This window comes from Pseudoalteromonas sp. APC 3893 (assembly GCF_030408095.1).
Lineage (GTDB): Bacteria > Pseudomonadota > Gammaproteobacteria > Enterobacterales > Alteromonadaceae > Pseudoalteromonas.
The window spans coordinates 57,672-173,014 of the sequence record NZ_JASDCD010000004.1 but is presented as its reverse complement, the minus strand read 5'-3'; the positions used below and the strand labels follow the sequence as shown (position 1 = coordinate 173,014).

At 39.3% G+C, this 115,343-nt stretch carries 108 protein-coding genes and 3 pseudogenes (2 of these 111 cut by a window edge); 46 read left to right on the top strand and 65 right to left on the bottom strand.

Annotated elements, in window-relative coordinates; translation table 11 throughout:
• The 3 genes in view from QMA12_RS08205 to QMA12_RS08195 are tightly spaced (at most 4 nt apart) and all read right to left on the bottom strand, a layout consistent with a single transcriptional unit that may run on beyond the window.
• Positions 1 to 457 carry the beginning of a sigma 54-interacting transcriptional regulator gene (locus QMA12_RS08205; protein ID WP_290209210.1) on the bottom strand. It extends 893 nt beyond the left edge of the window, so the window shows 457 of its 1,350 coding nt (coding positions 1-457); its start codon is at positions 455 to 457; its stop codon lies beyond the left edge, outside the window.
• 4 nt (positions 458 to 461) lie between these two features.
• Complete coding sequence (locus QMA12_RS08200; RefSeq protein WP_290209208.1) at positions 462 to 1,010, bottom strand: hypothetical protein; 549 nt, start codon at positions 1,008 to 1,010, stop codon at positions 462 to 464.
• 1 nt (position 1,011) lies between these two features.
• Positions 1,012 to 2,469 (bottom strand): HAMP domain-containing sensor histidine kinase, encoded by a 1,458-nt coding sequence (locus QMA12_RS08195; RefSeq protein WP_290209206.1) that lies wholly within the window; start codon positions 2,467 to 2,469, stop codon positions 1,012 to 1,014.
• 361 nt (positions 2,470 to 2,830) lie between these two features.
• Here QMA12_RS08195 and QMA12_RS08190 point away from each other — a divergent pair, with 361 nt between their 5' ends.
• From QMA12_RS08190 to QMA12_RS08175, 4 genes are all read left to right on the top strand, one after another.
• Entirely contained in the window at positions 2,831 to 3,058 is a 228-nt protein-coding gene (locus QMA12_RS08190; RefSeq protein ID WP_290209204.1) for an EF-hand domain-containing protein, read from the top strand.
• A gap of 10 nt (positions 3,059 to 3,068) precedes the next feature.
• Positions 3,069 to 3,296 carry a hypothetical protein gene (locus tag QMA12_RS08185; protein ID WP_290209203.1) on the top strand — a complete coding sequence of 76 codons (228 nt, stop codon included), beginning with the start codon at positions 3,069 to 3,071 and terminating at the stop codon, positions 3,294 to 3,296.
• Positions 3,297 to 3,417: 121 nt separating this feature from the next.
• A complete protein-coding gene (locus QMA12_RS08180; RefSeq protein ID WP_290209201.1) occupies positions 3,418 to 3,654 on the top strand; it encodes an EF-hand domain-containing protein in 237 nt (78 codons plus the stop codon).
• A gap of 31 nt (positions 3,655 to 3,685) precedes the next feature.
• On the top strand, positions 3,686 to 3,895 hold the full coding sequence (locus QMA12_RS08175; RefSeq protein WP_290209200.1) for an EF-hand domain-containing protein: 210 nt from the start codon (positions 3,686 to 3,688) through the stop codon (positions 3,893 to 3,895).
• A gap of 60 nt (positions 3,896 to 3,955) precedes the next feature.
• On the opposite strand, the gene QMA12_RS08170 is transcribed toward QMA12_RS08175, so the two are convergent.
• Complete coding sequence (locus QMA12_RS08170; protein WP_290209198.1) at positions 3,956 to 5,587, bottom strand: methyl-accepting chemotaxis protein; 1,632 nt, start codon at positions 5,585 to 5,587, stop codon at positions 3,956 to 3,958.
• 147 nt (positions 5,588 to 5,734) lie between these two features.
• On the opposite strand from QMA12_RS08170, the gene QMA12_RS08165 reads away from it, so the two are divergent.
• Complete coding sequence (locus tag QMA12_RS08165) at positions 5,735 to 7,384, top strand: amidohydrolase (RefSeq protein ID WP_290209196.1); 1,650 nt, start codon at positions 5,735 to 5,737, stop codon at positions 7,382 to 7,384.
• A 3-nt stretch (positions 7,385 to 7,387) separates the two neighbouring features.
• Here the strand turns inward: QMA12_RS08165 and QMA12_RS08160 are convergent, their stop codons facing one another.
• Positions 7,388 to 7,657, bottom strand: a complete 270-nt coding sequence (locus QMA12_RS08160) for a YgjV family protein (protein ID WP_290209368.1) — start codon at positions 7,655 to 7,657, stop codon at positions 7,388 to 7,390.
• 238 nt (positions 7,658 to 7,895) lie between these two features.
• Here QMA12_RS08160 and QMA12_RS08155 point away from each other — a divergent pair, with 238 nt between their 5' ends.
• The 3 genes from QMA12_RS08155 (at position 7,896) to QMA12_RS08145 (ending at position 13,215) form a co-directional block, all read left to right on the top strand.
• A complete protein-coding gene (locus QMA12_RS08155; protein ID WP_087532800.1) occupies positions 7,896 to 8,552 on the top strand; it encodes a Crp/Fnr family transcriptional regulator in 657 nt (218 codons plus the stop codon).
• A 391-nt stretch (positions 8,553 to 8,943) separates the two neighbouring features.
• Positions 8,944 to 10,911: a hypothetical protein gene (locus tag QMA12_RS08150; protein ID WP_290209191.1), complete on the top strand. Its 1,968-nt coding sequence runs from the start codon at positions 8,944 to 8,946 to the stop codon at positions 10,909 to 10,911.
• 153 nt (positions 10,912 to 11,064) lie between these two features.
• Positions 11,065 to 13,215: a YjbH domain-containing protein gene (locus tag QMA12_RS08145; protein WP_290209189.1), complete on the top strand. Its 2,151-nt coding sequence runs from the start codon at positions 11,065 to 11,067 to the stop codon at positions 13,213 to 13,215.
• Between the two features lie 121 nt (positions 13,216 to 13,336).
• Here the strand turns inward: QMA12_RS08145 and QMA12_RS08140 are convergent, their stop codons facing one another.
• Positions 13,337 to 13,903, bottom strand: a complete 567-nt coding sequence (locus QMA12_RS08140; RefSeq protein ID WP_087533541.1) for a phosphoribosyltransferase family protein — start codon at positions 13,901 to 13,903, stop codon at positions 13,337 to 13,339.
• A 204-nt stretch (positions 13,904 to 14,107) separates the two neighbouring features.
• Between QMA12_RS08140 and QMA12_RS08135 the strand changes: the two genes are divergently transcribed.
• Positions 14,108 to 14,794 carry a hypothetical protein gene (locus QMA12_RS08135; protein WP_290209187.1) on the top strand — a complete coding sequence of 229 codons (687 nt, stop codon included), beginning with the start codon at positions 14,108 to 14,110 and terminating at the stop codon, positions 14,792 to 14,794.
• Here the strand turns inward: QMA12_RS08135 and QMA12_RS08130 are convergent.
• Positions 14,783 to 15,499 (bottom strand): SIMPL domain-containing protein, encoded by a 717-nt coding sequence (locus QMA12_RS08130; RefSeq protein ID WP_290209186.1) that lies wholly within the window; start codon positions 15,497 to 15,499, stop codon positions 14,783 to 14,785. The two genes, QMA12_RS08135 and QMA12_RS08130, sit on opposite strands and share 12 nt — an antisense overlap.
• A gap of 126 nt (positions 15,500 to 15,625) precedes the next feature.
• On the opposite strand from QMA12_RS08130, the gene QMA12_RS08125 reads away from it, so the two are divergent.
• Both QMA12_RS08125 and QMA12_RS08120 read left to right on the top strand, forming a co-directional pair.
• Positions 15,626 to 18,298 carry a bifunctional acetate--CoA ligase family protein/GNAT family N-acetyltransferase gene (locus QMA12_RS08125; protein ID WP_290209185.1) on the top strand — a complete coding sequence of 891 codons (2,673 nt, stop codon included), beginning with the start codon at positions 15,626 to 15,628 and terminating at the stop codon, positions 18,296 to 18,298.
• Between the two features lie 19 nt (positions 18,299 to 18,317).
• Positions 18,318 to 19,265, top strand: a complete 948-nt coding sequence (locus QMA12_RS08120; RefSeq protein ID WP_087533537.1) for an ion transporter — start codon at positions 18,318 to 18,320, stop codon at positions 19,263 to 19,265.
• 57 nt (positions 19,266 to 19,322) lie between these two features.
• On the opposite strand, the gene QMA12_RS08115 is transcribed toward QMA12_RS08120, so the two are convergent.
• From QMA12_RS08115 to QMA12_RS08105, 3 genes are read right to left on the bottom strand one after another with little or no spacing between them, the layout of a single operon-like run.
• A complete protein-coding gene (locus tag QMA12_RS08115) occupies positions 19,323 to 23,831 on the bottom strand; it encodes an EAL domain-containing protein (RefSeq protein WP_290209182.1) in 4,509 nt (1,502 codons plus the stop codon).
• Positions 23,832 to 23,846: 15 nt separating this feature from the next.
• The gene (locus tag QMA12_RS08110; RefSeq protein ID WP_087533535.1) at positions 23,847 to 24,263 is read right to left on the bottom strand and encodes a GNAT family N-acetyltransferase; all 417 of its coding nucleotides are present in this window, start codon (positions 24,261 to 24,263) and stop codon (positions 23,847 to 23,849) included.
• A 3-nt stretch (positions 24,264 to 24,266) separates the two neighbouring features.
• Complete coding sequence (locus QMA12_RS08105) at positions 24,267 to 24,470, bottom strand: DUF3283 family protein (RefSeq protein ID WP_087533547.1); 204 nt, start codon at positions 24,468 to 24,470, stop codon at positions 24,267 to 24,269.
• Positions 24,471 to 24,619: 149 nt separating this feature from the next.
• Here QMA12_RS08105 and QMA12_RS08100 point away from each other — a divergent pair, with 149 nt between their 5' ends.
• The gene (locus QMA12_RS08100; RefSeq protein WP_290209177.1) at positions 24,620 to 25,312 is read left to right on the top strand and encodes a transporter substrate-binding domain-containing protein; all 693 of its coding nucleotides are present in this window, start codon (positions 24,620 to 24,622) and stop codon (positions 25,310 to 25,312) included.
• Here QMA12_RS08100 and QMA12_RS08095 read toward each other — a convergent pair.
• From QMA12_RS08095 to zntR, 4 genes are all read right to left on the bottom strand, one after another.
• Entirely contained in the window at positions 25,309 to 25,554 is a 246-nt protein-coding gene (locus QMA12_RS08095) for a DUF1289 domain-containing protein (protein ID WP_087533534.1), read from the bottom strand. The two genes, QMA12_RS08100 and QMA12_RS08095, sit on opposite strands and share 4 nt — an antisense overlap.
• 100 nt (positions 25,555 to 25,654) lie before the next feature.
• On the bottom strand, positions 25,655 to 26,782 hold the full coding sequence (locus tag QMA12_RS08090) for a 1-acyl-sn-glycerol-3-phosphate acyltransferase (RefSeq protein ID WP_290209175.1): 1,128 nt from the start codon (positions 26,780 to 26,782) through the stop codon (positions 25,655 to 25,657).
• A gap of 160 nt (positions 26,783 to 26,942) precedes the next feature.
• Positions 26,943 to 28,163, bottom strand: a complete 1,221-nt coding sequence (locus tag QMA12_RS08085) for an SO_0444 family Cu/Zn efflux transporter (RefSeq protein WP_290209173.1) — start codon at positions 28,161 to 28,163, stop codon at positions 26,943 to 26,945.
• Positions 28,147 to 28,560 carry a Zn(2+)-responsive transcriptional regulator gene (zntR, locus tag QMA12_RS08080; protein ID WP_290209172.1) on the bottom strand — a complete coding sequence of 138 codons (414 nt, stop codon included), beginning with the start codon at positions 28,558 to 28,560 and terminating at the stop codon, positions 28,147 to 28,149. The genes QMA12_RS08085 and zntR overlap by 17 nt, the downstream gene beginning before the upstream one ends.
• Before the next feature lie 93 nt (positions 28,561 to 28,653).
• Here zntR and QMA12_RS08075 point away from each other — a divergent pair, with 93 nt between their 5' ends.
• On the top strand, positions 28,654 to 29,598 hold the full coding sequence (locus QMA12_RS08075) for a D-2-hydroxyacid dehydrogenase (protein ID WP_290209170.1): 945 nt from the start codon (positions 28,654 to 28,656) through the stop codon (positions 29,596 to 29,598).
• Positions 29,599 to 29,762: 164 nt separating this feature from the next.
• Positions 29,763 to 30,146: a DUF3192 domain-containing protein gene (locus QMA12_RS08070; protein ID WP_087533529.1), complete on the top strand. Its 384-nt coding sequence runs from the start codon at positions 29,763 to 29,765 to the stop codon at positions 30,144 to 30,146.
• Between the two features lie 6 nt (positions 30,147 to 30,152).
• On the opposite strand, the gene QMA12_RS08065 is transcribed toward QMA12_RS08070, so the two are convergent.
• From QMA12_RS08065 to QMA12_RS08055, 3 genes and pseudogenes are all read right to left on the bottom strand, one after another.
• Positions 30,153 to 31,070, bottom strand: a complete 918-nt coding sequence (locus tag QMA12_RS08065) for a diguanylate cyclase (RefSeq protein WP_290209168.1) — start codon at positions 31,068 to 31,070, stop codon at positions 30,153 to 30,155.
• Positions 31,036 to 34,839, bottom strand: a complete 3,804-nt coding sequence (locus QMA12_RS08060; RefSeq protein ID WP_290209167.1) for an ATP-binding protein — start codon at positions 34,837 to 34,839, stop codon at positions 31,036 to 31,038. Before QMA12_RS08060 ends, QMA12_RS08065 begins: the two co-directional genes overlap by 35 nt.
• Before the next feature lie 66 nt (positions 34,840 to 34,905).
• Positions 34,906 to 35,445, bottom strand: a pseudogene (locus tag QMA12_RS08055) (PhoH family protein); the annotation flags it as partial.
• Between the two features lie 110 nt (positions 35,446 to 35,555).
• Between QMA12_RS08055 and QMA12_RS08050 the strand changes: the two are divergent.
• Genes QMA12_RS08050 through QMA12_RS08010 form a run of 9 tightly spaced genes read left to right on the top strand, consistent with a single transcriptional unit; the run spans position 35,556 to position 46,981 of the window.
• On the top strand, positions 35,556 to 38,828 hold the full coding sequence (locus QMA12_RS08050; RefSeq protein ID WP_290209166.1) for a hypothetical protein: 3,273 nt from the start codon (positions 35,556 to 35,558) through the stop codon (positions 38,826 to 38,828).
• Positions 38,818 to 41,187 (top strand): hypothetical protein, encoded by a 2,370-nt coding sequence (locus tag QMA12_RS08045; protein ID WP_290209165.1) that lies wholly within the window; start codon positions 38,818 to 38,820, stop codon positions 41,185 to 41,187. The genes QMA12_RS08050 and QMA12_RS08045 overlap by 11 nt, the downstream gene beginning before the upstream one ends.
• On the top strand, positions 41,180 to 41,884 hold the full coding sequence (locus QMA12_RS08040; RefSeq protein ID WP_138522063.1) for a hypothetical protein: 705 nt from the start codon (positions 41,180 to 41,182) through the stop codon (positions 41,882 to 41,884). The genes QMA12_RS08045 and QMA12_RS08040 overlap by 8 nt, the downstream gene beginning before the upstream one ends.
• Before the next feature lie 3 nt (positions 41,885 to 41,887).
• The gene (locus QMA12_RS08035) at positions 41,888 to 42,331 is read left to right on the top strand and encodes a hypothetical protein (RefSeq protein WP_209319008.1); all 444 of its coding nucleotides are present in this window, start codon (positions 41,888 to 41,890) and stop codon (positions 42,329 to 42,331) included.
• Positions 42,331 to 44,562, top strand: a complete 2,232-nt coding sequence (locus QMA12_RS08030) for an AAA family ATPase (RefSeq protein ID WP_138522059.1) — start codon at positions 42,331 to 42,333, stop codon at positions 44,560 to 44,562. The genes QMA12_RS08035 and QMA12_RS08030 overlap by 1 nt, the downstream gene beginning before the upstream one ends.
• Positions 44,555 to 45,895, top strand: a complete 1,341-nt coding sequence (locus tag QMA12_RS08025; protein ID WP_196857394.1) for a hypothetical protein — start codon at positions 44,555 to 44,557, stop codon at positions 45,893 to 45,895. Before QMA12_RS08030 ends, QMA12_RS08025 begins: the two co-directional genes overlap by 8 nt.
• A gap of 52 nt (positions 45,896 to 45,947) precedes the next feature.
• Positions 45,948 to 46,325, top strand: a complete 378-nt coding sequence (locus tag QMA12_RS08020) for a MerR family transcriptional regulator (RefSeq protein WP_138522057.1) — start codon at positions 45,948 to 45,950, stop codon at positions 46,323 to 46,325.
• Between the two features lie 60 nt (positions 46,326 to 46,385).
• Complete coding sequence (gene merC / locus QMA12_RS08015) at positions 46,386 to 46,775, top strand: organomercurial transporter MerC (RefSeq protein ID WP_100912784.1); 390 nt, start codon at positions 46,386 to 46,388, stop codon at positions 46,773 to 46,775.
• The gene (locus QMA12_RS08010) at positions 46,763 to 46,981 is read left to right on the top strand and encodes a GDCCVxC domain-containing (seleno)protein (RefSeq protein WP_062566147.1); all 219 of its coding nucleotides are present in this window, start codon (positions 46,763 to 46,765) and stop codon (positions 46,979 to 46,981) included. Before merC ends, QMA12_RS08010 begins: the two co-directional genes overlap by 13 nt.
• Before the next feature lies 1 nt (position 46,982).
• Here the strand turns inward: QMA12_RS08010 and QMA12_RS08005 are convergent.
• The 8 genes and pseudogenes from QMA12_RS08005 to cadR all read right to left on the bottom strand — a co-directional run bounded on the left by QMA12_RS08005 (position 46,983) and on the right by cadR (position 53,408).
• Positions 46,983 to 47,544, bottom strand: a pseudogene (locus QMA12_RS08005) (manganese efflux pump MntP family protein).
• 51 nt (positions 47,545 to 47,595) lie between these two features.
• Positions 47,596 to 48,327 carry a Qat anti-phage system TatD family nuclease QatD gene (gene qatD / locus QMA12_RS08000; protein WP_290209164.1) on the bottom strand — a complete coding sequence of 244 codons (732 nt, stop codon included), beginning with the start codon at positions 48,325 to 48,327 and terminating at the stop codon, positions 47,596 to 47,598.
• Positions 48,324 to 49,658, bottom strand: coding sequence for a Qat anti-phage system QueC-like protein QatC (qatC, locus tag QMA12_RS07995; RefSeq protein ID WP_130244327.1), 1,335 nt, complete (start codon positions 49,656 to 49,658; stop codon positions 48,324 to 48,326). Before qatC ends, qatD begins: the two co-directional genes overlap by 4 nt.
• Positions 49,651 to 50,133 carry a hypothetical protein gene (locus QMA12_RS07990; protein WP_290295262.1) on the bottom strand — a complete coding sequence of 161 codons (483 nt, stop codon included), beginning with the start codon at positions 50,131 to 50,133 and terminating at the stop codon, positions 49,651 to 49,653. The genes qatC and QMA12_RS07990 overlap by 8 nt, the downstream gene beginning before the upstream one ends.
• A 210-nt stretch (positions 50,134 to 50,343) precedes the next feature.
• Positions 50,344 to 50,538: a hypothetical protein gene (locus QMA12_RS07985; RefSeq protein ID WP_290209162.1), complete on the bottom strand. Its 195-nt coding sequence runs from the start codon at positions 50,536 to 50,538 to the stop codon at positions 50,344 to 50,346.
• Position 50,539: 1 nt separating this feature from the next.
• A complete protein-coding gene (locus QMA12_RS07980; RefSeq protein WP_290209161.1) occupies positions 50,540 to 52,300 on the bottom strand; it encodes a P-loop NTPase fold protein in 1,761 nt (586 codons plus the stop codon).
• Between the two features lie 11 nt (positions 52,301 to 52,311).
• Complete coding sequence (locus QMA12_RS07975; RefSeq protein ID WP_130244330.1) at positions 52,312 to 52,887, bottom strand: recombinase family protein; 576 nt, start codon at positions 52,885 to 52,887, stop codon at positions 52,312 to 52,314.
• Positions 52,888 to 53,018: 131 nt separating this feature from the next.
• Positions 53,019 to 53,408, bottom strand: a complete 390-nt coding sequence (cadR, locus tag QMA12_RS07970; RefSeq protein WP_016708229.1) for a Cd(II)/Pb(II)-responsive transcriptional regulator — start codon at positions 53,406 to 53,408, stop codon at positions 53,019 to 53,021.
• Between the two features lie 82 nt (positions 53,409 to 53,490).
• On the opposite strand from cadR, the gene QMA12_RS07965 reads away from it, so the two are divergent.
• The 7 genes from QMA12_RS07965 (at position 53,491) to QMA12_RS07935 (ending at position 61,665) form a co-directional block, all read left to right on the top strand.
• The gene (locus QMA12_RS07965; RefSeq protein ID WP_016708230.1) at positions 53,491 to 54,144 is read left to right on the top strand and encodes a cation transporter; all 654 of its coding nucleotides are present in this window, start codon (positions 53,491 to 53,493) and stop codon (positions 54,142 to 54,144) included.
• Positions 54,145 to 54,156: 12 nt separating this feature from the next.
• A complete protein-coding gene (locus QMA12_RS07960; protein WP_016708231.1) occupies positions 54,157 to 54,885 on the top strand; it encodes a transglutaminase family protein in 729 nt (242 codons plus the stop codon).
• Positions 54,878 to 55,777, top strand: a complete 900-nt coding sequence (locus QMA12_RS07955; RefSeq protein WP_016708232.1) for a cation diffusion facilitator family transporter — start codon at positions 54,878 to 54,880, stop codon at positions 55,775 to 55,777. The genes QMA12_RS07960 and QMA12_RS07955 overlap by 8 nt, the downstream gene beginning before the upstream one ends.
• Before the next feature lie 45 nt (positions 55,778 to 55,822).
• A complete protein-coding gene (locus QMA12_RS07950) occupies positions 55,823 to 56,185 on the top strand; it encodes a hypothetical protein (RefSeq protein WP_016708233.1) in 363 nt (120 codons plus the stop codon).
• A gap of 69 nt (positions 56,186 to 56,254) precedes the next feature.
• Complete coding sequence (locus QMA12_RS07945) at positions 56,255 to 57,583, top strand: TolC family protein (protein ID WP_029216105.1); 1,329 nt, start codon at positions 56,255 to 56,257, stop codon at positions 57,581 to 57,583.
• Positions 57,584 to 57,585: 2 nt separating this feature from the next.
• Complete coding sequence (locus QMA12_RS07940; protein WP_016708235.1) at positions 57,586 to 58,500, top strand: efflux RND transporter periplasmic adaptor subunit; 915 nt, start codon at positions 57,586 to 57,588, stop codon at positions 58,498 to 58,500.
• A 54-nt stretch (positions 58,501 to 58,554) separates the two neighbouring features.
• Positions 58,555 to 61,665: a CusA/CzcA family heavy metal efflux RND transporter gene (locus QMA12_RS07935; protein ID WP_016708236.1), complete on the top strand. Its 3,111-nt coding sequence runs from the start codon at positions 58,555 to 58,557 to the stop codon at positions 61,663 to 61,665.
• Between the two features lie 91 nt (positions 61,666 to 61,756).
• Here QMA12_RS07935 and QMA12_RS07930 read toward each other — a convergent pair whose 3' ends face one another.
• Positions 61,757 to 61,897, bottom strand: a complete 141-nt coding sequence (locus QMA12_RS07930) for a cupredoxin domain-containing protein (protein ID WP_229677580.1) — start codon at positions 61,895 to 61,897, stop codon at positions 61,757 to 61,759.
• Positions 61,898 to 61,953: 56 nt separating this feature from the next.
• Complete coding sequence (locus QMA12_RS22200) at positions 61,954 to 62,073, bottom strand: hypothetical protein (RefSeq protein ID WP_353683143.1); 120 nt, start codon at positions 62,071 to 62,073, stop codon at positions 61,954 to 61,956.
• Between the two features lie 698 nt (positions 62,074 to 62,771).
• Between QMA12_RS22200 and QMA12_RS07925 the strand changes: the two genes are divergently transcribed.
• Together QMA12_RS07925 and QMA12_RS07920 are read left to right on the top strand one after the other, a co-directional pair.
• A complete protein-coding gene (locus QMA12_RS07925; protein WP_008109672.1) occupies positions 62,772 to 63,293 on the top strand; it encodes a DUF305 domain-containing protein in 522 nt (173 codons plus the stop codon).
• Position 63,294: 1 nt separating this feature from the next.
• Entirely contained in the window at positions 63,295 to 64,026 is a 732-nt protein-coding gene (locus QMA12_RS07920; RefSeq protein ID WP_016708238.1) for a glutaredoxin, read from the top strand.
• Between the two features lie 216 nt (positions 64,027 to 64,242).
• Here the strand turns inward: QMA12_RS07920 and QMA12_RS07915 are convergent, their stop codons facing one another.
• The 29 genes and pseudogenes from QMA12_RS07915 to QMA12_RS07770 form a co-directional block, all read right to left on the bottom strand.
• A complete protein-coding gene (locus QMA12_RS07915) occupies positions 64,243 to 64,593 on the bottom strand; it encodes a hypothetical protein (protein ID WP_062566151.1) in 351 nt (116 codons plus the stop codon).
• Between the two features lie 50 nt (positions 64,594 to 64,643).
• The gene (locus tag QMA12_RS07910; protein ID WP_019677951.1) at positions 64,644 to 65,015 is read right to left on the bottom strand and encodes a hypothetical protein; all 372 of its coding nucleotides are present in this window, start codon (positions 65,013 to 65,015) and stop codon (positions 64,644 to 64,646) included.
• A gap of 10 nt (positions 65,016 to 65,025) precedes the next feature.
• Complete coding sequence (locus QMA12_RS07905; RefSeq protein ID WP_062566152.1) at positions 65,026 to 65,448, bottom strand: hypothetical protein; 423 nt, start codon at positions 65,446 to 65,448, stop codon at positions 65,026 to 65,028.
• Entirely contained in the window at positions 65,432 to 66,097 is a 666-nt protein-coding gene (locus QMA12_RS07900; RefSeq protein ID WP_063529850.1) for an isoprenylcysteine carboxylmethyltransferase family protein, read from the bottom strand. The genes QMA12_RS07905 and QMA12_RS07900 overlap by 17 nt, the downstream gene beginning before the upstream one ends.
• Positions 66,090 to 66,425, bottom strand: a complete 336-nt coding sequence (locus tag QMA12_RS07895; protein ID WP_063529849.1) for a DUF2933 domain-containing protein — start codon at positions 66,423 to 66,425, stop codon at positions 66,090 to 66,092. The genes QMA12_RS07900 and QMA12_RS07895 overlap by 8 nt, the downstream gene beginning before the upstream one ends.
• Positions 66,415 to 66,762, bottom strand: a complete 348-nt coding sequence (locus QMA12_RS07890; RefSeq protein ID WP_138627004.1) for a P-II family nitrogen regulator — start codon at positions 66,760 to 66,762, stop codon at positions 66,415 to 66,417. Before QMA12_RS07890 ends, QMA12_RS07895 begins: the two co-directional genes overlap by 11 nt.
• A 4-nt stretch (positions 66,763 to 66,766) precedes the next feature.
• Positions 66,767 to 67,120, bottom strand: a complete 354-nt coding sequence (locus tag QMA12_RS07885) for a cupredoxin domain-containing protein (RefSeq protein ID WP_138627005.1) — start codon at positions 67,118 to 67,120, stop codon at positions 66,767 to 66,769.
• 11 nt (positions 67,121 to 67,131) lie between these two features.
• Complete coding sequence (locus tag QMA12_RS07880) at positions 67,132 to 69,375, bottom strand: heavy metal translocating P-type ATPase (protein WP_290209156.1); 2,244 nt, start codon at positions 69,373 to 69,375, stop codon at positions 67,132 to 67,134.
• A gap of 101 nt (positions 69,376 to 69,476) precedes the next feature.
• Complete coding sequence (locus QMA12_RS07875) at positions 69,477 to 69,890, bottom strand: MerR family transcriptional regulator (protein WP_016708244.1); 414 nt, start codon at positions 69,888 to 69,890, stop codon at positions 69,477 to 69,479.
• Between the two features lie 297 nt (positions 69,891 to 70,187).
• Positions 70,188 to 70,610 carry a hypothetical protein gene (locus QMA12_RS07870; protein ID WP_290209154.1) on the bottom strand — a complete coding sequence of 141 codons (423 nt, stop codon included), beginning with the start codon at positions 70,608 to 70,610 and terminating at the stop codon, positions 70,188 to 70,190.
• A 666-nt stretch (positions 70,611 to 71,276) separates the two neighbouring features.
• On the bottom strand, positions 71,277 to 72,137 hold the full coding sequence (locus QMA12_RS07860; RefSeq protein ID WP_016708246.1) for a copper resistance protein B: 861 nt from the start codon (positions 72,135 to 72,137) through the stop codon (positions 71,277 to 71,279).
• Positions 72,134 to 73,957 carry a copper resistance system multicopper oxidase gene (locus QMA12_RS07855; protein WP_135923583.1) on the bottom strand — a complete coding sequence of 608 codons (1,824 nt, stop codon included), beginning with the start codon at positions 73,955 to 73,957 and terminating at the stop codon, positions 72,134 to 72,136. The genes QMA12_RS07860 and QMA12_RS07855 overlap by 4 nt, the downstream gene beginning before the upstream one ends.
• A gap of 27 nt (positions 73,958 to 73,984) precedes the next feature.
• A complete protein-coding gene (locus tag QMA12_RS07850) occupies positions 73,985 to 74,455 on the bottom strand; it encodes a nuclear transport factor 2 family protein (RefSeq protein WP_008467847.1) in 471 nt (156 codons plus the stop codon).
• Between the two features lie 21 nt (positions 74,456 to 74,476).
• Entirely contained in the window at positions 74,477 to 75,364 is an 888-nt protein-coding gene (locus tag QMA12_RS07845) for a CopD family protein (RefSeq protein WP_045979603.1), read from the bottom strand.
• A 19-nt stretch (positions 75,365 to 75,383) separates the two neighbouring features.
• Entirely contained in the window at positions 75,384 to 75,731 is a 348-nt protein-coding gene (locus QMA12_RS07840) for a copper resistance CopC family protein (RefSeq protein ID WP_010558032.1), read from the bottom strand.
• 24 nt (positions 75,732 to 75,755) lie between these two features.
• Positions 75,756 to 77,588 carry a 2Fe-2S iron-sulfur cluster-binding protein gene (locus tag QMA12_RS07835; RefSeq protein ID WP_239977239.1) on the bottom strand — a complete coding sequence of 611 codons (1,833 nt, stop codon included), beginning with the start codon at positions 77,586 to 77,588 and terminating at the stop codon, positions 75,756 to 75,758.
• Positions 77,588 to 78,295 (bottom strand): hypothetical protein, encoded by a 708-nt coding sequence (locus QMA12_RS07830; RefSeq protein WP_008109638.1) that lies wholly within the window; start codon positions 78,293 to 78,295, stop codon positions 77,588 to 77,590. Before QMA12_RS07830 ends, QMA12_RS07835 begins: the two co-directional genes overlap by 1 nt.
• Positions 78,288 to 81,452 (bottom strand): efflux RND transporter permease subunit, encoded by a 3,165-nt coding sequence (locus QMA12_RS07825; RefSeq protein WP_074988939.1) that lies wholly within the window; start codon positions 81,450 to 81,452, stop codon positions 78,288 to 78,290. Before QMA12_RS07825 ends, QMA12_RS07830 begins: the two co-directional genes overlap by 8 nt.
• Before the next feature lie 15 nt (positions 81,453 to 81,467).
• A complete protein-coding gene (locus QMA12_RS07820) occupies positions 81,468 to 83,240 on the bottom strand; it encodes an efflux RND transporter periplasmic adaptor subunit (RefSeq protein ID WP_290209148.1) in 1,773 nt (590 codons plus the stop codon).
• The gene (locus QMA12_RS07815; RefSeq protein WP_290209147.1) at positions 83,240 to 84,667 is read right to left on the bottom strand and encodes a TolC family protein; all 1,428 of its coding nucleotides are present in this window, start codon (positions 84,665 to 84,667) and stop codon (positions 83,240 to 83,242) included. The genes QMA12_RS07820 and QMA12_RS07815 overlap by 1 nt, the downstream gene beginning before the upstream one ends.
• On the bottom strand, positions 84,667 to 85,164 hold the full coding sequence (locus QMA12_RS07810; protein ID WP_063528221.1) for a DUF411 domain-containing protein: 498 nt from the start codon (positions 85,162 to 85,164) through the stop codon (positions 84,667 to 84,669). The genes QMA12_RS07815 and QMA12_RS07810 overlap by 1 nt, the downstream gene beginning before the upstream one ends.
• A 107-nt stretch (positions 85,165 to 85,271) precedes the next feature.
• Positions 85,272 to 85,637, bottom strand: a complete 366-nt coding sequence (locus QMA12_RS07805) for a hypothetical protein (protein ID WP_290209146.1) — start codon at positions 85,635 to 85,637, stop codon at positions 85,272 to 85,274.
• A 156-nt stretch (positions 85,638 to 85,793) separates the two neighbouring features.
• A complete protein-coding gene (locus QMA12_RS07800; RefSeq protein ID WP_045979609.1) occupies positions 85,794 to 86,141 on the bottom strand; it encodes a hypothetical protein in 348 nt (115 codons plus the stop codon).
• 13 nt (positions 86,142 to 86,154) lie between these two features.
• The gene (locus QMA12_RS07795; RefSeq protein WP_045979610.1) at positions 86,155 to 86,472 is read right to left on the bottom strand and encodes a hypothetical protein; all 318 of its coding nucleotides are present in this window, start codon (positions 86,470 to 86,472) and stop codon (positions 86,155 to 86,157) included.
• Positions 86,469 to 87,506, bottom strand: coding sequence for a hypothetical protein (locus tag QMA12_RS07790; protein ID WP_290209145.1), 1,038 nt, complete (start codon positions 87,504 to 87,506; stop codon positions 86,469 to 86,471). The genes QMA12_RS07795 and QMA12_RS07790 overlap by 4 nt, the downstream gene beginning before the upstream one ends.
• Positions 87,507 to 87,714: 208 nt before the next feature.
• Complete coding sequence (locus QMA12_RS07785; RefSeq protein ID WP_016708261.1) at positions 87,715 to 88,077, bottom strand: hypothetical protein; 363 nt, start codon at positions 88,075 to 88,077, stop codon at positions 87,715 to 87,717.
• Between the two features lie 194 nt (positions 88,078 to 88,271).
• Positions 88,272 to 89,654 carry a PhoH family protein gene (locus tag QMA12_RS07780; protein WP_290209144.1) on the bottom strand — a complete coding sequence of 461 codons (1,383 nt, stop codon included), beginning with the start codon at positions 89,652 to 89,654 and terminating at the stop codon, positions 88,272 to 88,274.
• A 1-nt stretch (position 89,655) separates the two neighbouring features.
• On the bottom strand, positions 89,656 to 89,856 hold the full coding sequence (locus QMA12_RS07775; protein ID WP_138522003.1) for a hypothetical protein: 201 nt from the start codon (positions 89,854 to 89,856) through the stop codon (positions 89,656 to 89,658).
• 218 nt (positions 89,857 to 90,074) lie between these two features.
• Positions 90,075 to 90,938: pseudogene (locus QMA12_RS07770) on the bottom strand (PIN domain-containing protein); the annotation flags it as partial.
• A 296-nt stretch (positions 90,939 to 91,234) separates the two neighbouring features.
• Between QMA12_RS07770 and rapA the strand changes: the two are divergent.
• Positions 91,235 to 94,129 carry an RNA polymerase-associated protein RapA gene (rapA, locus tag QMA12_RS07765; RefSeq protein ID WP_290209143.1) on the top strand — a complete coding sequence of 965 codons (2,895 nt, stop codon included), beginning with the start codon at positions 91,235 to 91,237 and terminating at the stop codon, positions 94,127 to 94,129.
• 101 nt (positions 94,130 to 94,230) lie between these two features.
• On the opposite strand, the gene QMA12_RS07760 is transcribed toward rapA, so the two are convergent.
• Complete coding sequence (locus tag QMA12_RS07760) at positions 94,231 to 94,518, bottom strand: type II toxin-antitoxin system RelE/ParE family toxin (RefSeq protein ID WP_290209142.1); 288 nt, start codon at positions 94,516 to 94,518, stop codon at positions 94,231 to 94,233.
• Complete coding sequence (locus tag QMA12_RS07755; RefSeq protein WP_087533522.1) at positions 94,518 to 94,745, bottom strand: CopG family transcriptional regulator; 228 nt, start codon at positions 94,743 to 94,745, stop codon at positions 94,518 to 94,520. The genes QMA12_RS07760 and QMA12_RS07755 overlap by 1 nt, the downstream gene beginning before the upstream one ends.
• Positions 94,746 to 94,881: 136 nt before the next feature.
• On the opposite strand from QMA12_RS07755, the gene rluA reads away from it, so the two are divergent.
• On the top strand, positions 94,882 to 95,535 hold the full coding sequence (rluA, locus tag QMA12_RS07750) for a bifunctional tRNA pseudouridine(32) synthase/23S rRNA pseudouridine(746) synthase RluA (protein ID WP_290209140.1): 654 nt from the start codon (positions 94,882 to 94,884) through the stop codon (positions 95,533 to 95,535).
• Between the two features lie 75 nt (positions 95,536 to 95,610).
• A complete protein-coding gene (locus tag QMA12_RS07745; RefSeq protein WP_290209139.1) occupies positions 95,611 to 96,597 on the top strand; it encodes a DUF3530 family protein in 987 nt (328 codons plus the stop codon).
• On the opposite strand, the gene djlA is transcribed toward QMA12_RS07745, so the two are convergent.
• From djlA to QMA12_RS07730, 3 genes are read right to left on the bottom strand one after another with little or no spacing between them, the layout of a single operon-like run.
• Positions 96,580 to 97,455 carry a co-chaperone DjlA gene (djlA, locus tag QMA12_RS07740; RefSeq protein WP_290209137.1) on the bottom strand — a complete coding sequence of 292 codons (876 nt, stop codon included), beginning with the start codon at positions 97,453 to 97,455 and terminating at the stop codon, positions 96,580 to 96,582. The two genes, QMA12_RS07745 and djlA, sit on opposite strands and share 18 nt — an antisense overlap.
• Positions 97,445 to 98,128, bottom strand: a complete 684-nt coding sequence (gene murU / locus QMA12_RS07735; RefSeq protein ID WP_290209135.1) for an N-acetylmuramate alpha-1-phosphate uridylyltransferase MurU — start codon at positions 98,126 to 98,128, stop codon at positions 97,445 to 97,447. Before murU ends, djlA begins: the two co-directional genes overlap by 11 nt.
• A 1-nt stretch (position 98,129) precedes the next feature.
• On the bottom strand, positions 98,130 to 99,134 hold the full coding sequence (locus tag QMA12_RS07730; protein ID WP_290209134.1) for a phosphotransferase: 1,005 nt from the start codon (positions 99,132 to 99,134) through the stop codon (positions 98,130 to 98,132).
• A 103-nt stretch (positions 99,135 to 99,237) separates the two neighbouring features.
• Between QMA12_RS07730 and lptD the strand changes: the two genes are divergently transcribed.
• The 7 genes from lptD to QMA12_RS07695 all read left to right on the top strand — a co-directional run bounded on the left by lptD (position 99,238) and on the right by QMA12_RS07695 (position 107,955).
• A complete protein-coding gene (lptD, locus tag QMA12_RS07725; RefSeq protein WP_290209132.1) occupies positions 99,238 to 101,481 on the top strand; it encodes an LPS assembly protein LptD in 2,244 nt (747 codons plus the stop codon).
• A gap of 36 nt (positions 101,482 to 101,517) precedes the next feature.
• On the top strand, positions 101,518 to 102,813 hold the full coding sequence (gene surA, locus QMA12_RS07720; RefSeq protein ID WP_087533515.1) for a peptidylprolyl isomerase SurA: 1,296 nt from the start codon (positions 101,518 to 101,520) through the stop codon (positions 102,811 to 102,813).
• Positions 102,814 to 102,816: 3 nt separating this feature from the next.
• Entirely contained in the window at positions 102,817 to 103,809 is a 993-nt protein-coding gene (pdxA, locus tag QMA12_RS07715; RefSeq protein ID WP_087533514.1) for a 4-hydroxythreonine-4-phosphate dehydrogenase PdxA, read from the top strand.
• Entirely contained in the window at positions 103,806 to 104,612 is an 807-nt protein-coding gene (rsmA, locus tag QMA12_RS07710; RefSeq protein ID WP_290209129.1) for a 16S rRNA (adenine(1518)-N(6)/adenine(1519)-N(6))-dimethyltransferase RsmA, read from the top strand. Before pdxA ends, rsmA begins: the two co-directional genes overlap by 4 nt.
• Complete coding sequence (gene apaG / locus QMA12_RS07705; RefSeq protein WP_087533512.1) at positions 104,596 to 104,985, top strand: Co2+/Mg2+ efflux protein ApaG; 390 nt, start codon at positions 104,596 to 104,598, stop codon at positions 104,983 to 104,985. Before rsmA ends, apaG begins: the two co-directional genes overlap by 17 nt.
• A gap of 6 nt (positions 104,986 to 104,991) precedes the next feature.
• Positions 104,992 to 105,807 (top strand): symmetrical bis(5'-nucleosyl)-tetraphosphatase, encoded by an 816-nt coding sequence (locus QMA12_RS07700; protein WP_290209126.1) that lies wholly within the window; start codon positions 104,992 to 104,994, stop codon positions 105,805 to 105,807.
• A 132-nt stretch (positions 105,808 to 105,939) separates the two neighbouring features.
• Positions 105,940 to 107,955: a methyl-accepting chemotaxis protein gene (locus tag QMA12_RS07695; protein ID WP_290209124.1), complete on the top strand. Its 2,016-nt coding sequence runs from the start codon at positions 105,940 to 105,942 to the stop codon at positions 107,953 to 107,955.
• 102 nt (positions 107,956 to 108,057) lie between these two features.
• On the opposite strand, the gene QMA12_RS07690 is transcribed toward QMA12_RS07695, so the two are convergent.
• A complete protein-coding gene (locus tag QMA12_RS07690; protein ID WP_087533509.1) occupies positions 108,058 to 108,540 on the bottom strand; it encodes a YajQ family cyclic di-GMP-binding protein in 483 nt (160 codons plus the stop codon).
• A 144-nt stretch (positions 108,541 to 108,684) separates the two neighbouring features.
• On the opposite strand from QMA12_RS07690, the gene QMA12_RS07685 reads away from it, so the two are divergent.
• Complete coding sequence (locus QMA12_RS07685; protein WP_290209123.1) at positions 108,685 to 109,035, top strand: VanZ family protein; 351 nt, start codon at positions 108,685 to 108,687, stop codon at positions 109,033 to 109,035.
• Positions 109,028 to 109,930 (top strand): 2-dehydropantoate 2-reductase, encoded by a 903-nt coding sequence (locus QMA12_RS07680; RefSeq protein ID WP_290209121.1) that lies wholly within the window; start codon positions 109,028 to 109,030, stop codon positions 109,928 to 109,930. The genes QMA12_RS07685 and QMA12_RS07680 overlap by 8 nt, the downstream gene beginning before the upstream one ends.
• A 28-nt stretch (positions 109,931 to 109,958) precedes the next feature.
• Here the strand turns inward: QMA12_RS07680 and thiI are convergent, their stop codons facing one another.
• Together thiI and QMA12_RS07670 are read right to left on the bottom strand one after the other, a co-directional pair.
• On the bottom strand, positions 109,959 to 111,416 hold the full coding sequence (thiI, locus tag QMA12_RS07675) for a tRNA uracil 4-sulfurtransferase ThiI (RefSeq protein ID WP_290209119.1): 1,458 nt from the start codon (positions 111,414 to 111,416) through the stop codon (positions 109,959 to 109,961).
• Between the two features lie 112 nt (positions 111,417 to 111,528).
• Positions 111,529 to 112,179, bottom strand: a complete 651-nt coding sequence (locus QMA12_RS07670) for a TetR/AcrR family transcriptional regulator (protein ID WP_087533506.1) — start codon at positions 112,177 to 112,179, stop codon at positions 111,529 to 111,531.
• 251 nt (positions 112,180 to 112,430) lie between these two features.
• On the opposite strand from QMA12_RS07670, the gene coaD reads away from it, so the two are divergent.
• Together coaD and QMA12_RS07660 are read left to right on the top strand one after the other, a co-directional pair.
• The gene (coaD, locus tag QMA12_RS07665; protein WP_087533505.1) at positions 112,431 to 112,913 is read left to right on the top strand and encodes a pantetheine-phosphate adenylyltransferase; all 483 of its coding nucleotides are present in this window, start codon (positions 112,431 to 112,433) and stop codon (positions 112,911 to 112,913) included.
• Positions 112,910 to 114,316 carry a capsule assembly Wzi family protein gene (locus QMA12_RS07660; protein WP_290209116.1) on the top strand — a complete coding sequence of 469 codons (1,407 nt, stop codon included), beginning with the start codon at positions 112,910 to 112,912 and terminating at the stop codon, positions 114,314 to 114,316. Before coaD ends, QMA12_RS07660 begins: the two co-directional genes overlap by 4 nt.
• A gap of 625 nt (positions 114,317 to 114,941) precedes the next feature.
• On the opposite strand, the gene QMA12_RS07655 is transcribed toward QMA12_RS07660, so the two are convergent.
• A protein-coding gene (locus QMA12_RS07655) for a hypothetical protein (protein ID WP_087533501.1) crosses the window boundary here: on the bottom strand, positions 114,942 to 115,343 show its 3' portion. 129 nt of this gene lie beyond the right edge of the window; 402 of the gene's 531 nt are visible here — the last part of the coding sequence; its start codon lies beyond the right edge, outside the window; it ends in the stop codon at positions 114,942 to 114,944.

The following is a 115,343-nucleotide window of genomic DNA, read 5'->3' as shown; positions in this document are numbered from 1 at the left end:
GCTCAAGTAAATGCAGCATCGCGCCGCTACGAGTTACAATGGCGCTGCTTGAAGCTTGGTCTTCACCATTTAACCCATGAATTTCAATAGCTTTTGCAAGACTGTCAAATAACTCGTCTTTATCAACGGGCTTGGTAATAAATGCAAAAATACCTTGCTTCGTGGCCTCTACCGCATCGGGGATTGAGCCATGGGCTGTCATCATAATAACGGGTAAAGCAGGATAGCGGCTTTGCAGCTGACGATGAAGTGCCATACCATCCATTTCGTCCATGCGTAAGTCGGTAATAACGGCATCAAACACATGGCTTTTAAGTAATTGCAGCGCCGCCATACCACTTTCACAGGTTGTGACTTGATAACCTTTAGATTCAATACGAATAGACAGTAATTTAAGTAAGCTGGCATCATCATCAACTAATAGAACGCGGGCATTTTGAGGTGATTGAGTCGACATAATGTTACTGCTCCTTGGTTTCTTCGCGTAACAGCAGTTGCTGTTCAATTGCAGCTAATGACGATAAGGTTTCTTGCATTTTATCGCTCAACGCCTGTTGTTGTTTTTTCGCATTAATTTGCTGTTTAATTTGCTGCTTCTGCAACCACCAATATTGTTTAATATCATCGGGCCAATAATAAGCTTGATCAAGCTTTAATAGCTTAGTTAACACTTCTTCAGGGGCCAGGGTATTATTTTTACAGCTAAAATTAAAAAATTGCTGAATATCTTTCGCACCTACAAACTCCTTGTTATCTGTTGCAACATTAAAACCTCCACACGCTTTTGCATGCCAACCTATTAGAACATCAGCGGGCGGATAGAAAGGGTCCGTTTTTGGTCTCGGCTTTGGGTTTGGTAATGCATCGCTTGATTGCGTATGGGCCATAGCCTCAGGTTTAGGTTTAGTTTCAGTTACTTCTTGCTGTACAGTTTCATCTGTTAACTCACAGCCTGTCAGGCCAATACTGGTGATGCAAACCAATAAGATGGTCTTAAAGTGCACGCCCATGTTAGCTAACTCCTTTGGTTTTATTTATTGGTATTTGAATAATAAAACGACACCCGCTTGGTTCGTTATGCTCTACTTTTAAAGTGCCCAGTAATTGCTCTACTGATTCTTTGACAATGGTTAGGCCTAAACCACTCCCTTGAACCGTGGTATCTTTGGCGTTTTTTCCTTGGTAGAAAGCACTAAAAATTTGTACTTTGTCTTGCTCTTGAATACCACAACCTTGGTCGCTCACTACCATTACTAATTTACCTTCTGATTGAGATAATCCAATATTGACACAGCCACCACTATCGGAGAACTTTAAGCCATTGGAAATTAATTGTATCAATATCATTTCTATTAGCTCAGCAGCCACCGCAATGGGTTGAGCAGGTAAACTTGATTGCCAGCTCAATGTTTGTTCGCGTGCTAATAAGCGGTGCTCAAAATGGCTATTAATTTTATTAATTAGATGAGAAAACTCAATTTCATTGATACTGTCTTTGCTGGTACGAATTGCGTTATAGCTTAATAAGCTATCGATCATAGTGCGTAAACGCAGCATACTTTGTGTTATTAATTCAAGTACGGCTTGCTGTTCCTTGTTGATAGGCCCAACAATCTCGTCGCTTAGCAAATCAGTGCCTTCGACCATAGAGGCAAGTGGTGTTTTAAGTTCATGGGTTACATGACGTAAAAAAGTGTCTTTTTGCTGTTCAAGCATATGCAGTTGCGCTTGTACCCATTGTAATTTATTTCCTAACTCAACAAGCTCTGCTGAGCCTTGCACCGCAATTTTTTGCTGCCAATGCCCTTGCCCTAGTTTATCAATAACTGATGTCAGGCCTTTTAAGCGACCACTTATACGCCATAAAAAGCCGCCACTCACTAACAAGGTTAACGGTATAAGTGCCACTAACCAGTTAATAAATGAGTTTTGTAGTACCTTTAGTTGCTGTTGATTATCTGTTATTTTTTTTTCGTTTTGGTCGCGTAGCCATAATGTTTGCTGTGCGACAAGTTCGCTCACTGGTATGAATAATTGAGCATCTTGTAAGTTTTCAGTTACCAACTTTTGGTGAGCTGTGGTGAGTTCATCATACAATTTTTGCCATTGCTGCTTATAGTTTTCCCTTGCGCTTAAAAATATTAATTCATCGACACTTTGTAACGACGATTGCCACTTATCAATTATTAACTCATCTAATGAAGCACTTTTAAGCACCCAGTTTTGGCGGGTAGCACGTTCTAGGCTATTAAGATCTTGTTTCAGATTATTAAAGGATTTAGATATTTGGTAGTTATCACTCACTATTTGCTGGGTTACAGCAAGTTGCTTATTAAGTGCATTCAAAAATACGATAACAACTAACGATAAAGGAAGGAGCGAAAGTAACGTACTAAATAAAAATTGCCCTATCAAGTTTGGCCGCCACGCTAAAATTGCTTTATATTTTTGTGCAAACGAGGCTGGCATATTTACTCCTAAACTCTAATCTCATCATTATTAACTAGCCTACTTATACACTAGCTGAATCAATATACCCAAGCCATGACAACCTGTCAGTTGTATTTGACTTGACTATAGACATATTGAATAAAACCGATACAGCACTGCAGTATAAGCAATGCCGCTAGATTGAGACAAGCTAATATATTGTTTTTTCAATAAAAGTTCTACTTACCTTTACTCCTGTTGCAAAAAAGACACACAACTAAGTAGATTTTTCTTACCTATTTACAGTCAAACCAACTAAACCTCTGATTTTAATAGGTTATCAATTTTGGCACTGATCTTGTTATGTATTAATCAGAGATATTATTAATAAGGAAATCAAATGAAAGTAATTACATCACTAGGAATATATTTAAGTGCATTAATTAGCTGCAATGTATTTGCATTAGACGCACAGGCCACATTTGCAGAGCTAGATAAGGATAGCAATGGCACATTAAGCGAAAGTGAAGCCTCTGAAGACGCTGTGTTACATGAAAGCTTTGAGCAAATAGATAAAGACCAAAATGGTCAGATTTCGTTTGCCGAATTTAAGCAATTTCTTCAATAAGGAGAGTTTTATGAAACAATTACTTGCTGCTTTTTCGTTGCTTCTTTTGGCCAATAGTGCTTCGGTTTTAGCATCTCAATTAAACGTGAGATTTGCTCAACTTGATACTGACTCCGATGGTGTAATTTCATTACTTGAAGCTAAACAAAATGATGATTTATTTAAACAATTTAGTGATCTTGATGAAAACCAAGATGAAGTACTTTCTGAAAAAGAGTTTACTCAGTTCAAAATTTAAACCGCATTAAAGTATTTGCCATAATCCCGGAGGGAGTGTGTAAATGGATTTATTGTTGGGACTTAAATTATGGCAAATGCTTTACTCTTATTGCTTTACAGCTCAATTAAAGGAATTAATTATGAAAAACATAATGGTTTTTTGTAGCTTGCTAGTAGGGTTCAGCTTCAACGCTTTGGCACTTGACGTGAAGCAAAGGTTTGATCACTTAGATAAAAATAAGGATGGCTTTTTAACACATGCAGAGCTAGAACCTCAGCCACAACTACTTAACAGCTACTCTAATTGGGATAAAGATCGCGATAACCGAATTTCCTTACTTGAGTTTAAACAATTTTTAACTAACAACTTATATTAACCGTATGAATAAACTTAAATAGACTCTTTTAATGGCATTACTCACAACCAGTTGTGGCAGTTTTGCAACAAGTAACCGCATAGCCGAACAATTCAAAGCATTGGACAGAAATGATGATGGCTTATTAACTCGTTCAGAGTCAGCCAAAGACCCAGCCCTGTGGTCACGCTTTAAAAACTACGACTCAGATAAAGACAACCGACTTTCACTAGCTGAGTTTACTGTTTATCTTAATCAATGACCCTTTCATTCAAAACCAAGATAACCCACAAAGTAAAAAGCTCTGTGGGTTAATCTGTCTTTAACTTAATTTAAAGTATTCCACCTGCTCTAATACAGACTGACTTTGCTGTGCAGTTTTAGTACTTGTTTCTGCTGTTTGCTGAGATATCTCTGCGGTTTGCTCTGTCAAAGTATGAATAGTATGCATATTCTGACTAATATCAGCAGCCACCGCAGATTGCTCTTCTGCAGCAGTAGCAATTTGTTGTGTTTGATCATTTACTTGGTTAATCATCTCCATGATTTCTTTAAGCAAACTATTACTTTCATCCATTTTATCTTCGGCTTGTGCCGCAACACGTGTACTATCAGCCATCATAGTAACTGCATTTTGACTGGCTGAACGTAACTGTCCGAGCATAGTTTCGATTTCATTAACTGAGCTGTGAGAGCGCTGTGCTAAAGTTCGTACTTCATCGGCCACGACTGCAAATCCGCGCCCTTGCTCACCAGCTCTAGCCGCTTCGATGGCTGCATTTAAAGCAAGCAAATTAGTTTGCTCTGAAATATTACGTATTACATCCAAAATAGTTTCAATTTTGCTGGATTCACTTTGTAGTTTATCAACCACTTCTGACGTGTCATTTAAGGTGCCAAGTAAATGGCTTACCGCTTCTTTCGTTTGTTCTGATGCCTCTAAGCCACTGCTAGCAAGTTTCATCATGCCATCAGAAGCCGTTGCAGACTCAGCCGTATTAACCGCGATACTTTTACTTGTCACTGATAACTCCTCTATCGCTGTAACCGCTTGAGTTGTATGATCAGAAACTTCAGATGTAGCGCCTTGAATTTGCGTATTTGCAGTAAGTAACTCACTGCTGTGATTATTAACTTCTCCAACGCTATAATAAATGCTAATCAAAGTAGTATTTAAATGAGCAATCGTCGCATCAAGTGTTCGACTCAAATCAGCCACCTCATCTTCACCGGCAACCGCTGAGTACTGATCTAACTCACCGCGTTGCAAAGCGTGTGCGCTTTGACTTACGACGGTTAAACCTTGCACAACTTTTTGCGACAAAATATGACTAAATAAAATAGCTAAGCCGATAGCAATTACAATTGATAGGTAAAATATATTATTGGCAAAACGAATAGAGTCTTGCGCCGCCTGCTGTGACTGATGAACTTGTGCGGTGTTGGCTTGTTCAAAGCGTTCGAAAAACTCTGTCAAAGCTAAATGCGAATCAACAAATTCACGATAAATTGAGTATTCAGCTTTATTATCTGACGATGACTCCATTGCCTGTTTAAAGTTCAGAGCGGCAGCTTCATAACGCGTTGAATAGTTTTTTAACTTTATCAATAAGTTTGCATCACCAATGTATACCTGATTGATTTGCTCAATTAAAGGACCTGTCTTCACGATATTATTGTCTATATTACCCAGTAGTTCAGGTGCTTGCTCATTTAGCCCTAATAAATATACGACTTGTAAACCACGAATATCAGCTATAATGCCGTCTTGAGCTTCTTTAAGCTCAGCGCTAAGTTTACTGACCATAAAATTATGTTGATAAAATCTATCAAACCCATTTGCGATTTGATTATTTGCAACCTTAATAAATATCATTGCAATAATAAAAATAATGCAAATTATGGCAGATAACAAAATAAATTTACTGCGCATTGCCAGTTCGTTGAGTTTCATGCTAGTTCCGACTTATTCATTATTTTAACGTTAATTCATAAGCATAGCCGATAAGCATCAATATTATATAATAATTTATTAAATATTTTGCTGGTTGTTCATTCTCTGATAGTGTTTATAAATCACTCGTTAAAAAGATAATTAACAATGAAGCACTTACTTGCAATAGTACTTTTAACTCCTTTGTTTGCTTTCGCTGATACGACAGTAATTTATAACGCAAATGGCTATACTCCGACCTACAAAGGTAAATTAAAACAATTTAGTACGCTTGTAATAAAAGATGGAAAAGTTGTAAAAACAGGTAACGATGAACTAAAAAATAGCTTTCCTCGCGCCCCCGCGTTTGATGCACAGCAAAAAACATTACTGCCAGGTCTGATAGATGCACATGGCCATGTTATAGGTCTTGGGAAAAACTTATCACAACTCGATTTGCGCGGTAGTGACTCTATTAAAAGTATTCAGACTAAATTAGCAAGCTTTGCCAAAAATAAGCAGGGCTGGATTATCGGCCGCGGTTGGAATCAAGAATTATGGCCTAACAAGCAATTCCCGACGGCTGCTGATTTAGATCTAATCGTTAAAGACAAACCCGTTATACTGTCTCGCGTTGATGGGCACGCAATATGGGTTAATAGCAAAGCCATGGAGCTTGCAGGCATAACAGCTAAGACACTGACACCTGAAGGCGGCGAAATTATCAAAACAGCTACAGGCTCGCCAAATGGTATTTTTATCGATAAAGCAGAGAGCTTAATCAATGCGGTCATTCCCAAAAGCTCCGTGCAATCGACTAACCAAGCCCTGGACATGGCTGGGGAGCACCTTTTAAGCTTAGGTATTACCTCTACTCATGATGCAGGTATCGATAAGCAAACATGGCAGATCTATAAGCAACGAGCTGAGCAAGGTACGTTACCACTGCGTATTGTGGCTATGTTAAGTGCAGCGTCCCCAGAGCTTGAAACCATGCTTAAAGCTGGACGCTACAAAGACTTGCATGATTACATGTTAATTCGCAGTGTAAAAATATACGCTGATGGTGCCCTTGGTAGCCGAGGGGCAGCCCTACTTGCTGATTATGCCGATAGAAAAAACCATCAAGGTTTGATGCTAGAAGATCAGCAAAAGTTAGAGCAGCTTTTTACCCTTAGCTTTGAAAATGGCTTTAGCGCAAATACCCATGCGATTGGCGACAAGGCGAATCAAATTGTGTTAAATGCCTACGAAAATGTATTTAAAAAAACCGGCGGTATTTTATTACGAAACCGAATTGAGCACGCGCAAATAGTGGACCCAACTGATATCCCACGCTTTAAAACGCTAAAGATTATCCCTTCAATGCAACCTGTGCATGCCACCTCAGATATGCATATGGCAGAGCAACGACTAACTGACTCACAACTGGCTGGCGCCTATGCGTGGCGAACCTTCTTAGAGCAAGGCTCTGTAGTCGCCGCTGGCTCTGACTACCCTGTTGAATTAGCAAACCCGTTTGATGGGCTATATTCCGCCATAACTAGAATGGATCATAATCAATTACCTAAAAATGGCTGGCGTGCAGACGAAGCACTAACACGTGAAGAAGCACTTAATGCTTTTACATTAGGTGCTGCATACGCTGCGCATCAAGAATTTAAATTAGGAAGCTTAGAGCAAGGAAAGTGGGCTGATTTTATTTTAATCAATAAAGATTATTTTAAAGTACCGATTGAAGATATATTTAAAATTGAAGTAGAGCAAACATGGATTGCCGGCGAGCTGAAATACAAAAAAACCGATTCAGCAGAATAAAAACTACTCTGCTGGTTTTGACTTTTGCTGACTCAACTTAACTAAATGGTAAATATTAACAAAAGTAAGTACACCATTTGTAATTGCCACAGGCCAAGCTGAAATCACAATACCGTAAAAAGTAAATGCAACACAGCCCGCTAAATTAAACCAGCGTAGCTTTACAACATCACTCATAGTAAGAGAGGCAACAAGCAAAGCCGAGGCAATATAACCTAAATATTCCCAACTCATTTGTTCTCTCCAATACTTTAGGTTAGCATTATAGGTAATGCTATTTTACACTCTATGAAACAGTGTAATCGCGGTATAAAAAAGCTAACTTACTCAAAACCCAAAGTAACCTCAAAAGGCTTACTTTAATAATCATTACACGGGATATAAAGGTATCAAACCTATTTTGGTCATAATGACTCAAAACAGGTTAGTAAGTTAGCGTAAATTCTTAGAGTCTTAATGCTACCGTCATTAAGGTGTAATAAATAGGACAATTGTCCGAAGAGCATACTTGATGTTTCAATATCATTTTTCTAGTTATTTGGTTGATCAACTTTTAACATTTGCAGGTAGTCGCTATCAGCAATCAAAAAAAGAAGTACTGATCCATCAAGATCAACCTCTGAGCAAATTAGTTTTGGTCAGAAGCGGGACTATATCGTTTAGCTATGATGTGGGTAATGGTCGGCGCCTATTATTAGGCCAACTAGATTGTAACAATACTTTGATTGGTGAAATTGAAGCACTTAATAATAATCCATGTATCTATACGGTTACGTGCTTTAGTGATGTTAGTTACAACTTAATTGAGCTTAAACACTGGCGTGCATTGTTGCTCGACAAACCAGAGTTAAGCTTATATACAGCACAAACTATTGCCGCAAAATTTCAAGAAAATCAAAAAATAAACCTTGATAAACTACTGCTTCCGCTAGGCTACAACATTGCAAAAGACTGTTTATTACGCGCAGAAAACAATAACCCAACTCTACTTAGAGCATACCCAACAGTAAATGCAGAGGCAGAGCGATTTGCCACAACTGAGCGAGCATATCGACGAGTTGTTTCAGAGCTGGTTGAAAAAGGATTAGTTGAAAGAGCAAACGGCGGTTTAAAGGTAGTAGACCTAGACAAACTAAGTGATTACGTAGAGAGTTTTTCACAAATTTGAGAAAGCTAACTCTTCTTTTATCAAAAAAGGAACGCTTTTTAGCTTTTCTTTATTAGCTCTACATAGTTTTGCAACATTTATATATCAAAATGACGATGTTAAGTTTTACATGGTATGCGATTTACATTAGCATATACTTATACGGCGCTAAGCAATCAATAGCATTTCTATTGTAGAGCTCAAATTTAAAGTAGCGCCGGTTACAATTTTTTTATTTATTTAATGAAAGTATATATAATGTTCACTTGACGTATATATAATGTGCGCTTATCCTTCATTAACTAATTATGTATCATAGCAAGAGTACCATTTTCCGGAACTTTGAGTGATACATTTAGAACTGCAATTAAGTCTGTTTACTTTAAAGAGAAAGGAAAGAAAGGTAACGATTATGGGAAATAATAAATTCAAGCTAACCAAGCTAGCGCTAGCTCTTGGCCTAACAGCGAGCTTAACAGCTTGTTTCAGTGACAACGATAACGATGATTATGTTGAACCAGAAATACCTACACCAACACAAGATGTGGCATTACCTCCCACTGACCAAGTTGTTGCACAACAACCAGGTTCATTAACTGTTGTTGTTAGGGATATCAAAGGTGAGCCAGTCGGTACTGAGGAAGCACCTGTAACTATTACACTTAAAGGTAGTAGTTCTGATGTTTTACTTGGCCTGGATGGTGAAGCATTACCAGAATCTCTAACAATCTCTAATGGCTCAGGCTTGTTTGCCGCAGCTGTCACTGATATTTCTTCAGAGCTAACTTACAAAGTTAATGTTAAAGCGCCTGGCTATTTTACAAACAACACTGTAATCGTTGTAAATAATGAAGAATCTAATGTCAATGCAACTGTTAAACTTACTCCTCGTAATTTAAATTTAGATGATGTTGATATTGCTGTTGTTTCTGCTGAAGAAGAGCTTTCAAGCCTTGCAGCGGATGGAGTGACTGTAGATTACACGGATGGTACAATTCAAACATCCGACAACATGCCTCTTACATTTACACGTTCTGTAGATAAAGAAGAAGCGAATACTGATGCTGGTGGTGTTAAAGTTTCTATTCCTAGCGGTTCTCAAATGCGAGACGCAAATAACGAACCTCTTACTTCAGCTCCTAAACTAGCTGTTAGCTTCTTTAGTAATGAAGCTACAACAACAGCAACTACAGGAACTTCTGGTGTTGATTCTACTCTTGATTATTTCCCTGGCGGCTTAAACCTAGCTGTTCCGGTAGATGGTGATACAACTCAAGGTGCTTTCACAACAGGCGGTTTTGTTGCAATTGAATTAACTGATGAAGATGGCAACAAAGTTAAAAACTTCGGCGATGGCAATAACATTGAAGTAACAATGCAAGTTGATAAAAACACTAATAATGTTTGTCCAATGGTTTATTCAGGCAGTTTAGAGGATGTTGAGGCATTTGCCACTGCAAGTGCTAATGCTACAAATGGTGCATACTTTAAAGACGGCGCCTGTGTTGCTTCTTCTACTACTAAATATTCAACTATTCAAATAGACGAAAATCATATAATTCCAGTTTGGAGCTATGATGAAGATTTAGATGAGTGGACATTTGAAAGTTACGGTGTTACTAAAGAAAATGCCGACAACCCTAAAGTTTGGGATGTTGTTGTAAATGTTGATCACTTATCATACTGGAATTTGGATTATTTTAACTGGCGTGAGCCTAATTTCGGCCAATGTGCTAATAACAAAGCTACTTTTGATATTAAATTCAATGACGGCTCATCTAATACGATTCCATTCGATTTATTAGTTGAATCACAAGCTGGTGGCTACCGTGTATTGAAATCTGGCTATGAGTTTTCATTTTACGATACAAATACCATATATAACCCGCCTGCATTTGCTGTAAATATGCAATTCTTAAATGATGGTGAAAATATTATTGATGGTATTGAAGGCGATGCAAATAACCCTGTAGATGCTACAACATCAACTTTAAAAATTGATGATATTTGTGCTCTTGAAGGTAAAACGATTGTTTTAAACACGGCTCCTATTTTACCTGTAGCTCAGCCAGTTAAAACTAGCTTAGTATGTAATAACGAAGAACCTGACGTGGTGTTGCCTGCACCTACAGCAACCTCTTCTATCGTTTATTTTTACCAATCTGGTGCTTACAAAGGCTATGCATATACTGATTCAAGCGGTAACGCTTCTAAGAACTTATTACCTGGTGATTACACAGCCAGCGCTTATAACTTCACTACTGGTCAATATAGCAATTTAGATTTCACGGCCTCAGCTTCTGAGACTGTAAATATTGAGTTCCCAGTTACCTGTGAGGTTGTAGAACAACCAATCACAGGCTCTGGTTCTGGTTCTTAATACAAAGTCTAATTAAATAAAAACCGCGCTTAGTCGCGGTTTTTTATTGCCATAATTTACATTCTACTTTCGGTTCTAAAAGTTTATTGCTACATTATGGGCACTGTGCTTTATGGATTTAAAGCTATACATTTAAACTACTTGGTTGATAACGTGATAAACAATAAAACAGCTTTCGCAACGGTTTGCGTACTTTCTACAACTTCATTATCTGCGACAGAACAAAGCATTACTCATGAAGTAGCTTACAATGGATTTACAGGTCTATTTAACACCCCATCTGCTGAGGTTTTAAAAGCTGGTGAAGCTAATATTGGCTATACCAACCAACTAGAGAATAAAGGCAGCTACGCTGATGGTCATAATTTCACTTTCTCAGCTGGTTTACTTGAAAATTTAGAAGTTGCGGGCAGAATTACTGCTTCGAGTATGAATGACAATTTATTTAGCTATGAAAATAAAGGCCAAATTAGGGATCTTTCCTTTAATGCTAAATATCAATTACCTTATATCCCTGAAGACTGGTTTAGCATTGCCCTAGGTGCTAAAGATATTGGCGGGGCAGCAAACAATTATGAGGCCTACTACCTTGTTGCATCTAAAGAATGGTGGGATTTTCGTTTCAGTGCTGGAGTTAGTCACTCAGATACACTAACAGGGCAGCTAGACGGGGCGTTTGCAGGTATTGAATATCAGCCTTTGTCTTGGCTAAGTATTTTAGCTGAGCATGATGCTGAAGCATTTAATATGGGCGCCAGAATAACGATTCCTAAAAAATACCTTTACAATTTTGCTTCAATATCAATAAATAGCCGATTATATTCAAATACAGACCTTTCTGAAAAAGATAATTATTGGGGAGTTAATGTAAATATTCCACTAAGCGATGAAGCGCAAGCAAACTATACTAAACTAAAACCTGCGCCAAGACCCGTTCAAGATATAGCAGCAACCTCGACAAACATTAAAAGTAAAGCAACGGTAACAACACTACCTTCTAATATAAATGCATCGCCAGCACAGCAAACACCCTCGGCAAATCAAATTAGCAATGCGAAGAATGTCACAAAATCGATTTCTTACGGGAATAATAAGAACTATCAGCTTGATAGCCTTCAGAATAGCTTAATAAATGATGGTTTCGAAAATATTCGTGTCGGTATCAGCGAGGCAAATAACATTATTGTTGAATTCGAAAACTCTGTATTTAACCGCAATGAAATAGATGCCATTGGTTTGGTTATTGGTCGAATTACTGAGCATTTCACCGAACAAGACAATGAGTTTATTGTTCGTTTATCTAAACTCGATACTGCACTGCTTCAAGTCAAGGGTAAAATAGATAATTACCAACGCTTTTTAGAAGAAAATATTACCCCTGATTTGCAAATAAGTAACCAGTTCTCTAATAAAGAAGAAACAAACATCATATGGGCTGAATCAACAGAAAACTCCAGTCCATACCTAGTACCTAGAGTAACATTTTCCCCTTCTTATGCAGCACACTATGCCACAGAGCTTGGCGTTTGGGACTATTCACTCGCAGTACAAGCTGATTTAAACATACCTATTTGGAAAGGTGCAGGGATCAACTTAACTGGACAAGTACATGTTACTGATAGTGATGATTTTGAGAAAGGAGAAGCTTTTAGCTCTCGTAGGAAGGAAACGGGGCTAACTAGAGCGGTAGCTTATCAAACTTTTGCTCTACCTTACGGCTTCTATAATCAAACTCAGTTCGGACTATTTCAGGATTACTTCGACTACATAGGTTTAACGAATGAAACTGCTTGGCTAAGCCCGGCAGGCCGCCATAAGCTTAAAGCCAAGTTCGCTGTTCTAGAATATAAAGATTATGATACACGTAAGCGCGACTATGCACTTGCTAGTTACCGTTATTTATGGGCAGAACAAGATCTTTCATTCCATATCACTGGTGGCCGATTCTGGAATGATGATAATGGTTATAAACTTGAGGCTAAATTTTGGTTTGGTGATGCAAACCTATCACTAATTTACAGTAACACCGACGTTCAGAAAGTGGGGCTTGCTTTTAGTGTTCCACTATCTCCTCGCAAAGATATGACTGCCGGTGACTGGCAAATAAAAGGTGATAATAGCTGGAGTCAAACTGTAAGCACTGTAGTTGGTAATGATGTAAACCTGATTAACACTACAAGTGCAACAACACCGACTTCTTCTATTGACCTTGATAAGACTTTCTTAAACCAAGATCGTATGTCTAGTAGCTATGTTTATGCTCATCTTGCACGCTTAAAAGAAGCGTTTGAAACGTATAAGTAATAATGAGTAAGTTTGCTAACTCATAAGTAATAAAAAAGGCCTTAACAGGCCTTTTTTATTACTAACTCGAAGTTTAATCTAGCTCACGATAGAACTAGCTTAATTTGTAAATGTATTAGAATTACTTATCGAGCAATATGTCATGGATCTTTGCAAGATCAGTCTTACCTTCGATGATCTCATCAGGCGTTAGCCCTGAAAGCTCATGTGGGAATACTAACCACTCATCTGATTCATGAATGTAGTAATCAGGTTTCATATCAACCTTGGTATTCTTAGGCTTATAGTATGGGCATGCAACACGAATATCTTTAGGTAAGTTTAAACGCATAAGCTCAGAAAGCTTTTCTTTCAGAGCGAAAATACTACGGCCTGAATCAAAAACATCATCAACAATCAGTAAAGAATCACCCGCATTAGCTTTTTCAATAATGTAATGTAAGCCATGAACTTTGATTTCTTTTGACTGTTGATTAATACCGTAATACGAAGAAGTACGCACTGCAATATGATCCGTTTCTATACCTTTGTAGTCATAGTATTCTTGCACTGCAATACCAATTGGAGCACCACCACGCCAAATACCAATTATAAAGTCAGGACGGAAACCGTCTTGGTAAACTTGTGCTGCAACGCGAAAAGAATCTTCAAGTAATTGTTGCGCCGTGATGTAAGTCTTATCAGACATAATAGAAACCCCAGTGTAAGTAGTTCAATCAAGTGTAGTCTAAGCAAGACTAAGTTAACCACCTGAAAAGCTGTGGGGCGAGATTTTATACTAATTTGAGCGCAAAATCTTGCTTCAGAATAATTTAATCACTATTAGCAGGCTTGGCTTGACCCGTAAGTGATTTAAGTTAGGATAGATTAAAAAGGTTATGAGGGAATCACAATGGATGAATGTATAAATCAACTCACTCAGCAATTACAGCAACATCAATTACAGTCCATTGTTGATGACTTTCCTAAATTATCTGCGCAGCAGCAAAGCATGCAGTTACTTCTCTTATATCAAAGTGCACAAAGGATGGATGTAAAATACAGCTACTTACAAAATGTTGCGACCCGTATTTTAACTCATCACCCTCTCCCCAAACTTTTGATAAATCAATTCAAAGAGACAGATCAACTAAGCTTTTTTACTCCAGGGCTTAAATTCAATAAGGGTTTTGCCCTACAAAATGATACAAAAAATAATGTCATACACAGTTTATTTAGCCGCTGCGATGGTGAAAAACTGCCATTTAATTATGTGCGCTCGCTCATGTTATTTGAAAGTAACGAGACTCTATTATTGGCATTAACGCAGTATAATAATCAAGCACTGACACCGGTGGCTAGTTATATAACCTGTAACCTTAGCCAAACTAGTTTGCCTAAACATGAGTTTTCAGCGCTGCTCGCTTTAATGGAAGTAGAGTTAACACAAAATAAAGAGGTCAACACCACTGCTTTTTTAAAAGCCTTAGTCGCGCTAAAAAACACACTTCATAACACTCTCAATGAATACACTATTTTACTGGCAAGTGCTTATTTACGTTGTAAAACACATCAGCTTGAAAGCTATTTAGTCCGATAAATAGTATTCAATGGTGGTTACCACACGTACTTTTTTTAGTTGTGGTGTGTTTGAATCTCTATTTGAAATACTAAACTGACCCTGTCGAGCTGATTTAATTTTGCCTAATTTAGATTGTGAATCTTTTGCAAACTTAATTGCTACTTCCCGTGCCTTTTCAGTGGCTTCTTGCACCATTACAGGCTTAACATCATTGAGCCCAGTAAATAAGTATTCAATACGAGTCTCGTAGCTATCTTGAACTATCGCGATGCCTTGTTTAGCTAATTTCCCGACATGTGCAAGCGCATTTTGTACTTTACTAGGCTGTGATGAGTATACGGTTATATTAGCACGGGCAATATAACGAAACTGCTGATTATCACTGGAGTATTCACGAGCTTGTTTATCAACAATCGATTGTGCACCGCGACTTATTTCATCGTCATCAAAACCATGTAACTTTAGAAATGCAGTAACAGCATTATTTTTTCGCTCAATACGCTCAACCAACTTTTCAAGGTTATTGTCTGCATCACTAAATTGCAGCGGCCAAATGACAGTATCTGCAGGCACTTCCATTTCAGCAAGCCCCTTCACTTCAACTGTCCGCTCCATGCTTTTCACATCAAGCGCAGCACTTTTAAGGATCAAACCTAACCCGAGTAGGCCAATCGATATGGCTATCGCAGCGATTACGATATGGGAAGCTTTTGTGTTGATCATGTTTATTCCTTGATATAGATCTACTTAAGTACTCGAAAACTAGTACTAATAAGTGTTAGATTGAAATTTAAATGGTAGAGTTTAAGTGTTTCACCTTAACCGCCACTTTACAGCGAAGGAAAAGCCATGAGTGTAAAGCGCATTAGTCAATTTTTTAACCCTACTTCAGTTGCCGTTATAGGTGCATCAAATAATCCATCTCGCGCAGGCTTTATTGTAATGCGAAACTTGCTCCAAGGTGGTTTTAACGGCCCTATCATGCCCGTCAGTCCGACACATAAAGCGGTGCATGGCGTATTAGCTTATTCCTCTATTGCTGCTTTACCTAAAGTGCCTGATTTAGCTGTAATTTGCACCAATAAACATACAGTTACATCAATAATTACGGAACTGGGCGAATTTGGTTGCAAAAATGCTGTAGTCATCGCGGCAGGACTCAATGTAGATCAAAAAAACGCACTGCAACACGCAGCTAAAGAAGCAAACGTGTCATTACTTGGACCAAATTGCCTAGGTTTGTTAATCCCTCATATCGGCTTGAACGCCAGCTTTTCTCATACGGTAACAACACCTGGAAAAATAGCCTTTGTATCTCAGTCAGCTGCCGTGTGTTCAACTATACTAGACTGGGCGAAAAACAAAGAAATTGGCTTTTCTTATTTTGTCTCAGTGGGTGACTGTTTAGATATCGGTTTTGCTGAACTACTGGACTTTTTAGGACGCGATGCTAAAACCAAAGCGATTTTATTGTATATAGATAATATCGAGAATATTCGCAATTTTATATCAGCCGCGCGTGCCGCTGCATTTAGCAAACCAGTCATTGCAATAAAGACAGGAAAAACTGCCGCTGGCGCACTCGCTGCAGAAATACACACTGGTGGTAAGCAAAGCTCCGACGCTGTTTACGACGCCTTATTTCAGCGTGCGGGTATGCTGAGGGTAAGTGATTTAACGGAGTTATTTGCTGCAACTCAAACGCTAGCAATGCACCCTAAACTGCTACAAGTAGAACAACTGACTATCTTAACTAATGGTGGCGGCCCAGGAGTTATGGCTGTAGACAGCTTATTGCAAAGCTCTGGTAAATTAGCACAACTTAGTGACGAAACGCGCGCTGCCCTTAATAAAGTTATTCCGCAATCAGATATGACTTCAAATCCGGTTGATATTTTTGGAGATTCATCGCCGGCGCGCTATAAGCAAGCACTCGAAATATTACTGCACGCTAAAGAAGTTAAAAACTTACTAATCATTCACACTCCCTCTGCGATTGCACCGAGTGAAGAATATGCACACATTATAGCGCAAACACTCAGTAAACTCCCTAAAATGGCGCGCCCATATGTGATTACCAATTTTATGGGTGAAGATGCAGCTTATGCGGCTAGAAAGCTCTGCAGTAACTTTGCCATTCCTACTTATCGCACTCCCGAAGGCGCTGTCAGAGCATTTATGCATTTAGTGAGTTACCGTAGAAATCAAAAGCATCTAACACAAACGCCAGAGTCAAATACTGATGATGCAAAAATTAATAAATTTGGCGCTAAAGAACTTGTTAATGAGTTTTTAGCCGAGCAACAAAGCTATCTTTCAACTCATCAAGCGAGCCAAATACTGACTCATTACGGTATTGAGTGTATTCAAACCGAAGTAGCATATACTCCGACCGAAGCAAAAGAGCAAGCAATCGAGTTAGGGTTTCCGGTTGCGCTTAAATTGATTAGCCCAAGCATTCCTTCTAAATCAGAGGTTGGTGGCGTTGTATTAAACCTCAATGATGCACAAGAAGTTGAGCAAACAGCATTTGCTATGTTGCTACGAATTAAAAATACCTACCCAGATGCGATAATTGAAGGGTTTTCGCTGCAAAAAATGGCACCGCGCGCAGGAGCTAATGAGCTACGTATCGCCATTAAAACTGAACCAAATTTTGGTCCTGTTATCTTGCTCGGTGAAGCTGGAACGGGGCTTGAATTTGCTCAATCAGCTGTCGCCCTACCGCCATTAAATATGAACTTAGCTAAATACCTAGTTGCTGCAGCGCATGATAAAGGCGTATTAAAAGACCGTGTTTTGCCAGAAAAAGTTGATAAATACCGTTTATGCGCTTTATTAACTCGGATCTCACAGTTAGTTATTGATCAACCGGATATTACATCTGTTGAATTAAACCCAATACTGGCGAGTAACGGGCAATTTTTGGTACTTGATGCCACGATGACCCTAAGCCGTTATCAAATTCAAAGTAACCGCAAACGTTTATCAATTCGCCCTTATCCTATCGAGCTTGTGAAAAGCGTAACACTAAAAAATAAAAGTCTCGCTATTTTAAGACCAATTAAGCCTGAGGATGAGCAAGCACACAAAGCATTTGATCAATCACTCACAAAAGAAGACCGCTACAAACGATTTTTTGGTGAGCTACCTCAGTTTAACCATGATCAACTGGCTAAGATGACGCAAATTGATTATGACCGTGAAATGGCCTTTATTGTGACCCAGGAACAACAAGGTCAACAACTTACCTTAGGGGTTTCTAGAGTGTTGATGGATCCAGATAAAATTCGTGCAGAATTTGCCATTGTTGTTCGCTCTAATTGCCAAGGCCTCGGGCTAGGCGGTATGTTAATGCGTGCTGCTATCGAGTATTGCCAAAGCCAAGGAGTGCAATTTATTGAAGGGATCACCTTACCTGAAAATACCGGAATGATAGAGCTTGCTCGTAAATTAGGTTTTAAAATTAGCCGGGATTTTGAAGAAGGTAGCATAAACATGCTACTTAAATTAACCAAATAGACTTAATACGGATACGACTTTGAACACTTTAAGAAAACGTACAGCTCTATTACTTGAAGGACATGGAGAATACACCAAAGCCGGACACATTATAGATATATTTTTAATCACATTAATTATGGTAAACGTAGTTGCTATTGTGCTGGAATCCATCGCGAGCCTTGCGCAAACTTATACTTACGAATTTTTAATGTTGGAAATCGCATCAGTCAGTATTTTTGCTATTGAATATATCCTGCGCTTATGGTCTTGTGTTGATCGCGCTGAGTACAAAAGCATAAAAACGGGGAACTTAAAACGCCGTCTTAAATATATATTTTCTCCTTTAGCGCTAATCGATTTACTTGCTATCTTGCCGACCCTATTAATGTTCTTTATTGCTTTTGATTTACGCTTCTTAAGAGTATTCAGATTGCTACGCGTATTCAAATTAACTCGTTACTCCCGCGCAATGCAATTATTACTAAAATCGTTTCGGGACGAAAGTAGCTCCCTGATGGCTGCTTTTTTTATAATGGCTGTAGTACTTATTTTAGCTTCCTGTGGCATTTACCTCATCGAACATGATATTCAACCAGATAAGTTTGGCTCCATTCCTGCGGCCATGTGGTGGGCGATGGCTACACTCACCACGGTAGGTTATGGCGATGTTGTACCCGTAACATCCCTCGGACGTTTCTTTGGTGGAGTGATCACGTTACTAAGTATGGGCATGGTGGCTATTCCTACTGGTTTACTCGCCTCTAGCTTCTCTGAACAGTTACGCAAACGCCGTTTACATTTTAACGATGCGGTTCACGAAAGCCTTCATGATGGGCAATTAGATGACGATCAGCTCGAGCACTTAGAAACTCTGCGAATTAAATTAGGCTTAAATAAGCAAGAAGCGAATAAAATAATAAAAAAGCAACTAAACGCTCGCAGCCAACACTTATATTGTCGTCATTGTGGTGCTAGGCAAGATTAGGGGCTAGCTAGATTTAATAAGTAAGGGCCATAACGCTATGATAATTTACTATAGCGTCTAGTCACTTTCTAAAACAGAGCTCCAATCCTTCGCCAATAATGCTGTTACGTCATCACCAGGGATAGGCTTACTAAATAGATACCCTTGGAACATATTACACCCAAGTGCACGCAAAAAAGTAAGCTGTTGTTTAGTCTCGACGCCTTCTGCAACACACTCCTTCCCTAAACTCTTTGCCAATGTCAAAGTGGATTCGATAATCGCTTCATCGCCATTATCAACCCCAATGTCAGTGACAAAACTTCGATCTATTTTCAATACATCAATAGGGAAACGTTTTAAATAAGTAAAAGACGCATAACCAGTGCCAAAGTCATCCATATAGAGCCGACAACCAAGCTGCTTTAATCTCGTCATACTCTTTAATGCGTACGCGGAGTCATCCATTAGTACCGACTCAGTGATCTCAAACACCACAGTGTCAGGGCGTACTCCCGCAGTGCGCAAAGCAGTATTAACCTCTTCAACTAGTCCTTGATATTCAAAATCTAATGCTGAGAGGTTGATTGATACATATAAATCAGGCGTAATTAGCTGCCACTGCTTCAACTCTATTAATGCTCGTGACAATGTTTGTAGCATAATTTTTGTGATTAAACCTATGCTTTCAGCAACTAATGCAAATTCTTGAGGGTTGTTTACCGTGTTATCCGGCCAACGCAATAACACTTCGAATCCCTCTACTTTTTGCTCTTTTGCATTCACTATGGGCTGATAATGGTTGCAAAACTCATGCTCTTTATAAGCCTTATTTATTTGAGATTCTAAGTGTAGAGCTCGTTGTACATGTTGATTCATTTCTTGTTTATAAAACTGATAACTGCCCTCTGCACTCTTTTTAGCATGGTATAAAGCAACATCAGCTGCTTTAACCAGGTTTGTGCTTGTCGATGCATCATCCGGGTAAAGCGCCACACCGATGCTTAGGCTGACATTAACAGTTTGCTGAGTCAGAATAATCCCTTCGTTAACGCTGTTCATTATTTTAGCACACAGTAATACAACTTCTTCAATCTGCCCTACATCCTCGACTAACAACATAAACTCATCACCATTGAACCGAGCAATGCTGTCATTTATACGTAACCGTGACTTAATTCGTTTTGCGACCATTTTAATAATAGTATCTGCAGCTTCATGTCCAAGTGAGTCATTAAAGTATTTAAAACGCTTAATATTAATATTTAATAATGCAACTTTGCTGCTATGAGACTCTGCTTGCTCTAATGCATGTACAACACGGTCATTAAATAGGGTTCTATTAGGTAACCCAGTAAGGCCATCGTAATTAGCCAATAAAAACAACTCACTCTCAGCCATTTTTTGTGCATGAATATCCGTTAGAATAACCACGTAACTTTCGAGTCGGTTATCATTTCCTGCTACCGCGCTTATTTTTATCAATACATGACGTAATTCACCATTTGCTAATCGCACCGTGTCCTGTGCACTATAGTGTTCACCGACTTGTTGATTTCTCATAATACGCAGATAGTTCATACGCGCTGTACGGCTCATTCCGAGCTTTAGTGAGCGACTCGAATGAAAATCCGCGGCAAAATTAAAGGCCGTTTGCAAAGATTGATTTGTAGCTAAAATACGTAAGTTTTTATCGAGTATAAACACCCAGTCACGAGTTTGTTCAAAAGCCGCACCAAATAAACGCGCATGCTCTTCAAAAACGAGTTCTCGGGTCATATTGGTGTATGTGCCCGCGACTTTCTCTGGCGTTCCTCCTTGCCAAGCAACAACTTTGCCAAAGTCTTTATACCAGCGCCAATTCCCGGCTTTATGCCGTAAACGGTAGGTACAATTGAAGTAACCTTTCTCTGTTGATAAAAACTCAAGCCACTCTAGGCGGAATTTTTGCTTGTCCTGAGGGTGTATTTTTGCAAGGTAATCATCTAAATTAACCGTATCAATATCATAGTCCAACTCATTTTTTAATCGTGGCTGATAAATGATTGGACTTGATGACTGCCAATCCCATACCCCTGAATGACTTCCTTCTAACGCAAGCTTTAATCTAGCTTCACTTTCTTGGCTTTCTCTATGAGCTGCCAGCAATATTTGCTGTATTCGATTTCGACGCATCACCCACACAGTCACAATAGCTAAAAATAGCAATACGTAAAGCACCATAAATATTGGAGAGCGCCAAAGCGGGTATTTTACTTCTATATCTAGCGTTGCGGGGTGAGTAACGTCACCTGTTAACGGATCTTTTGCCCAAATTTTTAACTGGTATTCTCCTGGATTCAACTTAGGAAAGAGTACACGATTATTATTGCGGGTGTATGATTTTTGCCCACCTGATAGCTGATATTCATAAATAATCCGTTCTTGATAATTAAATGCCATAGCTGAAAAAGCAACTTCAAGTCCTATATCATCGTGCTCTAAAATCACTCTCTCAATTGGCTGTTTTAAATCAACCGCTAATTCACGAGACATAATATCGATACTGGTTACATTTACATGCTTGATGAGTCCATGCTTAGGGCTATTATCTTTAGGATAAAAATAAGTAAACCCTTTTAATGTGCCATAGACAATTTGGCCAGTTTTTAAACGGGTAAACGCGCCACTATTGAACTCAGTTGATACAACACCTTCGGAGGTAGTAAATTGCTGAAAATGCTTATTTTCAGGGTTTAAACGCCAAATTCCTTTATGGCTACTCATCCAAATCATACCAGATTCATCAAGTACCATGTCGTAAAGCAATGTCCCTAATTTATTTTTATCTAAATCAATAGTATGTAGAAGTTTATAGCTAGTTGCATCAAGACCTATCAGTCCAAAGTTAGATAATGAAATCCATAATACATTATTTTTATCAACAACATACGACATTACGTTAACCGCTACATTTTCATGTTGCTCTGGCAGAGTATAAATTTTAGTTAAAGCATAAGTATCAGGGTTAACATGATAAAGTACACCTGAATTATAAAATAATGGTGAATCGGGCATGGTCGATAAAGGGGGTAAAAAGCCGTACGCTAAAAATGGCTCGAATTGCTCAAATTCACCCACTAAAGGGGTAATCATTTGCGTATCGATGTTGTAAATGAACATGCCATATTCTGGATGGACATAAAACAGCTGTCCATTTGGCATCAACACCGAGCCATGTACCCAACCATCAATTAGATGTTGCTGACCTGGGTCTCGAACTTTGGCGGGTAATATCTCATAACTATGTGGGTCAAAGCTAAACACCCCGCGATTAGTATGTAACCAAAGCTTATTTTTATACGGTGTTATTTTATAAATACTAAATTCAGTGGTAAATAAATCTACTTGATAATCTTTTAAAAACACCTCACTTTCAAGTGTTGTTAAATCAACGGCAGTGAGGCCGTTATGTGTTGCCAACCAAACACGTTCTTCATACTCGGTTATCCCCCAAATAGATGGGTGCGACAAACCATCACCAGTTATTTTACTCGCATCTAGGTTTTCAAAGTGATAATTATCGAGTGGCAAATAAAATGCACCATCGCTTTTGGTCGCAACCCACATAGCTCCATTTTTATCTTTTACTATATCGATAATACTGGTATCTGAGAGTGCATATTCACTTTCTTGGATACGGGTATTTTTAACTAATTCCCCTGTAGTTGCATCGTACTTAAACAGCCCTTTATCCGTACCTATATCATAAACACCTTGTTCATTAATGATTTTCCAAATATTTAAATTCGGTAATAAAGTGGTATTTTTAAAGGGGGTATCAGGTCGTTCGAACATACTTGGTAAATTACTTATATCAACTTCATACAAACCACGTACCGCACCAACAAGCAGTTTATTATTCTCACCGAGGGCAAATGACTTAATATAGTTTTGATATATATGTTCAGGTTCAGTGCTAAGGTGTTCAAGCGGTCTATATTGCCCAGTACTCACATGATAAACATAGGCACCACTACTTGTAGCAATAAAAATATACCCTTGATGATAAAACAAATCTCTAATGACGGTGCTTCGAGTACGCTCTGGCAACTCAAATATGGTTTCGATGACACCACTTTCGATATCTAACCGAGCAAAATCCCAGCCTCGCCCTATCCAAAGTGATTTATCATCCGAGGCCACCATGCTGAACACTGATTGACTCAGAATCTGTTCTTCACTGATTGGTTTTGATAAAAATTGCTGGTAGCTATCAGTAACAGGATCATAACGAAATAAACCCGCTAATAACGAGGCTATCCATATATTGCCTTCGGGGTCTTGGTAAATGCGATCTATTATGACTTCATTAAGCTCACCATTAGGCCCGGAAATGTGTAGTACTTGATAGCCGTCATACCGATTTAAGCCACCTTCTGTAGCCAACCAAAGGTAACCATTATTATCAATTAACATCTTACTGACGTAACTTTGCGATAAACCTTCACTTGGTGATAAGCGCTTTACTTTGGCATTTATCTGAGCAGTTATTACAGTGCAGCTGGCTAACACCGCAAAAATAAAAATTCTTAACCAGTTACCCATGTAATATCCCAATTATTATTTTGTGTATTCAGGCAGACACTGTAAAGCAACGATATTCCGCCGCTCATAGACTCTAAAAAGTGTCGATATAGGTAGCGGTAATGTTAACACATAGTTAAACCCAATTGAGCGATAAAAATCAATTAAACTTTGGTATGCAAAAGTAAAAACAGCCTCTTGCTGTTGTAATAGGAGCGATAGGAGTAACTTTTTAGCAATTCCTTGCTTTCGCCAGCGAGGGGCAACCAATAATGTAGATAAAAATAAATAGCCATCACGGCGTTGAATGCGGCACGCAGCAATTATTTCTAACTCAGCATAAACCACCCATATAATATCTTGTTTAGTTGCACGCCCTCTCGCCCCATACTTATTGTAAAACTTATTTACTAAAGGCGTTTTAATAGGCTCTAAACACACTATTCGAATCACAAATTAGCTCTGCATTAATGCAAGATACTGTTCAAATTGTTGTTTCAAAAATGCTTGCTCTGCAACAGGGCGACTATTAATAGTGCTGTACACGTTCTCACGCGTATTTTTACCACGCTTGATTTGGTATGCCCAAAATGAGGCTTCATAATCGAGTTGAATTTGATATTTTTGCTCACGAGGCAGTGAGCATAAGTTGTATGACATAACTTCCAACTATTTCCAGAACAATACATTAGTCTTAAGTATATCAAACATTTTGTTTTTGTAAGTAAAGTAGTCCCGACTACCCTTGCACTATGTATGATTTATAAGTAAATTAGAGGTAATCCCAGTCCCATATTGGAAACAAGCTATTGAATAAACTGCTTCTTATTCTTTTTCTAACAAGCTTACTCCTACCTGTAACGAGCAAGGCAAGCAATCAACATCTACTGTTTAACCGTCCTGCTGATACTCCGCAAGCAAAATATGTTATCGATTTAATGTCAAAGGCTTACAATCAGCTTGGCTACAAGATGCATATCATCGATTTTAATCATCAAAGTGCATTAACTGCTGCAAATTATGGTACTTTGGATGGCCAATTAGGTCGTATTAGCTCAATAGCAAAGCAATATAAGAATCTGAAAATAGTTAATTTCCCATTATTTGAGTTTAACTTAGTTTTATTAAAAAACTGCCTCCAATGCAGTTTTGAACAGCTAGATAGCATCGCAATACAAGCAGGTTACCCTGCGGCACAAGAATATTTAGATAACACCCCTTTTATTGGCAACGTTGTCCGGGTAAAGAGCGTTACAGCACAGCTAAATTTGCTAACGCAAAAAAAGGTAAGTGGTTTAGTGTTGCTAGATTTTATACTGCACACTAAGCACCCTAATTTTGACACATCAGCATTTCAAACAGAAGTTTTAGTGCCCATCCAAAGCTTTCATTTTTTACATAAACGCCACAGTGCCTTAATACCTAAACTAGAAGCTGAGCTCATACGGTTACACAAAGATGGTACTGTGCAGCTTTTGAGAGCAAAATACAGTTTAGATTAAAAATCAAACCCACCTTGCTCCGGGTGCTGAGGTTTATCAGCTACACTGTGCTGTTTTTGTAAATAACGTTTATAACGCTGTTGGCAAAGACTTATGACCTTCTTTTTTTCTGCGTTTGAAAATGAGTTCCATGCAAAGCGCTCTTCACGGCTGCGATAGCAACCTTTGCAATATCCCCGATTATTTACTTCGCATATACTTTTGCAGGGGCTAGGAATTTCAAATATTTCAATTTGTTGCATTAATGCTACGCTGTTTACTCAACACTTCTTTGAGTATAGCCCGTTTTTTCAACAAAAAAAAAGCCGCAATCAATGCGACTTTCTTTAAAACACTTTTATCTCAACTTTCATCATTATTTATTTCAGCTTTACGATGAAATGGTTTTGCATACATAGCAGTGACTAAAGGCTTAAGCTCCGGTGGAACATTAGCCATGCGCTGTTCAAATGCTTTAGCGTCTTTTTTATCAATCACCGCTTGCTTACAGCCACCAGCAATATAATTTCCTGGATGCAAAAAGAATGAGTCAACAATTTGCTGATCTATTGTCTTTGCTAATTGCTCAGGTGAATCACATCCAGATTCAACTGGTTGGCCAAAAGCTAAATGCACATGCCCTTTAGCGACACTAAAACCTTCAACAATGCTGGCAATATCTTCACCTGCTGACTTCACATACTTACCATGCTGCTGCTTATGATACAGCTCTTTCGCTTTTGCTAAAGCACAAGGCTCATATTGATAAGAAATCGACACAGGTACAATTTTTAATTCCCTAACATAGTCAGCAAACTCTTTCTTTTGCTTACGGCCTTGCAGCTGTAACATTTTTAATAAAGCCGGATCTGTTTGATCGAAACCATCTTTAGCACGCCCTTCTTTTTGCGCAATCCAGATTGAGTTCCCTTCAATTAATGAGTCATAAATGTAAGCAGATAACTGTGAAAGTGCTTTGAACATTTCTTTTGGAGCTTTGGCTGATCGCTTAACAATAAAGCTTTTATTCAAACGCATTAGCTCTGTAATGTATGGAATTTGCAATAAGTTATCACCAATAGCAATACGTACCGTTTTCATTTTATGGCTAAAGAGACCCCAATTCACTAATGCAGGATCAAGCACAATATCTCGGTGATTAGAAATAAATAAATAAGCTTGATTAGGATCTAGTTGATCAAGCCCTGAAAACGTAACTTCTGATGTAGTACGCTTAACTAACAAGCTAAGGTATTTAGCAACTTCTTGCTGAACTTGTTCAACTGAGCTGATATTCCCCCACTTTTTTTGTAATTGATGCCTTACTAAAAAGCGCGAAAAAAATGGAATGGCGGATATAAATCGCGGTAAGTTATATTTAGCTAACACATCTATAAATGCATTGTCATTAATCAAGCGTGCAACCGAAGCGGCTACTTCATCGTCATTATAAGGTCTTATATCGGCGTACTTATCCACTAATTCACTCATTACTGCATCTATAAAGTTAAAAAAACGGCACGTAAAGTACGTACCGTTTATATTCTATCGCCGATTATAACTCAGGCAAGCAAAAATGCGAACTAAGTAGATGAAGTGAAAGCGTTACTTAATGCACACACCATTAAAAAAACACAATCATAACATTACATTACGCAATGCTCTTACCAGTTGCTGCAGCCCTGTCCCGCACTGCGATAATAACCAAGCGTAGCATTAATGCCATTAAAATTAGCCCACAAATCATACTGAACCAATGTGGTAGTATTTCATGCTCTTCACCCATTAAAGGGCTAACGACAAAACCAAACTCAGCAACTAAAAAGTCAGTTAAAAATCCGAACGCTATTGCCACACCAATCACTGAGGTTAAATAAGCAAACACAGCTCGTGTACCAAGCTCTTTGGCGACAACCCCCAAGGTTGCAACATTCGTAGCAGGTCCAGCGAGCATAAACACTAGTACAGCACCTGGAGCCACGCCACTGAGCAATAAACCTGCCGCTATTGGGGTGGATGCTGTGGCACAAATATACATAGGGATGCTAATTAAAATGACCACTGTCATCGCTAAAATGCCACTGCCCCACTGCGTTAAAAACGACTCAGGTACATAAGTTTGTACTAGGGCGGCAAAGAATAAACCAATCATCAACCACACCATGGTATCTGAGAGCAACTTATTACAGCTAAACGTAACCGCCTGCCCTACTTTTTGCCATTGGGTAGGCTTTTCAAGTTGTTCACTTGCGCAGCAGCTAGCCGATTTAGTTGTTTCAGATTTAACATCAGAACTGCACGCGGTCTTATTCGGCTGTTGTTTTTCATTTGAGCAGCAACTTTCTTCAGCTGCTAAGGGTGGCTTTTTACTAGTGCAGCATGATGTTGCAGCAATTTCGGTCTCATCAGCAGGGCAACAACTCGTCGCTTGATGTTGTGATAACTTTGCATCTTCATGCTTATTATCACTTTTAAGAGCATCGCGCCCAACTAAAACCCCAGCAACAATGGCACTAGAAATTGCCGCAATAGGCCGAATGATAGCCATAAATGGTCCTAGAAGTACATATGACACAGATACAGAGTCAACACCCGTTTCAGGTGTAGAGACTAAAAATGCAGTGGTTGCACTTTTTGAAGCACCAGCTCGGCGTAAACCTATGGCAGCAGGTATTACTCCACACGAGCACAAAGGCATGGGAGCGCCTATTAAGGCTGCTTTTACTGTGGTCCAAAATCCTTCTTTACCTAAATGCTTATTTAAAAAGTTGGCGGGCAAATACACATTTAATAACCCAGCGATTAATAAACCAAGCATCAACCAAGGAGCAGAAAGTAAAAATAGCTGCCAAAAATTATTGAGTAAGTCCATCTATATCCTCCAGGGTCGTTAAAATAGAACAGTTATCAGCGAGCTCTTCACCACCACAACATTTTTCAGCTAATACTGACAATGATTGATGAAAGCGAGTAAGTTCAGCGACTCTCTGAGCCACCAAATCACGTTTTTGTATAGTTAAGCTTTTAACTTCGTGACATGAATGCTGATGCTTATAAAGTTTAATAGCCAGTAGATCTTTAATTTCGGTCAAGCTAAAACCGACATCTTTAGCACGTAAGATAAACCGCATTTGTTTTAAATCTGACAGACTATAATCTCTATACCCTGCCTCTGTTCGTCTCGAAGGCATTAACAAACCATGCTTTTCATAGTAACGTAAGGTATCTGTAGATACACTAAGTTGAGCTGCAACTTCACCTATTTTCATTATGCTCTCCAATGAGTGTTTGTTAACTGATGCCCAGTATAAACCTTAGAGTACACACTAAGGTCAAGCATTTAAATTTAATTAAGGAAATACATGAACATTACCCTGCTCGATTCAGCCACTTTGGCAAACACTTCATTAGCGCCTTTTGAACAACTTGGTAACTTTAAACACTACACTTTGACTAATGCAGACCAAGTACTTTCCCATAGCAAAGATGCTCAAGTATTAATTACCAATAAAGTCATACTTAATCGCAATACACTATCACAACTACCTCAATTAAAGCTTATCTGTGTAGCGGCTACTGGCACCAATAATATTGACCTTAATGCCGCAAAAGAACTCGGAATCGCTGTGACCAATGTGGCTGACTATTCCACGGCTTCAGTTGTTCAACATACTTTTACATTAATAACAAACTTACTTGGCAACACTCATCGTTATATTAACGACACTCAACAAGGCATGTGGCAAAAAAGTGCTATGTTTTGCAGGCTTGATTACACCATTAACGAAATTGCTGATAAAAACTTTGTCATCATTGGCTATGGCTCTCTAGGTAAAGCGGTTGCAAATGTAGCAAAAGCATTTGGCGCTAATGTGATCCTATGTGAACGCAAAGGCCAAGTTCCACGAAAAGGTAGAACTGAATTTACTGATGCAATCAGACAAGCTGACATCATCAGTATTCATTGCCCACTTACCGATGAAAGCCGCGATCTAATTAGTGCCCCAGAGCTTTTGATGATGAAACCAAATGCAGTGTTAATAAACACAGCCCGTGGCGGGATTGTTAACGAAGCCCAATTAGCTCACGCGTTGAGCAAAAATCAGATTGCTGGAGCTGGGTTTGATGTTTTAACAAAAGAACCGGCAGCTGAAGATAACCCGCTTGTGAATTATACCGGTGCTAACTTAATTTTAACTCCCCATATAGCCTGGGCGAGTGAAGAGTCGATTAAGCGCTTAGTCAGTCAAGTGAGTTTAAATATCACTGCGTTTGCTCAAGGTGAGAGTCGAAACAGGTTGGTTTAATTTGCAACTTTTTGGTTATTAACACTAAAACCAGAGTGAAATTAATAACCCCAAAAACCTAAAAAAATATAACCCATTGATTATAAAAACTTAAAAAGCTGGCCAACTATTTGCTATTACTAAGCTAATAATTTCACAATTCATTAGAACTTAGGAATAATAAAATGAAAAATTTGATGTTGATTGCAGCACTTAGCGCGCCCCTCCTTACTGGTTGTGTCATAGCTGTATCAGATGGTGAAGCACAAACCCATTGGGCTGGTGACTCATCAACGAGTTGGCAAAAACAACACAAAAACAATCGCGAAACGATTGCTAATTTAGCGTTAGATACCCATTATCAAGTTGTATTAAATCGCTTGCAGACGCCTAACTTTACTGAGTTACTAAAAAAAGATGGTAATGTATACCAAGTCATATTTTACGCGACTCACAGTATTCACTCTGATGGAAAAATGACTAAAGATGAATGTACACCCTTAGTATTTGAAAATGATAAGCTAATTGGTATCGGTGATACCATCTATCTATCACTCAGAGGTCAGTAAAGCCCATTATCTTGACGCAGACACTGTACGGGCGACGATTTGATCTCGCCCTGAATCTTTCGCTTGATATAGCCCCAAATCAGCCTCTTCAAGTAACACTTGCTCAGCGTAAACTTGCCCTGTCTCAGTCGTTGCAATACCTAAGCTTATCGTTACATGCTCCGCATTCAGCGATGCTTTATGAGGAATATTTAGCGAATTTACCGCATCACGTAACTTATTGGCAAACGCCAATGCTTCTTGCTTGCCCATACCCGGTAATACCGCAGCAAATTCTTCTCCGCCATAACGGGCTACAAAATCACACCCACGCTGACATTCCCCTACTAATGCATGAGCAACGCGCTTTAAACAGTCATCTCCCGCTCTATGCCCGTAGCAATCGTTGAAGCGCTTGAAGTGGTCAATATCCATAAGAATAACCGACAATGGTGTTGAGCTTCGACGGCTTCGACGCCACTCTCTTGATAAATTTTCGTCAAGATAACGTCTATTTGGGATCTCAGTTAAGCCATCTATCGAAGCAAGCATCTCAAGTAAGTCATTTTTCTGCTTAATTAATAATTGATTACGAACCCTTGCTCGTACAATTACCGTACTAAAAGGTTTCGCTATGTAGTCCATTGCACCTAATTCAAAGCCTTTGGCTTCATCATCATGGCTAGTGTTTGCAGAAATAAAAATAACCGGAATGGTTTGTGTAACAGGGTTTTCTTTGAGCTGTACTAAAACTTCATAACCATTAATGCCTGGCATAACTATATCAAGGATAATTAGATCAACTGTTGTCGTTTTTAAAAATGTTAGCGCTTTTTCACCGCTCTCAACGAGGAAAACTTCATGTTCATCGGCTAACGTTTTTTCAAGTACTAATCGGTTTAATGGATCATCATCTACGATCAGTACTTTCGCTTTCTTCAACATCTGCTGTTCCTTGTATTTGAATAAAAGCAATAACTTGCTCTAATTCAATTATAAGTTGGTTAAAAAGTTGCGGTGCTATATTTTTCGAGCTGCGTATTGCAACCTCAAGCTGTTGTGCAATTAAGGATAGTCTAATAAAACCTAAGTTTCCTGATACGCCTTTTATGCTATGCACTAAACGTTCCACAGTTTCAGGCTGCTGTTCGACTTTTAACTTATCAAGCTGTGTTTTACATAATTCAGCTAATTTATCAACCATTACTAATAGCAAATCATTATCACCTGCAAACTGGGATAATGCAAAGGTTCGATCAAAGAAAGCTGAGGGAAGTATCTCAACCTCACTAATTGCTTGTAATAAAGTGTGTGCAACGATTGGTTTTGTCAGATGTTTATTCATCCCTGCAGCAAACGAGCGTTCTTCATCTTCTTTTTCACAATGAGCAGTAAGCGCAAAAATAGGTAATTGTTGTGAGCTATATTTCTTTCTCAATATCTTAGCGGCTTGCAGGCCATCGACTTCAGGCATTTGTATATCCATTAAAATTAAATCAGGCATAATTTTTTCAATTAAATTAATGCCCTTCAATGCACTGTTCGCTACTAACGCATTAATACCGGCTTGAGCCAGCACGTTGCACATAATATCCAGATTAAGCTGATTATCATCTATTACCAGTACCAATAAGCCACTTAAATCAGTCTTTGCTTGCGTAATAACTTGATTTTGTTGTTGTGTATTACTGGCTTCAACTAATAAACGCTGCGCTAATGCGGACCTGCTAACGTAGCTAATATTCAAATTATTAATGTGCTTATTCAAAGCAGCATTGTTAGTTTTGATAACAAATATTTTTGTTTGGCGCTTATTTAAAATGTCTTTTGTAGTTTTCTCTGACAGTAATAGATCCAAATCACTGTCATTTACAATAAAGTTATTATGGGGTGCTTCATTGAACCATGGGATTATTTGCGCAAGGGTTCTGAATCTAGGCTTTGTCATAACCACACGCATAGTTGGCTCAAGTTGCTTTTGATCAGCTTCTGATGCAATAACAATAGTGTTTCGCCAATCAAAATTATGTTCTTTTTTATCGCTTACTTCGCTAAATGAGATAGTAAAGTAAAACTCGCTCCCCTTATTTTTTCTACTTATCAGCTCTATCTCGGATCCCATTAAATCAAGCTCATACTTGACGATTGCTAGGCCAAGCCCGACCCCCTGATGCTTACGTGTTAACGATTCATCACCTTGAGTAAAGGCATCAAACAAACGTTTTTGATCATTTTTTTCAATACCTATTCCGGTATCAATAATACGAAAAGTAATAGCCTCAGAATCGTTTTCTGCATGTTGCGATTTTTCAATTTTTAGGGTGACACCACCGCACTCTGTAAACTTCACTGCGTTTGTCAGTAAATTACCAATCACTTGCTGTAAGCGTATGAAATCTCCAGCTAGGTAGACTGGAATAGTGGGATCGACTTCAATATTAAACCACAAGCCTTTATGTGGGCATAAACTCAATAACAGACTCTCACAGCTATCAACCAGATCCACTAAACTAAAATCGACTAACTCAAGCTGAACTTGATTACTTTCTATACGAGCAAAATCCAGCATTCGATTAAGCATTGTCAATAAATTTTGGGCAGATTGCTTTGCTTGAGATGCATGAAGCCCCTGCTGTGGCGATAGACCTTGTTGGGCGATCATATCAATCAAGCCCGTTACTGCATTAAGTGGTGTGCGTATTTCGTGACTTAAATTAGCAATAAAGCGGCTTTTCGCTTGTGTTGCTCGTTCAGCATTCTGTTTAGCTTGCGTTAAGGCACTCACATCTTGAATATGAAAAACGTAATAATAAGGAGCTCGTTGTTCATCCCACACTAAGGACACACTCAATTGCCACCAGCAATTTGATTGCTGCTGAGCAAGCGTAAGGTGATACACCTTCTTTTTTTCTGTCAATAGTAATCCAAGTAGAGACTCTATCTCTTGCCATTGTGCTGGCGAAAAAAAAGAACTAAATAATTGTGAGTGTTGATGTTTATCTATTTTAAATAAATGCCTTGCAGCTTTATTTAATTGTAAAATAGTATGTTCTAAAGACAACAATACAACAGCATTGGCAGCATACTCGATGGCGCTACGAAACTTTGACTCTGACGCTTTTAATGCCGTTAAAGCCTCCTGCTGTACGGTAATATCGCGGCCTACTCCCATGGTACCAAGTAAGTGGTTTTGTTCATTATAAAAAGGGGCTATTGACAGGCGAAATAGTTTTTCACCACTTTCTATACGCAACTCCGCTTTTGAGCGGCTTTTTAAAACTTGGCGTTCCAGCTCTATAAGATGACTACTATCATCACTAATATCACACAACTGCAATCCAACTAACTGCCCTTGCTCAACACCAATATATTGCTCGTAAGCACGATTACAGCCTAAAAAAGAGCCATCAATATTTTTAAAATAAATCAAATCAGGAACACTGTTTAGCATAGTATTTAACAGGGCTAAATGTCGCTCTTTTGCTTCGTAACTTCGAGCTAATTCTTTGGTTTTAATTTTAATTTGGTTATCAAGTGCTAAGTTAGACTGTTGCAATGAATTAACTAGTTGCTTATTCTTATTAAAGACTGCTTTTATTCGGCCAAACCAAGGCTGCCAATTAACAGGAACTTGATAATCTAAAGAGTCAGAATAATACTCTTCGCTCTGTTCAAGATACGCCATTAAGTGAGTGATAGGTTTGACAAAAATGCGGCGACTTAGCCAAAAAATGCCGCTAAACATCATAATTAAAAATACGCTCAAAAATATAAATTCAATAAAAGCTTCATAGCGAATAGGAGATACTAACTGCTGCTGAGACTCATAAAAACCGGCATACACAGGTTGACGCTGCGGCGGCTGAAATAGTACCAAGCTATTATCGTTAAACCGCTTCTCTAGCGTTTTATCAGTATTTAATATAGGCCAATATTGATTCAACTGACTGTAGGTTTTAACAGCCTTAGTCGAGCTTGCTATAACTTGCTGGGACTCAGTTATAAAAATATATTCGCCGCTGTCTGATGATATTTTTGCAAGCCAGGCTGACACTAACTGTAAGTCATAAATTAAAATCACATAATCTCGGCTTGTTGCTGAGCGACGTTGTCCTACAGCAAAGTAGTCTTTCCCTTCTAGAGCAACCACAGCACTTGAAGAGAGCATATCACCACGAAAATTGGGCTTAAATTGGTTATCTAGTATTTGCGTAATGAACAAACTGGTGTTTTCATTGCGGCGTTTAACGTAAGCAAAACCTTGTTCATTTACGTAAGCGACTGCTGATAGCGATTTAATTAACGAAAGCGCAGTATTAAAAGCAGGTCCTAATGCAATGACTTGCTGCCATTGAGCAATAGCTTGTGGAGTGGAAGAAAATCGCCCTTGGCCAACTATCTCTCCCCCTTGTTGAGGAATTTTACGATAGTAATAGTCATTAAACTGATTAACATCCTTCAACCATTGTTGGTCAAAGTGATAATACAAAGGTTGTTCGTACTGTGCTAACAGCGTTTTTACTAAGCTTTCAGCAGCCTCCATTCGAAAGCTCAGTTGTGCGGCTAGATTATCAAAATCAGCATGATGCTTGGTAATTGTGCGCTCTAGTTTAATATTATACAGGTGCAAGCAAAGCACAAAAGCGACCAATAAGGGAACTATCAGCGCAACAGCTAAAGAGCGGTAATAATGCTTTAAAGGTAAAAAGTCCAACCTATGTTCCGTTGTATGGCCCAATAATATTTTCTTAGACTATCGAGCCACGGAAATTGACGCAAGCTATAAATTTTCTTCTGCAAAAGAAGCTAATCGGCTGCGCACGACCCCATTTAAGTTAACTGTGGCGCTGCCTTCAAAGTCTTTGAAACGCTCCACAATATAGGTTAAACCCGACGTTACAGGGGTTAAGTAGTTACTGTCTATTTGCGCAAGGTTACCTGAGCAAATAAGTTTGGTACCTTCACCGCAGCGGGTAATGATGGTTTTAAGCTGTGATGCTGTTAAGTTTTGGCTTTCATCGAGAATAACCACAGCATTTTGAATGCTCCGTCCCCGCATAAAGTTGACTGACTTAAACTGCACATTTGCCTTTTCCATAATATAGTTACGGCTTGATACTGGGTTTTCATCCCCTTTATGTAACACCTCTAGAGTATCTGTTATTGCAGCAAGCCACGGCGCCATTTTCTCTTCTTCTGTGCCTGGTAAAAAGCCTATAGATTCGGCTATTTCAGGGGTATTACGAGTCACGATGACTTTATCGTAAATACCTTTTTCAATGATCATTTCAAGAGCGCTGGCAAGCGCGAGTAAGGTCTTAAGGTATTATGAATTAAAAATAGACACACCGACCGACCGATTAGATGCTATTATATATATCCATCCATTAGAAAGTCGATACAATTTTAAGGTATACCTAAGTTAGCCCCATGAAAAACTATAAAAATAAAAGCATCCTCAACATCGACGATACAATTTTCCAAAGCTTAGCCCCAAAAGGCAGCTTTTTACAACATTGTTTAATCAATTCTAAATGGGATGATGAAAACGAAAAAACCTCATCTCTTGCGCATTACAATTTACGATTAGCGATATCAAAGTTACTGCAACTGATAAATGCTAACGAAGAAGAGCACCAAGCATTAATCCATTTATTAGTGAGTAAACCAGAGACTATAACCATCACAGCTCTTATCCAAGGTTACAAGTCAATTGAGCTAGCATTAGTAAACAGCTTTCCTTTAAGCAGAGCCAAAAGCTACAGCACCGCAGTCAGAAATTTTTTCAATTCATTCGGTGCCCCCATAGAAAATGGATTTAATGCGACAGAATTGGCATATGAAACACTCTTATCAACAAATGTAGACTTTAAGAAAAATCCTAACATCGATCTTTTTACCATTGATGTAAAAAATAAGATTAAGTTTACCGTTATTGATCCCGATACATTCCCAAATCTTTTTATTCAGGATTCAGTTCTACACAAGCTCTTAATCAACTTAGAAAATGCTTCAAAGAAAAAGCCTTTTGAGTATTCTGTCATTGCAGGCTTCAAAAAAATATTACGTGAAATTGACCAATGGCCTGAGTATTCTGAAATAAAGATTTTGCTTAACAAACCATTAAACCTATTAACACCAACCGGAATTAACGAGGCATTAATCGATTTTGAGAAAAACTTACATAAGGCGCAGCCAAACAGAAAGTTGAATCAGCTAAGTACACTGTTTAGACAGAAACTATTTGATCATGGACTCACTGCTCCTGAGCTAAATAAAGCGAAAGATCTCTTCAAAACCAACTTCAACAGCTCAGGTCAGTTAAAATTTAAACCACGCTTCATAATACAATGTGAAAACAATGAGCATATTGTAGATTCATTCCAACTACCATCCATCCTGCCGCTGGAAAGTGTAGGCGAGAATTGTTTTAACCAATTCGAAAAAATATCAGAAACCAGCGCTGCCGATAAGGACAGCGTAACTGACCTAATAGAAATATTGATGCTGCTTCAGCAAGGAGGATATAGTGACGCGAGATTACTATTTGCTAAAAAGCCCGAAGACTTGATTACTTATAATGTTTCCAAGGGCTTAATAGATCTAGAGTTATTAATCACCGAACATTTCCCAAATAAGAAGCAAGAAAAGCTGCAACTCATTCGTGACTTTCTGAACCTATGCGATAGTCCAACTCAAAACGGGAGGTTACTAAAAGATTTTGAGATTGATTCAACCATTAATCCAAAAGAAAAAATTAACACTATGGCTTTTAAAGGTTATTCCAAAGCTAACGGTAAAAAGTATGATGTCACCGTAAAGTTTAACCTTACTAAATTAGCGCCATTGTTAAAGCCAAATAGCGTTCTGGTTACAGCATTGAACAACCTACAAACTCACACAGCGAGCACGCCAATGCCTGCCCCATCGTTATCTGATATAGAGCGAATTTTGGGCTATGTCGTAGATACATCATTAGAGTCGGCACAACTCAAGCATATCCTTACCAACCCATTGTCTGAATTAGAGCAGCGAGATTTCAGGTTGGGTTTTGCTCAGCTAGAAGACATCATCGATGAGCAAGATATACAATTAAAGGCACCTAGAAGCCAAGGTCTACGTACATTCTTAAGTAATCATGCTGGTAAAATCAACGGCTTGATTGATATAAAAAACTGTGGTTTTAATTCTCGGTTTAGTGCTTCTGACGAAATGAATGCTCAAAAGCTAATTGAGCCTGTTGATGAAAATGGTGATGTTTTACCCAGCCCTATTCAAAATCAACAACAATCGCTATCAGAGTTAAGAAAAAATGTACAAGCGTACTTTGAAAAGCCAATTAACCAGATACTAAATGCGTGTAAGAAAGAAGTTGAATGCTATAAACAGCTTGTATCTACTTTTAACGATTACACGAAAAAAGACGAAAATGGGGTTTACATCAAAGGTATCCCAGAAGAAGTTCTTGCTTTAGTTAAAAACAATCAAGTTGACGAAGGTAGAGGAATTCTAAAGTCACAAGCGAGTTCCATCCGAAAAGAATTTACAAATGAAGTTGTGATGGGGGCTTACCTTCGACATCAACTATCCATTGGCATATCAGGCTCAACTTACTGCTCTCAAAAATCTGAATTAATTCCAACTTATGTGAAACACTGGTTTCCTAACTCAAGTACAGGTATGAGAGATTTTTTTTGGTCAGGCATATTTTTACCAAAAAACATTCTTCTTGTGTGCTTTATCAGATTAGCTATTAGAACCACTTGGAATAAAGATGTAATAGCTACATTGATTCGTGCAAATTTGCCAGAGCAAATGCCAGAAGGACCTTTTGTACTTGCTGGCTTCAAAGAAAAAGTAGGTAAAGAGACCACGCCAGTTACCATTGAGCCACATGAAAAAGAAATTCGTGAGGTGATCAGCTTTCTTATCCAACATCATGACAACATGGTACATATGGGCTTTAAGCCAGAGAGTATTTGGGATACTCAGGGTTCGACAAAACTAAATTTCCTATCGGCAGCTATTATAGACAGGCTACGTGATCACTATACCCTTCCATATTTCCGGATGGAGTTATTAGCCAAACATCAAATGAACCTTAGAAAAGGTATCGACGGTAGCTTGGTCAATTCACAACGAGAACGGAATCATGCAAGCAGTAGAGTCACTTCTGCTTATCTAACGCACCCTATCGCCGTGATTGAATATGAAGCCAACAATGCTGACTTCCAGCGAAAATTTGAGACAACCGTCCAGTTTAGACATAAAGAAGCATCAATAGAGAAATACGGCTTAGATCGCAACAACATTGACGAAGATTTAATCGTAGCACCAGCAGACCATAAAGAAGAATTGCCAGATTGGTTCATTTTAGCAGACGGCTCATCATGCACAGACATCTTCGCTGCTGTTGATAAATCTAAGCAAGATAGCATTTGTAAAGGTCGAAAATGCCATTCAGGAGAAGGTTGCGAGTTCAATCGCGTTGAACTGGGTGTTGATGAATTTGTACGAACCCTGCGCCATCAGGCTTATTACATAGCTCGTGGTGAAGTGCTGTTGGCAAAGCATGGTAGAGAATATTTTGATGAGTATATTGCACCTGACATGCGATTTACGTTTGGTTTAGTGAAGTATGTAGAGTTATCCAATCCTCTAATGTTCAAAGACGCTAAAGGGAGATTAGAAAATGAACAGTAATCTTAAATATCAATTTTTAGAAGACATAAAGCCCGAAGAGATACTGGAAGAGCATGATGATCTGCTTTTAGAAAATGCAAAACTGTTGCAAGTTACAGATGAAAAACTCGCTATTGAAGGTACTGTTTTACATTATCACGCAAAGATAACTGGCGCGAAAGCCAATGAAACGATATTGCAAAAAGGCTCTATAGATCTACGTGATATATGGGTTCCCGGTGCTGCGGGGTGGCAGCACCCAGTGCCTATTTTGGTTTACCCTGACTATGCCAAGGCACTTGTTGAAATCATCGATATCTATGCAAACAGAGCTAAACATACGCCGACATTTGTAAAAACAGGGGTAATGTCGCAAGTTAACGTTGCAGCGCAATTCATTGAATATATGTGCTTACATGGTCATCTCGTACTAAATGGAGTAAATCAAAAGCAAATCGATAAGATGAAAGTAACGCTCAAAGAAGGCGGTATCCCAGCAACACTGGCCTTGCATGAACGAGTTAATTCATTTGTCGATTTGTTAATCGAGAATGACGAATTAGAGCCATTTTTAATCAAAGACGGTAATACCGAAAACTCTAAAGTAACTAGTATAAGAGTACCTAAGATTGCCCAATGTATCGGGGCAGTCAGTCTTGAAAATCAAGTTCCAACTAGTGTTTACCAAAAGGTAACTGAACACCTAAAATCAAAGGGAATTAAAGTCGGTGCTCGTTTAGCATCCAAAGGAGCATCTGCGCCATCTCAACCAGCGGTTAAATCTTTAAATAATTGGTTTGGTACTTGGAATAGGTTTGCAAAACTAGATAACGAAGATCGGATGCAGTTTATTCCTTTTCCTAACCCCAACCAGCTTTCTAAAAAACTAGGTAAAGTTGCTGGTCGCACAAAAAATTTGGATTTAGAGCATGTAGTTGATCTATTGGGCGGATCGCATCTTTGGGTATATGAATACTCATCAAAAATAATCTCTTTGGTAAATGAGATTACCAACTTAAAAAATCAATATATTGATGAAGGGCTTCGTCCTCGAACACTGACTGAAAGTAGATTTCCAGAATTTTTAGTTAGTTCGAAAAAGGTTAAAGAACTAGAAAAGCTGCTAGACATAGAAATTCACAAATCGAGTTTAACTGCTTCAGATAAAGACTCTGAGGCATTCTCTGTAACTGAAGTAATAACGTTATTGATGACCGCTTGTTATGTCATATTGCAAACTTATAATGCAAGAAGACAAGCAGAAATCCAGCACCCTCTTATTGGTATTACAGAAGAGTTCTTCCGCTGCAAAGATAAAAAATTCAATTGGTATCAGGCATGCTTTTATAACGAAAAAAATGGTGAGCGCCGTTGGTACACAACTAATAACGGTAGCACTAAAGCAATTCAATGTTTAATCAAATTGAAAAAAGCATGGGGAGCTGTTGGTGTTGACGGCTTATTTAATGTGCCTACTTTTCGAATTGATGAACAAGGTAACTTCAAACACTATAAATATCACTTTAATAAGGGGAAAGATTCAAAGATCACTGGCAACGCCTTCTTAAAAATGATGCTAGGGGATGCAGAAGTGGATATGAAAAGCCACCCATTCAGACGTATCTACGCTGTTATTTACCATTATCAGTATAAAAACGCAGACTTACTAGCATTATGTCACCAGCTAGGACATGTAGATCCCGAAGAAACAACTGTTTATGTGACGGAGCCTGCTGCTAGAGAAACGCATGAGCAACTTCATCATAAAACCAAGCTGACTCGAAATGAGAGAGCTGAATCAACCATTGCGATAAAAGAAGAAAATAAGGCTCTAGATAAAATCATTGCTGAAGTTGGTGTTGAAACAACGGCAAAAGACATTCTGGCTTTACTTATGGGCACCGAAGAAATGGCAGGTAAATATACTTCTTATTTGAAAAAGGTTTACCGCGTTTTACAAAAGAGTGTCAGGTTTAACAACTATACCAAAGACAAGTATGGTAAAGACTTTAGCGAATTACCTGACGAAGAAAAAAGTAATGAAATGGCTCAAGTGCTTGATGCTAGGGGTCATAAACACAAGCCTAAACCCCATGCTACTTGCCATAAAAAAGAGGGAGAAGCTAAAAAGCATAAAGCACCTTGTGAACCATCTGTATGTAAGGGTTGTGCATACCAAGAAGTAAAACGAACCCAGCTTAATATCATGAAAGAAGACTTAATCGCACTAAAGGCAGTACAAGCTGATTATTTGACACTCCCCATTGAACGTATGCGAGCTAAGGAACAAAGCGTCAATTTAGAGATTTTAATTGAGAGCCATGAACGCACAATGGAAAGAAGTAAGAGTATTTTCAATGGGGGACAACCTAATGGCTAAGACAAATCAAAACCGAGATCCTCAACAAATTGAGGCTTTTGAGCGCATTGAAAAAAAAATAGAAATACTTGAAAAATGGGCAAACGAAGGTATTCCCTTTGTATTGGTTAATGGTAACAAGCAGGTTGATGACAAAGGAAAATATGTCTTTGAATTCTTCCCTACCAGCCCTACAGGACTTAGAAAGTGGAACGGTAAACAAAACAGTAAGGAGGTTGTTAAGCAATATGATATTCCGCCATATACAACATCTGCAAAGTCTCTGGATGCAATACCAACGAGCTTAAAGCTAAGAATCTATGGCGATAAAAATAAACTAAACATTTGGGAAAGACTGAAGTTTAAGGCGAAGCTTCAAAGCAGCACTAAAGAAAAGAATGCTCTGCAAGAGCTAGAGGAAGAGCTAAAAATATCTGAAGCTAATCATCAGGGATTAGCGTATGAATTAATTGAACTTCGAGTGACAAACAAACACTTGGAAGAAGAAAACAGCACGTTAGAAAACCAGATTGAAAGTGTCCGCTTGTCTATAAAATCACAGCTTGATCTCAAGAAAAAACAACTTAAGCAGTCTGAGCTAAAGAGCAAGCAGCTCAGCATCGAAAATGCAAAGCTGAAAAAGCTTTTAGACGAACATGGTATCGACTACGACAATGCTGACGAGAACACCTCTATTATTGATTTTCCGGGGAAGTAAATCATGGTGAATAAGCGCAGAAAATCTTCTCAGGATATCGGTAAACAGAATGCTAAAAAGATAGCAGATTGGGTAAATACTTCGCCTATTATCCCTTTGTATCAAGGTCGGGTTAACAAGACTCAAATTTTCAAAATGCATAATGTGCCTAAATCAACGCTTGATACGAATGAAGATCTACAAAAGTTATTTGATCCTGATGGCCCAATAGAAAAGCTAGTACGAGAACAAAAAGGACTTGAGATTGAGTTGCCTGAAGATGTTGAAGAAGAAAGTTCAGCAAAAGAAGATTTAGAAAACACAGCTTCCAATAGTGAGCTTGAATTGAAAGTTAAGGCTTTAGAAACACAGCTTAACTCTATTCAATTAGATCTGGCTTCAGAAGAGTTTTTGTTGGCAACAGGGCGATATATTCCAAAGCTTTACTTGGATGATGGTGACGTGTGATGCAAATAAGCAATATATCGTTTCACGAAGATGTTAAGCAATTAACAGGCGTAGTCACTTTAGTTCGGCACCATACACAAGATAAACGTGGTATCTCATCTATTTTTCTATTAAAGGTTGCCCGTGAGAAAATAGTCGTTAAGGCTGAATTCGGCGCGATCACCTCAATCCCACAAACGGGAGAAATCTGGAAAGCTACTGGTGATTATTTCTTTGATAAAGAATATGGCTCACAGTTCATTGTTGATGAGGCTTTAAAGCTGCACCCCAACGCAGAAATTTCAACAGATGTTCTTTGTGATTTTCTTATCTACAACGCTCATTTTGTCGGTATAAATAGCTATTGGACCAAGAAACTTAAGGTCGCTTTTGGTGAAAGTTTATTTGCAGTTTTACAAAGTTACTCAGCTAAAAAGTTATCTAACTGTAAAAAGCTAAAAATCTCACCAGTTATGGCTCAAAATCTTTGTGATGGTTGGGCTAAGGCTGTTGGTGAAAGTGAATTAAATCTATTTTTTGGACGACACAAATTACCAATTGAGTATGTTGAAACGACTCGTCAGCTATTAGGACATGACGCAAGTAGCCTGATAAAAAAGAATCCATATCTGCTCTATCCTATAGCCTCTGTAAATGCTGCAAAGCGGACATGGAAATCACTAGACAAAAAATTAAGAGCTAATTTTGATATCAAATTAAACGATAAGCGCAGAGCTATTTCGTTTATTGAATCAATACTGTATTCGTCATTCAGTAATAACGGTGATATGGCATTGCCTGCTAATGAAGTCAAAGCTGAGCTGAATAAGGCTGGTATTGTATTTGATATAAATGAAATTGAAGAAAGCGCTTTTCAAACGCTTTGCTTCAACGAACAAAATGACACTATACAAATCTTAGGTCATCAGGCGATTGAGAAGGCAATTAACACATTGCTTCACAAGCGTTTATCTATGACAAAGCTGCTATTTGATACAAATTCATTGGCGTTTGACGAAACGTTATCAGTACTAGAAAACAATAATATTGAGCTAAATCCTCTCCAGTTACAGGCATTAGGTAATGCCTTTAATCAGCCTGTTTCTTTTATTGTCGGGGAAGCTGGAACAGGAAAGTCTTTGCTTTCCCAGATCATCATTGATGTATGCCTTAATAATGCTATTAACGTTTGGAAAGTTAATTCAGTTGTTCGTAATGAAGACAATATACTGCCTAATTTAAAGGGAGAATCTATTAATCGCTTCATTTCACAGGCAAAAAAGCGAAACCTAAAAGGCGCATTGTCTGGGGCACTAATACTGATAGAAAATTCAAATTCAGTTGATATATTAACCTTGTATAAACTATTAAAGCTTATACCTCTTAACGCTCACATTTGTTTCATTGGTGACAAGTTTAAATTACCGCCTATAGGTCCGGGATCGTTTTTCAAACAGGCTGTTGAATTAAAAGGTGAAGCCCTAACAGAGTTAATTGAAGTGAACGTTGCCGAGTCCCAGTCTGATATCCAACGGCTGTATAGCTCTTTAATTGGTAGCGCTGCATCATCAGTATTTGATGCTATTCCTGCATTTGACGTGTCAGAAGAGCAAAGCCTAAGTATTTACCATACTGAAGATAAATCTCACGAGATGCTTAGTACCATTACGACCAATATTTGGTTCGAATTGGCTTCAATGTTAAGTGATGTACCTAAGATCATTTGTTCTAGTCCACAATTGTGCGATGACATAAATTCTCAGGTTCAGCGGATTCGTTTTGACCGGAAAAAAGTAGCAAAGCTAGAAAGTGGTGAATCTGTATTCTATACAAGTGAGCCTATTATTTTTGCTAAGCCTAATAAATTTGTCGATGTACCAGTTGGCACATTAGCAGACATTGTAGAAGTTTACGAAAAGCCTGTCGTTGCATATGGACGTGAGTGCTGGATGAAGATAAACATTGGCGGTGATTGTATCGATTTGTCTTTAGATGATATTGAAAGTATTGCGCTTTGTTATGCAATTACGGCGCACAAGGTTCAGGGGAGTCAATTTAGTCATTCCTTGGTCATTTTGGATAATTTCTATTTGATTGATAAATCATGGCTTTACACATGTATAAACGCATCTAAAGAGTCGATGTTATTTATCGGAAATAAGAGTCAATTAGTCAACACGGTTGATGCCACAGAGTTTAGCGCTAAAAGATATTGTGGTGTTCCGCTTGAACTGGAGGTTTCAGATGAGTAACGGTATTACTGAAACAAAGGTACGCTATGATCGTCGAGATCATTATGTTTACCAAGATATAAGCGGAGAGGTTCTTTGGGGACCGACAGATTTTATCATTGAACTAGATAGAGATCCCAAAACTATACGCACTTACCGAAAGGCTATCAGACGATTATTTAAATTCTTAAACTCCGGCAAACATAAACTAAGCTGGCTCGAAATGAATGACTCACGTATGAGGGAATTTAGAGCATTCTGTTTAAATGAAACAACAGCAGATTCACGCTACAGAGGTAATGAAAACGTTGCCAAGCAAACGGTCAACAGTGATTTTCTGATGCCAATCTATAACTTTTATCATTGGGTACAAAAGCAAGGTACATATCACCCAAATATTCTTGGTTTTGATCCGGCCAATAAGTTTTCATATCAGATAACCTCATCATTACTGTTGAAAGAAATCGCCGTATCTAGAAATGAAAAGCCAAACAATAATTCACTTTATCCAGAATTATTCAGAGATTGTGATACCAGAAGCCGAAACAGAAAAGACGCAAGTGAGTATGAATTAGAAGAGCTAAATAATTACATAGTTAATGAATATCAGGGCTATGAGCGAGCGTCATTATTGCTAATTGCGCAGATCATGAATGAAACGGGTAGCCGCCCGATTTCGGTTAGTAGCTATCGTAGGCTTCAATTTTCTAAAGAAATCATCGAAAGAGAGTTCTTCCTCAACAAGCAAGATAGTTTATCAATTGTTCCAAAGCTGGCTAAGCAAGGAAATACTATGCCAGTGAGCTTTAGATTCTCTACAGTGCTCGCTGTCAGGAATTTCATTGAGAATGATTTGGAAGAGTTTCTCACCAACATTGATACTGGTAACTACGATGGTCATTTGTTCTTAGACCCCAACAGCTTTCAACCATTAACCGCTGAGAATATCAGCAAGATCTTCAGTGAAATCACCACAGAACTTGGCTGGCCTAAAGGGAAATCGATTTATTCTTTACGTCATAAATTTGCTGGAGATAGCCTTGATAATCATCTGGACGCCGCAAAAGAGTTAGGGTTCAGCGTTAATGAAACGGCTACTGTACTTCAAATGGAAAGAGAAATGACCCACCGAAGCTCTGGCTCTCTAGATGACTATATTTCGAGCCGAAAAAGAACGATGCAAGAAACTGATTCATTTAAAAAGTCGTTAAAGATTAACGAACTAGAATCAGACAAAACTCGCCTTGAGCTAGAAAGGCAAAAAGCGATAGAAAGCGCAGAGCAAAAAGATGCAGAGAATCAGGCACTGTTATTAGAAATTGAAAAGTTAAAAACGAAGTTACAAACACAATGAAATTAATAGCATTTGTTAGACACATCCAGCACATTATTTAAGGGTTCTGTAAATGAAAACCATAGGTAAACTTGCTAAAGAACTTAACATTAGCGTTGAAACAATCCGTTTCTATGAGCGCCAAGGTCTGATAGAGCAGCCTTTAAAACCAGAATCTGGTTACCGAATGTATGGCGATGCTCTAGCCAATCAACTCAAATTTATTCTGAAAGCTAAAGCATTAGGGTTTACGCTGAAAGAAATTGAATCACTGATGTCACTAAGTAGCAGTTGCGCTGATATAGAATCGATGGGATTGCAAAAACTTAATCTCATCCGTAATAAAATTGCTGATTTACAGCGGTTAGAGAAAGTAATTCAAGATATGACAGATTCTTGCAAGGCCAATCAAGACCCTCAATCCTGCCCGGTAATAAATTCACTTAAATAGCTATTGACCCCGTACTTATGTACGGAGTTTATACTACCTTAAAAATTGAGGTAGATAGTTATGATCAATAAAATTCTAGATAAAGTAGGTTCTGGTGGCGTTTGGCTAGCCGCCCTTAGTTGCACAGCATGTTTTCCTGCGCTCGGCTCATTGGCATCTGCTCTTGGGTTAGGTTTTCTTTCACATTTTGAAGGGATAGCGGTGAACACCTTATTGCCATTATTTGCTTCACTAGCGTTGTTAGTTAATTTCTATAATTGGTATCAACATCGAGAGTCATTAAGAGGCATTTTAAGTGTCATTGGCCCAATTGCAGTATTGCTGACCCTTTATCCTTTATGGCAATACGACTGGAGCACTTACTTATTTTACTTTGGGACCATTTGGATGGTCGTAATGTCTATTTTAGATATTGTTAAGCCCATTAAGGAACCAGTATGCAAGGTATAGAATTAAAATCTAAGATAACTTGCCCTGAATGTGGATTTAGCAAAGTTGAAACCATGCCTACAAACGCTTGCCAATGGTATTACGAATGCGAAAGCTGTAAAGCACTACTTAAACCGTTCAAAGGTGATTGTTGCGTTTACTGCTCTTATGGAACAGTTAAGTGTCCTCCTATTCAAGAAGGCAATGCATGTTGCTCAGGTAAGTAGCCTAGTATTCGGTGGTTCTGTGCCAACCAAGTAATATCTTAAATGCGATTGCGATTAACACTAAACCACCAAATAGTTCAGCTTTAGACTCCAGCCATACGCCACTTCTTTCGCCGATATTCACACCAATCTAGCTAAAGGCAAACGTCGTGACGCCTATTATCAAGCAAGCTACGGCTATATCTACCTCAAGCAATGTGATTGCATAACCTGCCGCCATTGCATCAATACTGGCGGCAATAGCAAGAACAAATAGCACACGATGAGTAACATTAGCAATATCTTCTTCAATTCCTTCAGATTGGGACTCATAAATCATTTTTGCCACCGATAAATAATAGCAAAATAAAAGCTATCCAAGGTGCATAATCTTCAATCCAAGATGATCATCCTTTACCGCTGTAATAGCCTAAAAGAGGTATAAAGCCTTGGAAAAATCCAAAATAAGCAACGGCTTTAATAAAGAGTTTTTCAGCATTTGCTACTTTTTTAGAACCTAAGCCTATGGATACTGCAAACACGTCCATACTGAGTGCTATAGCTAATACAAATACTTCAAACAAATCGATTAAACCTGAATAAAATTGTTATAAGATTACGTGACGTATAATTAGTTACTTGACTGATGTTAAACACCTAAGGTTTGCTGACAGTTGCTCAATTATCGAAGCCTTATTTTTACACCAAATTTCAGCCAGATATTCAGTAACAGTGCCAACACTTGAAGGAAACAGAATATTCCCCGCCACTTTGGCGAAAGGGCCATCAGTTTCGAGTAAAATCCTATCTTGAGGTATCCACGATATTACTTTTTTAGCTCTGGCTGAAGTAAGCATGGCTGGCCCAATAGAAAAGAAACAGCCTAGCTCGACGGCTTCTAGAACTTGCTTCTTAGTACCTAAAAACCAATGAAGAATAGAAGTACCAGCATTGGGGTATAACTTAAGTTGTTCAAGTACTTCACCTGTCGCATTAAGACTATGGATAGTTAGTATTTTGTTATCAAAGTCTTCACATTTTTTCAAAATATGCGTGAAAACCTCTAATTGATCATCAAAGTAATCAGCATAACCTTTTGAGCCATCCAGCCCAATTTCTCCAATATATCTAGTTCTATCAACTAGCTTATCGAATAGAGGTAGTTCATTTTTCCTTAAATGAGCAAGTTGAGGGTGAAGCCCCAAAGCCGTTTTACAGTGTTTTATGCCACTTTTTAACTGAACAGTACCTTCAAAAGCTGAAGGCACCGTAGTTACTGATAGCACGTAATAATTACTGCTTTTTATGTCGTTCAATACCTCTTTATGATCTGGATATAAATCAACATGGCAATGAAGATCCATCATGATGATTTATCCGCTTGGAGAAATAATTCAACCTCTGCTAATCCTCGCTTAATAGTTGATTCTAGTTTTTCTCGTATATCTTTATCTTGTGGTATTGGTCCTGACTTTCGAAGCCAAGAACGATAATTGTCAGTCTGTTTCAACCGGATAATGGCAGTTTGAACCGCTTGGAGATCATCGCGAGTATCTTTTTCTTTAATAAGACCTCTCAACCGCTTTGTCTTGTATGGCGCATCTTGTGTAAAACCAGCATGAAAAACTGACGCTCTTCGAATAAGGCAAGGTACACAATGCCCACACTGTTTATGCTCTCTGTGCCAATGACTACAAGAAACACTCAGAGGAACTGCTTTTCTAATTGCGTCTTGATCAACACATTCCGCTAACATTTCACCTTTAGTTTTGAATTGATAGGGGTTTACAAATTTGACATGAAACCCAGTGTCTCTAAGCAAAGATTCAAGCCTGCTTAGAAAATTAGGATGAGTAGTTCTAGTACTATGGCTACCAATCCGTCTTCTGGTAAGCGGTGGATTTATAGAAATATAGCCATTCTCAGGGACGACAATAGTTTCAATACTGCTATCGCAATTAGCATTTCTTAAGGCTGATATACCAAGTACCGCCATAGCTAGGAAGTTGAAGCTTCTTCCCCTCATGCTAATGTCAGTTTTACCTTCTAAATGCTTGATAATATGAGGAGACATTGAATAGGACAATTCGCCGAATGGCGGGGATAATAAATGCTTAATATCTTCCTGTTTTGCGCCATCACCACGATAAGCGTGACTAACCAAAAGCGGTTTTAAGGCTGACTCTCCGTTTAAAATGTCAATTGCACCAACTGCGCTGTCAAGACCTCCTGAAAAAAGGCAGACTGAGTTGAGTCCAATTAATGATTTTGCTTTTGCTTTCGCTTGCTCACTTGTTTTAGGAGTCGGCATCGGCATAGTTGTTTTTTCAAAAGTAAACTGCCATTGATCGCCCGTTAGAAAGTTGAGCAAAGAACTTAGTTCAGGCTCAACAGTATTCCACATATCCTCATCGGTAACAGGAACATGTAAATGCATTTTTCTAGCCCATGCATTTTCTGCATTATCCCTCAATTCAAATGTATCAGCGGCGGTAACAGCGGTTGCAATTGTTATCAGATCTATTGCATCAGCATCTACATTCAATCCCAAATCACGAACTGTTTGTAGTAGTTGTTTTGACACTAAGCTGTGCTTAGTGATGTCATTTTGATGCGTATGGAACATCTGGACAGGATGACAATCATCAGAAAAATCAGGCAAGTTAGCTGGGTCATGATTAAAATAAAAATTAGTCATCAAAGCTCTCCCACTCATCAACTGTCATGGCAATAGCATCGGCTTGAATTTTAGTAATATTTTCCTTACTGATAGTACTGGGGTTGCCATTAGTTACTTTGTCTAACTGTTCTTGTGTGATCACTTTTATTAATTCCCTTAATTCAACTTCCATTTGATGATGCTTGCTTGCAGGCTCAACGTGAAACCAAGCTCTGCCCATTCCTTCTACAACATCTTGAAATATAAGATCTGTTAAATAACAGCCTATGGCTTCTTGGATAACTTCGTCGGTAAAACTGTTAGGATCAAACTCTTCAGTATCGGGTAATGCTTCTTCTAGTGCGTAATCCAACGCAACTCTTACAGCATCCGAATCGGCATTATGAGGCGCTAAATGGCTAGCAATTTTGTCAATTGCTTGGTCAGTCGATAGCCCAGTTAGATCACCTAATGATAAGCTTTGATTATTAACCGTTACTGTGTCGCCACGCATGACACCAAGCAATCCAGAACCAGCAGTTATGCCGCTTGCTAGTCTCCGGCTAGTACTCTTACCTCCACCAGAGCCTTTTCTAGAGTAACTTTTTAATGAACGCCTTAGATCCGAAGTTGATCCACCTGTTTGAGCGTACTTACCAAATGCTCTTCTTGCACTAGCAAACCTATTTGGAGGCGGTGTTGCTGTTGGTGAACCGCCGATTTCTTATTGAACCTTGTCATTGTCAATATCGTTACTATTGTCATTCTGATCATCTGCTTGACCACTGTCAAAGCCTGTTTGATCATCCCCATCAGTACCTGATGCAGGTTCTATCGTGACGGGGTCTCCTTGCTCTGCCCACGATGGAATTAGCGGACTCTTGTTATTCGGTCCTGTTGACGATGCGGACGTACCCATATTACTTAGTTCCCTCTAGTTCTTTTAAAATTGGATTAAGCCACCTTTGTCGGGGCAAGCTTTTTAAGAATGTAAGAATACTTAAACAACATTTATCATCCTGCTTGGCAAGTAGCACCGCTCCATAAATGCCTGTAGGTCTTTCAGTCCAATCACCAATCAACTTAAAGTTTTCAATCAAACCATCCATGACTGACATGTATTCTTCCTTAGGAGTTGTGGTAATCGCAGTAGAGTTAACGCCACTGACCCTTACCTTTTGCTTCATTAAGTCTTCTACAAGTTTTTGAGCGGCTCCTGACATTACCGCATTAACAGCGCCCATTGGAATGCTTTCTCGACTCAGATACGCCGCTGGAGTCAAATCCACCTCAGTAAACATTGGAGGTAATTTTGACCATTTGTCAATAAAAGCTAGGTCTAGCTTCCACTCTTCAGGTAACTTAATTTCGTCAAATTCAACTTCTGAATTTTCGAGTTCCGCCAATACTTTTGGGAACCCCTTTTCCTTGTCAATTAATTCATAAAGCTTATTGGTAGCCTGAGTGCCTAAGCACCTCTCAAAAATTACCAGCTTAGTGATGGTTTTTTCATCAAGCTGCATACCTCGACGGTGAGCCGTTTTCTTTCTCATCTTCACTTGGTTCAGTAATCGCTTAACTATGCGAGGGTTGCCGTTAATGTTTGTAGATTCAGCTAATAGTGGAGCTAACTGCTCAGCAACTACAAATTTACTTCTGAGTTCTGAATGCTTTTCGATAGCGTGATCTTGAAGTAGCTCATCAATGGTTATTTGTGGTTGTTTCCACGACAGCCTTAATGATTCTTCAAGGGCACATCTTATCGTTTCTAATTGAGCATCGGTAACGCCGTGGTCTTGAGCAGTAAGCATCATTAAATATGCCCTTATCTCCAGAACGCCGGGTCTTGGTACATGCACAGGAATTTGAATAAGCTTGTCTAAATAATCAGTTTGATGTCGTTGAGATGCACCTTTGTGATATTCCGGCACAGCCAAGCGGATCATGTCTTCATCGGCGGCAATAACAAATGCGGTATTTGGTAGAAATAGAAATAATCTGATCGCCTCAAGTGTTGAAATGGCATTAAATGGAGAGCAGCGATCTAAATTATCGACATAGACAATAAGTGGTTTATCAAACTCCTTTAGCAGATCTGAATATGCTTTTCGGAATTCTTTAATTTCTTTAGGAGGTGAGAATGATTTCTTATCTTTGATCAAACCTTTGTTTTTCTTCGCGACATCCTTAGCGCCATCGACAGCACCTTTTACATCATCAACATCCAGTTCACCATCGTCACCACCACTGAATAGTCCCATGATCTTCTGTATACCACCTATAGTTGGTATACCAGCTAATGCTGCACCACCATCCATAAGTAGTCCCATCAGTCTGATCTTATCTATTCGTCCAGCAAACTCTTTTGCTTTTGCACTTAGGTTTTTATCGTCTGCTGCTTTTTTAACTAAAGTAGATGCGATTGTTTCTAATAGCGCAGCTTTAGCATCATCGTACCCTTGGAAAGTCCATGCATCAAAATGTACTTGGATATATTCTTGTTCATCAGTTTCCAAAGATGCTTTGGTAAGTTCAAGAATAGTAGATTTTCCTGCGCCCCAATCACCAAAGACACCGACGCTAATAGGCATTAATTCCTTTTCTGTTATAAGATCTTTTATTGACTCAGCCGTTTCATTAAAATTTAAGAAATCAATTTTTGATTCTTTATCAGACCACATAACATCTCCCTTTATTTATTATTTTGCTTTTCCATTCTTTTAATAGTTCTGTGAACCGTAGGGCGGCTAACAGAATATTTTTTTGCTAATGCAGAAATCGATTCACCATTTAATTTATCTTTATATAATTCCTTCGCTTGTTTATCAGACAAAGCAGACATTCTCCCCATATGTTTGCCTTTAGCCTTAGCCTCTTCACGACCTTCAGCTGTTCTGGCTTTTATTAAATCCCGCTCAAGCTGAGCGAAGACTCCGCAAAGGTTGATCATCGCCGTCGAGAATGGATTATCATTTTTAGTATTGAGAGAGCCGTCGATGATATTTAAACACGCTCCCTTTTTATGAATACTTTCAATTGCTTCGAGAATAGTCTTTAATGATCGGCCAAGCCGATCAAGGCGAGTAACAATTACTTCATCGCCTTCTCGTATAAAATTTATGAGATCTTTTAACTTCTCATCATTTTTAATCGAAGCACCACTTTGCTTCCCTTGAAATACTTTCTCACAGCCATGAACGCCCAACTTGGACAGTTGAACTTGTAAATCTTGTTCTTGAGTCGAAACTCGTGCAAAACCAACTTTCATATGTACGAAACCTGTAACTTTCGTACATCTTAACAATCAAGTGAACGAAAGTACATTAAATAAATTTCGTACATGAACGTAATAAAATATAGTTATTCGTACACAACACGGATAGAAAATGAATGACAATTCTAACTATCAAGTGACTTAATTATTCCACACGCTTCAATGGTGTTTTCAGTTGTACACAAACTTGCCATTTGTTGAAGCTCAGCTTTTAGTGCTTTGAGTTCTCTCATTCGATTGTTAACTAAGGCCAATTGTTGAGCAATGAGCTTATTAACACTTGCACAGCTTTCTTCTGGCTTATTTTTCAGTTCCATAAGGCGTTTAACATCTGTTAGAGGGATATCCAAACTTCGGCAATGCTTTATAAACTCTAATTCTTTTAAAGCCCGTTCACCGTATAACCTGTAATTCCCTTCAGTACGTTCAGGAGTTGAAAGCAACCCTTCTTTCTCGTAATACCGAATTGTTTGTATCGAACACCCTGTCGTTTTTGAAAGTTCACCTATCTTCATAAAACTTTAGTCCTAAATCTTGACTCTATAGTCACTATAGACTTTATAGTTAAGTTATCAAGCAAATAACTAAGGCCGTGCAATGAGTGGTTGTGGTTGCGAAGTCGAACTAAAAGATGCGAAACAAAAACATGTGCTGTATTGGTTGCTAGGTATTAATGCGGTTATGTTCTGCGTTGAGATTACTGTGGGCCTATATGCAAACTCAACGGCTTTGATAGCAGATTCAATGGATATGCTGGCTGACGCAATTGTCTATGGTATTGCTCTATATGCCGTGAGCCGATCTTTAAAGCATAAAGCCAATGCAGCCCTTATCAGCGGTTACTTTCAGCTGACACTCGGAATACTGGTAATCTTTGACATAGTAAGAAGACTCGGAGAAGGTGAGCCTCACTCTTGGTTCATGATCGGCTTTGGTTTTGTAGCATTAATAGCAAACGTCATTTGTTTAGTTTTAATCAGAATGCAAAGCAATGGTGAAGTCCATATGCGTGCAAGCTGGATATTTTCAGCCAACGATGTGATCGCAAACTTGGGGGTCATTGCTGCTGGTGTTTTAGTGATGCTACTTGATTCTCGCTGGCCTGACATTGTGATTGGTAGTGTGATTGCAACCCTAATTTTAAGAGGGGCTTACCTGATTATTACTGATGCGAAGAAAGAGCTGAGCAACGCAGAGTTAACAAGCGAAAACAATAGCTGTAGTGGAAGTAAATCAAAATCATGTTCTTAAAGGAGATGGATAATGAGTGCTAATTATTTAGAGAAAACACAAATATTAGACTTAGATGATCACAGCATCCAATCTCTAATAGCAGATCGGAATTGGAATACAATGGATGAATACAACACAATAGGAGCTGCTTACACCTTTGTTAAAGATGAGATTCAGTTTGGTTACAACCGCAGCGATGATATATCTGCGAGTGAAGTTTTAGCGGATGGCTATGGACAGTGCAATACCAAGGGAAACTTGTTAATGGCTCTATTCCGAGCGCTTGGTATTCAGTGCCGATTTCATGGTTTCACGATTGACCAACAGCTTCAGAAAGGCGCTATTCCTTCTTATGTATTTTGGCTTGCCCCAAAATCCATTATCCATAGCTGGGTAGAAGTGCTCTATGAAGGTAAGTGGATCAATTTAGAAGGCTTCATTCTCGACGAAGCTTACCTAAGTTCAATTCAATCCAAATTCAGTCAAGCTAAAGATAATTTTTGTGGTTATGGAATAGCTACTACCTGCATAAGTAACCCAGAGACGAACTGGGTTGGTAAAGATACTTATATTCAAAAAGAAGGCATACACGACGACTTTGGCTTTTATGACTCACCCGATGAATTCTATGCTGAGCAGGGAACCAATCTAACGGGTATTAAACGTTGGGCGTACCAAAACTTTATCCGTCATATCATTAATTGGAATGTACAAAGGCTTAGAAGAAAAAATGTAACCGCCGAGGCTCAACATGCATAACCACTCTCACGGTCATGATCACCCTCACAATGATGAGGACGCTTCGAGACGCATTGGCTGGGCTTTTTTTCTAAACCTCACGTTTACCATCATCGAATTTATCGGAGGTTGGTTAACCAATAGTACGGCAATCATGGCAGATGCTATCCATGATTTAGGAGATAGCATCTCCATAGGCACCGCATGGGGATTAAATAAGCTCAGTAACAAGCCTGCCTCTAGCCAGTTTTCATATGGTTACAAGCGCTTTTCATTGCTTGGCGCATTGATTAACGGTTTGGTATTAACTGTTGGTTCTGTTTTTATACTAATTGAGGCCATACCAAGATTAGCTAACCCCGAAATGCCTCAAGTCGAAGGAATGCTTTTATTAGCTATTTTTGGCATGGTGGTAAACGGTTACGCTGCCTATAAGCTAAGTCATGGAAAGACCTTAAATGAACGAGTTTTAAACTGGCACTTGCTTGAAGACGTTTTAGGTTGGATAGCTATATTTATTGTATCAATCGTATTGATGTTTGTTGAATGGCCCATACTCGATCCTATTTTATCAATTGGGTTTACCCTTTTTATTTTATTTAATGTTGTAAGAACACTGAAAACGACACTTATGCTCTTCTTGCAAGCGACACCAGATATTGATCTTATTGAAAATATTAAATCGAAAATAGTTTCTAAAGCCATTGTGGGTGAAGTACATCACTTACACATCTGGTCACTTGATGGTGAACACAACGTTTTAACCGCCCATATTGTTTTAAACACTGAAATATCTAACGAAGAGCTGAAATCGTACAAGCTAGAGTTGCGACAGGAGCTTAAAGAGTTTGATTTTGCTCATACAACAATTGAAATAGAGTTCATAGACGAGCAATGTCGTGACGCAAGCTAAACGATAGTGTTAACATTGGCATAACTAAGAGATAGTTGAAACGAAATGAATATTAAACAATTCCCTGCATACATCATGATAGTGCTGATATTACTTCAGTCATTTTCTGCTGTGGCAAAAGTTGCTGATGTTCATATTGTTGATTCCGAGCATATAAAAACCGAGCATGTTCATGCTTTAGATGACCACATTTCTTCTGAAAAATTAATACAATCATCAGCAGATAATGACCAACACAACCCCGCTGATTGTCATCATTGCGGACACTGCAATGGCTCGCATGTACAGTTTGCTACGCATGTTTACATCAGTAGAGACATTGATTTCAAATCAAGTCAGGTATTTGATTATTTAAAAGTAGTCATTGAAGCTCCCCCTTCCAGATTACTTCGACCTCCCAAAAGTTAGTCCTTTTATTTAATTGGCGCGTTAGGCGGTGAAGCCAACGCTCGTTTCATAAAATAAACAGGACAAAATATGAATATGTCTTATTTTAAGGCCCCCGTACTTGCTTGGAAGAAAGTAAAACGGTTGCTTCTGTTGTCGTTTTTAGTGACAACTAATAATGTATTTGCAAATGACTTAACTGTTGATTCAGTTTCATTGTCAGAGGCAATACAACGAACACTTGCAAACAACCCACAGCTAACAGCTTTTAAATACAAACAAAAGCGTTTAGACGGCGAGTTAGCTACCGCAGGGTTAAAACCTGAATATAACGTCAGCGCTGAATTGGAAAACTTTGCAGGTACAGGTGATGTATCTGGATTCAGCGACGCTGAACTTACCTTATCAATATCTTCCGTGGTGGAATTGGGAGATAAGGTAAATAGCAGAAAGCTTTATGTTAATGCCCAACAGCAAGCAATAGCTGTTGAAAAAAGAATACAAACACTCGATATTTTGGGTGAAGTAGCAGCTCGCTATATCGATGTTTTGACGTTACAGCAAATCATGCTCGTCAATGAAAATGCAGAAAAGCTAGCACGAGAAACCTATCAAACTGTCTCCAAAAAAGTTCGTGTTGGTTCGGCACCGTCATCAGAGCAAAAACGAGCTGATGCAGCTTTAGCAACAGCTCGACTAAAGACGCTAACCATTTCCAAGCAGTTAGAGGCCAGTGTTCGTAAGTTAGCTATTATGTGGGGAGAACAATCACCGCAATTCTCTCGTGTATCAGGCGATTTATTTGCACTTCCCAAAACAATATCACTCGAATACATCATGGCTCAACTTTCTCAAAGTCCTCATATATTAGCTTATGCAGAGCAATCGAGAATTCAGCAAGCTCAATTACAATCAATCAACGCACAAAGCCACGCTAATATAACGTGGAGCGCAGGTGTGAAAAGACTTGAAGGTAGCAATGAGACTGCGTTGGTTGCAGGAATTAGCGTCCCTCTGTTTACGAGTGATAGAAATAGAGGCAGCTATCAATCTCAAAAAGCAAAACTCGATGAAGTTGAGCAGCAACGGAAAGCCAGTGAGCGAGCAATTTACAGCCAATTAGCGACATTTTATGCGGCTCAGGAAGAGGCTCGCCTTACGGTTGAAACCTTACAAACCAGTATTATTCCGCCTCAAGAAAGTGCTTTGTCATTAGTGCAAAAAGCCTATTCGGACGGGCGCTTTAGTTATTTAGAGCTAGTTTCAGTTCAAAAAGAGCTTATTGAGATGCAATATGCGCTTATTTTTGCCGCAAGTGAGGTTCACAAACAAAGCGCCTCCATTGAGTCCTTATCAGGCATTCCATTAATTTCTTCCGGCAATACAGAAAGCCAACTTTCAAGCTTTATTGAGAATTAATCATGAAAAAGAAAAATATATTAAATTCACCAATCAGCCTTTTCAAATTAATGCTTGTTGCTGTAATTGGTTTCACCTCCATCACGACCTCAGCCAGTGAAGAACACAAAGATGAAATAGTCTCTATGTCTGTTGAGATGGCTAAACAAAACAGCATTGAAACAGTAGCAGCAACTAGCGGTGTTATTCATAACGAAGAAGTTGTATATGGAAAAATCGTTGCCGATCCTGCCTCACTTGCGCACGTTAACGCTAGATTCGATGGTGTTATTAAGGAAGTAAAAGTCAATCTCGGCGAAGAGGTCAAAAAAGGTGAAACGTTGGTAGTGATTGAATCCAATGAGAGCTTAAATCAATATTCGATAAAAGCACCAATGTCTGGGCGTATAGTCGCTAGGCAAGCCAATATTGGCGAGCTTACAAATGGTGAAAACTTGCTGACAATAGCCAATTTTGACGTGGTTTGGGCACAACTATCAGTGTTTCCTACTCAGCTAAGTAAGGTTAACGCTAACCAGCAGGTGCTAATTCATAGCACTGAATTTAATCAAAGTGCGCAAATTAGCTATTTAACACCATCACTAAACGACAAGCCATACTCATTGGCATTTGTAAAATTGGATAACAAAACCAACAAGTGGCCGCTTGGCACTGTAATTAAAGGTGCGGTTACGACCAGTCAACACTCTGCTCCAGTTGTTGTGCCAAAAGGAGCCATTCAAGAGTTTGAAGGCAAAGATGTTGTTTTTATTAAAGAAGGCAATGAATACCACCCTAGCGCCGTAAAAACTGGCGCTTCAGACGCTATCAATATTGCTATCATCGACGGTTTGAACGTCGGCGAAAGTGTGGTTGTAAAGAACAGTTATCTGCTAGTTGCTGATCTAAAAAAATCGGAGGCTGGACATGAACACTAATCTCCGACCTTTTTGTCCTCTACATATTGGCTTCAGTATTATCGAGGTGAAAATATGATCGCTTGGATACTAGAATTATCTATCCGTAGACGTGGTACTATGTTGCTTATGGCCTTGTTTATCATCGCTTTAGGAATATGGAACTATCAGAAGCTACCTATTGACGCTGTGCCAGATATAACCAATGTACAGGTACAAATAAACACGCAGGCTCAAGGTTATTCACCTTTGGAAACAGAGCAACGGATTACGTTTATCGTCGAAACGGGCTTGGCGGGTTTACCTAAGCTGGATTATACCCGTTCACTTTCTCGATATGGCCTGTCGCAAGTGACTGTTGTGTTTGAAGAAGGCACAGATTTGTATTTTGCCAGAAACCTAATCAATGAGCGACTTAGCGCAATTAAGGAGCAACTACCGTTTGGCATTGAACCAGAAATGGGACCAATTGCTACGGGCCTCGGTGAAATATACATGTACAGTATAACTGCCGACGAAAGTGCAAAGCAGAATAATGGCTTACCCTATGATGCGATGGCGTTAAGGGAGATCCATGACTGGGTAGTGAAACCACAACTTGCATTGGTTAAAGGGATTACGGAAATCAATGCAATTGGTGGCTATAAAAAGCAATACCATATCAATCCCGATCCGTTAAGGATGTTGCACTTCGGTATTACCAGTGAAGCACTATCAAATGCAATAATGCGAAATAATGCAAATCAAGGGGCTGGATTCATCGAAAGAAGCGGACAGCAAATTCTTGTTCGTTCACAAGCTCAGTTGCAATCTATTCAAGACATCCAAAACGTCATTATAAAAAGCGACGACGGCACACTTGTAAAAGTTAAAGATGTCGCCGAAGTTGCGATAGGAAAAGAGCTAAGGACAGGAGCTGCATCACTGGAAGGCAAGGAAAGTGTGATTGGCACCGCAATGATGCTGGTAGGAGAAAATTCACGCTCGGTGGCATTGGCTGTTGGTGACAAGCTTAGTGAAATCCAAAACAGTTTACCTCAAGGCGTGTCCATAGTTCCCTTATATGACAGGACAACTCTGGTTGATAAAGCAATTAGCACCGTACAGAAAAATCTTATTGAAGGTGCATTACTGGTTATCTTCGTATTGTTCCTATTACTGGGTAACATACGCGCCGCTTTGATTACCGCCGCAGTAATTCCTTTGGCAATGTTGGCAACAATCACGGGCATGGTTCAAAGCAAAGTCTCTGCGAATTTAATGAGTCTGGGAGCCTTAGATTTTGGATTGATTGTCGATGGCGCGGTAATAATCGTTGAGAACTGCATTAGGCGGTTAGCAGAAAGCCAAAAACGAAATAGTTCTGTCATTTCCCTGAAAGAACGCCTAGACATTGTTTATTCTGCTACCAATGAGGTTATACGACCTAGTGTTTTTGGCGTATTGATCATAACGATTGTCTATTTACCTTTGTTTACCTTATCGGGTGTCGAGGGCAAAATGTTTCATCCGATGGCCGCAACGGTGATAATCGCTCTATTGTCTGCAATGGTATTTACCTTCACGCTAGTCCCCGCTGCGGTTGCTTTATTCTTGAAAGGCAAAATCAGCGAAAAAGAAAGTCCAGTAATTGTCGGCGCTAAGTCAGTTTATAGTCCTGTTTTGAAGTGGGCTTTAAAACTACGTTGGCTAGTTGTTTGCGGCGCTGCTTTACTTGTGACATTTAGCATATTACTTGGTAGTAAATTAGGATCTGAATTTGTTCCTCAACTTAATGAAGGTGACATTGCACTGCACGCGATGCGTATTCCGGGCACGGGTATTGACCAAGCTGTAGAAATGCAGAAGGTACTTGAACAACAAATTATGAAATATGATGAAGTTGTTACGGTGTTTTCAAAAACGGGCACAGCAGAAGTTGCGACAGACGCGATGCCGCCAAATGTGACTGATACTTTTCTGATATTAAAGCCGAGAGAGCAATGGCCCGACCCTAATTTAACGAAAGAGGATTTTGTTGAAAGGCTGGAAAAAGATCTCAGCTCTATTCCCGGCAATAATTATGAGTTTACTCAACCAATTCAGATGCGATTTAACGAATTAATTAGCGGAGTAAGAGCTGATTTAGGGATTAAGCTCTACGGTGATGATCTATCCCAACTTGTCATTTCTGCACAAGAAGTTTTGGCTACACTCAATACAATTTCAGGTGTTGCTGATGCGCGGCTCGAACAAGTTGATGACGTGCCTATCTTTACCGTTAACCCCAAGCCTGAAGCATTAGCGCTATACGGGTTGGATGCAAGCGACTTACAGTCTTGGTTAAAAACAGTCGTGTCAGGTGAAGGCGCAGGGTTAATATTCGAAGGTGATCGTCGATTTGAAATTGTAGTTAGATATCCTGAGCTGTTGAGAGCCAACCTTGATCAGCTAGGTAATTTGCCAATCGCGACAGAAAGTGGTGAGTTTGTACCTGTAAGCGAAGTTGCAGAGTTAAATTATACGACAGTTCCAAGTCAAATAAGCCGAGAAAATGGTAAGCGACGAATTGTAATTACAGCAAATGTTAGAAACCGAGATCTAGGCTCATTCGTACAAGAGGCACAGCAAAAAATTCAACAAAATGTTGAATTGCCTGCTGGTTATTGGCTTGAGTACGGCGGAACATTTGAGCAACTTGAGAGTGCAACGCAAAGATTATCCATCGTAGTACCTGCCACATTGTTTGTAATTTTGACACTGCTTGTCATAGCATTTAGTTCAATAAAAGATGCCCTGATCATATTTAGTGGTGTGCCTTTAGCACTTACAGGCGGCGTATTGGCTTTGTGGTTAAGAGACATGCCTCTTTCAATTTCTGCTGCTGTTGGATTTATCGCTCTTTCAGGGATAGCTGTATTAAATGGACTGGTGATGCTGTCATTCATTAAACAGCGATTACTTGAAACAGGAGAGCTAATAAACTCAATTATCGAAGGTGCAACTATCAGGCTTCGCCCTGTATTAATGACCGCTTTGGTTGCTAGCTTAGGTTTCATTCCTATGGCATTAAACGTCGGAACTGGGGCTGAAGTTCAGAGGCCATTAGCAACGGTGGTAATTGGAGGGATTATTTCCTCTACTTTACTTACTTTAGTTGTTTTGCCTGTTCTATATAGAATTGTTTACAGTAAATACAAATCTTAACTTTAATTTAGAGGCTTCTCGTAATGTTTTCGAGAAGCCTTTTGTTAAGTTACTTTTGCTCGTTCAGGTGTGTAAAAAGACCTATTTAAAACTAAATTACTTTTAAGACGCCGCGATACATTTGTATCTGACAATGAAACTCATGCTCTCCCTGTGACAAGTTTAATAAGGTAATTTGAGTAATTTCATTTAACTTAAGCTGTTCGCTTATATCCAATGAAGGAATAAGCATTATTTCAGCGCAGGGGGATTGCTCTTTATGACCGTTATGAACGCACGTCATTATTGCTAATTGCGCAGATTATGAATGAAACTGGTAAACGGATTATCATTTTTTGTACTGACAGAACCATTAATAATCTTTGAACAATCGCCCCGTTTGTGAGTACTTTCAATGTCCTCAAGAATAGACTTTAATGATCGGCCTAGCCGATCAAGGCGAGTAACTATTACCTCATCACCCTACCTGATGAAATCGATTAGCTTCTTTAACTTTTTTCATTTCTAACCGAAGTACCAGACACATTGCCTTATAATATTTTTTTACAACCATAATAGCCCAACTGAACAGTTGAGCATTCAAATCTTGTTCTCTAGTAGATACTCTTGCAAAACCACTTTCATGTGTAGGAAACTTTTAGCTTTCGGACATGAACGAGATAAAAGATCAATATTCGTTCATTTAAAAAGTGAAATAAATGACAACTCTAACTATCAAGATTAATTCTTCCACATGCTTTAACTGTGTCTTCACTTGTACACGAGCTTACATTTGTTGAAGCTCAGCTTGTAGTACTTTGAGTTCCCACATTAGATTGTTAACTAAAGCCAATTCCGCCTGTGTCTATCACAAGTTCAAAACTCAAACTCTAAATATAAGCTGATTTGATCTCCTTCAAAGAAGATTTTTTGCCCATAAACTCTTACACCGAAATGTGTAGATTAGTACTGATTCACAATAATTGCGCTGAAATTGAGTCAATCGTATTACAAATACTCTTATTGATACTGGCTCATTACTTGCAATTTTTCGAGAACATGACCACATGTAGAGAATAATAGGCTAACAGTGGGAAATATTTACACTATCAATGTAAGGATTACTTATGAAATACTCAAGATTTGCTGCAATGATCATCACCTCAACCATTGCTATGTTTGTCATGATGTATCTCAACACTTACGCAGTATCACATATATGGTTTAGTGAAACGCGTATCTATATGGCGTTGTATATGGGAGCAGGTATGGCAATGATCATGCTGGCCTTTATGCTTGGCATGTACAGTAACAAGAAGCTCAACATGGCTATTTTTCTATTGGCGACAATACTGTTCGCCATATGTCTTTATCTTGTTCGCTCTCAAAGCACAATTTCTGACACTGCCTACATGAAAGCGATGATTCCTCATCACTCCATTGCTATTCTTACTAGTGAGCATTCAACTTTGGAGGATGTACGCGTGCGTGAATTGGCAAATGGTATTATTAAAGCCCAACGAAAAGAAATAAAAGAAATGGAATGGCTGATTAAGGATATTTCTGAAAATGGAAAGGTCAGCTCACAAGCTCAGGCTGAGCAACGACCGCTCCCAAAGTTTGAAGGCACACTGAACAAAGGAGACTAAGATGACTAAGACAGCTACCCTGTACAGAATGGTCACTGACGAACATATCTGCCCCTATGGTTTAAGGTCGAAAGATTTGCTGGAGAGGCAAGGGTATGATGTAGAAGATCATAAGCTCACGTCAAGACAACAAGCTGATGACTTCAAAGATAAGCATGATGTCAAAACTACGCCACAAACCTTTATTGAAGGAAAGCGTGTCGGAGGATACGATGACTTAAGAGAGTATTTTGGTAAAGATGAAGCAGGTCAAACTGGCACAACCTACACGCCAGTTGTAGCCATTTTCTCGATAGCTGCACTTCTTGCTGTCGCATCTCAACATTTTGCTTCCGGCTCATTTATCTCCATCAGAACACTGATGCTATTTATAGCTTTTTCAATGACGCTCTTAGCGGTGCAAAAACTGAAAGACCTATACAGTTTCACAAATTCGTTTATTACTTATGATTTACTAGCGATGAGATGGATAAGATATGGTTATATTTATCCCTTCATTGAAGCATATGCAGGTATTGGTATGGTTGCCCAACTACAGCCTCTCGCAGTGGCACCATTTTCATTGTTTATCGGCACAGTTGGAGCAATTTCAGTTTTCAAAGCCGTTTACATTGACAAACGCCAGTTAAAGTGTGCCTGTGTAGGCGGCGATAGTAGTGTGCCACTTGGATTTGTATCGCTATCTGAAAACTTATTTATGATCGCGGGAGCATTGATTATGCTGCTGATGTAAAGGTATAGCTCTATTCGGCGGCTCCTTAACTGTTAAGATTAGACCTAGGATGCCAGCCCACACCTTTCTAATCCATATGTAACATTTTTTCTGTCGTACTGGCATCAAGATAACCAGAACTGAGCAAACAATCTCAAAGGTTGTACAAAATAACACTAAAGCTTTTTCATTAAGTTTTATTGTTATGCTCTTGTGGTGGCTTTCGCCACCACTTTATTAGTTTTCAAGTTCCACCATATCTTTCGCTGCAATGTCACCAGACACTAGCTTTACAGTTGCGAAATGATCATTCACAATTTTAGTAATTTGTACCGTTCCTACCTTTTCGATAGTGTAGGGATCGTCACCTTCACTCAATACTATTCTTTCATGGAATCTAATAACACTGTATTTTTGCCCAACCTCTGCGCCATGCTTAGCACCAATACAGATTAGAGTTCGATTATCAGAACTTTCTACTACCTGACCTCTCATCATGTATTTATGATAAAAAGTGGTATTAGAACAACCCACTAAATATAAACCGAATGTAAGCAATAAAAGAGCTTTTATATAGGGTGTTTTCATCACTGTTACCTCATTTGACTAACTAATTATCTATACACTTTTTTATGAATTCATTTGTTTTTCCGGCCAGCCCCCGAAGGTGCTTGATGACAACTCCAAGGCTTATGAACAGAGTTATCTTTGATGTTCTGATCAACAAATTTATAGTAACTTTCTTTAGTATGTGTCCACCAATCATCATGAACATCTGCGCCATACTTACGGATTACCTCCTCAATCCCATCAAGGCTTACGTTTGCGGCATCATAGGCAAGGTGTATTTCACCTTCTTTGATGTTGTAACTAACTTCATCTATACCAAAAAGCTGATCTATTTCTTTTACTAACTCGTCACAGCTTTCTTCTGTGACATTGCTAAGCTTTAGATTTCGAACAACTAAATTTTGCTCTCTAACGCCAACTCTATGATCTAAATCGCTCATAATTTTTCTCCTAATGTTTGTGTGAATGCTGTTGATTGCTATCTTTCATTTCTTCCATTTTCCGGTTCATCTGCGGCATCATGTTCTCCATCATTTCTAAATGATGTTCAGTCATCTTGATTTGTTGATGCATTGGCATTTCTTCCATATTTTTGTGCATGGATTGCATCATCTTCATCATTGAACGGTGATGTTCAACCATCATCTGCTGTTGCTTGTCAGGATCTTTTTCAGTTTTAATGGCATGGACTTCCTTTTTCATTTCCATCATTTTTTTATGCATTTCTCCCATGTTCTCATGTGGTATTGTCATGCCTTGATGCATATCAGCTTTGTTCGCACCTTCATGTTTATGCTCATTGTTTTGGGCAAATGAGCTAGTGGTTATCAGTAGTGAACTAATAAATAAAATTGATTTAGTTAACGTTTTCATGATTTTTACCTTCTACACTTTTATTAAAATTTGGGATCCAACTTGGTGTCGATTCCATATACCTGTGGTACTCCGAACCAAACTCAGCAATCGCTTGTGCTTCTTCGCGTTTCGCTAGCTTGACGTAAACAACGACTAAGATCGGAAACATCGCAAGTGTTGGGATTGTCGGCCACTGCAATAAAAAGCCGAACATGATTAGAATGAAAGCTACATACTGTGGGTGGCGACACCTTGCATACCATCCAGTTGTAGCCAATTGATGATGCTTTTGCGCGTGATGCAATACATTCCATGCTGAAGACAACATAAAGAAACCTGCAACAATAAACACCATACTCACTATATGAAATGGGTCCCAATGGGCATCACCTTGAAATCCAAAGAAAGTATGTAATAAATGCCCATTCTCATGCGCAAAGAAATTTACTTCTGGATAGGTCTCCGTCAGCCACCCCGACAGAAAATAGATAGTTAAAGGAAAGCCATACATTTCAGTAAATAGGGCAACAATAAAGGCGGAGAACGCTCCAAGGCTTCGCCAATCAGTAGATGTTTTTGGTTTGACAAAACTAAAGGCAAAAAAGATAAAAATTGCTGAGTTCAGTATCACCATTGACCATAAGCCATAATCATATGTCTCATTCATCACTGTTCTCCTTTTTATGTGATTCCTTACGTCCTTCTTCTAAACCTTGTATGTAGCCGTCACGATAGGCAGCATTTTTATCCGTGAGTTCTTGAAAGCTCTCTTCCTTTTTCTCATCAGGCGCATGTGAATGATCGTGGCCATGTTTGCCATGACTGCCATGCATAAATACGTGCATCAACGGGCATAGCAATAAAATCAAATAAGGAAGAAATTGCAGTACATGCTGTCCATGTTCAAAGATTAAAAAATAGGTGGCTGCGGCAATAAGCACCAATGCAGCCCAACCCGTGGGTGTTGACCAAAATTTAGGGTGCTCATTTTTCATATTGGCCTCCTATTGACCTTAAATTTTCCGCTGAAGCTTCAGACTTAGAATTTATCCAGAAGAGATTATCCACAGGGGAGATACTAACTAGTCCTTCTCCTTCAACGTTGGTATACGCTGCATCAAGCAAAACTTTAGCAACATGTTCTGCATCATCAAAAGCAACATAAATTGTCATAACTATATGTGCTGATAAGTGATTTCTGTTGTAAGTATCAGCATATGCACCTCTGCCCGTTGCTTTATGAATGGTAAAGCCTTTATAGCCATGTGAAAGTAGTGCCTCTTCTACTCGTGTTAACACCATTTCATCGAAAATGGCGGTCACTTTTTTCATCCTCCTAAACAACCTTTAAGACACCGCGATACATTTGCATCTGACAATGAAACTCATGCTCTCCCGGTGATAAGTTCAATAAGGTAATTTGAGTAATTTCATTTAATTTAAGCTGCTCGCTTACCTCCAATGATGGAATAAGCATTGTTTCAGCGCAGGGTGATTGATCTTTGCGCATAAACTTCAGAGTGACAGGTTGACTAGCAGACACTTGGATTGAGGATGGTGAATACACGCCATCCCTCACTTCAATGAGTACTTCATTACCTTGAACAATTGTTTTATTGGGTTTGTATAGCCAAAACCACCAAACAATCAGTGCGATTAACACTAAGCCTAATAAGTTAATTAACATCATCGTGTTTCTCCTTAATGCTCTTTTGCTTTAAACAAGCGAAGTCGATTTGCATTTGACACTACAGTCAATGACGAAAACGCCATTGCAGCACCTGCAATTACAGGGCTAAGCAGAATGCCAAAGAAGGGATATAGAACCCCCGCAGCAAAAGGAATCCCGGCTACGTTATAGACAAACGCGCCAAACAAGTTTTGTTTTATATTTCGTAAAGTAGCTTTGCTTACCGCTATGGCATCAGCTAGGCCATGAAGTGAACCACGCATTAGGGTAATGTCAGCACTTTCGATAGCTACATCAGTCCCTGTGCCTATGGCGAAGCCAACATCGGCTAACGCTAGCGCAGGAGCATCGTTGATGCCATCTCCTGTCATACCAACAATTTCGCCGCCTTCTTGTAGCTCTTTCACCTTGTTGGCTTTATCTTCTGGCAGCACTTCAGCAAGAAACTCACTAATACCCGCTTTTTTGGCAACAGCAGCAGCGGTTTCCTTGTTATCACCCGTTAACATGATGACGCGTATACCATTAGCCTGAAGTCGTTTGATAGCAGAGATTGAGTCTGACTTGATAGGATCTGCAACAGCAATGATTGCTGCAAGTTCACCATCTACAGCAAAGTACATAGGTGTTTTGGCTTCTTTGGCTAAAGACTGCGCTTGTTCAACAAAGCCTGTGAGGTCTATGCCTTTTAACTTCATTAGTTTATCGTTTCCGAAAAGCAGGGCTTTATTGTTGCAGTTTGCTTCTACACCAAAACCCGTAATGGCGTTAAACGCTTCAATTTTTAGTAACTCAATATCCTTATCTAACGCACTTTCAACAATCGCTTGCGCTAAAGGGTGCTCTGAGCCGCTCTCTAAACTTGCAGCAAGCTGTAGTACGTCTTTTTCGTCCGTAGCTTTTGCTAAAACAATATCGGTTACCTTAGGTGCCCCTTCAGTAATAGTGCCCGTTTTATCTAAAATCATGGCAGTGATTTTAGAGGCGGTTTGCAGTGCTTCACCGTTGCGAATTAGCACGCCTGCTTCTGCGGCCTTTCCTACTCCGACCATGACAGACATGGGCGTTGCCAAGCCCAAAGCACATGGGCAGGCAATAATGAGTACAGTAGTTGCTGATACGATGGCAAAAGCAATTGCTGGCTCAGGTCCAAAGTTAAGCCATGCTAGCGCACTTAACACAGAGATGATCATGACAACAGGAACGAAAAAAGCTGAAATAACATCAGCCAAGCGGCCAATCGGCGGTTTAGAATTTTGTGCTCGTTTCACCATATTGATGATTTGCGCAAGCGCCGTGTCTTTTCCAACACGTGTGGCTTTAAACATAATCATGCCTGATTTGTTCAAAGTACCAGCGACAACCTCATCTTCTTCGGCTTTTTCAACAGGCATAGGCTCGCCTGTCAGCATGGACTCATCAATAGAGGTGTGCCCTTCCAATACCACACCATCGACGGGAATTTTTTCGCCCGGTTTTACCTTTACAATATCGTTAAGTAAAACCTGCTCAATACCAATCTGAACTTCTCTGCTATCACGAACTACGGTTGCCGTTTTGGCCTGCAAGCCGATAAGACGCTTAATGGCCTCAGAGGTTTTACCTCTGGCTTTTATTTCTAATGCCAGACCTAAATCAATTAAGCCAATGATCATGGCGGTAGCTTCAAAATAAACATGCCGTGCCATTAATGGAACGGCGTCAGGTGCAAACACGACAACCATCGAATACACCCAAGCTGTACCTGTTCCTAAAGCTATTAGAGTGTCCATATTAGCGGAGTGGTTTTTAAAGCTTTTCCATGCTCCTACATAGAAATGCTTACCTGAAAAATACATAACACCAAAAGTTAAAATGCCTACAACCAGCCAAGACATGCGTTCAAGGTTTGTTTCAACCGTCATTTCTCCAACCACAATGCTGTAGATCATCAAAGGAACACCAAGTGAAAGGGCAATAAACGTATCGCGCATTAGTTTTTTATAATATGCCCAATCAGCCGCTTCTTTCTCGTCAAGCGCATCTGCTGCCGAGCTATCATCAATTGACTTCGCGTTATACCCCACAGACTCAACAGCTTTGATCAATTCTTCTGTCTTAGCTGTCCCAGAAACTGTTACAGTCCTATCAGCAAAATTCATTTCCGCACTGACTACACCAAGAGTTGCCTTTAACGCCCCTTCAATTTTGCCTACACAGCTAGCACACCCAGCGCCTTCAATGATAAGCTGTTGGTTATGTGATACTTTCTCCAACGTATTCTCCTTACTTTTACACGAAGAGGATTGAGCTTTTGCCTGACAGCAACAGCCTGATTCAGTTTTTATATTTGTGTTAGTAGCCACCCTTTTTCCTCCTATGCTTTTTTAATTTGCTCAAAGTTTTCGATGAGATGACAAACCATGTTTGCAGTCGGTGCTTTGTCTTCCATTTCTTCCCATTGAGAAAGCGCAGAAGACATTTTTCCTCGAAGTGCCAACATTGCTTGAAACTGCTTTTCTGTTTCTTCAAGCCGCTCTTTGATCAGGCTTCTGACTAATGGGCACGCACTTTTACCATCTTCAGATTCATTAATAATTTCCTTGATATCTGCAACGGAAAAACCAAGGTTTCTGGCACTTAAAATGAATTTAAGTCTCGATACTTCTTTATTCGAGTATGACTTGTAGCCGTTCACTGACTTAGCAGGTTTTAACAATCCTAATCTGGTGTAATAGCGCACCGTATCAGCAGTCGTTCCAAGGCTTTTTGCCAGCTCCGCAACTTTCATATTCACTCCTCAGTTTTTTAGCTAAGTTTGTACTCTCATCTTCAGCTTAGACCTGTGTCTAAGACACAGGTCAAGTACTAATTCTAGTGAATAAGCTAAAAACTAATTTTTTGGTAAAAGAGAAATCTCGGCCAAAATCGACAGCATTAAGTACTGTAAATGGCAATAGTTTGAGAATTTTCATAGTGCCTTCAAAATATCGTACTAATCGTTCAAAACAATTGATTATTTAAATCAATGAATAAGTCATTCTATTTTTGATGGGAGTGGCGAAAAAAAGACGCACTGATCCCGTGATTAGCCAATAATTGGTGGACGATAAAGTAAGAGATGGATACCAGATTTTGGTAGAGGTGTACGCTGTAGAAATAGCTCAGAGTAAATATTGCAAATACCTTCCTCTTGCGCTTGCACAAGATAGGCATTTAAATGAAAGCTTGAACAAAATCCCCCCTCACAACAAACACAATCACTAGCTTTGCATTTTTCACATACTTCATCACCATGACGGTGTTTAGAGTCTTGCGAGTTTACAGTGTGATAGTGACTATTGTCATTCATTGATTGATGGTGAATATTTTTGCTTCGTTGCATAATATGAGTGTCGGAAGATCCATTTTTATGTTCTTCACAATTCATTGGCTTAGCTGTAACAAAACTATGCTGCGTAAGCAACACAGTTATTATCACTATTTTAAACCACCTGAAAAGTCCAAACATTATCATTCCTTCTTTAGCACCTATAATATTAGCCACTTTGTAAAAATAATTTTATGATCTTGATCAACCTTTGAACTAAAACCTAAACTTTTTACTTTTTACTTTTTACTTTTTACTTTTTACTTTTTACTTTTTACTTTTTACTTTTTACTTTTTTAAACAGCTTAAAATTAACAAGTATAAAAGGGGTGTCTAATTTATACTCATGAGATTGAAGCCAAGCATGAGCACCATTAAAAAAAATAAAAACCCTACGCTCATAACTAGGTATTGAGAAAGGGATCATTTTTCCAATTGTTCAGCTTTAAGCGTAGTACTTTGCAACAATCGGTTCTATCCCGAGCACACCCAATTCCCGTTCATCAAAAGTGATAAAATGGCCTATTGTACGTCTTTCAATGGCGATGTTTTTTGGCTTGACTCTTTAACCTTAAACATTCGCCAACTTTACTTCTTAGCTGATATTCCACCTTGATAGGTATACACCAGACTGGCACCGACTGAAAACAAGAAGTAGCTTACTATTACTGCTCTTAGTTCTTTCCAAAAAAACTATTAGTTAGGCCTTTCCTAACATAACTAAAATGGTTTAAATCCCAAAAAACGAAAGCTACCATCAATATAGTTGCGGTAGCTCTCATCAAGTCAATATAGTATTTCTTCACATCAGAGCCAGAACTTGATACCTGCAACAAAAGCAGTATCACGAGTACTTTGCCCATTTAACTTCGCAAAGTCGGCTGTATTACCAAATTTATTTGTCCACTCAACGCCAACATAGGGAGCAAACTGGCGGGTAAACTCATAACGAACCCGAAAACCAATAGCACTGCTAGATAAGCCACTACCAAGGTTATTTTGGACGTCATCCTTACCGTAAAGCGTCAACTCTGCTCGTGGTTGAACAATTAACTTTTGAGTAAGTAATAGCTCATACTCAGCTTCGATCGAAAATGCACTATTACCTTGCTCTCCTAAATACGCAGTCATATCAATTTCAAACCAGTAGGGGGCTAGACCTTGTAAACCAAAAGCTAGCCATTTGCGGTTTTCACCTTCGTTATTGTAATCAAGTCGAATACCGACTTGTGTATCCCAATAAGCAGATATTGCGTGGCCCCATAGAAAATCTGTTTGGTTCTCCTCTAAATTACCTTCGCTAAAATCTCCCTCAGTTTTGATGACTAATCTATCAAAAGTAGTGCCATACCATGCCTGAAAGTCAAAAACACCTGCGTTTGTTTGCTCATTATATTCAAGACGATCCCCTAGTAGCGCGTAAAATGAATGCTCATCTGCCAAAGTCAGTCGTTTGTCGCTATTGAGTGCATAAGGACCTTCAGTCAATGTTGTACCTGCGGCATAAGCATGAGGGTCTCTAGCATCTTTAGGTGCATCTCCACCTTGTGCTTGCATTTTAGAATCACCCATCTCAGTCATCTCATCTTTTGCAGATACAGATACACTTATAAGGGGCAAACCTATTAATAATAGTTTTAACGTATTGGTTAGTATTAATTTTCTCATGATACAACTACCTCTCTAAACATACCTGCATCCATGTGGAATAATAAATGGCAATGCCATGCCCAGCGACCTACGTCATGAGGTGTTGTTAAAAAACTAATTCTTTGCGCTGGTTGTACAGGGATAGTATGGCGACGAACCTGTACATCACCTTTTTCATTCTCCAAATCGCTCCACATACCATGCAGGTGCATTGGATGTGTCATCATTGTATCGTTTTGTAAAATAACTCTTAAACGTTGATTATGCTTCATGTGAACTGGCGTGCTTTTTCCAAATTCCAAGCCATCAAATGACCAGCTATAACGCTCCATGTTTCCAGTTAAATGTAATTCAATTTCAGCCTCTGGCTCTTGCTGGTTTGTAATTCCCTCAAGAGAATGTAAATCTGCAAGTGTTAAAACACGGCGTCCATTTTTACGTAAACCTATACCGGGATCATCAAGGTTTGTTCTAGGCATATCAACACGCATATCAACAGAAGCTCCATACTCTGTTTTTGCATGACGCACTTTAGTGCTAGCAACAGCTAATGGGTTTTTAGTCATTCCATGTTTACTATGATCCATTGCCATCGCTCCATGACCCATTGCACTATGATCCATTTTATTAGAATTCATGCCCGACATACCTGCCGTATCAGCCATTGTAGAATGCACACTATCATGGGTCATATTGCCCATCATATCTGTCATCGTTAACCACTCAACGGGGTCTAAAGAAGGTACTGGTGCATCAACGTTAGGTGCCATTGATAAAGTACCTTTAGCATAACCTGAGCGATCCATGCTTTGTGCAAAAATCGTATATGCATCATTTTTTGGCTCGACAAGTACATCATAAGTTTCACCGGGACCAAATCTAAATTCATCTACTGTCACAGGTTCAACATTTTGTCCATCAGCTTGTACAACTGTTAACTTCAGCTCAGGTATTCTTACATCAAAAAACGTATTGCTAGAACCGTTAATAAATCTAAGCCTAACCTTTTCGCCAGCTTTAAACATTCCACGCCAATTTGTCAAAGGCGCACAACCATTCATTAAAAAAGTCATTGCAGATGCTGATAAGTCTGCAAGATCTGTAGGGTTCATTCTCATTTTATTCCACATTTCCCGGCGTTGTAGCGCATTTGAAACGCTGCTATTTGAAATGTCATCAAAAAACTCTGGAACAGTAGGTTGATTAAAGTTAAATACATCGCTCTGTACTTTTAACTTGCGAAACAAATCCATTGGGTCATCATCAGTCCAATCAGACAATTGGATGACATGCTCATTGTCAGCACTAATAATATCCTTTTCTCTTGGCTCAATAATTAATGCGCCGTACATACCTGTCATTTCTTGAAAACCACTGTGTGAGTGATACCAATATGTGCCGCTTTGTTGCAGCTTAAATTTATAAACAAAGGTTTCACCCGGCATTATACCTTTAAAGCTAATACCCGGTACGCCATCCATTTGATACGGAAGAATGATCCCATGCCAATGAATTGAACTCGGCACTGATAATTTATTCGTTACCCTGATAGTAACGTCATCACCTTCTCTGAGGCGCAAGGTAGGAGCTGGTATTGAGCCATTGATTGTTGTAGCCATTCTTACAACACCTGTGAAGTTTACTGGTGACTCATCTATCACCAGATCTATGACTTCCCCACTTAGTTCGGGCGCAGTACCTGTTGAAGTTCCAGCAAGCAAAGATGAAGCTGCATGAAGAACACTTGGAAAAGCAGCTAATACACCGCCAGCAGCTAATCCTTGTACAAAGCGTCTACGTGGCGTAGAAACTTGATGTAATGGATTGTTATTTCTCATTTTACTCTCCGTTGTTTGAACAATAAATTAATGTGACCAATGAATGTGCTTAATCTTCCATTCACCATTTTGTTTTTCCAGCACCATCGTTTCCATGCCTTGATAATCGCGTTCAACACCTTTATGAGTACCTGTAGTTTGACTGCGCGACGCAGAGATAGCGGTATTTCCAAGTATCGTCACTTGATGTTCAAGTGTGTCGCTCTTCATCGCTGCTAAATACTTCATATCCGACAACATATGATGATGAGCATATTCATCAGCGCTCCTTTCAACGCGGCCTCCCTCGAAAATGGTGACATCATCCGCTAACTGTGCTCTAGCCTGTTTTTGATTGCCAGTTTCAAGTGCTTGATGAAATGCCAAAACAACTTTTGCGGCTGGGGTATCTATACCTTTAAACAAACCTTTGTCTTTGTTCTTATCACCATGAGCGTTTGCTGCGAAACTAAACGTCATTAATAAAACGAGTAATATATTTATTGTTTTCATTTTCATTTTCATTCTCTCTTTTAGGTTTTAATTTGCAGGGCCAACAACACTAGTAAGCCCAGCCGTTACAGATAAAATGGCAAAAGCTACTACCATTTCTATCGAGATAGATTTAGATAAAGCCTCTCTGCCTTGACTATTTTTAAGTTGTGGAACGAGTATTAGTTTATGTTTAGCAGCAAGTGCCAAAATAGACACTACAAGGGCCAATTTAAACAACAGTGTTTGTCCGTAACTTGAGCTTATTAGTGCATCAAGACTTCCGACCAATTGAATCACGAGCCAGAGGCCTGCTACCAACAATAGGCTCAATGTAAAACTTGCTTGTTTGCCAAAGCTTTCCATCAGCAAATGAAGTTCTGCATAACTTAGCTGATGGCAAGCCTGTTTTAGTGGCAATAACGCCCCAAACCACCATGCCATAACGAGCACATGCAAAATAAGCAAGCCTTTTTCAATTGTGCCTAACTCAGAAATATGACCCAGTAACGTGAATGAGTATGCAAGGATTAATAAACTCAACATTAAAGCGCTTTGTTTTAAGTACGAGTTCACAGCGAGTTTGAACCTTAAAGCTAAAGCGATTATTGCGGTAACTAGCCCAAGCGCTCGAAGCAAAGCTCCAGTGCCGACAGAGGAGTCCCACATAATAGCCAATATATCAGCGTCTATCGCCCCCTGAATTCCCTCTTCTGCCATTGCACCAGTACTGGCAAAGAACCAAGTAATATTAGCGATCAAAGCCATAACTATATAAGTTCTTGTCCACGTTAAATTCGCTATTACAGCATTACTATGAGATTCATTATGCTCAAAAATTTGTCTGAAAAATGTATAGCCGGCAATACAGGCAAAGCCGACGTAAAATACAATTTTTGACAGTACAATGACTGTATTCCAGATATACATTTCCATATCAATCACACCGCCTATTTTAGTGAACCATAAAGCCGAAGCTATGTTTCATTTTATGACCATCGTTACCTAAGAAGGTTACATCCACAGCATAGTTTGCAGGAGCTAATTTAGGTAGTTTCCATGTAAATTTGCTAGTAGCGACTTTAGAAGGCTCGAATCCAAATTTAAATTCTTCGCCTTGTTTATTGGCCAATGAAACTTTTACAACCCGTACCTCTTTGGTGAACACCAAAGTTAACTCTTCTGGAGGATTCATTAGCATTGCATTATCAGCAGGCACACTTTTTTCAAGATGCACATGCGCAAATACCGCACTACTAAAAACGACACTGATTACGGTTAAAAATTTAATTAGTTTTTTCATATTTACCTCTATTTATTTAATGGATTAACGACTAAATTTATCTTTGAAAATTTGATTACTTGGAATCCCAGCATCTGTAATTATTTTTTCCACTTCACTCATCATTGCTTCTGGACCGCACAAGTAAAACTCAGCCAAAAGCAGTTCTGATTTTTGGTTCATATACGGCAGAAGTACTTTTTGAACATAGCCTGAGTGCCCTTGCCATTCTTCTGAAGGATTAGAAAGAGTAGGAATATAAGAGAAGTTTTTATGCTTCTCACTCAGTGACTTCAATTCATTATGGTATAGCAAGTCATCTTCAGTTCGCGCACCATAGATAAGAGTCAAACCACTTTTATCTTTATGCTTTTTCAACTGTTCAAAAATAATAGACCTTAGTGGTGCAAGTCCTGAACCCGCACCTATAAACACGCGACTAACTTTTTTATTTGAAGTGGCATAAAAATCAGAAAAAGGGCCTTTTGCAGTTATCGTTTCACCTACTTGGAGTGAACCTAAATAACTTGAACCTATTCCTGCTTTAAAACCATTCTTTGCGGTCTGCCAACGGATATTAAACATTAACTCATCAGACTCCTCGTCAAAGTTAACTAATGAGTAGTGGCGAGTTGCACCGTTATGAGAAAATTTTCCATGATAGTAGCTATCCCAGTATTTTTCATAGCACTCTGGCATATCATCTGGACGTAAGCTATTCATCCCTGCTGGCACATCAAATTGCATATATGCACCAGCTTTAAATGCCAACTGTTTGCCTGATTTCAGCTTAAATTTCACTTCCTTGATAAAAGGAGTAATGAAATTAGTCGCAACCACAACTAGCTCATGATTTTCAATATTGCGATCAGTATTAACTTCAATTGAACTAATTTCAGAGAACCTATGCTGACATCCAAGCCGATAACCTTCCTTAAGTTGCTCCTGAGATAAATGTTCCTCTTCAGATAGTGTGATAGGTAATTTAGTTGAACTTAAGAACACGCATTTGCCACAAGTACCGCCACCACCGCAACCTGAAGGAAGGTATACATGTGAACTAGCTAGCCCTTCTAATACAGTTGAGCGACCAACTGCTGAGATGTCAGTAATAGTATTTTCATTGGAAAACGTCACTGCCACTTTTTGCCTGTTAGTGCCCCAACCTAGCTTCAGTAAACCACTTCGATACTGTTGTATCAGCCAAGTAACACCAGTAATTGAAAGGAATAGCGTTGCAAAAGCAAATGCAATGATCAACCAATGGTTAAATCCTCCAGAATTGCCATAGTCCATAAAGTGAAGCTTCATCATCAGATCTTTCAATCTGAAATCATCATTGGCATGGCGAAGTACTTGACCTGTAATACTATCTAAATAAATAGTTGTATTGTTCTCATCCTCAACGGCAACTTGCCACATAGGATTTTGCTGCCTTACGTGATCAGAAAACGGAGGTTGAGATAACACTGGAGTAGTTAACTTACCCTGTCCTGAGTAGGAGTTTTTTGCCAAAGTTAGTACTTGTTCTTCAGACAAATTAAATGGCTTTCCTGTTACAGCATCAAATAGCTTTGAGTGGCGTTCTTGATAGCTATGCTGCCCCTTATCGAACACAAAATGATAGTAAGGCTGATGTAAAACCCATATAAGGTTTACTTCCTGCGGAGCATTACTAGTAATGTCTTTAATAGGGAATAGGTCAAAGCCTGTAATGCTACCTTCATGATGAGAATGAACTCTAAGTTCATTACCACTGGCTTTACTGTGATCCATCAAATTGAAGTAAAGGCCCGTTCCCAACCAAATAAGCAGTTGTAAACCAACAAATAAAGAAAGCCACTTGTGTATCGTTGTATTTAACTTAAATAGTCGCATCAAATGACTCTCTTTTTATTTGGGGAAAGCACTCGGTAATAAGTCAATACTGCGCCAGTAATTGCTCCCATTAGACCTAGAGTTGCGACCAAGAACAAAAACCAGTTAGATACGTTTTCTCCATCATAGTAATCCATAATGTGGAACCGCCACATCCAATCAAACAATCGCCAGTAATCATGACGCTTGGCAACAAGTGATCCTGTTTGTTGACTTATATAAAATGTCGGTGTGGAGAATTGCTCAAACGTCACTCTCCAAACAGGTAAATGCCTTGGGGACAACTCAGCAGGCAAGTTTGTCGCAGACTTAATCAACCTTATGCTGTCGATTTGATGATTCAGCACATAATGGTATTGTGCGATTTCTTTAGCCTTGGTTTCATCTACAAGGGCCTGAACAGCTCCAGTTTTAGCATCTATTGCTACTTTTCCATTTTCTCCATTAATAAAAGAATACAAAGGACGGCCCATACTTTGAGTAAGTGTAACTTGGCTAGCTTTAGGATAATCCGCAGCTAGCTTTACAATGGAGTAATCCATACTTGCTAAATCTATTTTGGCTTCCTCACTCTTAGCCAAGGTTTCGCCGTGTATATAGTGAATATCCATAGTCACCATATACACACCAGTAATCGACCAGAAAAGGAATTGTATCCCTACAAATGCCATTAGCCATTTATGGTACTTCCTAGCTTTTCTAAGCATTGTTTTTTAGCTCCGAGTTAGAAAGTTCCTTGTTAAAGGCGTTTACTTCGGGCTTTTTAACGATTGAATAAATCGCGGGTAAAACAATTAGAGTTAGCAGGACTGCACTTGTCATCCCACCTACCATTGGTGCAGCAATACGACTCATTACCTCAGAGCCTGTTCCTGTACCATATAAAATAGGCATTAGGCCGATAATGATTGTCGCTACTGTCATCATTACAGGACGAACACGTAATCCAGCACCGTGCAATAAGGCATCTTGATATTCATCTTCTGAGATGAGTTCTGCTCGCTCTTTCGCTTTTTCCTTAAGTTCAGCGAGCGCCTGATTGAGATATACCAACATTATTACGCCAATCTCAACAGCTACTCCAGCCAGAGCAATAAAGCCTACACCAACTGCTACAGAGAAGTTGAACCCTTCTAAATACATCAACCATAACCCACCGATCATTGCCATCGGTAAAGTCACAATGATGATCGCAACTTCGCTAAACGCTCTGAAGTTCAAATAAAGCAAAATAACAATAATGGCGAGCGTCAATGGAACAACGTAAGTAAGCTTGGCTTTGGCTCTTTCCATATATTCGTATTGACCAGCCCAAGTAATCGAATAACCTGCTGGTAATATAAGATTTTTAGCTAAATGCTCTTTTGCACTTTCAACATAAGTACCTACGTCAACGCCCTCTATATCAATGAACGTCCAACCATTAATACGTGCATTTTCACTCTTGATCCCCGGAGGGCCTACTTCTACTTTTATTTCAGCTACGTCACCTAGTGCGATGCGTTGTCCATTTGGAGTGACAACAGGCAAGCGCGACAACTGCTCTGGAGAGTCACGATAATCTTGTGGGTATCGCAAGTTGACAGGATAACGCTCTTGACCTTCTACTGTTTGAGTGACATTCATCCCACCAATAGCAGTTGAAACTACTTGTTGTACGTCATCGATGTTTAATCCAAAACGACTTGCTTTCTCACGAGAAATATCAACTTTGATATATCGTCCACCTGCAACTCGTTCAGAATAAACTGAAGCGGTTCCTGTCACCTCTGGTAACAATTGCTCTATTTGTTGCCCTATCTCTTGAATCGTATTTAAATCAGCTCCTGCTACTTTAATACCTACTGGCGTTTTAATACCTGTTGCCAACATATCAATACGAGTTTTGATTGGCATAACCCAAGCATTCGTCAAGCCCGGAAACTTAACCAACTTATCAAACTCAGCTTTTAGAGATTCTGTTGTAACTCCCTCACGCCACTCTTCTTGAGGCTTCAACTGAATGAAGGTCTCAATCATAGTTAGAGGCGCGGGATCAGTTGCAGTTTCAGCTCTTCCTACTTTACCAAATACTGTTTCAACTTCTGGCACTGTTTTAATTAGCTTGTCTGTCTGCTGTAGAATTTCTCTTGCCTTACCAATGGAAATTCCCGGATAGGTAGTCGGCATATACATAAGATCGCCTTCGTCTAAAGGAGGAATAAATTCACTACCAATTTTATCGACAGGCCAAAAACCAACAATCGTCACTAATATTGCTGCTACTATTGTCGATTTAGGAAACTTCATAACTTGCTTTAAAACAGGCATGTAGATAGCAATAAGCAGTCTGTTTAAAGGGTTTTTCTTTTCTGAAACAATTTTTCCTCGAATAAAATACCCCATTAAAACAGGAACTAATGTTATCGCTAAGCCTGCTGATGCGGCCATTGCATATGTTTTTGTGTAAGCAAGTGGAGAAAACATTCTTCCTTCTTGCGCTTCCAAAATAAATACTGGCAAGAATGAGACTGTAATGATGAGCAAACTAAAAAATAGTGCTGGACCGACTTCACTTGCAGCTTTCGAGACTATTTGCCAACGATTTTCATCCGTTAGCGGTGTCTTTTCCATATGCTTATGCATATTTTCAATCATCACTATTGCGCCATCTGTCATCGCACCAATTGCAATAGCGATACCACCTAATGACATAATATTCGCATTGATACCTTGCATATGCATGATGATAAATGAAGCTAAGATGCCAATAGGTAGAGTGACAACTGCAACAATCGAAGATCGCAAATGAAACAGAAATGCAACACATACAATCGCGACGACAGCAAGCTCTTCGAGCAATTTACTCCATAGGTTTTCTACCGCCTCTCCTATTAAGCCAGAGCGATCATAAACCGTAACTATTTCAACTCCTTCGGGTAAACCTTTTTTTAACTCTTCTAATTTGGCTTTTACTCCATCAATAGTTTTTTGTGCGTTTTCACCAAAGCGCATAACAACAACACCACCAACGACTTCTCCTTCACCATTTAGTTCAGCAATGCCTCGTCTCATTTGTGGACCTAGGTTGACTTCCGCCACATCGCCAATGGTAAGCGGGGTTCCTTGTGCGTTAACACCAAGAGGGATCAACTCTATGTCGGAAATACTTTTGATATAGCCAGTTGCGGTAACCATGTACTCTGCTTCCGCCATTTCAACAACTGAGGCACCTGTTTCTTGGTTACCACGTTTAAGTGCCATTTGAATGTGACTAAGTGGTATACCGTAGGCTCTTAATTTATCGGGATCGACTTGTATTTGATATTGTTTAACCATGCCACCAACAGCAGCAACCTCAGAAACTCCCGGTACAGTTTGCAATTCATATTTTAAGAACCAATCTTGAATACTACGCAATTGGCTAATATCTAAGCTGCCCGTTTTGTCTACAAGGGAATATAAATAAACCCAGCCAACGCCTGTGGCGTCAGGTCCTAGTTGTGGGCGTGCGGTAGCAGGTAGCGAAGGGGCTACTTGACTTAAATATTCAAGTACTCTGCTCCTTGCCCAATATAAATCGGTGTCTTCATCAAAGATGACATAAACAAAGGAGTCTCCAAAAAATGAATACCCCCGAACTGTAATAGCCCCCGGAACTGACAGCATTGCTGTTGTTAAAGGGTAAGTAACTTGATCTTGCACTACTTGTGGTGCCTGACCGGGATAATTCGTTTTAATTATCACTTGAACATCAGAAAGATCTGGTAATGCATCAACTGGTGTATTTTTAATTGAGAATAACCCACCACCAATCAAAATTAAGGTAGCTAAGATGACAAAAAAGCGATTACCTATCGACCACCTAATAATTGATTCAATCATTATTTATCTCCTAACTTAATGATTTGAATGGTCAACAGCACTTTTAGGTTCATGCTTTAGTTGCTCATTTGATTCAAGATAGATTTCAGTGATAACCAAATTATTTCTCACCTCAAAAGTGAAAGTGACGTTATCACCAACATTGAAATCAACTATTTCTATATTGTCCGCGACGATAAAATCCATCGTCGCAGCAGGTCTATCCCATTTCTCTATTGGGCCTCGGCTAATATTTAGAATACGCGTATCAACATTAATCGCATTGATTAGACCTGATACTGTTGCAAAAGATACTTCTTCACTCATATCAGCAGACTCACTCATGATATGAATTCCAGTAATTTCATATCCACCATCTTCGGTTTTACTCACCTCAAAGTGCAAAGATTGACCAGACTTTAATGAGCCAATATCAACTTTTTCAGCCACAGTAAAATCCATAACCATCTCAGGCCAATCCCAAGCTTCAGCGGGGCCGTGACTGATATTAACCATGCGATGCCCAGTCATAACATTATTAACATCACCTTGCATCCAAACAGAGTTGGGCACTTCATCGTGAGTCATTCGTTTAAAGTCAGAGCTTTTACTTGATTCAGAATCAATCAAGAATTGAGCTGATGTCACCACAACATCATCTTCATTAAGGCCCTCTAAGATTTCGATACTATCGATATCAACACGGCCAATAGTCACTTCAATAGATTTAAACTGGCCATCCCCTAACGCAAGTACAACTCTGTCTTGTTTACCTGTTCGAATAACAGCTTCTTTAGGCACAAGTATGGTGCTATCAGCTTGATTAGCGTGAATAGAGACTTGTGCGAACATGTTTGGTTTTAATTGATAGTCAGGGTTGTCAAACTTCAACCTTACTCTGAGTGTGCGTGTTTTACTGTTCAAGGTTGGATAGACATAATCAACGACACCAGCCCAGTCCTCACCGGGTAAATAGTCAAGTGTCATTGATACAGGAAGTCCCTCTTTAATTAAGGCTGCGTCACGTTCAAACACTTCTGCTTCAACCCAAACTTGATCTAGCTGACCAATGCTTAATATGGTGTTTCCCGGCTTTACATAAAAACCCTCTCTAATCTTCAAACCATCAACAACACCTGCCTGAGGGGAGTAAAAGGTGATGTTTTGCTGAACCTTTCGTGTCTTTTCTAGCTTTTGAATAAAGTCTGCTGAAAGCTGTAACGCTTTAAGCCGATCTTTGGCCGCCGCAATTAAGGAACTATTATTGCGCTTTATAGCTATTAATAGTTCTTCTTGCGCGTTAACTAGCTGAGGAGAATATAGTGTATATAGAGGCTGCCCTTTCTCAACAGGATTACCTGCGGCTTTGACGTAGAGCTTTTCTATCCAACCATCTACACGTGGATGGATGTGAATTAGCTTATCTTCATCATATTGAACGTAACCTACGGTTGATATTTCAGTATGCATATTTTTAAGCTCAACAGGAGCAGTGCGAACCCCAAGATTATTCACTACATGAGGCGCGATTTTTACGGCTCCGGGGCCAAAGTCATCACCAGATGATCCTTCTTCATACACAGGAATTAAATCCATACCCATAGGCGACTTACCGGGCTTGTCACGACGGTAATTAGAATCCATCGGTGCAACCCAATACAGCGGTTTTTTCTCTCCTGATGTAGCTTCATTGCCATTACCGCTTGAACCTGTACCTTGATATAAACTTAATGCTCCAGCACCTAGTGCTGCCCCAATGATGATGGCGGCTACTAGTTTCAAATTTGGTGTTTTAGTATTCGTTGACATTATTTTTCTCCAAATTGCTGATTGGATAAGTGTTGATTCATTCTGTGCGAAGTGTGCATTGGCTTATGCTCAGCATTTGAGTTAGTTTGAGAGTACGAAAAGAAATAGTTAATGCGAGCAACTGTTTTAAGTGCGTCAACATCAATTTTTAAGGCTGCTATTCTGGCATTTAATTCTGCGATTCTTGCTCGAACAACTTCGGCAAAATCACCATCATCGTTGGTGTAAGCCGTCAATGACGCTTCAGCTTGGTCATGCGTTTGTTTGAGAAGTTGTTTTTGATAAATAGACTGCCTGTCAGATAAACGTTTAAGCTGTCTAAGCTCCTTTTCCACCGCACTGATCATTTGTTTTGTCAGCAATAATTTCTCGGTTTTTATAGCTTCTGAATCAGCAATAGAAGCTGCAACTTGCTTATCTTGTCTATTCTCAGTGAACAAAGGCAAATCAAACGTTACCCCAACAGAAAATAAATCAGCTCGGCTATCACCAGAAGGCATATTGTCACGATAGGCATAGCTCGCATTGACACCCCATTGCGGCTCATATTGCTGTTTGGCTAACTCAACTCCTTTTTCTGAAGCTTTGCGTTTTACATCAATTGCAAGTATGGCTGGATGATTAGCAAGTTCCTGAGCCAATAGATTTCTTGAGTAATTAGATGCTGTTAGGACTGTTGGATTCTTTAATCGAATCGAAGGCAATTCTTTTGAGACGCTAAACTCTAGTGGTTGCGCGTCAAAGTTGAATGATTCATTTAAGCGAGCAGCATCGTAAATATGAAGCCACTCATTAAGGCGAGCGATTGTCGTTTCTAGTTTCTGCTTTTGCGAAGTTAACCTGTCATCTAACTGCACGATTTCCAATTGAGCACGAATAACATCTTGCTGTCTGGTTTTACCAACAACGTTTGAGTAGCTAGCTTTAGCCACTTCTGCCATCTGCTCAAAAAGCGCCCAATCTTCTTCTATCAATTTAATGGTCTGTTGGGCTAAGTAAGCATCTAGCCAAAGCTGTGACACTTGGCTTTTCAACTTCGCTTTACGATCCTCACGTAGCAATGGAAATTTCGTGGACTCGATTTTTAACTGGTCTTGTTTGATCTCTAGACTATCTCCTCTCGGAAACATTTGAGAAACACCAACCTTTAGCTGAGTCATTCCTTCCTGATCTAAATCCCAAGTATCTGTTGGTAAATTCATTATCCCTAGCGATACTTTCGGGTCAGGCAAAGTACCTGAAGCGATACTTCTATTTTCAACCGCACTTTGTTTCAATCGGCTACCATGAAGCCAAGGATCATTTTGCTGAGCTAAAGTGATAGCTTGTTCAAGCGACACTACTTTCTCAGCTTGAGCTGAGAATACAGATAAGCCGAGTATTAATGCAGTTGAAAGTGAAGTAAGGTTTGAAGAGTTCAATTTCATTAGAATTGCTCCTCGTATGTTTTAACTTTTGCATAGACTTTGCTCGTTCCATCTTTAAATAGAATTAACACGTTGTATGGCATAAAGCGGTCATCGACTTCCATACCGGGAGAGCCAACTGGCATTGCTGGAACTGAAAGCCCAATCGCATTGGGATGTTCTTCTGATAAGAACTGCTGAATAAATTTAGCAGGTATATGACCTTCAAAGGCAAATCCATTTCTACTCACTGCCGTGTGGCATGAACGGTAATTAGGTTTGATACCATACTTAGTTTTGATGTTGCCGATGTTTCGGAAATCTTTGGAATGCGCAACGTTCCCTTTGTCTTCAATATGAGTTATCCATTTTTTACAACACCCACAATTAGGGGTTTTATAAACGATTAACTCCAAAGGTGTTACGTCGTTATTGTGTGCATGGTTATGTTCGTTGGCGTTTGCAAACGCAGGTGAAAGCAGCATTACTACTGCTATTTTTAAATACTTATTGATCATTTTTGCCCCCAGACATCGCTGGAAAATATCTATAGCGCTACGACGCTATATTGACTAACAGAAAAATTAATTACATGTGCGCGAAATTTGGACGCACTAATCCTGTATTAGGCAAAAATTGGTGGACGATAAAGGGAAGTGGAAATTGAATGAGGTTGTTTAGATTGCAGAGCAGCTACAGATTCACTGAATATTTGAATATCTGTCGAATCAATACTGGAATTTAGGACTGTCGTAGATGAGCAAGCATTTGCAGGACAAATACATTCAACGTCACAACAATCTTCTGATTGACCATTACTGCTTTTATTCATATCACCATGATCCATGTTCATGTTCATGTTCATGTTCATGTGTGATTCATGAGAACCTGATGACATTTCGCAAGGCATAGCAGAATACGCAAATGCTTGCCCTACAAAGGCAAACAGCATAAGCGTTATCACTAAGACTTTTGAAAATGCTTTAGACATAAAATTCTCATAAAAATATACATGACTATGCTAATACAAATTTTCGAATAAGTAAATTGATGTCATGTAAACATTTATGAATATTTGACTAACGTCAACTTTTTCAAAGAGGTAAGTGACAAATAATAATCTCATCAGACTTCTTATCTTCGTTATTCAATGGCTTTTATTTTGAGACTTAAGTTGCTCTCTCATTTCTAAAACTCGATCTACCGAATAAGCTCCCGCCCTCATAACAACCAGTTCAACAAACGAAATATCAATTAACTTATGGTCAGCATCAATCACATAACAACTCTCACTATGTGTGTATATTTCTAACTTATCCTCATCAGCAGATTTGCTAACAATCTTTGAAGTTACCATTTGCTCAAATGGCCGAAATCTGAATGTTTCATCGTCAATAACAACCCCTGACAAAAACTCCCCAAGAAATGATTTTTCAAAGTCTTTATAGTCATAGACCGAGAGTATGTAAGCATCCTTTAAATATGTTTTGTCCATTTGTTACTCCCTACTAATAGCCAGCAGGGAGCATTTCTCGCAACTCTAATAGCTCATTTGGAGAGTACATACACTCATGCATTAAATTGAACTCAAATACATCTACATCAAACTTTTGGGGTTCTGCATCTAAGATATAAAAGTCAGCACCAAAAGTTCTATATTCAAGACCGTTTACTTCCATGACTTTCGTGGAAAACAAAGCCTCACCTTTTTTACCGTTCTTACTATCCTCAGCAAAAGTAGCGTAAAGCACCTGTTCAACCTTATCTTCTAAGTCAGATTTAATTGAGATAAGTGTTGCGTTAGTTAGTTTTACTCTTGGTCTCATGCTTTTGCTTCCTTCTTATCTTCTAGGCAAAACGGGCGGAAAAAACTAAGGTACTTAATTCCATTAACTTTTAGTAAATTGTTGTCAGCATCAAAATGTGACAGAACGCTAGACTGATACAACGAAATATATTTTTCATAATCGATGGTGTTAAAAAAATTGGTATCGACACGTCGTGCATGGAAAACAAGAGCTTGCTGATCGATACGAACAATGAACTTTTGATCACCATCTAGATTTTTAACCTGTAGACATAAATCAGGTTTGTGCCAATCAGATACAAAGGAAGGAATCAGTGGGAAGCCATATACCAAATAGCGCATACCTTCGATTTTGAAGATTGTTGGATTGAACTGAGCTTTATTAACTTTGCCACTACTGAATAGTTCAAGTGTCAACACCAGCCAACATTCATGTTTCGAAAAGCTGTTTCCGTCGGATATACAGCCTTCGAATTCACCATCATGGTTTACATGATTGATGTACATGTATTTTTTGATGTTATCCAAGGAAAGCTTTTCAAACGGAAACTTTGAAGCGATGAGCCTGAAATAACAACCATGAACTTTTAAATCTGCATATTGAACTATCAACGGATCATCAAAGGCATCAAAGTATGGTCGCCACTCTAAGCGGAAGTCAGCTCCTGTATTTACAATAAACTTGGCATCTTCAGGTAACCCTAAAACTTGGTATATCACTGAAACTAACTCTAATGTATTGATATCTACCAGCATCAGGCTTTCAATACGGTTTGCCATTGACTCAATTTCTTTATGAAGCGATTCAATAATTTCTTGATCATCGTATTCATTGATCATTAAGTATTTCAGGGAATCGTGCTTTAGAATTGAATCCAGTTTTTTCTGTTCAAATGCTTCAGTGAGGCTATTATGGGTATCAGAAAAATGAGGGCAGTTATAAACACCTCTAGCCCACAGGCCTTGGGCGTAAAGATCAGGAAACTCTAATAACTCAGCAAACTCTTTTGCTTGTTTATTGAGTTTATTCTTTAATTGATAAAGTGAGATCATTTAGTTCTCCAAACAACTTTCTAATAAACAATGGCCTACCAACACATTGCTTTATTTATTGTTCAAATAACCAAATTTTTACGGATGCTCCGCTTCACTGTTCACGTTTTTCAAGGCGAAAAACATGTGTAGGCGTAGGCTGTCCGTTCAGCCTTCTTATTATAATATCGCCAAAAAACAAAATGACAACTTACGTATTTGTACAACTTTAGGTAGATATTTTGAGTTTGAACTCTGAAAAGCTAAGCCCAAACAAGGATACGACCATCTCTTCATTTATATTGGAGCCGGGAAATTTTTTTTCAAAATTTCCAATAATGCTATCTAGGTGGCTAGCTAATATTTTTACTAAAAATATTTCCGAGTTTGGTGAGAGTGCAGACAGTGCTATCAATGGGTTGTCAAAGGATTCAGCTTTTATTTTTACTAGTAAATCGCTGTAACTGTCACAGCCATATAGACAAATAGCTGCCCCTTCTTGGGCTTGTCCAAGGGGAATAGTTAATAATTTAGATAATCGTTTTGCCTGCCTTTTTATATTTACTAGCAGGTCTTCTTTTTTAAAAGACATCAATACACCAAAAAACGGCAACGCTAGGCCACGCACCTATGTCACTCAGTTTTTATGTGAATATTTAATCTTTTAGTTCAGAGTAAATCCATTTCGTCCTGTTTTCGTGGGAACGGGCTTCTCTGAAAAGCCACTGCAAAAAGCAGTGGCCATTGTCGCAATATTATAAGGAAATGTGAATGGTAGTTTGATGCCTACATATTCTTTTCAGTGAATTCAGCCAAGCTACTACGCTCTACTTCATCAAAAATCAGCACTGATCCTTTTTCATAATGACGAAACACATTAACAGCCGCACTTGCACCAGAAGAAGCAGGTGTTACAAACTTATCGTCAATCTGGGCTAGGTTGCCCAATACGATTGTCCGACAATTTTTGCCACCGCGACTAAGCATTCCTTTAATTTGAGCACGGGTCATATTTTGTGCTTCATCAATTATTAAAACAGCATCGTCTATTGAACGGCCACGAAAATAAGCCATACTGGTAAATTCTATATTAGCTCTTTCGATCACATGTTCAACTGTAGCGTGAATATTTCCTTCATGATTATCATCCGAGTGCATCGAAATTAATGCGTCAGTAATACCTGCCAGAAGAGGCATTGATTTTTCAGTTAAATCCCCCGGTAAGAATCCCGGATCGTCGTCCATAAAGTCTCTGGAGCGCACCACAACGATTTTTTTGTACTTTTTCAACTCCAATACTTGATGCAGCGCCGAAGCAACTGCCAAAAAAGTTTTTCCGGAGCCAGCAGGACCAAGGATGATATTTAAATCATAGTAAGGGTCTGTTAATTGGCTTAAAGCTACCGCCTGACGCTGGTTTTTAGGCAATATGCCCCATACTTTTTCTTGCTTACGCGGCAATAACTTCGTGAAAACTTCTGTGTCAGTTACCTTTGAAATCCGGCCAATGTGTCCGGCCTCATCGTACCAATACATGTTTGGCTGAACTTCATCGTTGAACAAGCTTATTGGGAATGTATAAACCTCTCCTGAGACTTTGAAATCTTTATCTGATTCAATTCGATCAAACAGATCACCTTCAAAAGCCTGTAGTCCTGTATATAACAAATCTATATCTGCGATTTGATTATCAACGGATACATCTTCGGCCATAACACCAACAGTTCGAGCTTTTAGTCGCATATTAATGTCGCGGCTAACGATGGTAACGTCTTTATCTAACTCTTTCTGAAGATGTAGTGCATAGTTAATTATTCTGTTGTCAGCATCGCTACCAATCGTGTGCTTTAACTCCTTTGCAATATCTAACTGAGTGTCTATTCCAATAAATAGCTTGCCTCTTTTCGCTGTCTCGGTTGAAGGCAGAGGTATTCCCGCTTCCATTTCTTCGGCGCTATGTCCATTAATAATGTCTTCAAGCATACGAATACAAACACGAGCATCAGCACTTACCGATTTATTAGTTCTTTCTTTTAAATTATCTAATTCTTCTAGGACTGTTAGACAAATGTATACATCTTCACTGTAAGCGAGCAATGACTTTGGATCATGAACTAATGCCGATGTATCTAATACTCGCGGACTTCTGTTTTCATTTGGGTTCTTCATACTAGATTCCCTCATTTAATTCTTTTTCTTGATGATTCTGTTCACTTAAACATTCGTCATCACAATATTCATCAAACCCATCTTCACATGAGCTTTTGTCTGTTGCTTTCCTGAATCTTGCGATTCTTTCTTTTCTTTTTCTTTCTTCGTTCAAATACCAGTTAACTGAAAAGGTATCGAGTTGATTTCTATTTATTGTCATTTTAGATTTACCTTAGCTTTATTATTTTTGTTTGTGCCTTCTTGCAGGTTAAATCCGTTATTTATATTTATTGATTAAGGTTCTACCCTTTAAGTCACACTTAATGACATGTTAGAGAGATTAGATCTGAGCCTGCTATAAATACTCAATTTCTTCAGTAAGAATAAGGTCTGTAGATAGGTCTGCACAAATATTGAAAAAAAGCTTGCAGTAATACCTGTTTTACCACACCCAGCAGGACCGGTTAAAATGACCAACTCAATGCTTGGGTCGAGTAACGCGTCAAGCGCCATGCCTTGGTAAATATTTTTAGGCTTAACCCCCCACGCTGATTGATGCATTAAACGCTCAACCCCCATGTCTTTGAGCATGATGTTATCATCGTCATAGGATTTAACACGTGCAGCAAAATGACCGCTGCCATCCAATAAGTATTCATTACAAAACACGTCAGGTATTAAACTTTTTGCCACTTTATGAAAAGTATCTCGGCCTTGCTGCTGTGTTTCACATTCACCTACATGTTGCCAAAAATCCCCTTCTATCTTTTTATAACCGCTACTGAGCAAGGCAATATCATCAATTAGCTGATCAGTTCGGTAATCTTCAACAAACTTAAGCCCCGCGCCTTTAGCCTTTAACCGCATATTTATGTCTTTGGTCACGAGTACAACTTTGGCATCACTGTGCTGTTTTTGTAGATGAACGGCACAATTAATTATGCGATGATCGTTTTCATTACCTGGCAAGCCTGAGATAGAATCCGCAAATAAATGATCGTTTACAATAATTAAAGTACCCGTGGAAGATGCCTTAGCTTTTTTATTACTCGGTAATGCCACCCCTTGTAACATTTGCTCTGGTGTTGCGTCTTTTAGTACCTCATCTAAACCTCGTATTGCTACACGCGCATCACGGCTAACGTCGTGCTTGCGGTCTTTAATGTGATCTAATTCCTCTAATACTGTCATGGGGATAACAACATCATGTTCTTGAAAAGATAAATAAGCGAGGGGCTCGTGGAGTAATACATTGGTATCTAGCACATACATTTTACTATCAAGGTTCGAAGCTTTTTCCATAGCACTTTCCTTACGTTTTATGATTTTTATGCTATACCAAACTAATCAAATAAAACGGGATGATCTCTCGCCCTGTAAAATTTGATTGCTAAGGTATATTCTAAGTTTAGCTTAGATGTCATAAAAGTCTGTTTTATGACAAACCTTTTTTTGTTTTGAATTAGTCTTCACAGCAATCGCTGAAATAAGAATAATTCACAGTTATAAAATTAATTAAAAGTGAGCTAGTTAGCGCCTTGCAGTGGTGTTAGGTAACAGGTAACATAGCCGCCTTTTTCTTCATAGACGAGACATACATGAATTTTTCCTTAGGTCAGCGTTGGATCAGTGATACAGAGTCAGATTTAGGATTAGGCACAGTCGTTGCCCTTGAAGGCCGTCAGGTCAGCATATTATTTCCCGCCAGTGGCGAAAACCGCGTTTATTCGATGACAGAAGCGCCGGTGACTCGCGTGGCATTTAATCCTGGCGATGTGATCAAAAGCGTTGAAGAATGGGAACTTGAAGTCGAATCTATTGAAGTTCAAGGTGAACTACTGTGTTATCACGGCACTCGTGTTGATAACGGTGAACAAGCACAATTAAAAGAAACCTTTCTTGATCACTTTATCAAGTTTAATAAGCCACAAGACCGCCTTTTTGCTGGTCAAGTAGACCGTTTTGATCGTTACACATTACGTTATCAAACGTGGCAACATCAATTTGAACGCCAGCAATCTCCTATTAAAGGCTTAATTGGTCAACGTGCAAGCCTTATTCCTCATCAGTTATACATTGCCCAAGAAGTGGGTAAACGTTTTGCCCCTCGCGTATTACTTTCTGATGAAGTAGGCCTAGGTAAAACCATTGAAGCAGGCATGATATTACACCAGCAAATTATCAGTGGCCGTGCTAGTCGTGTTCTTATTGTGGTGCCTGAAAACCTGCAGCATCAATGGCTAGTTGAAATGCTACGCCGTTTTAATTTACATTTTTCTATTTTCGATGAAGAACGTTGTGATGAAGCCTTTGCCGACTCGCCAAATGTATTTGAAACAGAGCAGTTAGTACTTACTAGCCTTGAGTTTATCACCAAGAAAAAACGCTGGTTTGAACAAGCAACACTTGCCGATTGGGATCTATTAATTGTTGATGAAGCTCATCATTTAAGTCTTAATAATGGTAAGCCAAGTACAGAATATCAACGCATGGCCGAACTAAGCCAAGATATTCCTGGGCTTATTTTATTAACCGCAACACCAGATCAACTGGGTCATCGTAGCCACTTCGCTCGCTTACAATTACTCGACCCTGATCGTTTTTATGATTACGATGCATTTGTTGAAGAAGAAAGTAATTATAAAAATGTTGCAGAGGCTGCTAACCAGTTATTGCAAAATCAAGCACTTGACGACGATGCCAAAGCAACCCTTATTGAATTGCTAAAAGAAACCGATATCACCACGGTGTTAGAACAAGCACAAAATGGTGATGACGCAGCTCGCAAAGAAATTCTATCTATGCTGCTTGACCGTCATGGTACAGGGCGTATTTTATTTAGAAATAGCCGCAGCGGTATTGATGGTTACCCTAGCCGTAAACTACACGCCTATTCAATGACAATGCCTAAGCAGTATAAAACGGCTATCTCAGTACTGGGTAATATGAGCGGGATTCAAAGTGCTGAATTAAGCGCACAACGTGCTTTATTCCCTGAAAAAATATTCCAAGAGTTCGAAGGCGAAAGTGCCAGCTGGGGCGCGTTTGATCCGCGTGTAGATTGGCTAATTGACACACTTAAAACTCTCAAGCACGAAAAAGTATTACTGATTTGTGCAAAAGCAGAAACTGCAATTAGTCTTGAACAAATCCTGCGTGAACGTGAAGCAATTAAAGCTTCAGTATTCCACGAAGGTATGTCGATTATAGAACGAGACCGCGCAGCCGCGTTCTTTGCTGATGAGTACGATAATGCGCAAATTCTACTTTGTTCTGAAATTGGCTCAGAAGGGCGTAACTTCCAGTTTGCTCATCACTTAGTGTTATTTGATTTACCACTTAACCCTGATTTATTAGAGCAACGTATCGGTCGCTTAGACCGAATTGGCCAAACGCAAGATGTGAACATTCATGTGCCATACTTTGAAAACACAGCACAAGAAGTACTGCTGCGTTGGTACAATGAAGGCCTAGACGCATTTGAAACAACCTCGACCACTGGGCAATTGCTATATAAAGAGTTCAGTGAAGACTTGCTTGAGTTTATTGCCGCGCATAACTGCGATGAAGACGAGTTGGACCCACTGCTTGAGCAAGTTGCTAGCCAGAATACGAAGTTGCGTAAGCAAATGGAAAGCGGCCGTGACCGTTTACTCGAGCTGCATTCATCAGGTCAAGGTGCTGCTGATTCATTAGTCACTGATATTGAAAAACTCGATAATCAGTTTGAATTACCAAGTTACATGATCAACGTATTCGATACATTCGGCGTAAGCCAAGAAGATAAAGGCGAAAATACCATAATTTTAAAGCCAACGGAGCACATGCTAAACCCATCGTTCCCAAGCTTAAAAGATGATGGCATCACCGTTACTTTTGACCGTGACACCGCACTTTCACAAGAAGACGTACACTTTATCAGTTGGGATCACCCAATGGTCCAAGGCACGCTCGATATGATTTGCGATGATGATTTTGGTACTGCCTCTGTTGCGCTGTTGAAAAACAAAAAACTGCCTGCTGGTACTTTCTTTGTTGAGCTTATTTTTGTTGGTGAAGCCATGGCGCCTAAATCTTTACAGATTGGTCGCTTCTTACCTCCTACTCCGATCCGCATCTTGCTTGATAAAGCGAGCAACAACCTAGGTGATAATGTAGGTTTTGATGGCTTTAATCAGCAACTTTCAGCGGTAGGTCGTCAAACAGCCAGCAAACTTGCGGGTGCACTGCAAAGTGCAATTCACCCAATGATTAAGTCAGCTCAAGAGATGGCGCAAGCTAAATTAGAAGTTATTCGCACTGAAGCCCTTGAACAAATGCAACAGTCGTTAGCACAAGAGCAAGCGCGCTTAGCTGCCCTGAAGCAAATCAACCCAAATATTCGTGAAGAAGAACTGACTTTTTACGATAAGCAACGTAGCGAATTAACCACGCATATTGAAAAAGCCCAGTTAAAACTCGATGCGATTCGCTTGATTGTGGTATCACACTAGGGGTGTAGCCGTTAGTTAGATATTATTAAACCATTTCAAAAAGCGCGGTATAAACACCGCGCTTTTATATTTAACTCTTCAATTTGTCTCAAATTATAGAATTACAACCATTCATCAGTATCTTGGCCGCCTAATATTGCCATTATCTCAACATCAGTTTCTGTAATTCTGTAATAAATACTGTCTGAGCCGCAAACAGCGCGCCGATAGCCTGTACGTATATGGTCAACTGATTGGTAGGAATAAGGATTTGCAGCTAGTTTTTCAAACATAGCGAAGAAACTGTAAAAGTAAGTATCCGCTTGTTGCTGTGAAAACTCTTGGCAACCATATTGATAAATGCGACGTAAGTCTTCTTTCACATCATTTGAGAGCTTAAATGTTCGCATTACTTAGTATTTGATTTGAATTCTGCTAACATTTCGTCGGCCGATTGAGCGCTAAAGCCACTTTGTTCTGACTTAGCAAGCTTACTATTTATCGCCTCAGCCCTTCTTGCACGGCGTATTAAATCATTCACCAGTTCACTTTTATTTGCGTAGTCACCGATATTTTCTACATGATTACGTAGCCATAAATCATTTTTTTCTGTAAGTGAAATACTTTGTCTTGCCATAATAAGCTCCTGCAACTTCAATCTGGTGTAATTTTACACCAGATCAAAAAGCATGCAATTAAACTTTTATCTTTTCCCTTGAGCCTAATGACTCACTCCACTAAAATAGCGCACTTAAAAATCACTGAGGTCTGCCGTGTTAATTAATTACAATCCCCCGCTCGCTCCGTATTTAACCATTTTGTATCAAGATGACGATTTATTGATTGTAAATAAACCCAGTGAATTATTAACCGTTCCCGGTAAAGATCCGAAACATGCAGATTGTTTAATATCACGTGTGAATCGTGTTTTTCCAACAGCTAAAATTGTTCACCGTTTAGATATGGCAACGTCGGGGATTATTTGTTTAGCTATGAATAAAGCCGCGCATCGCCACCTGAGTATGCAATTTCAAGAACGCCAAACTGCAAAACGCTACATTGCCCGCGTTTATGGTAAGTTAGAACAAGCAACGGGCTCTGTTGATTTACCGCTTATTTGTGACTGGCCTAATCGTCCAAAACAAATGGTTGATCACGAAAACGGCAAACCTTCCCTAACGCACTTTAAAGTGCTTGAATATGAAAAAAATGCCACTCGTGTAGAGCTAACACCTATTACTGGCCGCTCGCATCAATTAAGAGTTCATATGCTGTCATTAGGCCACCCTATTCTAGGCGATAGACTTTATGCTCACTCAGATGCACTAGCTGGCGCACCGCGCTTACAACTGCATGCACAAATGCTAAAGCTGTCACACCCTAGCAGCGAGCAATCAATGACCTTTGAAGCAGAGCCAGATTTTTAGGCTCTGCAAAATACATTAAACTTTTAGCCCGTATAGCCGATAGCTAATTATTAGTTTTTATCGGTGTTATTGTTTATGGTTTTAGCTGCTTTAATTAAGCAACGAACACGCTTAGCTTTATCAATCAGCGTATTGGGTGCTTTACTCATTAGCCAGCAAGCGCGTGCGGCTGAGCATATAGCACCGACCCCTTGGTCGACTATTACCAGTAGCGATATATCTCGATTAATGCCGCAAGGTGAAATAAAGCCACTGCAAGTCGGCGAGCAAGAGTTTATTAGTTTATACCGAGAGTATATGAGCGCAGAGCAGCGCGGCGTTGTATTGATCATCCCTGATTGGCAGCATTTACCCACCAATAATGATGGTATTAACTTTTTACGTACTCATTTAAATGACTTTGGCTATACCACGATAGCTATGACGGTGCCTGATATCGATTGGCAAGCCAGCGCGGAGCAAAGCACCGAAGAAGATGACAGTGAAACTGAAATTGCTACAGCTGAACAAGAAGGTGCAGCCATAGAGCCAAGCTCTGAAGCTGACAAAGAAACCGTAACTGAACAAACTGATGCGAGCGAAAACGCGGTTACACCGAAACACGTTGATGCACTTGCATATATCAATGACGATGTAATAGATGATTATAAAGAAAACTTAGTGGTTCGTTTTGAAGCCCTATACCAAAGCGCGCTTGATGAAGGCGGTAAAATAGTACTTATTGCTCAAGGAGCGAGTGCTGGCGTACTACTGGAGCATTATGCAAGCTTTCCAAATAACAACATTGATGCATTCATTAGCTTGAGCAGCTATTTACCTAACCCTGAACGAAACCAACAGTTAAACACTCTAGTGTCGACAATAAGCCCACCGCTATTAGATATTTTTTACAGTAACGATAACCCCGACTTATTACTTAGCGTGGCAGATAGAAAACGTTGGGTAAAACGTCACAGTAAATATGATTACCGCCAGCGAGAGCTTTTTGGTCTGCGCTCAGAGCCACAGCAACATGAGCGCTTAAGTAAGGAGATAGACGGCTTTTTACGCCGCCTTTTTTAAAAACTCGTAGGCTGATTGGATATCTTGGCTCTTTTTAACGGCCAACTCCATCATATGCTTTGGTAACCCTTGAGAAACGAGCTTATCTGGATGATGTTGTGCCATAAGCTTACGGTACGCGACTTTAATATCTCGTGCACTGGCTTCATTATTAAGCCCTAACAATGCCAATGCTTGAGTGCGACTCATACCATTGTTATTTGGCGGTACATGATGACCAGAGCCTTCTCGATAGCTACTGCTTTGCCCTTGCTGGCGCTGCTGTTGCTGCTGGTAACGTTGTTGTTGCTGGCGAAAGTTAAACTCTGCCTGATAGCGTTTTAGCACAAATGCAAAGTGGGTTTTCGAAATCCCTAACTGCTTACTGACTTCTTGCAATAGCTCTTTTTCTTGCGCTGCTAATACGCCGTCAGAAAAGGCCATTTGTATTTGAATTTCTAAAAATAACTGCAGTAAATCATGGCGACGTGCAAATCGCTCTTTAAAGTCATATACCGTTTCTTTTAATGAAAAGTCAGCTTCTTTGCCAGCCTTGAATGCATCTTGTGCTTCTGTTCGGTTTTCACCTGACAAGCCCATTTCGTCCATAAATAAGCTAGCTGCCCGAATATGTGTTTCACTCACTCGGCCATTTGATTTAGCAATATGCCCCATGACAGCAAAGCAGCTGGTAAAAAACAGCGCCTGGCGTTGGTCAATATCATCATCACCATTAAATAAACTTGAAAAACCACCCGCTTTATCAAAATTTTGCTTGAGGCTTTTATCAAACATATGACCTAAATAAAGGCCGATAAATAAGCCTATTATTCGGCCAAACATAAAGCCAAAACAGGCCCCTAAAATCTTACCCCACATGAGGCACTCCTTTTAGTGTTTCGGTTAATTGCTCATTTAACTGTGTTAAACGCTCAGGTGTTCCAATATCATTCCACATACCGATGTAAAGTTCAGTTGATATATCAGCCGAAGCTAAACGCTCGCGTAGTAGAGGTCCCAACGGTAATACACCATCTGGTATGCCCTGGAAAAACGATGCTTTAAACCGGCTAATGCCAGAAAACGTATACTTTTGACTTTGCGGCCCTAAGTGGCGCAATGTGAAGTCACCATTAGGGTTATGAGGTGGATTTTCAACAAGGACGATATGACCTTCACCTTCATCTAAATGCAGCGCTTTTAATGCATTCACATCATAATCGGTAAATACATCACCATTAACAACAATAAAGTCATCACCTAAAAATGGTAAGGCTCGAACTATCCCACCGGCAGTTTCAAGGCCTTGCTCGGGCTCTTGGCTATAATGGATATTAACGCCAAATGCTTGGCCATCAGCAAAGTACTCAGTTATCTTGTTTGCGTGCCACGCAAGATTAATAACTATTTCAGTAATACCTGCCGCTTTTAAGCGCTCAATATGGTATTCAATTAATGGTTTGCCTATTATTGTTAACATAGGTTTGGGCATTGATGCGGTCAAAGGCATCATTCGCTGACCACGTCCTGCCGCTAAAATTATCGCCTTCATGTTAATTGCCTATGTGTTCTTTAACAGCAAGAAGTGTGGCAGGAATAATTTCTTCCTCTATCCAAGAACCCAGTTCCGCCAACGTAGCATGCTCTTTTGAAACATCCACTATGTAACGTAGTGTCGGTAATACGTTATTCATATAACCAAGTTTGCCATCACGTAAATTGAGTCGACAGAAAATTCCCGCCGCTTTTAAGTGACGTTGCACGCCGGTTAAATCAAACCATTGGGTAAACTTTGAAAAGCTAACCTCGCTAATTAAACCTTGTTGTTCAAACTCTTTATATGCATGCTTAAGTAAGTATTCAAGCTCATCGTGAGGTAACTTAAAATAACAATCGCGCAATAAAGACACTAGGTCGTAACACACTGGGCCTTGTACTGCATCTTGGTAATCAATGATGGCCCACTGCTGATTACTACGCATAATGTTACGGCTATGAAAATCTCGATGAACAGTTACCGTAGGTTGCGCTAAAATATTTTCAATTAATACTTCACAGCTATTTTTCCAAATAGCTTTTGTTGAATCATTTAACTCTAACGATAAAAACTCTTCAACAAGCCATTCTAAGAATATGCTTAGTTCAAACTCTAAGAAGTTGCGGTCAAAATCCTTCATATGCTCAACAGCTGGCATTTTTGCCCATTGCGCACTGAGATCTATCAAATGTTTATAATGATTTGTACGCTCTTCATCATCGAGCAAATCTGCAAGGTGTGTGTTACCAAGGTCACTTAATAAGAAAAAACCTTGTTTTTCGTCCGCGTGTAGAATTTCAGGTAGAGTAAAACCGTGCTCTGAAAACACTTTATTAAGTTCTATGTAAGGTGTGTTATCGAGAACTTGCGGATCGGAGTCCATCACGATAAAGCTATCTTGACCGCGATTTAAGCGAAAATAGCGACGAAAACTGGCATCTCCCGTGATCGCAGCTAACTGATATTCTTCATCATTAAAGTGCGGGGTTAAAAACTGTTGTAAACTTTTAAAACGATTCATTACACTCGATATCTATTTTTCACTAAGTCAAATACTGTATTTGCCATTGTTTTCCTTTATTATGTCAGACCTATATTCAATGACAGCATATTAAGGTTAATAAATGAGCAAAACCTGGGGCATAATGATGCTAAGCGTAATTAGCGCACCATCGCTTGCCGAAACTGAGCTGACACACAACTTTTGTGGCAATTCAATGCAAACCAGAGCTTGGCAACCGCTTGCTGGCCTTGACTTGGGCATGGTCGATATCCGTTCAGATGATATTGAACTGCTTGGTACCCAAAGCGCAGAATTTACCGGTAACGTTGATATTAACACCCTTACTATGAGTTTGTCCGCACAAAGTGCACTTATTGACAAACAGCGTGGGTTACTTAATGCCACAGGCCCAATTACTTACCGCGACACTGTGAGCGAAGTAAATAGTGCTGGATTAAATGCAGATTTAAATAATTCACAAATCAGTTTGCTTGGCGCAGATTACAAATTAACACAGCAACAAGGTCACGGTGGTGCCGAAAAGCTCACAGTCAACGAGTCTGGCTTAAACCTGCTGAACGCAAGCTTTACTACCTGTCCGGAAGCGGTTCCTCTTTGGGCAATAGAAGCAGATGAAATCGACTTATCTCGAGAAGAAGGTTGGGGTGAAACCCACGATATGGTATTGCGTATAATGGATACGCCAGTGCTGTACTTACCCTATTTTACATTTCCCATTGATGACCGTCGAAAGTCTGGCTTACTAACACCGAACTTTTCAGCTTCCGACCGTTATGGTATCGAGTCTGTTACTCCTTATTACTGGAACATTGCGCCCAATTACGATGCTACTATAACACCTAGGTATATGTCTAAAAAAGGACTGCAATTAATTACTGAGTTTCGCTATTTGAGTGAAAGCAGTGAAGGTTTATTAGGCTTAGAATATTTAAATAAAGATGATTCAGAGCCTGAATTAGGCGACCGTTACCTTTTTCATTGGCAGCAACAAAGCTACTTTGGTGAAAAATGGCGAGCCAACATAGATATTACGAATGTTAGTGATGATAACTACCTAACTGATTTGGGTTCAGATTATGCCACCCGCACAGATACTCAGTTGTACCGTACCGGTTCATTATCGTACTTAGGCGAACGCTGGCGTACTGATATAAAAGTGCAAAACTTTGAAGTGTTGGGTAATCACGTTGAGTCATATGCGGCTTGGCCACAAATTAGTTTTTCTCAAACAGCGCCATTTAGCTTCAGTGATATTGAGCTAACTCTGGATGGTGAGTTAAGCCACTTTACCAATAGCTCTGCAATCATCGATAAAGCAACACGTGTGCATATTGAACCAAAAGCGAGTTATGGCTATCAAGAGTATGCATGGTCATTTTTATCTGAGTTTAGTGTTTTACACACTAACTACAAACAAGAAGGTGATTTAGCCGGAAGCGGGTATTCTGAGTCAGTATCCAGAACCTTGCCTAAAGTGCGTTTGTATAGCCAGCTAAACTTTGAGCGTGATACAACGTTAGTTAGTAACGGCATTCAAACTCTTGAACCTCAGGTGCAATATTTATATACACCTGATGAGGATCAATCTGATATTGGTTTATACGATACAACAAAACTACAAGATGATTTTTTTGGTTTATTTCGCGACAGTCGTTTTTCGAGCATTGATCGTATTGCCGCAGCCAACCAATTTACTTTAGGTGCTACAACCCGATTATTTAACGATAATAGCGAAGAGCTGTTTAATTTCAGTGCCGGACAAATTTTTTATTTAGAAGATTCAGCCAAGCCGACAGAGCAAGGACTGAATTCCGACACTAATTATAATGCATTGTTTGCAGCGCAAAGCATGATACATTGGCACCGTCGCTGGTATTTATCAGGTGGTATTCAATATGACACCGATGGGAAACAAGTAATCCAGTCTAACGTTACTTTAGATTACAAAGGTGATAATAATCAGCTGGTACAATTGAACCATCGCTATGCAAATGATGTCTCAGGCAATACAATCGAACAAGTTGGCTTTTTTACTAGCTTTCCAATTAGTGAACAATGGCAGTTTGTAAACAGTTATCACCGTGACTTAGAGACGGGGCGTAGTATTGAAATATTTACTGGATTGCAATACGAATCGTGCTGTTGGGCATTCCAATTAACAGCTAGTCGCCAAATTGAAACCGATTTAAACCAGGCTATAGGCCAAGAACAAGCTACATTTGATTCAAGCATTGGGTTTAACATTGTCTTGAAAGGATTAGGTAGTAAAAGCCGTTATGATGCACAAAAATTATTACAACAAGGTATTTTTGGCTATCGTAGACCGTATTTTCTTAATAACTAGTATTACCGTACTATTAGCAAGAGTATTAGAAAAAGTATGAATTTAAAAAAATTATTAGCATCAGCATTTTTAAGCTTTGGGTTATGTCAAAGTGTTATCGCAGCCCCTGTTGAAATAGACAAGGTAGTAGGTATTGTTAACCAGGGTGTTATTTTACAAAGTGAAGTAGACACTATCGTTAACCGTGTTAAAGCACAAGCGAAGGAACAAGGCCAAGAACTTCCTTCTGATGAAACATTGCGTATTCAAGCAATGGAGCGTCTGGTTAATCAAACCCTAATGATGCAATTGGCCGAACGTATGGGCCTTGAGATCTCAGACAGTCAACTTGATCAAACCCTAGTCGGCATGGCGAAAGAGCAAGGCGGTACAATTGCTGACTTACGTCGTACAATTGAGGCCTCAGGTGAAAGCTTTCAATCATACCGTGAAGAGATTCGTAAAGAGATCACCACGCAACAAGTTATGCGTGCTAACGTTGATCGCCGTATTTATATCAGCCCACAAGAAGTTGATAACTTATTAAAGATTATGGAAAGCCAAGGCCAAAATACGGAAGAATATGATATTGGTCATATCTTAATAGATATCCCTAATAACGCCTCCGCAGATGAAATTGCTAGTGCTAAGACTCGTGCTGATAAAGTCATCGAGTTTTTACAAGACGGTAAAGAGTTTAAACGTATTGCAATCTCTTCCTCGAGTGGTTCTAAGGCACTTGAAGGCGGCCAGTTAGGTTGGATGAGCATTAACGAAATGCCGTCATTATTTGCAGAAGCTGTAAAAGGGGCGAAAAAAGAGGCGATAATTGGTCCACTTCGCTCTGGTGCAGGTTTCCACATTGTAAAAGTACAAGATATTCGTGGTCGCCAAGTGGTCGAAACAACTGAAGTTCGTTCTCGTCATATTTTGATTAAGCCATCTATTATCTTAAGTGAAGAAAAAGCACGCACCATGCTAAATGGCTTTGCCAAGGAGCTACGAGCTGGCACAGCTGACTTTGGTGAATTAGCTAAAGAGTATTCAGAAGACCCAGGTTCAGCACTTAAAGGTGGTGAGTACGATTGGACAGATCCAACAACCTACGTACCTGCGTTTAGAGATACTTTGCTATCGCTTGATCAGAATGAAATTAGTGACCCATTTAGAACTACATTTGGTTGGCATATTGTGCAGCTGCTTGATAAGCGTGTTGCAGACAAAACTGAGCTAGCTAAGAGAAACCGTGCGCACGGCATGCTATTTAACCGTAAATTTAAAGAAGAAAGTTTTAACTGGCAACAAGAAATGCGTGAACAAGCCCACGTTGAAATCTTCCCAATTGATGAGTAACAAATGACGTTACGTATAGCGATTACTCCCGGTGAACCTGCCGGGATTGGCCCAGATTTACTGCTAAAGTTAGCTCAACATGATTGGCCTGCTCAACTTGTTGTAATTGCAGACGGCCAATTATTAAAGCAACGAGCTGAACAGCTTGGTTTAACAATTAACTTAATTGAATTTGATGAATCAGCACCTGCCACCACCAGCCCTGCTGGGACTGTGTATTTACATCAAGTTGATTTAGGTGCACAGGTCGAGCTAGGCGTATTAGATGATGCAAATGGCCAATATGTCCTTGATACACTGCGCATAGCGTCAGAGAAAAACATGGACGGCACATTTGATGCTGTGGTTACCGGGCCTGTACATAAAGGCATTATTAATAAAGCGGGCATTTCATTCAGTGGCCACACTGAATACTTTGCTCAGCAATCAAATACCGCCGACGTAGTAATGATGTTAGCAACTGAAGGTTTACGTGTGGCTCTAGTGACGACACATATTCCTTTGGCCTATGTATCACGTGCTATAACAGTTGAACGCTTATCAAAAGTAGCCGGCATTTTAAATCATGACTTACAAACTAAGTTTGGTATTGAAAAACCACGTATTCTCGTGTGTGGCTTAAACCCGCACGCTGGTGAAGATGGCCACTTGGGCCGTGAAGAAATTGAAACCATCACCCCTACCCTGGAATTATTAAACAATCAGGGAATGAATTTAATTGGCCCATTGCCCGCTGATACATTATTTCAAGATAAATACCTATCTCAAGCAGATGCTGTACTTGCAATGTATCACGATCAGGGGTTACCTGTGCTAAAATACAAAGGATTTGGTAAGTCAGTGAATATCACTTTAGGTTTACCTTTTATTCGCACCTCAGTTGACCATGGGACAGCCCTAGATTTAGCTGGTACTGGTCATGCTGAAGTGGGTAGTTTTGAATTAGCGATCCGCGAAGCAATTAAGCTCGCCCATGAGAAAGCACAGAATCAATGACAGATAAAGTACATTTAGGGCACCGTGCCCGTAAACGTTTTGGCCAGAACTTTTTATTCGATGAATCGATTATTGATAAAATAGTCACCGCTATCGATCCAAAACCTGAAGATAATCTTGTAGAAATTGGTCCTGGTCTTGGTGCCATCACTGAGCCTGTAAGTGAATTAAGTGGTCATCTAACCGTTGTTGAACTAGATAAAGACCTTGCTCAGCGATTAACTGAGCACCCATTTTTAGGGCCAAAACTAACCGTGCATCAAGGCGATGCAATGAAGTTTGATTTTTCAAGCTTAGTACGTGATGATAAAAAGCTAAAAGTATTTGGTAACTTGCCATATAACATTTCAACACCGCTACTTTTTCACCTGTTTGAATTTGCAGATAATGTTGAACACATGCATTTTATGCTACAAAAAGAAGTCGTAAAACGTATGGTGGCAGGCCCTGGTAGTAAAACATTTGGTCGCTTAAGTGTTATGACGCAGTATTATTGCAATGCGATGCCTGTAGTTGAAGTGCCGCCTGAATGCTTCAAGCCAGCACCAAAAGTTGACTCTGCGGTTATTCGCTTGATACCGAAAAAACCAGATCAACGTACCGCGAAAAGCGTAAAAATCTTAAACACGGTTTGCCTAGAAGCCTTTAACCAGCGCCGTAAAACTTTGCGTAACAGCTTAGCTAATTTACTGACTGCAGATGAACTCACAAGCATTGGCATTGATATTACTCTTCGTGCTGAAAGCCTTTCGTTACAACAATTTATAGATATAGCTAATTGGATTTATGACAACAAGCAGTAATTTGGGCTCGCCCATTAAAGTATCCGTAGAAACTTTTTACGTAGAAGGTCAATCACAACCTGAACTTGATAAATACGTTTTTGCGTATTCTATTACCATAAAAAACCACAGTTTATGTAGTGCAAAGCTAGTTAGTCGCTACTGGTTGATAACCGACGCCAATGGTAAAGAAGTGGAAGTTCAAGGTGAAGGTGTTGTTGGCGAAAAACCCACTATAGGACCTGGTGAAAGTTATAAATACACCAGTGGTGCTGTGTTGGATACCCCCGTGGGTACCATGCAAGGTTACTACACGTTAAAAAATGAGTTTGGCACTGAGTTTGATGCCCCTATTAATGTGTTTAGATTAGCTCAGCCAAACATTTTGCATTAATTTACTATGGCTAACTATGCGATAGGTGATTTACAGGGCTGTTTTGATGAGTTTCAAGCCCTGTTACAACAGGTTGACTTTAATCCGAGTAAAGATCACCTATACTTGGTAGGCGATATTGTGGCCCGAGGTCCAAACTCGCTTGCATGTTTAGAATATCTATATCAAAACCAAGATAGCATCACAGTAACACTGGGTAATCATGACCTACACCTCATTGCTTGTTATCTACTTGGTAAACCGATAAACCCTAAAGATAAATTAGACACTGTTTTTGACTCCCCAAAACTCCCTGCCTATATTGAGTTACTATTAAAGCAGCCGTTAGCGCTATGGCTAGAACAAGAAAACGTATTTATATCTCATGCAGGCCTTAACCCAGACTGGTCAATTAAGCAGGCGCTAAATCATGCTCAGTTTGCCCAAAAGTGCTACCAAAGCAGTGAGGCTCAAATCTTTTTTCAGCGCATGTATGACCAACATCCTCCTTCATGGAGCGAGCAGCTAACCCAATATGAGCAATTTCGATTTATTGTGAATTACTTTACCCGCATGCGTTTTTTAACAATAGACGGCCAGTTAGACCTAAAATGCAAAGGGGCGACTGCTGATCCAAACACAATAATACCTTGGTTTTCCCACTCTCGTTTTAGCACATTTAAAAATCATATTGTATTTGGCCACTGGGCATCTTTAGAGGGAAAAACAGGTCTTAAAAATATTCATGCACTTGATACTGGCTGTGTATGGGGGGGCTTTATGACTTTGATGGAGCTAAAAAACAAACAATGCTTTAGTGTTATTTCTGCCAAATCGAATTAAATTTAACTGAAAAAAAGGCGTTTTTCTGTTAGATTTAGTATAATAATTGTTAAAAGTAATTAAATTTAATTACTTAACTTATCTGCAATTTAGCCGATAAAGTCTAATTACTACTCTTTTATGGAAATTCATATGAACTTAACTGTTAGCCAGCGTATTTGGGGTGGATTTATCTGCATCACCCTATTGCTTCTTTTGATTGGGGGTAACTCACTGTTCAGAATTGCAAATATTAACAATTCTTCACAACAGGTAAACCAGTTATCATTACCCGCATTAGAAGAAAGTTCAGACCTTCAAGTTGAATTTATATTAATGAGTAAAGCTGCACAAGCCAGCTTTTATACTACTTCAACCGCAGAGCTAGCGCCTATCAAAACCGCGATTACAGAACGTAAACAACGCTTTGCTAAATCGAAAGCACAATTACAAAGCATTGTGGGTGATCACCCTCAATTAAACCGCAACAGCCAAGATGTGCAAAAAACATACAACAGTTTCATCAAAGCTGTTGATGGCTTATTGAACGACAAAGCTGATGAGCTTCAAATTAACAAAACACTCCGAACTCAGCTTGAAACAATAGAGTTGGCCGCAGAAGATGCAAACTCAGTGGTGCTAGATATTATTGATATAGATGGCCTTGAAGAAAATGATGCTCGCGCCTATCAAGCCGCTAATATGTTAGAGAATAACTTTTTATCTCTAGTGACCAACAGTACAGATATGCTAACAGTTCAAACTCAAAATACATTAGATATCGTTAAAAACGAACAACTCTATTATTTAGAAGAAGTCGAGCGTAGTATTAGTTTATTAAAACCTGCTGTAGAGGCCGATAACCCTGACTTATTTGCTGATTTAAATAATTACTTAGTGATTATCCGCGAAAACATACAAGGCACTAACAGCCTATCGGCTAACAAAAAGCGCTTAATAGACGTAATCGCGATGACAAAGTCAGAGCTTGCACAAGCTGATGAAGCCACCACCACTGCGCTAAAACAACTCAATGAACTTGTAGAACAAGCTAGTAACGTGGCATTTGAGCTACAAAAAGGGGTGAGTAACGATGTTAATTCTGCCAATTTATGGACATGGATTGGTATGATTACTGCGACTTTACTAGCTATTGTGGTTGCCTTTATCACCGTAAATCGAATAACAACACCATTAGCTGAAGTTAATCGCATTTTAGATATCGTTGCCAGCGGGGATATGACACAGCGCTTAGATGATTCAGCTAAAGATGAGTTTGGTGAATTGTCTCGTAGTTGTAACACCCTAATCGATAGCCTAAGAAGCTTAATTCAAGGCATTATTTCACGCTCTACTCAACTTGCAGCTGCATCAGAGGAAACATCAGCAATTACTGGTGAATCAAGCCAAGCAATCCGTAATCAGCAAGCTCAAGTAGAACAAGCTGCGACTGCGACCACCGAAATGAGCAGTACTTCACAAACGGTTAGCAACAGTGCGCAACAAGCACTGAAAGAAATAAAGAATGCCGATAAAGAAGCGGATCGGGTTAAAGGTATTTCAAGCCAAAACAAAGCAACTATTGAACAACTCGCCCGCGAAGTTGACGACGCATCACAAGTGATCAATAAATTACATCAGGATAGCGCCTCTATTGGCAGTATACTTGATGTTATTCGTGGTATCGCAGATCAAACTAACTTACTCGCACTTAATGCCGCTATTGAAGCTGCCCGTGCAGGTGAACAAGGTCGAGGTTTTGCCGTAGTTGCTGATGAAGTGCGTTCTCTTGCCAGCAAAACACAAGAATCAACACAAGAAATTCAAGCAATGATCGAATCACTGCAAAGTGGTGCTGAAGCAGCAGTATCAGCTATGTCCAAAGGCAAACAACAAGCTGAATCGTGTGTTGAGCAATCAGATTTAGCCAATACTGCTCTTGATTCTATCACTACTGCTGTCGCGCAAGCTCATGACGTGAGTGAAGAGATATCAACCGCAGCACAAGAGCAACAGCAAGTGTCTCAAGAAATTAGCGAACGTCTTGAGTCAATCGTAGCGATTGCCGAGCAAACAGCTGAAGGGGCGAACCAAACTAATATTTCAAGCTCTGAAGTTGCAAAGCTCGCTGAGGAATTACGTTTGTCAGTCGATGAGTTTAAAGTTTAAAGTCATAAAACAGTATTAAAAAGCCCCGTTGATTGCTCAACGGGGCTTTTTCTTTACCTATCGTTAGGTTTTAAAGCGCCTAAACTTGTCGCAGTACTTAGATTAATCTCTAAAGTTTTTAAACTGAAATGGCTGCCCCAATTCAGCACTACGAACGACTTGCATTGCTTCTTGTAAGTCATCGCGCTTTTTACCTGTCACTCGTATTTCTTCGCCCTGAATCGCAGCTTGCACTTTCACTTTTGAATCTTTAATTGCTTTAACCACTTTTTTAGCAACGTCTTTTTCAATACCTTGCTTAAGAGCGACGTTACGAAAAACATTTTTTCCTGCACGAGAGATATCTTGCAACTCTAGGCTTGATACATCCATACCACGTTTTGATATTTTGTTTGCTAAAATATCAAATAATTGCAGCACTTGAGCGTCAGCTTCTGCTTTAAGTTTTATGGTTTTATCATTTAGCTCAATTGATGCATCAACACCTCTAAAATCAAAACGAGTGTCTAGTTCACGTTTTGCATTATCAACAGCGTTTTGTGCTTCATTCATTTCTACTTCAGATACAATATCAAAAGAAGGCATAAGTCTCTCCTAACAAGATTTTTTAATTTATATATTATACCGCCTATTTTATAAATCTTTACATATTTCTGTGTTTCGTTCAGGTGCGATACTAAATTTGTTTGATATACTATGGCTCTATTTTTAAACGATTTAGGATATATCGTGACTAGGCGTGTTTACCAAGCTGTTTTTTTAGTCAGTATAGTGGCCTTTACCTTTTTATTTGCCAAGGAAATCAAAGGCGCTGCCAATCTGTTCCCACATGTTGATAAAGTTGCCCACTTTGGCATTTTTTTTGTCCTTGCCGTTGTAATGGACAAAGCATTTAAAATTCCATTATGGGTGCAAATCTTAACGCTAGCAGGCTACGGTGCCGCCATTGAGGTAATGCAAGATATGCTACCCTACCGCCAAGCATCTGTGGCTGACTTTATTGCTGACTTTACTGGTGCTGCCAGTTACTTCATAGTCAAATTTGCTTTTCATATTGGTAAAAAACCCAATCATGGATAATATTGTTATTGTAGGCGATGGAGCAATAGGTTTACTTTACAGTCACTTTTTAAGCGCTAACAATCATATCAGCTTAATTTCTCGCAAAGCTAAAGTAATCAATCAATATTATTATCAAGATTCTGATAAAAGCAAAATCATCAATGTTAATGTTTTAAGCAATAAAAATTTAGAACAATTGAAACCTATAGACACGGTTATATTTGCGGTTAAAGCATATCAAGTAAATGAAGCTTTAGCTCAGTTACTCCCCTACTTAAGTCCATCATGTCAGCTGGTTTTATCACATAATGGCATGAGTGATCTACAGCCTATTTTAACTAAATTAAAAAGCCAACAAGCTCTCTATTTTTTAACCACCCGCTTAGCAGGCTACAAAGCTGACTCTAATACTGTGGTACATACCGGCGATGGTGAGAGTATTTTAGGCAGTTGTAATGATATCGCAACCCAAGGTCTACCAGATATAGTTAAACAGCTATCAGCCATTCCTGATATCCGTCATAGCAAACACATTGCTTTAATCCGTTGGCAGAAGTTACTTATAAATATTGCAATTAACCCGTTAAGTGCACACTACAATGTTAAAAATGGTGAGCTCACAGCACCTAGGTTCAGTACTGAAGTATTTAATTTACTCAGTGAGTCGTGTTTTATTGCCAATAAGTCAGGTATCAATATCAATCTAGCGGATACACTAGCAACAGCATACCAAGTGATGACAGATACTGCATTTAACTACTCATCAATGCAGCAGGATATTACCCATAACCGCCCAACTGAAATCGATGCTATGTGTGGCTACATTTGCCAACAGGGAGCAAAAGTTGGCGTTAAAACGCCTTACAATCAGTATTTTCTCGATATGATAAGGCATAAAAAAAGCGCGAATTAATCGCGCTTTCTACCTATTAACTAAACTATTATGGGCGATATATCTTCACATTGGCAAACCCATTTTCATGTAATATCAGCGCCTGTAATTGACTCATCACCCCTTTCGCGCAATATAAATAGTAGTCTTTATCTTGTGGTAAATCCCCAAACTTAGTCGCTAAACGGAAGAACGGTAAATGCACAACTTCAGTTCCATTAATCTCGAGCGGATTTGCATCTTCTTCTTCAGGTGAACGAATATCAACAACCACTGCACCGACGGGTAAATCAGAAACCGATTCAGCCTCTTTAAGCTCTTGTTTTGCTTCTACGTCAATATCACGCACGTCCATCATACGAGCATTAGCAACAACCGTATCGAGTACATCAAAGTCAAACTTTTGCTCTTCGGCTTCAATAACCTGGATTTTTGCTTTAACAGTCGGCTTTTTCGAAATTACGCCGCAGTACTCAGGCATAGTTTCAGCCATTTCTGCGGTGCCAATTTTACGGGCGATGTTTATAATTTCTTGCTTGTCATGTTGAATAAGTGGACGCAAAATAAGGGTTTCAGTTACACGATCAATCACGCTTAAATTAGCCAATGTTTGGCTTGAAACTTGCCCAATACTTTCACCAGTAACTAAAGCTTGAACTCCCATTTTCTCGGCTATTTGGCTACCAGCACGCATCATCATACGTTTAAGCACCACACCCATTTGGCTGTTTTCAACGTTTTCAAGAATTTCAGCAACAACAGGTTCGAAATCCACACTTATAAATTTAACTTTATGTGTAGAGCTAAACTGTTTCCAAATATAGTAGCTGGCTTGCTTTACACCAATCTCATGAGCCGCCCCACCGAGGTTAAAGAATAAAAAATGAGTACGTGCACCTTTACGGATCATTTGATAGCTAGCAACACCAGAGTCAAATCCACCTGACATAAGTGATAGCACATCTTCTTGTGTGGGTAGTGGGAAGCCGGCCATACCAAAATGAGTTTGCGTAACTATATAGGCTTTATCATCTTTTATTTCGATACGAATTGTCACTTCAGGGCGACTAAGCTGTACACGCGCACCTTCAACATGTTGGTTAAGGCCTCCCCCTACATAACGCTCTACATCTGTAGAGGTAAAGTCGTGCTTACCTTGTCGTTTACAGCGCACACAAAAGGTTTTGCCTGCAATGGTATGGCCGATAAGATCTAAGGCAATCTCATAGATGTCGTGAAGGTTTTCGTAGGTTGTTTCAGTTACCTCAATAAATTGCACTATGCCAGGTATACGCTGTAGAGAATCAATAAAATCAAGACGTATCTGTGCGTCGTCACTGAGCGTGACAACTGAAATATTATCCCAGTTGTTTTTAACTTGCACTTTCTCGTCTAGCTTACGCAGCACGATTTTAATGTTATTTTCTAACACTTTAGTAAAACGTTTACGTACTGAACGGCTTTTAATGGCTATTTCAGGATGAAGTTTGACGATAAATTTAAGCATAGTTTACTCGTTTGGCAATTTAAGAATTCACGCACCCAAGTGCTGGGCGCGCGATTATAGCAAAAAATCTAACGTCTAGGAAATAAACAAGTACCGCTTAACTTAGTTTGGATTAAGTCGGTAGAGTTTGCTGTGCAAGTTCGGTGTATTTTTCTTTTAATTGATTCAACTTAGGCAAGCTTTGCTCTGCAGCATAAGCTTTAAACAGCGCTAACACTTTTAAAATACCTTTATAGATATCTTGTTGTAGTAACTCACCACTGAGTCGACGTGCCTTAATATACGGCGTCCAAAAGCTTACGGTCAGTTTTAACATGTGCGCCAGCTCTGTAGCATCTTCATCGTCAAGCTCCATTAAGCCGTTATCACGTAAGCTTATTATGATACCACGCACTTGCATGAGTAAGGCTGACTGAAATTCTATGTAGTCTTTTTTTAGTACTTCATCGCGAGACAGGATATCGCCTAAATTGTCGTAGAAAAAATGAAAACGCCACATTAATTCAAACAACGCATCTAAATAGCCACTGAGCTGTACAAAGCCATCACTATCATTGCTTACTGGCGTAAATTGGGTATGCAAATGTTCACTGTAAAGCGCAAAAATATGACGAAGAATGTCTTCTTTATTTTTAAAGTGATAATAAAGATTGCCAGGGCTAATCCCCATATGAGAAGCAATATGGTTAGTTGTAATCGCACGTTCCCCGTGCTGGTTAAACAGCTCTATGCTGGTCTTAATTATTTTATCCTTGGTACTCATATATTCAGCTACTCTAGGTTGTTAGTAAAGTAAATGCTCAAAGTTTATGCAAATAATATTAGCCGCGCAGTATATACAAATCCAATCGAATAAAACACCACCTTGAAAATTTCTATTCTAAATCTAACTGATACAATACTCACCTTGAATAATACTAACGTTAAGTAATAACAAGTGATTACCTTAACAAGGCTGATTTGCAGTAAAAACACTGATAATATAACCACAAAAACAACACTAAGCTAAATCATATGAAAGTTACAGCTATTTACCCTGGTACCTTTGATCCTCTCACTAACGGCCACACAGACTTGATTCAACGTGCAGCTAAAATGTTTGATACTGTTATTGTTGCTATTGCTCATAACCCAAGCAAAAAACCCTGCTTTAGCTTAGATGAGCGTGTAGAAATTGCTAATAGCCTACTGAATCATATTGATAATGTCTGTGTCATTGGCTTCTCTGGCTTACTTGCTGATCTAGCTCGTGACCACCAAGCCAATGTACTCATAAGAGGCATTCGCGCTGTTTCTGATTTTGATTATGAATTCCAACTAGCTAATATGAATAGGCGTTTAAACCCCGATTTAGAAAGTGTCTTTTTAACGCCCGCTGAAAAAAACTCATTTATTTCGTCAACATTAGTTAAGGAAGTAGCCCGCCACAAAGGTGATGTCAGCGAGTTTGTGAGCCCAATTGTCGTTAAGGCTTTAGAGGATAAATTACACGGATGAAGTTAACTAAGCTTGCGAGCTTTGCCGCATTACTCTCGCTTTCTGCGCCCAGCATAGCAGGACCTTGGATTGAAAGTGATGATCCACTCTTACGCGCTTCAATTGAAATGCTCTTTAATCAAGGTGTGATAAAGCAACCAATTAATAGCTACCCGTTGATGTGGCAAGGTATTGCTCGAGACCTAAATAATATTGATCGCGATAAGCTATCAGTGCAAAGTCAATTTGCCTTACAACATGTAAAACATGCCCTAGCAAATGCTAAGCACAGCACTAGCTCAGGTATTAGAGCAAACTACAATAGTGATTCAAACTTGCAACAGAGTTTTGGCAGCCGCGATCAACAAAAAAGCGGAGTAAACAGTTACGGCTCTATTACAGGAAATAGAGTCAGTGCCAAGGTCAGTGTTAATTATGCAGATGAAGCGCTAGATGATAAGTACACAAATTATCAGGGAAGTTATTTAGCGGTACTGATTGCCGATTGGTCTATTAGCGCAGAACAAATAAGCCACTGGTGGGGGCCAAGTAATGATAATGCCCTACTCCTATCAAATAACGCTGCGCCAATGAAAGGCGTTAGAGTTAACCGCGCCAATACGCAATACGATGGACCGAGCTTTTTTTCATTTATTGGTAACTGGCAACTTACCGGTATTTACGCTAAACAAAAACCGACTCTTACTAATAATGATGAAGGTGATTATTGGGCAATTCGTTTTGCCAGTACACCGCTGCCTGGGCTTGAAATTGCGTTCAGCACATCAGGGTCAGATTTCTTAACCAGCTCTTATATTGATACCACAACACTAGAAGCTGACAATAAAAAGCAGCAGCTTACCAGCCTAGATGCAAAATATTCTACGCAAATAGCAGGTCAACCGCTTGGATTTTACACTGAGATAATGGGGCGAAATGACAGTGGGTTTGCTCCCAGTGATCCGTTTTATACACTAGGTGTAGAAACTTTTTTTGGCGATCAAAAGCAACTACTAAAAACTTACCTTGAGTATACCAATACCCAACAAGAGTGCGTGTCGGCTATGGATTGCACTTATGGCAATGATACCTTAACTAATATCAGCGCAGGCTATATTCATAAAGACCGCTTAATGGGCAGCTCAACACCTTATAACAGCAAATCTGCAGTCATAGGCGCCCAATATCACACAATGAATGGTTATGCTGGTTTTGCTAAGCTACGCTGGTTAAGCGGGGAGTCACTCATAACAGCCCCAGCACAAGAGATTGGCTCATTTAAACGAGTACAGTTAGAGCTTGGTTATCAGCAAGCACTATTTAGCGGCCTTTGGCAAGTAACTGGCTCCGTATTCAAAGATGAGCTGAATAATGATTCAGACACAAACACCGCGGTTAAAACCAGTTGGGAATATCGCTTCTAGAGTTTATTAGAATAGAATTATACAGGGTTAGACTGCTTGTTTGATCTTGTATAATATTCATAGCCTGATATCAGTGAGACTAAATAAAAACTCACCTAATATCTAACTACCGACAAACAGTTCATTTTTTTCATTGGAGTGAGCGAGTCGCTAGATATTACTTTGTTTAAAAATAAAAAATCCTTCTCAGTAACAAGCACAACTATCATTAATAAATCAATGGTATTCACCCCATAAGAATAAGCAGTCCATAGCCACCACTCTTCGCGATTGTACAATACATAAATATCATAATGTGTTACTAGCATCAGTAGAGCATTCAGACCTAGACCTATTAGAATATAATAAAGTAAGAGGAATTGATGTTTTTTTATAATAAGAAACCATGCCAGCAAAACTACGATAGTTATTAAGTCGTAGATAAACCAGTTCATATAATTACTTGATGACAAACGAACAATATCACTAAGTATGTACGAAAAAGCCATGCAAAAACATAGTTGGACTGTTGATTTATCAGGGTTATTTAGCTGTGAAACTAATTTAAAAAGGAAAGCCATCAAAAAGCCCCACTCGATAAGCACACCGATATAAGGGCCTATTACATCATTTATGTACATAACTACTACAGTGAGTGGCTAAGATTACGTGTTTTAAATAATGCTTTAATTCCGTTTTTAAGCTTAATTAACCCTAAAATATCTCTATCAACAATCAACGCAACGATCATTGTGAAGTCGATAATATTCACACCGAAAGAATATATATCCCAGAGAATCCATGGCTCTTTATTATACAATATGTAGATATCATAATAAATTAACAGAAATAATGAACAATTGATTATTAAACCAGTACAGAGGTATAAAAACGAAGAAGGCGTAGCTGTGTTTGAAAATTTCCAAATTCCCATTAAAATTGCGACTGTCACTAGATCCCATACAGCCCAGTGAAGATAAGTTTCAGTAGTCGAAAACCAAGAAAAAAAATAGTCACTACTAAAATAAGATAAAAAAAGAATAAATGA

Coding starts and splice junctions, on each gene's coding strand:
- QMA12_RS07990 (WP_290295262.1), bottom strand. CDS start 50,133: ATGCGTGGCGACACAGTAACGGTTAATAATCAAAGCTTATCATTAGGT.
- coaD (WP_087533505.1), top strand. CDS start 112,431: ATGAAAGTTACAGCTATTTACCCTGGTACCTTTGATCCTCTCACTAAC.
- QMA12_RS07825 (WP_074988939.1), bottom strand. CDS start 81,452: ATGATTGAATCAATTATTAGGTGGTCGATAGGTAATCGCTTTTTTGTC.
- QMA12_RS07780 (WP_290209144.1), bottom strand. CDS start 89,654: ATGAAGAACCCAAATGAAAACAGAAGTCCGCGAGTATTAGATACATCG.
- QMA12_RS08155 (WP_087532800.1), top strand. CDS start 7,896: ATGTTTCAATATCATTTTTCTAGTTATTTGGTTGATCAACTTTTAACA.
- QMA12_RS08065 (WP_290209168.1), bottom strand. CDS start 31,070: ATGTTGAAGAAAGCGAAAGTACTGATCGTAGATGATGATCCATTAAAC.
- QMA12_RS07790 (WP_290209145.1), bottom strand. CDS start 87,506: ATGATCTCACTTTATCAATTAAAGAATAAACTCAATAAACAAGCAAAA.
- QMA12_RS07930 (WP_229677580.1), bottom strand. CDS start 61,897: ATGCTTATTCCTTCATTGGATATAAGCGAACAGCTTAAGTTAAATGAA.
- QMA12_RS07945 (WP_029216105.1), top strand. CDS start 56,255: ATGAATATGTCTTATTTTAAGGCCCCCGTACTTGCTTGGAAGAAAGTA.
- QMA12_RS07830 (WP_008109638.1), bottom strand. CDS start 78,295: ATGCTTAGAAAAGCTAGGAAGTACCATAAATGGCTAATGGCATTTGTA.
- QMA12_RS07890 (WP_138627004.1), bottom strand. CDS start 66,762: ATGAAAAAAGTGACCGCCATTTTCGATGAAATGGTGTTAACACGAGTA.
- QMA12_RS07950 (WP_016708233.1), top strand. CDS start 55,823: ATGAATATTAAACAATTCCCTGCATACATCATGATAGTGCTGATATTA.
- QMA12_RS08185 (WP_290209203.1), top strand. CDS start 3,069: ATGAAACAATTACTTGCTGCTTTTTCGTTGCTTCTTTTGGCCAATAGT.
- rapA (WP_290209143.1), top strand. CDS start 91,235: ATGAATTTTTCCTTAGGTCAGCGTTGGATCAGTGATACAGAGTCAGAT.
- QMA12_RS07960 (WP_016708231.1), top strand. CDS start 54,157: ATGAGTGCTAATTATTTAGAGAAAACACAAATATTAGACTTAGATGAT.
- QMA12_RS07975 (WP_130244330.1), bottom strand. CDS start 52,887: ATGAAAGTTGGTTTTGCACGAGTTTCGACTCAAGAACAAGATTTACAA.
- QMA12_RS08125 (WP_290209185.1), top strand. CDS start 15,626: ATGAGTGTAAAGCGCATTAGTCAATTTTTTAACCCTACTTCAGTTGCC.
- qatD (WP_290209164.1), bottom strand. CDS start 48,327: ATGATGGATCTTCATTGCCATGTTGATTTATATCCAGATCATAAAGAG.
- qatC (WP_130244327.1), bottom strand. CDS start 49,658: ATGACTAATTTTTATTTTAATCATGACCCAGCTAACTTGCCTGATTTT.
- QMA12_RS07745 (WP_290209139.1), top strand. CDS start 95,611: ATGGTTTTAGCTGCTTTAATTAAGCAACGAACACGCTTAGCTTTATCA.
- QMA12_RS07915 (WP_062566151.1), bottom strand. CDS start 64,593: ATGAAAACACCCTATATAAAAGCTCTTTTATTGCTTACATTCGGTTTA.
- QMA12_RS08115 (WP_290209182.1), bottom strand. CDS start 23,831: ATGGGTAACTGGTTAAGAATTTTTATTTTTGCGGTGTTAGCCAGCTGC.
- zntR (WP_290209172.1), bottom strand. CDS start 28,560: ATGAAAATAGGTGAAGTTGCAGCTCAACTTAGTGTATCTACAGATACC.
- QMA12_RS08010 (WP_062566147.1), top strand. CDS start 46,763: ATGCAAGGTATAGAATTAAAATCTAAGATAACTTGCCCTGAATGTGGA.
- thiI (WP_290209119.1), bottom strand. CDS start 111,416: ATGCTTAAATTTATCGTCAAACTTCATCCTGAAATAGCCATTAAAAGC.
- QMA12_RS08190 (WP_290209204.1), top strand. CDS start 2,831: ATGAAAGTAATTACATCACTAGGAATATATTTAAGTGCATTAATTAGC.
- QMA12_RS08090 (WP_290209175.1), bottom strand. CDS start 26,782: ATGAGTGAATTAGTGGATAAGTACGCCGATATAAGACCTTATAATGAC.
- QMA12_RS07875 (WP_016708244.1), bottom strand. CDS start 69,890: ATGAAAGTTGCGGAGCTGGCAAAAAGCCTTGGAACGACTGCTGATACG.
- QMA12_RS07670 (WP_087533506.1), bottom strand. CDS start 112,179: ATGAGTACCAAGGATAAAATAATTAAGACCAGCATAGAGCTGTTTAAC.
- QMA12_RS07980 (WP_290209161.1), bottom strand. CDS start 52,300: ATGTGGTCTGATAAAGAATCAAAAATTGATTTCTTAAATTTTAATGAA.
- QMA12_RS07885 (WP_138627005.1), bottom strand. CDS start 67,120: ATGATGTTAATTAACTTATTAGGCTTAGTGTTAATCGCACTGATTGTT.
- QMA12_RS08030 (WP_138522059.1), top strand. CDS start 42,331: ATGCAAATAAGCAATATATCGTTTCACGAAGATGTTAAGCAATTAACA.
- QMA12_RS07870 (WP_290209154.1), bottom strand. CDS start 70,610: ATGTTTGGACTTTTCAGGTGGTTTAAAATAGTGATAATAACTGTGTTG.
- QMA12_RS08180 (WP_290209201.1), top strand. CDS start 3,418: ATGAAAAACATAATGGTTTTTTGTAGCTTGCTAGTAGGGTTCAGCTTC.
- merC (WP_100912784.1), top strand. CDS start 46,386: ATGATCAATAAAATTCTAGATAAAGTAGGTTCTGGTGGCGTTTGGCTA.
- lptD (WP_290209132.1), top strand. CDS start 99,238: ATGAGCAAAACCTGGGGCATAATGATGCTAAGCGTAATTAGCGCACCA.
- QMA12_RS07820 (WP_290209148.1), bottom strand. CDS start 83,240: ATGTCAACGAATACTAAAACACCAAATTTGAAACTAGTAGCCGCCATC.
- QMA12_RS07955 (WP_016708232.1), top strand. CDS start 54,878: ATGCATAACCACTCTCACGGTCATGATCACCCTCACAATGATGAGGAC.
- QMA12_RS07835 (WP_239977239.1), bottom strand. CDS start 77,588: ATGCGACTATTTAAGTTAAATACAACGATACACAAGTGGCTTTCTTTA.
- QMA12_RS07925 (WP_008109672.1), top strand. CDS start 62,772: ATGAAATACTCAAGATTTGCTGCAATGATCATCACCTCAACCATTGCT.
- QMA12_RS07700 (WP_290209126.1), top strand. CDS start 104,992: ATGGCTAACTATGCGATAGGTGATTTACAGGGCTGTTTTGATGAGTTT.
- QMA12_RS07860 (WP_016708246.1), bottom strand. CDS start 72,137: ATGAGAAAATTAATACTAACCAATACGTTAAAACTATTATTAATAGGT.
- QMA12_RS08135 (WP_290209187.1), top strand. CDS start 14,108: ATGGATGAATGTATAAATCAACTCACTCAGCAATTACAGCAACATCAA.
- QMA12_RS08105 (WP_087533547.1), bottom strand. CDS start 24,470: ATGTCATACAACTTATGCTCACTGCCTCGTGAGCAAAAATATCAAATT.
- QMA12_RS08020 (WP_138522057.1), top strand. CDS start 45,948: ATGAAAACCATAGGTAAACTTGCTAAAGAACTTAACATTAGCGTTGAA.
- QMA12_RS07850 (WP_008467847.1), bottom strand. CDS start 74,455: ATGAAAATGAAAACAATAAATATATTACTCGTTTTATTAATGACGTTT.
- QMA12_RS07845 (WP_045979603.1), bottom strand. CDS start 75,364: ATGGAAATGTATATCTGGAATACAGTCATTGTACTGTCAAAAATTGTA.
- djlA (WP_290209137.1), bottom strand. CDS start 97,455: ATGTGGGGTAAGATTTTAGGGGCCTGTTTTGGCTTTATGTTTGGCCGA.
- QMA12_RS07895 (WP_063529849.1), bottom strand. CDS start 66,425: ATGAAAAATGAGCACCCTAAATTTTGGTCAACACCCACGGGTTGGGCT.
- QMA12_RS07900 (WP_063529850.1), bottom strand. CDS start 66,097: ATGAATGAGACATATGATTATGGCTTATGGTCAATGGTGATACTGAAC.
- QMA12_RS08045 (WP_290209165.1), top strand. CDS start 38,818: ATGAACAGTAATCTTAAATATCAATTTTTAGAAGACATAAAGCCCGAA.
- QMA12_RS08200 (WP_290209208.1), bottom strand. CDS start 1,010: ATGGGCGTGCACTTTAAGACCATCTTATTGGTTTGCATCACCAGTATT.
- QMA12_RS07690 (WP_087533509.1), bottom strand. CDS start 108,540: ATGCCTTCTTTTGATATTGTATCTGAAGTAGAAATGAATGAAGCACAA.
- QMA12_RS07785 (WP_016708261.1), bottom strand. CDS start 88,077: ATGTCTTTTAAAAAAGAAGACCTGCTAGTAAATATAAAAAGGCAGGCA.
- QMA12_RS08165 (WP_290209196.1), top strand. CDS start 5,735: ATGAAGCACTTACTTGCAATAGTACTTTTAACTCCTTTGTTTGCTTTC.
- QMA12_RS07940 (WP_016708235.1), top strand. CDS start 57,586: ATGAAAAAGAAAAATATATTAAATTCACCAATCAGCCTTTTCAAATTA.
- murU (WP_290209135.1), bottom strand. CDS start 98,128: ATGAAGGCGATAATTTTAGCGGCAGGACGTGGTCAGCGAATGATGCCT.
- QMA12_RS08175 (WP_290209200.1), top strand. CDS start 3,686: ATGGCATTACTCACAACCAGTTGTGGCAGTTTTGCAACAAGTAACCGC.
- QMA12_RS08150 (WP_290209191.1), top strand. CDS start 8,944: ATGGGAAATAATAAATTCAAGCTAACCAAGCTAGCGCTAGCTCTTGGC.
- pdxA (WP_087533514.1), top strand. CDS start 102,817: ATGACGTTACGTATAGCGATTACTCCCGGTGAACCTGCCGGGATTGGC.
- QMA12_RS07800 (WP_045979609.1), bottom strand. CDS start 86,141: ATGGACAAAACATATTTAAAGGATGCTTACATACTCTCGGTCTATGAC.
- QMA12_RS07680 (WP_290209121.1), top strand. CDS start 109,028: ATGGATAATATTGTTATTGTAGGCGATGGAGCAATAGGTTTACTTTAC.
- apaG (WP_087533512.1), top strand. CDS start 104,596: ATGACAACAAGCAGTAATTTGGGCTCGCCCATTAAAGTATCCGTAGAA.
- QMA12_RS07905 (WP_062566152.1), bottom strand. CDS start 65,448: ATGAAAACGTTAACTAAATCAATTTTATTTATTAGTTCACTACTGATA.
- QMA12_RS07910 (WP_019677951.1), bottom strand. CDS start 65,015: ATGAGCGATTTAGATCATAGAGTTGGCGTTAGAGAGCAAAATTTAGTT.
- QMA12_RS07965 (WP_016708230.1), top strand. CDS start 53,491: ATGAGTGGTTGTGGTTGCGAAGTCGAACTAAAAGATGCGAAACAAAAA.
- QMA12_RS07935 (WP_016708236.1), top strand. CDS start 58,555: ATGATCGCTTGGATACTAGAATTATCTATCCGTAGACGTGGTACTATG.
- QMA12_RS08035 (WP_209319008.1), top strand. CDS start 41,888: ATGGTGAATAAGCGCAGAAAATCTTCTCAGGATATCGGTAAACAGAAT.
- QMA12_RS08040 (WP_138522063.1), top strand. CDS start 41,180: ATGGCTAAGACAAATCAAAACCGAGATCCTCAACAAATTGAGGCTTTT.
- QMA12_RS08075 (WP_290209170.1), top strand. CDS start 28,654: ATGAACATTACCCTGCTCGATTCAGCCACTTTGGCAAACACTTCATTA.
- QMA12_RS07760 (WP_290209142.1), bottom strand. CDS start 94,518: ATGCGAACATTTAAGCTCTCAAATGATGTGAAAGAAGACTTACGTCGC.
- QMA12_RS08050 (WP_290209166.1), top strand. CDS start 35,556: ATGAAAAACTATAAAAATAAAAGCATCCTCAACATCGACGATACAATT.
- QMA12_RS08025 (WP_196857394.1), top strand. CDS start 44,555: ATGAGTAACGGTATTACTGAAACAAAGGTACGCTATGATCGTCGAGAT.
- surA (WP_087533515.1), top strand. CDS start 101,518: ATGAATTTAAAAAAATTATTAGCATCAGCATTTTTAAGCTTTGGGTTA.
- QMA12_RS07805 (WP_290209146.1), bottom strand. CDS start 85,637: ATGTCTAAAGCATTTTCAAAAGTCTTAGTGATAACGCTTATGCTGTTT.
- QMA12_RS08195 (WP_290209206.1), bottom strand. CDS start 2,469: ATGCCAGCCTCGTTTGCACAAAAATATAAAGCAATTTTAGCGTGGCGG.
- QMA12_RS07775 (WP_138522003.1), bottom strand. CDS start 89,856: ATGACAATAAATAGAAATCAACTCGATACCTTTTCAGTTAACTGGTAT.
- QMA12_RS08070 (WP_087533529.1), top strand. CDS start 29,763: ATGAAAAATTTGATGTTGATTGCAGCACTTAGCGCGCCCCTCCTTACT.
- QMA12_RS07840 (WP_010558032.1), bottom strand. CDS start 75,731: ATGAAAAAACTAATTAAATTTTTAACCGTAATCAGTGTCGTTTTTAGT.
- cadR (WP_016708229.1), bottom strand. CDS start 53,408: ATGAAGATAGGTGAACTTTCAAAAACGACAGGGTGTTCGATACAAACA.
- QMA12_RS07755 (WP_087533522.1), bottom strand. CDS start 94,745: ATGGCAAGACAAAGTATTTCACTTACAGAAAAAAATGATTTATGGCTA.
- QMA12_RS07695 (WP_290209124.1), top strand. CDS start 105,940: ATGAACTTAACTGTTAGCCAGCGTATTTGGGGTGGATTTATCTGCATC.
- QMA12_RS07985 (WP_290209162.1), bottom strand. CDS start 50,538: ATGGGTACGTCCGCATCGTCAACAGGACCGAATAACAAGAGTCCGCTA.
- QMA12_RS08085 (WP_290209173.1), bottom strand. CDS start 28,163: ATGGACTTACTCAATAATTTTTGGCAGCTATTTTTACTTTCTGCTCCT.
- QMA12_RS08140 (WP_087533541.1), bottom strand. CDS start 13,903: ATGTCTGATAAGACTTACATCACGGCGCAACAATTACTTGAAGATTCT.
- QMA12_RS08130 (WP_290209186.1), bottom strand. CDS start 15,499: ATGATCAACACAAAAGCTTCCCATATCGTAATCGCTGCGATAGCCATA.
- QMA12_RS08170 (WP_290209198.1), bottom strand. CDS start 5,587: ATGAAACTCAACGAACTGGCAATGCGCAGTAAATTTATTTTGTTATCT.
- QMA12_RS08095 (WP_087533534.1), bottom strand. CDS start 25,554: ATGCAACAAATTGAAATATTTGAAATTCCTAGCCCCTGCAAAAGTATA.
- QMA12_RS07810 (WP_063528221.1), bottom strand. CDS start 85,164: ATGATCAATAAGTATTTAAAAATAGCAGTAGTAATGCTGCTTTCACCT.
- QMA12_RS07730 (WP_290209134.1), bottom strand. CDS start 99,134: ATGAATCGTTTTAAAAGTTTACAACAGTTTTTAACCCCGCACTTTAAT.
- QMA12_RS07660 (WP_290209116.1), top strand. CDS start 112,910: ATGAAGTTAACTAAGCTTGCGAGCTTTGCCGCATTACTCTCGCTTTCT.
- QMA12_RS07795 (WP_045979610.1), bottom strand. CDS start 86,472: ATGAGACCAAGAGTAAAACTAACTAACGCAACACTTATCTCAATTAAA.
- rsmA (WP_290209129.1), top strand. CDS start 103,806: ATGACAGATAAAGTACATTTAGGGCACCGTGCCCGTAAACGTTTTGGC.
- QMA12_RS07815 (WP_290209147.1), bottom strand. CDS start 84,667: ATGAAATTGAACTCTTCAAACCTTACTTCACTTTCAACTGCATTAATA.
- QMA12_RS07855 (WP_135923583.1), bottom strand. CDS start 73,957: ATGAGAAATAACAATCCATTACATCAAGTTTCTACGCCACGTAGACGC.
- QMA12_RS07920 (WP_016708238.1), top strand. CDS start 63,295: ATGACTAAGACAGCTACCCTGTACAGAATGGTCACTGACGAACATATC.